The sequence below is a fragment of the Myxococcales bacterium genome (assembly GCA_016712525.1).
GTDB lineage: Bacteria > Myxococcota_A > Polyangia > Polyangiales > Polyangiaceae > JAAFHV01.
The window spans coordinates 1,432,501-1,547,082 of sequence record JADJQX010000008.1; the positions used below are offsets into that span (position 1 = coordinate 1,432,501).

Below are 114,582 nucleotides of genomic sequence, written 5' to 3' on the forward strand. Positions count from 1 at the left end.
GCGCGGCCCCCTCAATCCAGTGCCACCCATACGCTCCCCTCATCGCGCGGAACGACGGCGAGTTTGGGAGGGGCCCGCCCCCGGGAACGTCGACCCACGCCGTCCCCGCTCCGCCCCATGATTTCAACCCCTTGGCGCCAACGTCGGTCGGCTCTCTCTCTCTACGTCGGTCGTCTCTCTCTCTCTCCTCCTCCCGAGAAGCCTCCGCTCCCCTCCTCGGACGCCGATCCCCGGGTTTTCCAAGGGGGCGGTGGGGGTCGTCGTTCCCGGCGGTGGGAGGCCCCAGGTGTCTGAGCTCGTCGTTCTCGCGCGGCTGCTGCAATCCAGGGCCACCCATACGCTCCCCTCATCGCGCGGAACGACGGCGAGTTTGGGAGGGGCCCGCCGCCGGGAACGTCGACCCACGCCGTCCCCGCTCCGCCCCATGATTTCAACCCCTTGGCGCCAACGTCGGTCGGCTCTCTCTGGTCCGCCGCCCCATGATTTCAACCCCTTGGCGCCAACGTCGGTCGGCTCTCTCTGCTGTCGGGTCGGCTCTCTCTGCTGTCGGGTCGGCTCTCTCTGCTGTCGGGTCGGCTCTCTCTGCTGTCGGTCGGCTCTCTCTGCTGTCGGTCGGCTCTCTCTGCTGTCGGTCGGCTCTCTCTGCTGTCGGGTCGGCTCTCTCCGCGAGCGCCTCGAGCTCGGCATCGCGCCCTCGTTTCTTCTCCCTTCACCCGCCCCCCCGGGAGTCGCCAGACCGAGCCGACCGACGGCGGGGTTTCCCTGCGATCGGCGCGGTGCTATGAGAGAGGGGCCTCGGGGAGTCGCACAGCCTGGTAGTGCACGAGCTTTGGGTGCTCGTTGTCGTCGGTTCGAATCCGGCCTCCCGACCCAAAACGAAAGGCCCACGAACCGCTCGTGGGCCTTTTTCCTTTTCCAGCGGTGGAGCTCGAGGCCGAAGCCGTGGGTCAGCGGCGCAGAGCTCCCAGGGCCTCGCCGAGACCGGCGGGCGTGGCCTTGAGCTTCACGTAGATGTGGTCGTCGTCGGTCTCGATGGCGCCGACGCCGAGGACGGGGGTGATCACGGAGAGGGCCTTTCGGAGGGCCTTGTTGGCCGCGATCTTGGGCACCTGCATCAGGTCGAGCACGATGCGATCGTCCTCGGCCTCGACGATGGCCGGCGGCTTTTTCGGCAGGAACTTCACGACGTTGCCCGGCTTCGAAAGGTCGAGCGCGCCCGAGCGGACCAGCATCGACACGGGGGACTCGACGTCCGACAGGACCGCGAGCTTCACGTCCCGGAGGCGAATGCCCACCCGGATGCTGTCGGCCGAGATCTGGACCTCGTCGATCTTGATGGACGCCCCGGCGCGGAGCGGGGTCCCCATCGCGTCGATCACGGCGCTGAACTTCAGCGCCGGCGGGGTCGAGTCGATCTCGACCTCCTTCGGGGCCTTCTTCCCCTGGATTTGCCCGGCGAGCCAGCGGAGGCTCGCGAGCGGGACGCCGAACTTGAGGGACGTCGCGTTCGTGGCCGCCTTCACGACCTCGTCGGGGTTCTTCCTCAGGTAGCCCACTGCCGCGGACAACACCGCTTTCGGGTTCAGCATTTCTCCGAGCGTACCGACATGCGGTGCCTTGAGAAGCTCGAAAATGGTGCGCGCCGCGTCATCGGCCCCAAAGTTTGCCCACGAGGCAGCTCAGGCGCGGACGATCGCGTCCCAGTTGTCGGCGATCTCGTTGGCCGTCCAGACCGTCGACTCGCCCTCTTTGAACTTGCCCGGGGTCTCGACCACCTTGAAGGCGTACATCCTCGCACCTGCGACCGCGAGCACGTAGCCGGTGCGCGCGCCGCAGAGGTCGCTCGACAGAAAGAGGGCGGCGGGGGCCACGTGCTCGGGGCCCATGGTGGCCATGCCCTGGAACATGGGCAGGTCCTCGGTCATGCGCGTCTTGGCGATGGGGGCGAGGGCGTTCACCGTGATGCGGTGCTTCTGGAGCTCGATGCTCATGGTGCGCGTGAGCCCGTAAATGCCGGCCTTCGCCGCCGCGTAACTCGCCTGACCGAAGTTGCCGAGCAGGCCCGAGACGCTCGTGGTGTTCACGATGCGCCCGCCCTCGCCGCGGGGCACGGCGCGCCGCGCGAAGGCCTGGGAGCAGAGGAAGGTGCCCTTCAGGTGGACGGCGACGACGGCGTCCCACATGTCTTCTTCGAGCTTGAGGAGGCTCTTGTCGCGCAGGATGCCCGCGTTGTTCACGAGGATGTCGACGTGGCCGAACGCCGAGACCGCCTGATCGACGATGCGCTCGGCGCCCTCGGCCGTGGCCACCGTGTCGACGTTCGCGAGGGCGACGCCGCCGGCCTTGCGGATCTCTTGTACGACCGACTCGGCCGCGCTGTCGCCTGGTGTGCCGTCCCGTGCGCCGCCCACGTCGTTCACGAGGACCTTGGCGCCCTCTTTGGCGAAGAGGAGGGCGTGCTCCCGGCCGATTCCGTTGCCCGCACCGGTGACGATCGCGACTTTGCCTTCGAGGAGACCCATGGCCGGAGGTCATAGTTCGACGCCGAGGCTTTCGCGAGCCCCGATTTCCACGGCGTCTCGCCGAGCGCACGTGCCTCGGACCTACGCCTCGCCCCCGGAAAAAAGCGCCTTTCCCTCGCCGGAGGGCTGAACTAGAGGAAAGGCCACGTTTCTGGGAGAGGGCCCGACTGCCGAGGGCCGACACGAGCCGAGGCGACTCGAGCTCGACCGCGACACGCGAGGGGGCATGAGCTTGAAGAACCGCACCACCCAGCGAATCTCGACCTCGCTCCTGCGCGTGCACGACGAAGATTCGACGCTCGTGACCCGCATGAGCGGCGACGAACGCGAGACCGAGCCGGGCAAGATGGCCATCGCGCCCGCGGCCAAGGACCGCGCGCTCCTCGTGCTGCTCACGGGCATCCACGCAGGCCAGGTGCACCGCCTCGACGAGCGCGCCCCGAGCGTGCTCGGCCGCAGCAGCGACTCGGACATCATCGTCGACGACGCGGGCGTGAGCCGCTCGCACGCGCGCCTCACGAAGAACGCCGAGACGTGGACGTTCGAGGATCTCGGGGCGACGAACGGCAGCTTCGTCGGGGGCCGCCGGGTGCGCGGGGCGACCGAGCTCCGGCCGGGCGACCGCATCCAGCTCGGACCGAACGTGGTCTTCCGCTTCAGCGTGACCGACGAGAGTGAAGCCGAGCTTCAGCAAAAGCTCTTCGACTCGTCGACCCGGGACGGCCTCACCCAGCTCTACAACCGGCGCTACTTCGACGAGCGCTTGGTCGCCGAGATCGCGTACGCCCGGCGCCACGCCACCCCGCTCTGCCTCATCATGATGGACGTCGACCGCTTCAAGGCCATCAACGACTCGCTCGGTCACCTCGTCGGCGACTCGGTCTTGCGCGCCGTCGCGGGCGAGGTCGTGCGGGTCGTGCGCACCGAGGACGTGGTCGCTCGGTACGGGGGCGAAGAGCTCGTCGTGCTCGCGCGCGCCACCGGCCACGACGCCGGAGCTCGCCTCGCCGAGCGCATCCGCGCGGCCATCGCCGACCTCGACGTCACGCCGCCGCCGCCCGCCTCCGAGGTGAAGGTCACGATAAGCCTAGGCGTCGCCGCGCTCGACGAGGTCCCGCAGGGCGCGCCCGACAGCGCCTTGGTCGACCTCGCCGACGAGCGACTCTACGCCGCGAAAGAGGCCGGCCGCAACCGCATCGTCACAGGGAAAGAGGCCACATGAGGGGCAAAGCTCGCTTCGTCCGAGCGGTCACGCTCTCGCTCGCTTCGCTCGGAGCCGCCGTGGCCTGCTCGTCGTCCGAGCCCGCGCCCGCCGAGGTCGTCCCCCGCCCGGCGGAGGTCACGTTCCCGAAGGGCTTCCTCATGGGCTCGGCCACCGCGTCGTTCCAAGTCGAGAACGGGAACGCCGGCACCGACTGGGGCGTGTGGGCCACCTTGCCCGGCAAAATCAAGGGCGGCGACAAACCGGACGACGGCCCCGACATGCTCGCCCACATCGACGAGGACGTGGCCTCCATGGTCGCCACGAGCCAGAACGCCTACCGGTTCTCGCTCGAGTGGGGAAAGCTGTATCCTACACGCGCCTCGCTCGACGCCGACACGCCCGACCCGGCCGTGCTCGCCAAATACGAGGAGCTCGTGAAGAAGCTCCGCGCGGCGAACGTGACGCTCATGCTCACGCTGAGCCACTTCACGCTGCCCGTGTACCTCGCCGACCCGCGCCAAAAGGGGCCGTACGGCTGGGAGAGCCCCGACACGGCGACGGCCTTCGCCACCTACTGCGAGAGGATCGCGGCGCGCTTCGGGGCGAGCGTCGACCTGTGGGCCACGATCAACGAGCCCATCGTGGCCCCGCTCGGTGGGTACATCCAAGGCGGCTTTCCGCCGGGCCTCACGCTCGAGGTCGAGCGCGCGCTCACGGTCGCCAAGGCCGAGGCGTACGCGCACGCGCGCTGCTACGACGCCATCAAGAAGGCCGACACCCGCGACGCCGACGGCGACGGCAAGCCCGCCCTCGTGGGGCCGGTGCTCCACCAACGCGACGTCATCCCCCGCGATCCGAACGACGCCGAGGACGTCGCCGCGGCCGACCGCGTGCGCTACCTCAACAACCTGTGGTTCGCCAACACGGCCACCCGCGGCGACTTCGACGACGACTTCGACGGAAAGCTCGACGGCCCGAACGACAAGAAGGCCGACCCTGCCTTGGCCAACCGTGCCGATTTCCTCGGCGTGAACTACTACACGGCCATGGAGGCCGCGTCCTCGGGCGGCGTCGTGCTCCCGCGCGTGAACGCGGTCATCAAGGCCGACAGGCTCCCCACGCTGCGCCCCAAGACCGACTTCCACTGGGACATCCACCCCGCGGGCTTCGGCGTCGTCCTCGACGAGGTTGCACAATACAAGCTCCCGGTCTACGTGACCGAGAACGGCATCGCCGACTCGAAGGACGTGAACCGCTCGAGGTTCTTGGCCGAGCACCTCTTCGAGGTCGGCTACGCCATGAAGCGCGGCCTCGACGTGCGCGGCTACTTCCACTGGTCGCTCATCGACAACTTCGAGTGGAACAGCGGCTTCTGCCCGCGCTTCGGCCTCGTCGCGTACGACACGAAGGCGAAGACGCGCACGCTCCGGAAGAGCGCCGACACGTTCGCGCGTATCATCCGCGCCGGCAAGGTGACGCAGGCCGAGATCGACGCCGAGCCGCCGTACGCCGCCCCCACCCCGTGCGAGTGACGTGAAGCGGTGGGCGCTCGCGCTCGGCGTCGTGCTCGTGGGCGTGCCCGCGCGCGCCTCGGCCGACCCGCCGGATTCCCGAGCGAATACGAGCCCTTCGACGCAAGAGCACCCGCCGGTGATCGTGCCGCCGCGCGCGCTCGGTGACGTCCGCGCCGCGTACCCGAAGGGAGCGGAGGGCCGCGCCACGGTGGTGGTCGAGCTCACGGTCACGGCGGAGGGCGACGCCCAAGACGTGCACGCGGCCTCTGGCGACGAGCCCTGGACGACCCCGGCGCTCGAGACCGTGCGCGCGCTCCGCTTCGATCCTGCGACCCGTGACGGCCACCCGATCGCCGCCAAGATCCGCATGCGCGTCGACTTCGAGCCGCCGATCGAGCGCCCCGTCGAGCTCCCGCCCGATCCGTACGAAGATCCGCTCCCGACGCTGCCGAAGAACCCGTACGACGACCTCGCCCCTTCCCCGCCCGCACCGAAGGTCGAACAGGTCGAGGTGACCGGGACGCGCAGGGTCCCCGGGAAAATAAGCCTCGGGAGGGCCGAGGTGCGTGACATGCCGGGCGCCTTCGGCGACGCGTTCCGCGCGATCGACTCGCTCCCGGGTGTCACGCCGATGGCGAGCGGCTTGCCCTTCTTCTTCGTGCGCGGCGCGCCTCCGGGCAGCACCGGGTACTTCCTCGATGGCATTCGCCTGCCGGTGCTCTTCCACCTCGGAGCGGGCCCGAGCATCGTGCACCCCGGGCTCATCGATCACGTCGATTTTTACCCCGCCGCGGCGCCTGCGATCTACGGGCGCGCGTCGGGTGGCATCGTCGCCGCGGAGACCCGTCGCCCCGAAGGTCACGCGCGTGGAGAGGCGAACCTCCGGCTCCTCGACGCCGGCGCGCTCGTCGAGTCCCCCCTGCCGAAGGGCATGGGGTCGGCGCTCGCGGCCGGCCGCTTCGGGTACCCGGGCTTGCTCCTCCCGCTCTTCGCGCCGAACACGCGGCTCTCCTACTGGGACTACCAGCTCCGAGGGACCTTGAACCTCTCGGAGCACGACACGCTCACCGTCTTCGCGCTCGGGAGCTACGACTACCTCGGGAGGCGCACACGCCAACGCCCGAGCGGCACGGGCAGCCCCACGGTCGACGACCCGGTCGGGTTCGGAGAGACCGAGCGACGCGACCTCGAGACGCGGACGATCTTCGAGACCGACGTCTCGCGTATCGAAGCGAAACACGAGCACCGCGAGGCAGGCACCCTCGTGCGCGAGGCGTTCGTGCTCGGGAGGGACACGACCGCCCTCGGCCTGCGCGATCGCGTGGAGACCGATCTGCTCTCGGGGCGCGTCGACGTGGAGCGGAGGCTCTCCGACGCGATCGCCGTGACCGGCGGGCTCGACGTCGCCTACCAGCGGTATGCCGTACGCGCCGAGGGCTCGCCCGTCCCGAGCCCCGAGTTCGAGGCCCTCTTCCCCGCGCGGGACGAGCTCGTGCTCGGCGGACGCATCGATGCAACCTACACACTTCGCGACCGCGTGCGCATCACGGCGGGGCTGCGCGTCGACCGCTACTCGGCCTACCGCATCGAGGACGTAGGGTACGCGCTCTCCCCCGATCCGCTCCCGGGCACGCGCCTCTCCGTCGAGCCTCGGCTCTCGGCGCGCGTGGCCGTCGTGCCCCGCGTGACGTTCGTGTCGACGGCCGGGATCGCCGGGCAACCTCCGCGCTTCGCCCTACCCTTGCCGGGCCTCACGATCGGGAGGCTCGGCGAGGGCCTCGAGCGCGCGGTGCAGGCGAGCGAGGGCCTCGAGTGGGCGCTCCCGTTCGCGCTCACGGTGACCACGACCGTGTTCACGTCGCGCACGGTAGGCCTCGCCGACTTCTTCGCGGCGTGCCCGGGCGGCCGAGGCGCCTTCACCGACGGCAACGCGTGCAGCGGGCGCTCCGGAGGCTCGGCGTTCGGCTTCGAGCTCTACGTGAAGCGCGCGTTCGGCGAGAAGCTCACGGGGTTCTTGTCGTACACCCTCTCCCGCTCGACGCGCACGATCCCCATCACCGTCTTCGGCTCGGCCCTCGGGCCCTCTCTCCGCGCCGAGCTCGAGCCCGAGGACGGAAAGGTCACCGTCGCGTCCGACTACGATCGCACGCACGTCCTCTCGACGGCCCTCGCGTACGCGTTCGGGAACGGGTACCGCGCCGGCGCCAAGCTCGTCGTGTACTCGGGCCGCCCGTACACCCCGAAGCGCTTCGACGGCACGTTCCTCGGCACACCGAACGGCTCGCGGCTCCCGCTCTTTCATCGCATCGACCTGCGCCTCGAGAAATCCTGGTCGTTCTCACAGGGCAGGCGCATCTCCGCCGTGCTCGAAGGCCTCAACGTCACCCTCCGCCCCGAGGCCAACGACGTGACGTGCGGTGTGCGCGCCGGCGAGGACGACATCGACCTCGGCGATGGTTGCGTGGCCGAGGAGATCGGGCCCATCGCCGTGCCGAGCATCGGTGTCGAGGCCGTGTTCTGAGGGAGCGCACGACCGTACCCGCACGCGTCGTGTCCGTTCGTGTGCATGACGCATCTTTCGACGCGGCACGTCGGACGCGCGCGACGAGGAGTGCACCCGGCGAACCGTTTGCGCCCGAACGAAATCGGCGCATGCCCCGCGGGCCCGCGAGGGGCCGAAACGCCCTGCCATCGTGCCTCGCACGCGGGTTGCTTTGCGCACGCGAAACGCCGACCCGCGAGGCCCCATGAGCATCGACTACACCTCGAAGATCCCGAACAACGTCGACCTGGCGAGCAACAAGACGCTCCAGCGTGCGCTCGAGCAGTGGCAGCCGAGGTACCTCGACTGGTGGAGCGAGATGGGCCCGGTCGAGAGCAAGCCGTGGGACATCTACCTGCGCACGGCCATCAGCGTCGATCCGCAGGGGTGGGCGCACTTCGACTACGTGAAGATGCCCGACTACCGCTGGGGCATCTTCCTCACGCCGCCCGAGGAGGGCCGCAAGATCGCCTTCGGTCACCACAAGGGTCAGCCCGTGTGGAACGAGGTGCCCGGCGAGTACCGCAGCACGCTCCGCCGCATCATCGTCACGCAGGGAGACACCGAGCCCGCGAGCGTCGAGCAGCAGCGCCACCTCGGCATGACCGCGCCCTCGCTCTACGACCTCCGGAACCTCTACCAGGTGAACGTCGAAGAGGGCCGGCACCTCTGGGCGATGGTCTACTTGCTCCACGCGTACTTCGGGCGCGACGGCCGCGAGGAGGGCGAGGAGCTGCTCGCGCGCCGCTCGGGCGACGAGGACAAACCGCGCATCTTGGGCGCGTTCAACGAGAAGACCCCCGACTGGCTCTCGTTCTTCATGTTCACGTTCCTCACCGATCGCGACGGCAAGTACCAGCTCGCCGCGCTCGCCGAGAGCGGCTTCGACCCGCTCGCCCGCTCGTGCCGCTTCATGCTCACCGAGGAGGCCCATCACCTCTTCGTGGGCGAGAGCGGCATCGGCCGCATCCTCCAGAGGACCGCCGAAATCATGAGCAAAAACAACATCGAAGACCCGAAGGCCGTGCGGGCCCACGGCGTCATCGATCTGCCCACGATCCAGCGGTATCTGAACTTTCACTTCAGCGTCACGCTCGACCTCTACGGGTCGGAGGTGTCGTCGAACGCGTCGACGTTCTACACCTCGGGCCTCAAGGGTCGCTTCGAGGAGGAGAAGATCGACGACGACCACGACCTCTCGAAGCTCGCCTACCCGGTGCTCCGCGCCGAGGGCGACAAGCTCGTGTCGGGCGAGGAGAACGCCCTCATGACGCTCAACGAGCGCCTCCGCGACGACTACATCAAAGACTGCCAAGCGGGCGTCGACCGGTGGAACAAAATCCTCCAGCGCGGGGGAGTGTCGTTCCGGCTCACGTTGCCGCACAAGGCCTTCAACCGCAAAATCGGCCTCTTCTCGAAGACCCACGTCGACCCGCAGGGGCGCGTCGTGACCGAGGCCGAGTGGCTCTCGAAGAAGGACACGTGGCTCCCGACGGACGACGATCACGCCTTCATCCAGTCGCTCATGGGGCGCGTGGTCGAGCCCGGCAAGTACGCGAGCTACATCGCCCCGCCGGCGCGCGGCATCAACAACCAGCCCGCCGACTTCGCCTACGTGCGCTTCAACTGACCGAGAGATCGCCTTGGACGCCACCCTATCGCCGCTCCTCAAGCGCCAGCACCTCATCGATCCGGACGTGTGCATCCGCTGCAACACGTGCGAGGAGGTGTGCAAACCCAAGGCGATTTCCCACGACGCCCGGCAGTACGCGATCGCCTTCGACGCGTGCAACGGCTGCAACGACTGCATCCCGCCGTGCCCCACCGGCGCCATCGACAGCTACCGCCGCGTCGAGACGCCCTACACGATCGCCGAGCAGCTCGGGTGGGAGTCTCTCCCGGACGACACGGCCCCGCCCGACGCGCCGAGCGTGCGCGACACGAGCCTCCCGGAGGACGTCGCGCGCATCGTCGCCGAGGCCACGCGCACCTCGGGCCCCGTGCCTCCGCCGTGGTCGGCGGCGCACCCGTACGTGGGCCTCTACTCGGCAGAAAAGCCTGCGATCGCCACGGTCGTCGGCAACCACAGGCTCACCGACGAGGACGCCGAGAGCGACATTCGCCACATCGTGCTCGACTTCAAGAGCACGGCGTTCCCGGTGCTCGAGGGGCAGTCGATCGGCGTCTTGCCTCCGGGCACGGACGCGAGCGGCAGGCCCCACCACGTGCGCCTCTATTCGGTCGCGAGCCCCCGCGACGGCGAACGGCCACGGCACAACAACCTCTCGATCACGGTGAAACGCGTCACGACCGACCGCGACGGGAAGCCCGTGCGTGGCGTCGCTTCGAACTGGCTCTGCGACCTCGAGCGCGGCGCCGAGGTGCGGGTCACGGGGCCCTACGGCACGAGCTTCCTCATGCCGAACCACCCCGGAGCGAAGCTCCTCATGGTGTGCACGGGCACGGGCGCCGCCCCGATGCGCGCGATGACCGAGCGACGACGCCGAAGGCTGCCCCTGCGCGAAGGAGGGGAAATTCTCCTCTTTTTCGGCGCGCGGCGGCCGGGGGAGCTCCCGTATTTCGGGCCCCTGCAGAAGCTCCCGCGCGAGCTCGTCGACGTGGAGCTCGCCTTCTCGCGCGTACCGGGCAAACCCAAGGAGTACGTGCAAGACCGCATCCGCGCCCGCAAGGACGACGTCGCGCGGCTCCTCTCGGATCCCGACGCGTTCGTCTACGTCTGCGGGCTCCGCAAGATGGAAGAGGGCGTGCTCGAGGCGTTCGCCGAGGTGGCAGAAGGCGCCGGCCTCGTGTGGCCCGAGCGGCTCGAGAGGCTCCGTCGCGAGGGACGCTTCCACCTCGAGAGCTACTGAGCGCCATGGCGCGGCACGTCGAGCGGCGTCGCGATGACGCAGCGTAGCCAACGCACCGCGTGGCTATTTTCTCAGGGGATCGTCGTGGGTCGAGCGCACGTTCGGGGCTAAGCTCCGCGCTCCGGCGCGAGAGCGACCACGGCCTTCGTGGGGCGCGGCTCGTCGCCTCACGAGGCCCCCGTGTCGCAGAACCTCATCCAGCTTCGCCGCAAGAAGGGCTCCGTGTCGCCCGAGCACGGCCCCATCGAGCGCCTCCGCCACGTGATGCACGAGCGGCGCGAGATCACCGCAGACGACGTCGCCGAGATCGCGCGCGCGACGGGCGCCCCCGAGGCCACGGTGTTCGGCGTCGCGACGTTCTACGGTGACCTCGGCACGAAGAAGCGCGGGAGGGCGCGCGTGAAGGTGTGCCGAGGCACGGCGTGTTTCGCCGCGGCGGGCGAGCGCCACGTGGGCTACCTCGAAGAGGCCCTCGGCACGAAGCTCGACACCACGACCGAAGATGGCGACGTGTCGCTCGAGGGCGTGTATTGCCTCGGCTTCTGCAACGACGGACCGTGCGTGGAGGCCGAGGGTGAGGTCTACGGGCGCGTGACCCCCGAGGTGGCCCAAGAGATCGCCAAGAACGCGAAAGAAAAGCGTTTTTCGGGCACGGCCGAGCAGGAGAGCGTGCCTCGGTTCGAGGTCATGGGCGGCCCGGCGATCGTGCTCGAGCGGCTCGCTTCCGGCATCGACGCGTGCGATCTCGCGAAGGCGCGCGAGCACGGCGTGTACGCGGGCCTCACGAAGGCGCTCGCGTCGGAAGGCGGCATGCGCCCCGAGGACGTGCTCGAAGAGGTCACGCTGTCGCAGCTCCGCGGGCGGGGGGGCGCCGGGTTCCCCACGGCGACGAAGTGGCGCCTCATGGCGGAGCACTCGCGACGCGAAGGCGAAGGCTTCATCGTGTGCAACGCGGACGAGGGAGATCCGGGCTCGTACATCGACAAATACCTGATGGAACGTGACCCGTTCGCGGTGCTCGAGGGCATCACGCTCGCGGGCTACGCGACGCACGCGACGCGCGGCTACGTCTACGTGCGGAGCGAGTACCCGCGCTCGGCCCCGACCCTGCGCGCCGCCGTCGCGAAGGCCAAAGAGGCAGGTCTCTTGGGCGAGCGCATCCTCGGCTCGAGCTTCTCGTTCGACATCGAGATCTGCGAGGGCGCAGGCTCGTACGTGTGCGGCGAGGAGACCGCGCTCCTCCGCTCGCTCGAGGGGCTCCGCGGCATGGTCACCGCGAGGCCGCCGTTCCCAGCCGAGAAGGGCCTCTTCGGCAAACCCTCGATCGTGAACAACGTGGAGACGCTCGCGAACGTGGGCTTCATCGTGCGGCACGGCGGCGCGCACTACGCGTCGTTCGGGCACGGGAAGAGCCGTGGCACGAAGGTGCTCTCGCTGAACGAGCGCTTCGCGAGGCCCGGCATGGTGGAGGTGCCCTTCGGCGTCACCCTGCGCGAGGTGCTCGAAGGGTGGGCCGGCGGCATGAAGGGCGGGCGCCCGATCAAGGGCGTGCAGGTGGGCGGTCCGCTCGGGGGCATCTTGCCGGCGAGCCTCCTCGACACGAAAATCGGCTTCGACGAGCTCGACGCCGTGGGCGGACTGCTCGGGCACGGAGGCATCGTGGCGTTCGACGACACCACGCCCATGCGCGATCTCGCGGTGCACCTCTTCGAGTTCTGCGACGCCGAGTCGTGTGGCAAATGCTTCCCGTGCCGGCTCGGCGGGCGCCGGGGGCTCGAGCTGTCGCGCAGGCTCCGCGACACGAACGACCCGGCCGAGGCGCGCGCGATCGTCGACCTCTTCCCCGATCTGCTCGAGACGATGAAGCTCGGCTCGCTCTGCGCCCACGGTGGCGCCATCCCCATACCCATCGCGTCGCTGCTCACGCACTTCCGCGACGAGATGCTCGGAGGTGCCTCGTGACCAAGAAGGAAGGCGGCGGCGTGCGAAAGCTCGTGAAGCTCACCATCGACGGGCAGGAGGTCGTCGCCTCCGACCGCGCGACCATCCTCGACGTCGCTCGGCGCGAGAAAATCCGAATCCCTACGCTCTGTTACGACCCGAAGCTCCAACCCTTCGGCGCGTGCCGCGTGTGCATGGTGGGCGTCGAGGGCGCGCGGGGGCCGGTGGCCGCGTGCACGACGAAGGTCCGCGAGGGCATGGTGGTGCACACCCAAGATCCCGTGGCCACGCGCGTGGCGAAGGGCGTCGTCGAGCTCGTGCTGAGCGACTACCCGAAGGAGGCCCTCGCGCGCGAGGGCGAGCGCAACGAGCTCCGCGAGGTGGCCGCGCACTTCGGCCTGACCGAGAGCCGCTTCGAGGGCGAGCGCCACGCCTACACGAGGGACGATCGACACCCCTACATCAAGGTCGACATGAACGAGTGCATCGTCTGCGGGCGATGCGTGCGCGCGTGCGACGAGATCCAGGGCGCGTTCGCCCTCTCGTACGCGGGGCGCGGCTTCGACACGCGCATCGTCGCGGGCATCGACGCGGCCTTCTCCGAGTCGAGCTGCGTGTCCTGCGGGGCGTGTGTGTCGACCTGCCCCACGGGCGCGCTCGACGAGGCCGCGTTCGTCGCGAAGGAGACGATCGACGCGAAGGTGACGACGACGTGCGCGTACTGCGGCGTCGGATGCTCGCTCGAGGTCAACGTCCGCGACGATCAGGTCGTCTCGATCGACCCGGCCGAGGAGGGCCCCGCGAACCGCGGGCACACGTGCGTGAAGGGCCGCTTCGCCCATAGCTACGCGCGCGCGAAGGACCGCCTCACGAGCCCGCTCCTCCGAAGGAGCGACGGCACGCTCCGCGAGGCCTCGTGGGACGAGGCGCTCTCGTTCGTCGCCAAAAAGATGAACGAGATCAAAGCGAAACACGGGCCCGACGCCCTCGCCGCCATCTCGTCGAGCCGCTGCACGAACGAGGAGAACTACCTCCTCCAGAAGATGTTCCGCGCCGCCGTCGGCACGAACAACATCGACAACTGCTCGCGCGTCTGCCACTCGCCGACGTCGCTCGGGCTCATCCGCTCGCTCGGCGAGTCCGGCGGCTCGAACTCGTTCGAGGACATCGACGTGACCGCGTGCATCTTGCTCGCGGGCGCGAACCCGACCGAGGGCCACCCCGTCGTCGGCGCGCGCCTCAAGGAGGCCGTGCTCCGCGGGGCCAAGCTGGTCGTGATCGATCCGCGGCGCGTCGAGCTGGCCCGGTACGCCGACGTGGTGCTCCAGCTCCGGCCCGGCGCGAACGTCGCCGTGTTCAACGGGCTCGCCCACGTCATCGTGCGCGACGGGCTCTACGATACGTCGTTCGTCGACGCGAGGACCGAGGGGTTTTCGGCCTTCCGCGAGCACATCGCGGCGTGGGATCCGAAGCGCGTCGAGGCGATCTCCGGGGTATCCCCGAAGGACCTCGAGCGCGCCGCGCACATCTACGCCACGACGAAGCCCGCGGGCATCTTCTACGGCCTCGGCGTGACCGAGCAGTCGCAGGGCGTCTCGGGCGTGCGCACGCTCGCGAACCTCGCGCTCCTCACGGGGAACTTCGGCATCCGCGGCGCCGGCTCGAACCCGCTCCGCGGGCAGAACAACGTGCAGGGCTCGAGCGACGTGGGCGCCCTGCCCACCTACCTCACCATGTACCGCCCGATGGCCGACGACGCGACGCGCGCCGAGTTCGAGGCCGCGTGGGGCGTCACCATTCGCAAAGAGCGCGGGCTCATGATCCCCGAGATGTTCCAGGCGGCGATCGACGGCAAGCTCCGCGGCATGTACGTGTTCGGTGAGGACATCGCGCAGACCGATCCGAACGTGTCGCACGTGGTCAAGGCGCTCGAGAGCCTCGAGCTGCTCGTCGTGCACGACATCTTCGCGAACGCGACCGCCGAGCACGCGCACGTCATCCTCCCGGGCTCGAGCTTCCTCGAGAAGACGGGCACGTTCACGAACGCCGAGCGGCGCGTCCAGATGGTGCGCGAGGCCGTGTCGCCGCCGGGAGACGCGAAGCGGGACCTCGACGTGATACTCGAGCTCTCGCGCCACCTCGGGTACACGATGCCCCACCGCGACGCGTCCGACGTGATGGACGAGATCGCGAAGCTTACGCCCCAGCTCCGCGGCATCTCGCACGAACGCCTTGGAAAACAAGGGCTTCAGTGGCCCGTGCCGACGAAGGAGCACCGAGGCACGCCGGTGCTCTACGAGGACGGCTTCCTCACGCCGTCGAAGCGCGGCGTGCTCTTCCCCGTCGACTGGGAGCCGCCGGGCGAAGCGGCCGACGAGGCGTACCCGTTCATCCTCGTCACCGGGCGCCAGCTCGCGCACTACAACTCCGGCACGCAGACGCGGCGCACGGGAAACGCCGAGCTCCAACCCGAGGACATGATGGAGATCCACCCGCACGACGCGGCGGCGCTCGGCATCGCCTCGGAGGACATGGTGGAGGTCACGAGCGCGCGCGGCAAGGTCGCGACCTGGGCGTGCGTGACGACGCGCGTCTTGCCCGGGCACGTGTTCCTCTCGTTCCACTTCCCCGAGGTGAAGACGAACCTGCTCACGAGCGGCAACACCGACCCGGGCACGCGGTGCCCCGAGTACAAGGTGACGGCCGTGGCGGTGCGCAAGCTCGAGGGCTCGCACCCGAAGCCCAAAGGCGCCGCGAAGGGCTTCCGCCAAGACGCGTACGACGCCGAATGACGAAGGCCCCGAAGTCCCCCGCGAAGGGCGTCGCTTCGGCGCGCGTCGTTCGCGTCGACGGCGACACGAGCGAGGCCTACGACGACGAGCTCGTGGTGGAAGAGCCGCTCGAGGTGCGGATCGACGGCGACACCTTCGCGACGACGATGCGCACCCCGGGGCACGATCGGGAGCTCGCGTTGGGCCTCCTCTTCTCCGAGGGGGTGCTCGGCTCGGTGCGGGACGTGGGGCACGCGCGCCACTGCGGGCGCACGGGCGACGAGGCGCGCGAGAACGTGCTCGACGTGGGCGCGGCCCCAGGCAAAAAGCTGAACGTTCCCGATGAGATAGGAGGTCGAAGAGGCACCCTCGTGACGAGCGCGTGCGGCGTGTGCGGCAGGCGCACCGTCGACGACTTGGTCGCGCGCTGCGGCCTCGTCGAGGACGGTGAAGCGGTGCCTCGCGACGCGGTCCCTCGGGCGGTGAGGTCGCTCTCCGAAGGGCAGCCCGTGTTCCGTCGCACGGGAGGATGCCACGCGGCGGCCCTCGTGACGTTCGCGGGTGAGGTCGTCGCGGCGTTCGAGGACGTCGGTCGCCACAACGCGGTCGACAAGGTGGTGGGGGCGATGCTCCTCCGCGACGCCCTCCCGCTCGCCGGGCACGTGCTCGCCGTGAGCGGGCGCGCGGGCTTCGAGATCGTGCAGAAGGCTGCGCTCGCGGGCATCCCGGTCGTCGCGTCGGTGTCGGCGCCGAGCTCGCTCGCGGTGGATCTCGCGCGGAGGACGAACGTCACGCTCGCGGGCTTCGTGCGGGGCGAGCGCTACAACGTCTACGCGGGAGAGGCGCGCCTCGAGCCCACCCGAGGCGCTACGAGCGCGCGAGCAGCACGCCGCCGTTCGTGAGCATCAGGAGGCCCGCGCCCGCGCAAATCCAGGGCAACGCGCCGAGCCCGCCCACCCACGGCCCCATGAACCAGCTGAGCAGGCCGAGCGACATGCCGGTGAAGATGCCCGTCGCGCCGAGGCCGACCAACACGATGCCGAGGCGCTTCGAGGTTCGTTTTTCCATGGGCTGGAGGGTGAACCGACGGGGCGCGGATTTCCATCCCGGGCGCGTCACCGGACGGGAAATTCGGGTCGATCCGTGCAAAAGTCGGGCATGGCCACGGAAGCGCCCGCCGACCCCATCCTGTTCGAGCTCGAGGTCCGCGGGTTTCTCCCGTACCCGAGCGACGGGCCCCACAAGAACCACACGACGGCGGCGCTGTTCAAGAAGGGCGACGCACGAACGCCGAACGATCTCGTGCTGATCGTCGATCGCACGAACCCGGACGCGCTCGATGGAGACGCCGGCTCGCCCCACCGCACCACACGCGCCGTGCGCCCCTTCGCGCTGCCCAAGGACGACGTGCTCGCGCTCGCGTCACGCGTGCCGCATGGCTTCTTTTCGCCCCTGAGGAGGGTCACCATCCTCGAGCTCGGAGAGGGCCCGCCCACCGCCGACGATCTCTCGCGCCTCGACACGTACCGGAGCCCGGCCTCGGGGCCGCTCCTCCTGGGCGCCGCCTACGTCGACCTCACCGCCAAGGCGGTGCACGCGAACGACGGGGCGAGCGCGTTCGCGACCGGCCTCGCCTTCGCCGAAGATCCGAGCGAGATCGCGCGCCGCGCACTGGGCGCCGAATCGCAAGAGGGTGCGGTCGGCCCGGGGGTCGCGCTGTTCTCGACCAAGGCCGTCGGCGTGGCGGCCTTCGTGCTCTCCCCCCTCGCGGCGGCGGCGCTCCTCGCGCACAACCTCGTGAAGACGCGGCGACCGGCCCTCGGAGTGGCGCTCTTCGCCACCACCTTCGTGGCGCTCGTGCTGCTCGTCTTGGCGATGTCCGAGGCCCCTTCGGCGGTGTCGGCGCCGCTCGGCATCGGCGGGCTCTTCGTGATGACGCGCCTCTCGCACATGCTGTTCGGCGAGCCCCTGCGCAAGGCGAGCTTCGGGCTCGCCGCGGGCCTCTCGCTCGCGAGCCTCGTCCTGTTCCTCGGCGCCACGTTCGGTGTCGGCGTCGCGTACGACGTGCTCTCGCACGCGGAGACCACGCTCTCGAACGGGGCCAAGGTGGTGCACGAGCGCACGGTGTCCGAGGCCGACGCGAAGAGGGTGGGCGAGTCCCTCGTGAGCGCTCACGTGCTCACCGGCCCCGAGTCCGGAGTGGCGCTCGACACGGAGGGCGCGGCGCTCGTCGTGCGCGTCGTCCTGTCCGACCCGACGGCCCACACCCGCGACGACGTGCGCCGGTTGTACACGAGCGCGGCGAAGGGCATCGCGGTCGACCTGGGCCGTGAGGTCCGCGTCGTGTTCATGAGCGATCTCGGCACCGAACGAGGACGCGTCTCGAGCGCGGTCCCCTGACGCTCGCTCAAAGCCTCGCTCGCTTTCGCCCGGTCTACTCTGGGAGCGGCTCGGGCGGCATCTTGAAGAGCACCCGCGCCTTCGCAAAAAGCCCTGTCGTTTTGGACATTTGCGCGAACATGGCGCGGTACTCGTGCCACGCGATCGTCCACAGGTTGAAGCTCTCGACGTTCTTCGTCAGGCCGAAGACGACGGGCTCCTCCTCGAGCGCGAAGGTGCCGAAGAGCCTGTCCCACACGATGAGGATGCCCCCGTAGTTCTTGTCGAGGTACCGCTCGTTCGATGCATGATGCACACGATGGTGCGACGGCGTGTTGAGCACGAGCTCGAGCGGCCCGAGCTTTCCGACGAGCTCCGTGTGGAGGAAGAACTGATAGACGAGGCTCACGCCGCCCGCGATCGCCATCATCTCGGGGCGGAAGCCGAGCAGCACCCAAGGCGGGTAGAAGACGAGGTTCGTGAAGGGCGTCCACTCTTGGCGGAGCGCGGTCGAGAAGTTGTAGTGCCGGCTCGAGTGGTGGTTCACGTGCGAGGCCCAGAAGAGCCTTATTTCGTGGCTCACGCGGTGGTGCCAGTAGAACGAAAAGTCCCACGCGACGGCGGCGAGCGCCCACACCCACGGAGCCTCCCCGAGATCGACGAGCCTGTGAGGCCAGAGGAGATCCGAGACGCGGTAGGTCGCGAGCTGGATGGCCCCGGCGAACACGAGCGACCCTACGCCCATGCCGAGGGACGCCCAGGTGTCGCGCTTCTCGTAGCCCTGGATCGCGCGGCCGGCGACGGACGTCCTCCCGCGGCAGAGCCCGATCTCGACGAGCAGCGACACGAGGTACACGGGGACGGCATACGCGGCCGGATCGACGTTCGACATCGCCCCCCTACGGTTTCACGGGCCACGGGCGACGTCGAGACCCGAGCGCGCCTCGGCGGACCGAGGCGATGGCGACACTTTGTCGCGTCCTGTCGCGCGCGGGCGCCCGAGCCCACCATCCCCGCGATTTCTCGGGCCGACCTGGGCGGCACGCGCCGTGCAGAGCGCCGCCCATGGCCATCATCGACAACGAGACCGGCGCGCGGCGCTTCGCCCGAGCGATCGCGAGCGATCTCTTGCTCTACAACCAGGCGCGGATCGTGCGGGGCATCGAGGACGACTCGCTCTTCGAGGCGCTCGCGGACGACATCGAAGAGGGGCGTGCGCTCTACCGGCGCCGCGTGAGCCCGGCGCTCCACGGTCTCCGGCTGTACGACCGGGCCTTGGTCGATGTCCTGGTCATGGGAGCCGCTCACGTGCGATCGTGGATCTGGTGAGCACGACGACCGAGGCGCGCGACGAAAGAGCGCTCGACGACCCGCAAGAGAAGGCCGCGGCGAAGGTGCGGGCCCAGCTCGAACGCTACGAGACCTGGGTGGGGGACCTGGAGGCGCGCCGCGCCGAGCTCCTCCGCAACAAGCCCTTTTACACGAAGGTCTTCCTCGCCCTTCCCCCGCTGTCGCTCCTCGGCCTCGTGCACAGCGTGGGCATGGGGGCCGCGCTGCTCTTCACGGCGATCCTCATGACGGTGTTCGGGTTCTACACGGTGCGCGTGCGCGAGAGCGACTACCGCATCGGCCTGAAAGAGGCGAAAAAGCGCATCGCCGAGCTGAAGAAAGAGCTCCCCGCCCGGCCCGCGTGACGGTCACCGCGGCGAGGGCGCCCTCACCCTCCCCCGGGCGACGTAGCGCTGGAGCGTACGGAGGCTCAGCCCGAGCACCTTCGCGGCGCCGCCGAGGCTCTGCTCCTTCGCGACCACGTGCGCGACGACCTCGTCGATCACGCGGTCGAGGCCAGCCCGAGGGTCGACGACGAGCGTGTCACCGCCGCGCGGCTTCGCGGCCGGGCCTCTCTGCCGAGCACCACGCCGCAGCGGCAGATCCGTCACGCGGACCGCACGCCCCGAGCGAAAGAGCACGATCGTCTCGGTGACGTTGCGCAGCTCGCGCACGTTGCCCGGCCACCCGTAGCCGAGCAGCTCCTGTTTGATCGTGCGCCCCACGTGAGGGCGGGGCACGCGGTGGCGCTCCGAGAGCTCGGTCACGAACGACTCGAAGAGCGGCAAGATGTCTTGGCGCCGCTCCCTCAGCGGGGGGACACGCAAGAGCACCCCGTGGATGCGGTAGTAGAGATCGGCGCGGAAACGGCCCTGCTCCACGTCGTCCTCCAGGGGACGCAGGGTGGCGAACACGAGGCGCACGTCGGCCGAGAGCTTCGCCGCGCCGCCGACGCGCATGTACTTGCGGTTCTCGAGGAACCGGAGGAGCTTCGCCTGCACGTGGATGGGCATCTCGCCGACCTCGTCGAAGAGGAGCGTGCCGCCCTCGGCCGCCTCGATTTTGCCCTTGGCGCGCGTCGCCGCGCCCGTGAACGCCCCGCGCTCGTGCCCGAAGAGCTCGCTCTCGAAGAGGGCCTCGGGGATGGCCGCGCAGTTGATCGGCACGAACGGCCCTCGGGCCCGCGACGAGAGCTCGTGGAGGCGCCGCGCGACGACCTCTTTCCCGACGCCGCTCTCCCCGAGCACAGTGACCGTGACCTCTTTCGAAGCGAGCACCTCGATCTTGCGGTGGAGGTCGCGCATGGCGGGCGAGCCGAAGAGGGGCTCGTAAGGTGCGACATCTTGTCGTTTTTGGCTCGCCATAACCCAAGTATAGAGCAGAGATGTCATTTCTGCTCGAGGTGTGGGGCCGTCGGCCTCGCTCCCTCGAGAACGCGCAGGGCACGGTTCGTGCTGTTCTCTCGCGGGGCCCGTCGGGCCCTCGAAACGGAGACTCGTGCTGCCCAACCTGCTCACTCTCTTGCGTGGCGGCCCCGCGAAGGCCAAAACGCCCACCGATGCCCTCGCTCTGTCCGTGAGGGATCGCCTCCGGCGCGGCGATCTCCCGAGCGACGAGGAGGTCGACGGGTTCCTGCGGCCTCGCTCCCAGCACCTGTCACGTCAATTTTGGACGCCTGTCGGGGTGGCGGCCAAGGTGGCGCGCTGGCTCGGAGACCTCGGAATGAAGCGGGTGCTCGACATCGGGTCGGGCTCGGGCAAGCTCTGCGTCGTGGCCGCCGCGTGCGGCGACGCGAGCTTCGTCGGGCTCGAGCAGCGGACGGACCTCGCCGACGAGGCCACGGCCCTCGCGGCTCGCTTCGGACTCTCGGACCGGGTGTCGTTCGTGAACGGGAGCCTCGGCGAGGTGCCGCTCCCCGACGTCGACGCGTTCTACCTCTACAACCCGTTCGGAGAGAACGTCTTCGGGCCCGAGAGCCACATCGACGAGTCCGTCGAGCTCTCGGATCGGCGCTACTTCGAGGACGTGGCGCGGGTCGAGGCGCTCCTCCGCGAGGCTCCGGTCGGCACGGCGCTCGTCACCTACAACGGCTTCGGAGGCACGATCCCAGGATCGTTCTGCGAGGTGGCCGTCGACCGCAAGCGCCCGAGCGTGCTGCGGATGTGGCAGAAGACGAGCCGCGTCGCCACGATCGCACACTTCGACGACGAGTGACGCCGGAGCGCCGAGCGGGCGCCTCGTCGATGCCCTCAGGTGCGCGCGATCTCGCGCACCAAGAAGTCGACCACACGCTCGAACGGATCGAACCCGAAGCTCTGCGCGATGGCGGGCCTCAGGTTCGAGTTCGCGTTCACGTCGTAGTAGACGCGGCGGCCATCTTTCGCCTCGAGGTACTCGATGCCGCCCACGTCGAGCCCGCCCGCCGCGACGATGGCCTTCCCCTCCTCGATGGCGGCCTTCGGGATCTCGGGGTACGGGTGGAACTCGACGGGCTTCGTGGGCTTCTGCGCGGGGATTTCGCAGTGCCCGCCGCTTCCGTCGGACGGGTTGCACACCTCGGACGGGCAGAGGTTGAAGGCGCCGTGCGACACGACCCGCATCGCGTAGAGGAGCTCGCCGCCCAAGAACTCCATGCGCACGATGCCGCGCGACGGGTCGACGTCGAAGTGCTCCTGCATGAGGAGCAGGTTGTCGGGAGACCAGAGGTCGGGCGTGAGCTCGAGGGTGCGCACGAGCTCGGCGTGGCTCTCGAGCAAGAACATGCGCGCGCCGCTGCCGCCCTGCTCGGGCTTGAGGAGCGCGGGGTAGAGCGACCAGGCCTTCTCGACCGCGGCGACGTCGTTGAAGGCGAGCGAGCGCGGGTGATGGAGGCCGAGCTTCTTCAAGAGCGCCCCCTGCGCGCTCTTCGACAGCTCGAGGGAGAACGCACGCGAGCCATTCAAGACCCGGGCGCCTGCGATCTCGAGGGTGCGCATGAACGAGAGCGCGAAGGGCACCGCGCGCGTGTTGCCACGCACGTAGGCGCTCGGGCTCGCTTGGTTGAAGTAGAGCTTGGCCTCGGGCACGAGGTCCACGTCGAAGGTCGCTCGCTTCAGGTCGAAAGCTGCAAACTGCACCTTTCGACGTTCGAGGGCCGAAAAGAGCGGCTTTTGCCACTCCGGGTGCTCGTAGAGGACCGTGACGTCGGGGCGCATGGGTCCCCGGTATGCGACGCATCGCGCGAAAACGCAACGCGTCGAGACGTCGCCGAGAAAACCGCGCCGATCCGAAAGGCTGAGCTCGGCGTTAGGGAATTGACGTTGAATTAAGAAAAGAACCCACTAAGGACAAGGGCATGGCTCGCTTCGCACTCGTCGGTCTCGTCTCGGCATGCCTCGCCACCTCGCTCGTCGGCTGCACCACCACGGTGGTCTCGGGCCCCACGGAGGACGCGCCCCTCGTGCCGAAGGCCCCCAAGCTCGGGAAGGGAGACGGCTCGGCGTCGTCGGTCACGCTCACGACGATCGTCGACGCGAGCGCCGGTTTGAAGTCCCCCACCGATCTCGACTGGAACCCCCTCAAGCCGGGCGAGCTCTGGGTCGTCAACTTCAAGGACGACAGCATCGTCACCGTGAGCGACGCCCCCACCGACGCACGCGCCGCCCTCCGCCGCCGTGACGCCGCGGCCACGCACTTCATGCCGAACCCGACGGGCATCGCGTTCGGCGCCGCCGAGACCACCTTCGGCGTGCCGGGCACCTTCGCCGCCTGCGGCGAGTCGCGGAACGAGCGCGCGAGCGGCTCCGCGAACGACTTCATGGGCCCCGCGCTCTGGTCGTCCGACCCGGCGGTGTTCGCGAAGAAGGATCCGATCGGCCTCGGCTCGCACCTCGACATGTTGCACAATACACCCTTGTGCATGGGCATCGCCCACGAGAAGGGGAACCGCTACTGGGTCACGGGCGGCTTCAACCGCAGCATCGACCTCTACGACTTCAAGCGCGACCACGACATCGGCCAGGACGACCACTCCGACGGCGAGTCGTACCAGTACGCGCGTGGCCAGCTCGGGTACGTGGCCGGCGTGCCGAGCCACCTCGCCTACAAGGCCGACACGCAGATGGTGTACGTGGCGGACACGGGCAACAAGCGCATCCTCGCGCTCGACGCGAAGACGGGCACCGAGTCGGGCCGCGTGCGCGCCAAAGAGAAGATGGCCGTCTCGGTCGAGATGGACGGCGCGACCCTGACCGACCTCGTGCCTCCCACGTTCGGCCTCGTGCAGCCCTCCGGCATCACGCTCGACGGCGACATGCTCTACGTGACCGACCACGCCACGTCGAAGATTTACGCCTTTTCGCTCGACGGCAAAGAGCTCCAGCGGCTCGACACGGGTCTGCCCGAGGGCTCGCTCGCCGGGATTTCGGTCGGCCCCGATGGTAAGGTCTACCTGGTCGACATGGTCGAGAGCAGGGTGCTCCGCATCGACCCGAAGTGAGCCCGCCATGACGAAGAGCCCTCGCCCCCTCGCCCTCTCGGTCCTCCTCGCCGCGGGCTTGGGCGGGGCGCTCGCGTTCGCGGCATGCTCGAGCCCGTCCGAGGTCGAGCCCACCGCCGACGCCTCGGCCGTGGACGCGAAGGCCGACGCGCAGAAGCCCTCGCTCTGCGTCGACGGAAAACCCTCGCCCTACCCGAGCGACACGAAGATCGACCTCTTCGCCACGCTCCCGCCCATGGAGCTCCCGAAGCTCGGCGGCGGCACGTACAAAGCAACGGAGCGCTTCGAGCCGTGCGCCCCCCGCTCACGCCTGCTCGTGTTTCGCACCACCGCGGCCTTCTGCGGCACCTGCCAGTGGAGCCAAGCGCACACGAACGAGATCGTGCCGAAGGGCCTCGAGGACCGCGTCGAGCTCGTCGATCTCGTCGTCTCGGATCGGAACAACGTGCGTGTGCGCTCGAGCGAGGACCTCGCCCGCGTCGAGAAGGAGCTCGGGCCGCACGCTGGCATCGTGGCCGCCGACCCGGAGTACCGCTTTCAGTCGGTGGGCCTCGGAGATCGGCGCCTCCCCTTCTACGTCTTCGTCGACTCGCGCACGATGGTCATCCGGCGCTTCTTGCCCGACCCGGAGCCCGAGACGCTCGAGAGCGCCATCCGTCGCGAGGTCGCCCAGCTCGACGGGACGCCGCCCCCGCCGCTCGCGGACCCGGCCGTCGAGGATGGCCTATTCCCTCGAAATCACTGGGAAATGCTCAAGGACATGACGCTCCCCGGGCCCGCCCCGAAGGACCCGACGAACGCCGTCGGGGACTCTCCGCTCGCGGCCGCGCTCGGCAAGGCGCTCTTCTCCGATGCGAGGCTCTCGCCGTCGGGCAACGTCTCCTGCGCGACGTGCCACGACCCGGCCAAAGGATACGCCGACGGGAGACCGCGAGGGCTCGGTGTGGCCGAGGGAGACCGCAACACGCCGAGCGTGCTCTTCGCGTCGCACGCGCGCTTCCAGTTCTGGGACGGCCGCGCCGACACGCTCTGGCTCCAAGCCGTGGGCCCGTTCGAGAACCCGATCGAGATCGCGTCGAACCGCCTCTTCGTCGCGCACAAGATCCATGAGCTCTACAAGGATCGCTACGACGCGATCTTCCCCGATGCGCCCCTGCCTCCGCTCTCGGACACGGCGCGTTTCCCCGCGAACGGGAAGCCGGGAGACGCCGCGTTCGACGGGATGAGCGCGGCCGACAAGCTCGCCGTGAACCAGGTCTTCGTGCGCGTCGGCAAGGTGATCGCCGCGTTCGAGCGCACGATCACCGCCAAGAAAAACCGCCTCGATCGCTACATCGAGGGGGACCGCACCGCCCTCACCGACGTCGAAAAGCGCGGCATGCACGTGTTCTTCACGGCGGGCTGCGCGCAGTGCCACTACGGCCCGCGCCTCACCGACGACGCCTTCCACAACATCCGGTTCCCCACCGGCAGGCGCGACCAGAAGGCCGACCGTGGCGCCGTCGAAGGCCTCCCGCTCCTCTTCGCGAACGAGCTGCGCAAGCCCGAGTACGCCGACGGCCCGTTCCAAGACGTCTTCTTCCCGAAGGGCGACGCGCGCGAGCTCGAGGGCGCGTTCCGCACGCCGCCGCTCCGAGGCATCACGGCCACGGCTCCGTACGGGCACGGCGGGAACCTCGCCACCTTCGAGGACGTGGCCAAACACTACGGCAACGCCGGAATCAAAGAAGACGACCCTCGCGCCGTGGGCCCCACCGAGGGCTGGGTGCCGAGCTTCACCGACGAGCACCGCAAGGAAGTGGTGCCGATGCTGGAGCTGTTCTCGGCCGAGATCGTCACGCCCTGAACGGGCGCGCCCTGCGCGGCGAGCTGCGACACAAAAGCGGCACGAGACGCCTCCGATCCTGGCACCTCCCGAGGGTGCGAGCTAGACCCGAGGATTGGGCTTAACCTCGCGCGTTCGCTCGCGTTTCACCACGGAAGACCGGCTCCCACACATGCGCACCTCGACGGCCATCGGGCTCTCTCTCGCGATCCTCTCTCTCGGCGCCGCGGGCTCGATCGCCGCGTGCACCTCGACCACGCGCCCTGCCATCTTCGACGACGGCGGCAGCGACACCGGGACGACCACCGAGGGGCCCGGCGACGAGGCCGGCTCGCTCTTCGAGGACGCGGCTCCCCAGGAAGATCTCAGCCCGAAGGGCACGTGGACCGGCACCGTGTACACGCCCGCGGCCAAGGTGCCCGTCGCGTCGGCGCTCGTGTACCTCACGACCAAGAAGCCCGACCCGCTCCCCTCGGGCAACTTCTGCGACACGTGCATCCCCCTCGAGAAGACGATCCCGCAGACGCTCTCGAAGGCCGACGGCACCTTCACCATCGTGGCGAACCGCCTCGGGCCGCAGTTCTTGGTGATCCAGAAGGGCACGTTCCGCCGGGTCGTCGAGGTGAACGTCAAGGAGGGGGATCTCCGCCTGTCCGAGAGCGACACCACGCTGCCCCGCCAGAACGACACGGCCAAGGGCGACCAGGTGCCGTCGATCTTCCTCTCGAAGGGGAACTTCGACGACATCGGCGCGACCCTCGCGAAGCTCGGAATCACCCCGACGCGCACCCTGGATCAGTCGCAGGAGCGGACGTCGCTCTCGAACGTCACGGAGCTCGCGAAGTACCACGTCGTGTTCCTCCCCTGCGGGAGCTGCGTGACGAACGAGACCAACAACAACGGCACCGCCGAGGACCCGGCCATCAAAGGCGCGCTCCGCGACTACGTCACGAAGGGCGGCAAAGTCTACGTGACCGACTGGAAGCAGGGCTTCGTCAGTGAGGGCTTCCCCGGCTACGTCGACTTCGCGCAGGCCAAGGGGTGCACCGGCGGCGGGTACGACGTGAACGCCATCGTGAAGGACCAGGGCCTCGACGACTGGCTCAAGGCCCAGGGCACGACCGGCAGCTTCCAGCTCAAGGCGAACTACCAGCGCATCAACGGCGTGCGGCAGGTCTACCTCGAGGACGGCGACGGTGGCACCCGTGTGTACTCGCCCAAGGTGTGGATGTCGGGCAACCAGAGCGGCTCGGAGAAGCCTCAGACCGTGTCGTTCGAGTACGGGTGCGGGCGCGTGCTCTACAGCACCTACCACACCGAGACGAGCGCGACGGCCCCCCTCGACGAACAAGAGAAGGCGCTCTTCTACATCCTCTTCGAGGTCGCCTCGACGTGCGTCGTCGACCCGATTATTCCGAAGTAGTTTCAAGAACTTAGAAAGTTCGGCACGAGGGCGGTCCGCATGTCGCGGGGCGTCCTCGTGTCTTGCTGTGCTTTCGTCCTGGCGAGGCGTCTCGGAGGAGGCTACACCCGACGGGCTCGCGTCTCCCGCGTGCACCGGAGAACCCTCGGCAATGCACACCTCCAAAGCGATCGGCCTCGCCTTCCTCTCTCTCTCGCTGGGCCTCGGCTCGGTCGTCGCGTGCAGCGGGACTCCGCGAAACGCCGTCTTCGACGACGCCGGCACCGAAGGTGGCACGTTGCCCACGGGCGAGGAGGCGGGCGCGCTGTTCGAGGACGCAGCTCCCCAAGAGGATCTCTCGCCCCGCGGCACGTGGACGGGCACCGTGTACACACCCGCGGGTGACATCCCCGTCGCCGGCGCGCTCGTCTACCTCACGCCCAAGAAGCCCGACGCCCGGCCCCTCACCAACTTCTGCGACACGTGCGTCCCGCTCGAGAAGTCGATCCCGCAGACGCTCAGCAAGTCCGACGGCACCTTCGAGCTCGTGGCCAATCGCCTCGGCAAGCAGTTCATGGTCATTCAAAAGGGCCAGTTTCGCCGGGTGGTCGAGGTCGACATCAAACAAGAGGACGTGCGCGTCTCGCGCTCCGACTCGACCCTCCCGCGCCAGAACGACACGGCGCGCGGCGACCAGGTGCCGTCGGTGCTCATCATCGACACCGACTACGACGACATCGAGAACGCGCTCGACAAGCTCGGCATCCCGCGAGGCACGGTGGTCGATCAAGACAACCGCATGAGCGAGCTTCAAGATCCGGCGAAGCTCGACAAATACCAGATCATCTTTCTCCCGTGCGGCGAGTGCGGGACACGCGGCGGCGGCACGTTCGACCCTCCCTCGTCCCACGGCGCGGGCCACGCCATGGATGCCACGGTCCAGGCGAACTTGAAGGCCTGGGTCCAGAAGGGCGGAAAGCTGTATGTCACAGACTTCGCCTACTCGTTCTTGAACGAGACCTGGAAAGACTACGTGCGCTTCGCGCCGAGCAAGGGCTGCAACTCGAGCTCGTACGACACGCCCGCCAACATCGACGATCCCGGCCTCAAGGCCTGGCTCGACGCGCAGGGCGATCGCAACGTCACGTTCGAGAACGCGTGGATCAAGGTCGAGGGCGTGAACGAGGTCACCGTGCCCGACGGCGCGGGCGGCATGAAAAAGGTCGTCCCCAAGGTGTGGGCCTACGGGAACGACAATGGCAAAAACCGCCCCATGACGCTCTCGTTCGAGGACGCGTGCGGCCGCGTGCTCTACAGCGCGTACCACACCGAGGGTGACGCCATCGGTGGCGGGGGCAAGCTCCTCGCCCAAGAGAAGGCGCTCATGTACGTGCTCTTCGAGGTGTCGACCTGCCTCGTCGATCCGGTCATCCCGAAGTGATCTTGGGCCGCGCTCGCTGAGCGCGAGCTGACCTTGGCCACGCCGGCGCGCCTTTTTTCGGGGTGCGCGGGCGGGTCGGGCGGCGGCGGTGTACGATCGGGGGTCTCGCATGCCCACGACCCCCAAGGCCTTCGGGCTCTCTCTCGCTGCGCTCGCGCTGGCGCTTGGCCTCGGCGTGGTCGCGGCGTGCAGCGGCAGCATGCGCGCGGCCGTGTTCGACGACGCGGGCAACGAGGGCGGCGCGGCGAACGTGGGCGACGAAGCGGGGGCCCTCTTCGAGGACGCGGCTCCCCAGGAAGACCTCTCGCCCAAGGGCACCTGGACCGGCACGGTGTACACGCCGGCGGGCGAAATTCCGGTCGCCGGCGCGCTCGTCTACCTCTCCCCGAAGAGGCCCGACCCGATCCCACAAGGCAATTTCTGCGACACGTGCGTCCCGCTCGACAAGTCGATCCCCGAGACCCTCACCAAGGCCGACGGCACCTTCGAGCTCGTCGCCAATCGGCTCGGCAAGCAGGTCTTGGTGATCCAAAAAGGGCAGTTTCGCCGCGTGGTCGAGGTCGACGTCCAACGAGGAGATAGGCGCGTCTCCCGCGGGGACACGACGCTCCCTCGCCAAAACGACGCGGCCAAAGGCGATCAGGTGCCCTCGATCTTGGTGGTCGACACGGCCTACGACGACATCGAAGAGACGCTCGACGGGCTCGGCATCCCGCGCGGTACCGTCATCGCGCAGAGCACGCGGCTCATCGAGCTCCGCGATGCGGCACGCCTCGACACGTACCAAATCATCTTCCTCCCCTGCGGCGAATGCGGCACGCGAGGCGGCGGCACGTTCGACCCGCCCGCCTCCCACGGCGACGGTCACGCCATGGATCCCGTGGTGCAAGCGAACCTGAAGGCCTGGGTGCGGAAGGGCGGAAAGCTGTACATTACAGACTTTGCCTACTCGTTCCTGAACGAGACGTGGAAGGACTACGTGCGCTTCGTGCCGAGCAAGGGCTGCGACACCGACGCGTACGACACGCCGGCGAACATCGACGATCCCGGCCTCAAGGCCTGGCTCGACGCCCAGGGCGACCGCGACGTCACGTTCGAGAACGCGTGGGTCAAGGTGGAGGGCGTGAACGAGGTCACCGTGCCGGACGGCGCGGGCGGCACGAAGAAGATCGTGCCCAAGGTGTGGGCGTACGGGAACGACAATGGCAAGAACCGTCCCATGACGCTCTCGTTCGAGGACGCGTGCGGCCGCGTGCTCTACAGCGCGTACCACACGGAGGGTACGGGGTCCTTGGGCAAGCTGCTCCCTCAGGAGAAGGCCCTCATGTACGTGCTCTTCGAGGTGTCGACGTGCCTCGTCGACCCGGTGATCCCGAGGTGATTCGCGCGGGCGCGAGGGGCACGCGCGACACCACGATTGGCACGTGTGAGCCAACGAGGTTGGCTGACGACCCGCGGCGCTCGTGCGAAAGGCGACCGAGAACCGACCGACGTTCGCGCCAACCTCGCGAAACTATTCGTTTCTCAAAATAGGTCAGTCGTTTTTGGCGCCGGCCGCGACCCACGCCTCGATCGCCGCGACCTCGGAGGCCGAGAGCGGCGAGGCACCCACGGGCATGCGCGTGACGCCGTTCGAGGGCCCCTTCACGAGCTTCACGAGCAAGCTGTCGGCCGCGTTCCCGGCGACCACCCGGGTCTGCCCCGCGGCCGCGGTCGACGCGACCCCAACGAGCTGACCGTGCGACTTGCCCGCCTCGAGCGAGAGCCCCGACGACGGTCGCGCCCCGGAGTGGCACCGGCTCGTGGCGCACGACCGGGTGAAGATCGACTGAACGCTCGTGAGGGTAGGCTCGATGGGCGCGGCGTCCGCGGGCGCGGCATCTTCGGTGGCCGTGGCGGTGGCCGTGGCGGTCGGAGAGGCGTCGGCCCCGCCGTCGACCGTCTCGTCCGTGGAGGACGAACAAGCCGCCACGGGGGCGAGGGCCGAGAGCACGAGCGCCGAGAGGGAGAGACGGAGCGTAAGCGACATGAGGGAGCTTCCTTAGCCTGTGGGGCCACGTGTGGCGACCGGGTTCGATGCCGCACCCCGGCCTTTCGCCGCAGACCGAGGGAAGACTTCCGAGGTGCCGGCGTAGGCGTCGGCATGTCCAGCATGTTCCTCGCAGCCCCATCCCACGAGGAACCGGGCGTTCCCCTCGTCGCGGCGGTCCTCCTCGTGGGCAGCTTCGTGTCGTACGCGGTCTGCTTCGCCCTCGCGGCCAGCACGAAGCGCCTCTCCGCCTTCGACTACGTCGCGGGGACGTTGGGCCTCTTCTGCGGCGTCGGCTGGATCTACTTTCTTTACCGCGCGAACGACGTCACGCTGAAACACAGCTTCGACCTCGTCGAGAAGGGGGAGGACCCCGCCGTGGCGCGCGCCATCAACACACGCTTCCGCATTGCCGCGGGCGTGACGATCGCGTTCGGCGTCGCCATCATGTTCGTGCGCTGACCTTCGCGCCCCCTTCGACGAGAGCCCGAAGAGGGAGCGCGCGGAGCCCGTGCCGCGCGACCACGTCGGACAAGGCTTCGACGATGTCGCTCCGCCGTTCGTCGCGCTGCTCCGCCTCCCGGTAGATTGGTTGTCCAACCCATCTATGCGCCCCATGCTCCGGTCGAGAGGTGCACCATGACGATCCCCATCCCCTCCCTCGACCCCGCACACGTCCGCGCCATCGCCATCCGTACGAACGACCTCGGCCCCTTCGAGGAGGACGTGCTCTGGCTCTTCGACACCCCCTCGGGCGAGCTCGAGATCCCGGGATCACGAGTGAACGGAGAGGCCGTGGGGGTGCTGCACGCCGCGTTCCCGGGCCTCGACTCGGAGAAGATCGTGCGCGCGATGACCTCGGTCGAGCCCCGCACATTTCGTGTTTGGCACCCGCGAGCAGCCGAGGTCCCACGGACCAAGAAGGCCCTCGAGGCGCGGTTCGAGTCCCTCGTCACACGCCTCGGCGGGCGAGACCCGGGAGGCCACGTGGGCTTGGCCCTGATCTCCGCGTGGTCCGCGCCCGAGCGCCGCTACCACGACACCGAGCACCTCGGAGAGTGCCTCGTCGCCCTCGCCGACCTGCACGGCGAGAACGAGGACCGCGACGTCGCCGAGCTTGCGCTCTTCTACCACGACGCCGTCTACGATCCGCGCGGCCCGGGCTCCGAAGCAAAGAGCCAAGAGCTCCTCTGGCGCGACGCGAACGCCTTGGCCATCTCGGACCACGTGGCCGAGCGGGCCGCCGAGCTCGTGGGCGCGACGGCTCACACGGAGCTCGCGGGCGGCGCGAAGGACCCGCTCACCGGGCCCGTGCTCGACGCGGACCTCGCGGGCCTCGCGCGGGATCCCTATGGCTTTCTCGACTACGAGGACGGGGTACGTGAAGAATACATGCACGTACCCGACGAGGTCTTCTTCGAGGCGCGAGGCCGCTTCCTCCGCGGGCTCCTCGCGCGTCCCGCGCTCTACGTCACCCCCGCGGGCGCCGCCCTCTACGAGGCGCGAGCGCGCGCGAACCTCACGGCGCTGCTCGCGAGCCCTCGTTACGCACGGGGGCGAGCTCGCGCGTAGCTTGGAGCCACTCGCGGCGGGTCACTCCGGGCAGGGTGTGCCGAGCTTCGCGGGCGCGGGCACCACGGGGACGCCGTTCTTGCGGTACGTCGTGTGGAAACACCCGTACTGGTACCGCACGGCCTCGACGCGCCGGTAGATGCCGTGCCCGTCGAACGCGCCGTTGTCGTTGTCGTACTGCACGACGACACCGGTGTAGGGTTTTCCCCCACTGCCCTTCGCGTTGGCCTTGACCGGGTAGTCGACCTTTTGGCCGAGCCCCACGAGGTCGAGCGCGGGCTTCATCGTGGGCCAAATGTCGGCGCCCGCTTGCGGGTGACCGTACCCGAGCGCCATGGCGTCGTAGATGTCGGTGGTGAAGTACGAGTCGCCCTTGCCGACGGGCTCGTACACGTGGCGGACCGGGTGGCCGGGCAGAGGCTCGCGTGAGAGGCGCGGCGTCGACACGATCGGGTCGATGGCCTCCCAGGCGGTCTCGATCAGGTGGAGGGCCGGGTGCATGAACGTGACCTCCTCACGCGTGCCGATGAGGAGGCGGAGCAGGTTGTACGAGTTCGGGAGCACGTCGGTGCGCAGGGCGAAGTACGTCCAATACCCGCCGGCGCCCGTGGGCACGGCGGCCTCGATGCGCGGCTCCACCGCGCTCACCATGTTGGTGTACATGCCGCCCATGCTCTGGCCTTGCACGCTCAAGCGCTCGAGGTCGAGCTTGTAGCTCGTGGCCCCCGCGGGGAGAGACGCCCCTTGGCACCCGTCGAGCACGCTCTTCGGGATCTCGGCCTTCGTGAGGGCCGTGAGCAAAATACGCGACTCGACGATCCCTTGGCGGAACGTGTCGCGCATGGCCGGCGTGTTGTTCAAGTTGAGGTAGTCGTAGTCCTTGGCGCCGGGCACGCGCTCGGGGCTGATGGGCAGTGAGGCGCCGGCCATGGCGAATCCCATGTTGGCCATGGTCGCGCCCGGCCACACCTCGTACGGATCGCCCTTGGTCCCGCCGTCGATGAACTCGCGCGCGAGGCCTCCGGAGCCATGGTAGAAGACGACCACCGGAAACCCTTTTTGGGGCATCTCCTTCTTGGGTATCGAGATCGAGACCGACACGTCCTCGTCGCGCTGTTTCACGGGCAGCCCGTCCGGGCCGAGCTCGAAGAGGCCCTCGGTGTCGAACGGGGGTTTGCCCTTCTGGAACTGCGGCAGGGTGATCTTGGCCGTGACGTGGCAGAAGGGCGCGTTCGCGAGCGACGGGATGGTCTCGAGGGCGAAGTCCTTCAGGGGGGGTGAGGTCGCCTCGGAGAGGGTCTTCGTGAGCGCAGCGGTGTCGGCCACCATGTCGCCGGTGGTGAACACGGTCGCGTGGGCTACGTCGTCCCGAGGGATGCCGAGCGTGTCGAGCGTCGTGAAGAGCTTCGTGTAGAGCGGCACCATGGCGTCACCCCGGGCGCCCCCGGGAGACTCGCCCTTCGCCAGCTTCTGCATCGCAGCCGAGGGCTTGAGCGCGTTCCCGTCGGCGTCCTTGGCGCCCGAGCGCACCACGTAGGCGTACGTGCGCCCGGGAGAGAGCAGCACGCCGGGGCGCGGCGCCACGGCCAGCAAGAACTCGGGCACGTAGCCGTCGGGGTTGGGCGTGGTAGCGACGAGCGGGTACGTCTTGCCGCGATCGGGCGATTTCTCGTCGACGTCGACGAGCACGATCGGGGCGTCTTTGCCCGCGATCACGTCCTTCTCGCCGCGCGGGGCGAGCGGTTTGTCGAAGCGGAAATACGCGACCGAGACCACCGGGAAGCCCTTGCGCTCGCGGGCCATCTTCTTGAACTGATCGATGATGGCGAGCGCCGGGTTCGGGTACGAGGCGACGTCGGGGGCGCCTTTCGCGTCGAGGCGGAGGTCCGACGGGTACGGCACGTCGAAGAACGCGCCCTCGGCCGCGAAGTCGGCGCTCGGATCGAGCACGGCGGTGGCCCCGGGCGCCGGCGCAGGAGCGGGATCCGACGAGCAGCCGAGCGGCCCTCCGAACGACGACACGAGCCCCACGGACACGACGAGACCTGCCACACGAAGAAATCGCATGACGAAAAACGTAGCCGAGACGCGCGCCTGCGGAAACGGCCCCTCCCCCCGGGACCCAATTGGGACAGGTCGGCTCGTGGGGCCGCGCTCTCGGCCGGCGGAGACACCGAACGGCCCCGGCCGGGCAAGAACCGGTCTATAAGCCTCCGCGCCTCATGCACACCGACACGTCCGAAAAAGCCCCAGAGGCCGCCGGGGCCGCCCCCACGCGCCTCTGGCTCTACCTCGTCTTCCTCGTCTCGGGGTTCGCGGCGCTGCTCTACCAGGTCGTCTGGCAGCGCGCGCTCTACGCCATCTACGGGATCAACATCGAGTCGGTGACCATGGTCGTCACGGCCTTCATGCTCGGGCTCGGCCTCGGGAGCCTCGCGGGCGGCGCCGTGTCGAAGGACAAGTCTCGCCCGGTGCTGCTCCTCTTCGCGGGCGTCGAGGGGGGCATCGGGCTCTTCGGGTTCTTCTCGCTCGCGGTGTTCCACGCGGTCGGGAACGCGACGTTGCTCATGTCGCCGCTCGTGACGGGCGTCGTGACGTTCCTGCTCGTGCTCGCGCCGACCATGCTCATGGGGGGCACGCTGCCGCTCCTCGTCGGCTACCTCGTGCGCACCTCGGGCAACGTCGGAAAAACGGTGGGCACGCTCTACTTCGTGAACACCCTGGGCTCGGCGTTCGCGTCGGCCGCGGCGGTGCTCCACCTGCTCGGGCACTTCGGCCAGAGCGGCACCGTGCGCATCGCGTCGGCCATGAACCTCTTCGTGTGTATCGTCGCGTTTTTGCAGCATAAAAAGACGTCGGGGGCGCCCGCGCCCGCGTCCGTGTCTGCCGCCGAGGAGGTGTCGTCGTGAGCGCCACGAGCTCGCCCTCCGCCGACGTGTCGCGGGCGCCGTTCTCGTTCGCGATCGTGGTCGCGGCGCTCGCGGGGTTCTTGGGGCTCTCGTACGAGATCCTCTGGTACCGCGTCATCGCGTTCGAGAGCTGGGGCGCGCCGGGGGCCTTCGGCCTCTTGCTCGCGGCCTACCTCCTCGGCATCGCCGGGGGCTCGCGCGTAGCCGGTGTATTCTGCAAAGAAGGCGACACGGGTAAACCGGAGAAGCTCCGGGCCCTCGCGACGTTCACCTTCGCCGCGAACCTCGCCGCGTACCTCGTCGTGCCCGCGTTCACGTACGGCGCGCAAAAGTACGAGTGGCCCGCGCCCCTCGCGGCCGTCGCGATCGCCGCCGCGTTGACCGGCTCGGTGCTCCCCCTCGTGGCGCACTTCGGCATCGCGCCCGACGATCGCGCCGGGCAGAAGCTCAGCTACGTGTACCTCTCGAACATCGTCGGCTCGACGCTCGGGAGCCTCGTCACCGGCTTCGTCTTCATGGACACGATGAGCCTGCCGACGATCGGCCTCGTGCTCGCGCTGCTCGGCGTCGTGGTGTCGGCAGGCATCTTCGTCGCGAGCAAACCGCCGAAGGGCGAGCTCGGGGCGACGCTGCTGCTCGCCGCGGTCGTGTGCTTCGCATTCGTGCGAGGGAACCCACACGCGTACGACAGGCCCTACGAGCGGCTGCTCTACAAAAAGACCTTCGACGAGAAGACCACCAAGTTCGCGGAGGTCATCGAGACGAAGAGCGGCGTCATCACGGTCACGCCCGACGGCGTCGTCTACGGCGGCGGCGCGTACGACGGGAAGTTCAACACGTCGATCGTGTACGACCGGAACGGCATCATGCGCGCCTACTCGATCGGCGCGATGCACCCGGCGCCGAAGCGCGTGCTCATGGTGGGGCTCGCGTCGGGCTCGTGGGCGCAGGTCGTCGCGCACCTCCCGGGCGTCGAGTCGTTCACGATCGTCGAGATCAACCCCGGGTATTTGAAGCTCGTCGCGAACCACCGCGAGGTGGCGCCGCTCCTCTCGAACCCGAAGGTGCGCATCGTCACGGACGACGGGCGCAGGTGGCTCCTCCGCCACCCGGACGAGAAGTTCGACGTGATCGTGCAGAACACGACGTGGCACTGGCGCGCGCACATCACGAGCCTGCTCTCGGTCGAGTACCTCGAGCTCGTGCGGTCGCGTCTCTTGCCCGGCGGGATCTTCTACTTCAACACGACCTCGTCGGACGACGTGAAGAAGACGGCCGCGACCACGTTCCCCCACGCGATGCGCGTCTACAACTTCATGGCCGTGAGCGACGCGCCCTTCACGTTCGACCGCGCGCGATGGGAAAGGACGCTCACCGAGTTCTCGATCGACGGGAAATCCAAGGAGATCGACCGCACGAGCGAGGCCGGGCAAAAGCTCTTCGCCGACCTCGCCGCGTATGCCGATACACTCGAGGCGCCCCCGCAAGACCACGGCCTCGAGAAGCGTGAGAGCCTGCTCGCACGCCTCCCCGCCGAGGCCAAGGTCGTGACCGACGACAACATGGTGCCCGAGTGGCGCCAAGTGATTCGATTCCCCGAGCCCCCGTGAGCGTTCCATGAAGGTCTTCTCTCTCTCGTTTGCCGCGATCGCGTTCGTCACCCTCGCCGCGTGCGACCCCAAGCCGAACGTGCCCGAGCTCCCGCAAGCTCCCTCGGCGCCGAGCGCCCCGGCGACGGGCGCGCCCACGCCGCAGCCTCCCGCGACGGCCGCCAAACCCGAGACGCCCCCGAAGCCCGAGGACAACGCCGGCGGCCCGCCGCTCGCGAAGCTCGGCGAGATGTGCGGTGGCTTCGCGGGGATCCAGTGCCAGAAGGGCCTCGTGTGCGGCAACGTGATGCCCGTGGCCGACGGCTCGGGCACGTGCCGCAAGGCGAACCCGTGAGGGGCGTCGCGGCCGCGCTCGTGGCAGGCGCGCTCGCGCTCGGGAGCGCCGCGGGGTGCCGTTCGCCCAACGTGGCGGGTCAGTGCGAGCCGACCCCCAAGTGCCTCACCGGGGTCGAGTGCGACTACGACAAGGCGCGCGGGTGCAACGTGTGCCGGTGCAAGCCGCCGATGGGCACGACGCCTCAGACCGTGCCGGGCACCCCGCCGATCCCGCCGTAACGAGGGCCTGACGGGACCTCGAGGGCGACCGACGTTGGCGCCAAGCCCTTGATATCGTTAAAGATTGAGTTTGCGCCTCCCCCTCCGCGGCGAACGCCGCGGTTTGGGGGAGGTCGCGGGCGCGCAGGCCGGAGGCCGAGCACCCGCGGGTGGGGGCACCCCTTCTCCCGGCTCTCGGCTCGAAGGCGACCCGCCGCGACCGGAGCTACCTCAGGTGAGCTCCATCACGCGCTGCTCGAGGCCCTTGCCCTTGGTGACGCCGCTGATGCGGGCCTGGTTGTTCAGGAGGACCCAGAGGGCGTGCGAGATGACGGTCTCGGCGTCGATGCTGCCGCGCTCGAAGTAGATGGCGAGCTCGCGCTTCTCTTCGTCGAACTCGACGCGCTTGATCATCGGGATGGCGCGGAGCTCCGGGAGGGGGACGGGGCCCGGGGCGAGCTTGATGTGCACCTCTTGCGACGAGGCGGTGAGCTCGGCGATGGAGCCGTGAGCGACCACGCGCCCGCGATCGAGGATGGCCGCGCCGTCGCAGACCTCTTCGAGCTCTTGGAGGTTGTGGCTCGACACGATCATCGTGCAGCGCCCCTTGCGGGACTTGATGATCTGCCGAACCTCGTAGGCGACGCGCGGATCGAGGCCCGCGGTGGGCTCGTCGAGCAGGACGACCTCGGGCTCGCCGAGGAGGGCCTGAGCGAGCTGGACGCGCTTGGCCATACCGTGGGAGAGCTGGTTGCAGCGCAGCTTGAGCCAGTCGCGGCCGTCGACCTCGGCGAGCACGGCGTCGACCTCGGTGGCGATCTTGTCCGAGGGGATGTCCTGGAGGGCCGCCATGTGGGTGAGAAACTCGCCCACGGTGTCGGTGTTGGGGAGGAGCGCGTCCTGCGGCAACACGCCGAGCCGACCGCGGAGCTCGTCGACCGCGTTGGGGGCGAAGCCGAGCACCTCGACGAGGCCCTCGGTGGGCTGGAGGAACCCTGCCATCATGGAGAACGTGGTGGTCTTGCCGGCGCCGTTCGGGCCGATGAGCCCGTACACCGAGCCCGCCTTGATCTTGAGCGAGAGCCCGTCCACGGCCGTCTTGGCGCCGAAGCGCTTCGTGACCTTGGAGAGGCGAACGGCGATTTCTGCCGTCTTTTTGCCCTTCTTCTTGGGGGCCGGGGCGACGAACTCTTTGTCGTCGTAGGAGACGGGCTTCGCGGCGGGTGCCTCGTCGGCCTTCTTCTCGTCGGCCTTCGGGGCCTCGTCGGCCTTCTTCTCGTCGGCCTTCTCGGCCTTCGCGCCCGCGCCGTCGGCCTTCGCTTCGTCGGCCTTCACGGCCGAGGTGGGCTCGGGGGGATCGACGGCGGGCGGGGGCGGGGTGAGGTCGTCGCCGGCGGGGGTCTCTTCGCTCATGCTCATGGGTCAGACGTCTCGGCGGGAGAAGAGGAACGTGCCACCGCCGATGCACAGCGTGGACATGAGGGCGCAAGCGCCGAAGCCCGCCGCGGCCGTCCACAGTTGGGGCGAGAGCAGGAGCTTGTCGTAGAAGTTCGGGTAGAGGTAGAGGAGCGGCTCGACGTCGGCGGCGTTGCCGATGACCCACACGAGCCAGAGGCCGAAGTAGACGGCGAACGTCGTGAGCAGCGCCACGATGGGCATGCGGAAGAACGAGCTCACCAGCACGGCGATGCCGCACCAGGCCGCGCTCATCGGCAGCGACACGACCCAGAAGCGGATGCCCCACGAGAGCGTCTCGGCGGCGGTGGCCTCGCCGCGCGCGATGCACACGCCCCAGATGAGCGCGTGGATGGCGAGGGTGACGGCCGACACGGTGGACCAGAGGCCGAGGAATTTGCCCGCGAAGAACGAGCCTCGGCGGGTGCGCACCGTCCAGTAGCGCACGCTCCTGTGCTGCACGTCGCCCGCGAACGAGTCGAACCCGAGCAGCGCGATGAGCAGCGGCGTGAGCCAGATCGTGATGAGGAGCCCCGCGAAGAGGACCTCGGGCGAGTCGGCGATGTACTTGGCCGTGACCTCGCCGTAGAGGGGCGTGAGGCCCTTGATGCGTGCATTGTGCACGAGCTCCTTGAGGCCCTCGGCGCCGATGCCGGCGACCGCGCCCTCTTCGCCGATCTGAGCCCGCTTGAACTGCTGGAACTTCACGAGGAGGAGGGCCGCCCCGAAGCTCCCGAAGAGCGAGATCAAGAGGAGGACGATGCCCTTCACGCTCCGGAAATTCTTCCGAAGCTCGCGCAGCAGGATGAGCTGGACTTCTTTCAGCGGGTTCACGGGCACCTTCCCTTGGGCGAGGCGCACCACAGGGCGCGCGCGGCGTAACCGTAGTGGTCTTTCCCGTTTCGGCAAAGCGGAACGGGTGAACGCGCCGAGGCGGCCTCAGGGCACCCCCGAGACCGCCTCGTTCTCCTACCCTATCTATTCAGAACTACTGGACAATCATCCCTTGCGGCGGCGCGAGGCGAGGGCAAGGCCGAGGGCGGCGAGGCCGAGCCCCATGACGGGCGCCCCTTGCGTCGGCGAGCCGGAGGGCACGGAGCAACCCGACTCGGACTCGGCCGCGGGGGCCGCCGGCGCGGGGTTGCCGCCGGGAGGCGTGGGCACGGGCGCGGGGCCGTCGAACGCGAACGACATCGCCGTGTAGTAGCCATCCTGGTCGCCTGCGTTGCCGATCTGGACGTAGACCTCCTTCGTGTCGGCCGGGATCTCGATCTCGGCCGACGTGGCCTTCGCCTCGAGCGGCAAGGTCAGGTCGGCGTCCGACGTGATCGTGCCCTTGGTGGTCCACGTGAGGGGCGCGCCGAACTTCACGAAGAGCACGGGGGCGAACGGGGTGCCGCCGCCGCCGAGCACGCCGCCACCTCCTCCACCGCCGCGGTCGAGCACCTTGAACGAGAAGGTGGCCTTGGTCGACCCTGCGGGCACGGCCGCCTTGGTGGTGACGAGGCCGGCCGCCGTGGTGCGCACGCCGAGCGTCTGCTTGCCGGGGGCGGCGAAGGCGCCGGGCGACGAGGGACCCGTCGGCGCCTCGACCGCCTTGCCGTCGAACGTGCGGATGCGCGCGCAGCCGGGCAGCACCTTGCGCGCCGTGAAGGCCTCTTCGAGCAGCGGCTTGGCGGCAGGGAAGTCCGCTCCGACCGTGGCGAGGAAGAGGTTCGCGAGCTCGGTGTACGAGACCTTCCCGCGGCCCGCGTTGGTGCGCATGCTCTTGTAGATCGCCGCGTCGAGCTTCGTGCGATCGGCCTCGGGGAGCTTCTGCCGCGCGTCCCAGAGGGCGCCGGAGAAGAGCGTCGAGTCGAAGTGCACCTCTCCGACGATGGCGTCGTCGCAGGTGTCCTTGTTGGCGAGCGTGCGAATGACGGTGAGGTTCGCGGCGAAGTCCTTCGAGGCGTACTCGCCCACGTCGGGGTCGCCCGTGACCGCCGCAGCGAAGTAGTCGGCGAGGCCCTCGTTCATCGAGCCCGGGGCAGCCGTGGCGCCGCTCGCGTCCATGGACCACGCCTCGAGCTTGAGCGAGTTGTCGACCACGGCGTGACCGAACTCGTGCACGACCACGTCACCGTCGTACGAGTAGTCGCGGTTCGGGCCCTGGCCGAACCACATGGATCCGTCCGAAAACCCGTAAATCTGGGCGAAGATCGCGCCGAGACCGCCGCCGCGCGGCGAGAAGAACGCGTTCTGGAAAGGCGCGAGCGGCTTCTCGACGTCCCCCGCGGCGGCGATGTTGCCGGAGATGACGGCCGCGTCGACGCGCAGGTTCGCGATGGTGCGGAGCGGCTTGTCGAGCACGACCTGCGCGTCGGCCACGCCCTGGAGCTTGCGGAAGTAATCGTAGGCGCGCGTCGCGTGGTAGTACATCGACACCTCGGAGTACTCGTCCTCGGAGGCGCCGGGGTCGGGCTGGTCCTTCGGCGTGTAGACGTAGTTCCCGTCGACGTTGGGCTTCGCGAGCTGGACGAGGTCGCAGGTGTGGACCTTCAGGTTGAAGCCCGAGAACGAGACGTTCTTCGCCTGCTTCTTGTCGACGCAGTTCAGCGTGACAAGGAACGGGTTTTCGAGCTTCTCGCCCACGGGATCCATGCCGAACGGGAGGAGCTCGAGCGACTTCGACTTCTCGGGGTTCGAGGCGTGCACGCTGGCCTTGGCGAAGGTGCGCATGTCGCGCGCCTCGAAGATGGTGCCGTCGTTCGCGTCGACCAAGAAGCGGAGCGCCTCGCCCGTGGCGACCGGAACGCGCGGGAGCACGGCGTACGCGAGCTTCGCGCCCTCGAGCGTCTGGGCGACGACGAGGTACGCATCTTCGGCCGAGACCGCGATGCGGAACGCGCGAGCGACGTTGGCGGCAGCCTCGGAGCGAACGAGACGCGGCTTGGTGCTCGCGGGGAGATCGATCGTGGCCACGTCGGTCGAGGTGAAGAGCACGTCGCCCACGGCGTTCATGCGCACGGTGGCGCCCGCGCCGATCACCGGCAGGCCACGGAACGTCTGCCCGAACGTGACGATCTCGTCGCCGTCACCGAACCTGTCGTGGGACGTCTTGACGAGCTCGACGGGCGCGGCGACCACGCTCGCCACGGCGGCCCGTGCCTTGGCCTCGCCGCGGAGGAGGAGGCCCTCGCGCGACATCTTGGGGGAACCGGCGACGAGCGTGCCGTGCGCACCTCTCGCGACGACGCGCGCGCTTTCCGGTGCGGCCGACGACGTCGTCGAGAGCGTGGTGAGAGCAGCGCCGGCGAGCATCGCGACGAGAGCATTCCGAGTGTGGCTTCGCATTCGTTCCTCCGTCCCCGTGCCGACCTGAAGGCCTCGGGGCGCGCGAATGCTGTCAGCTTGCGTGGCGAGGTCAAGCCCACGTCGGCGCCGAAACTCCGAGGAACGAGCCGCTCCCGAGGGCCCGTTCCGGTCCTCCCGTTCGTTTTCCACGAGAAATTCGGCGTACCACCGGTATCCGGATGACCCGAGGGTCGTACCTTTCACGACCCTAAAATCGAACCGAGCTCATCCCTCGGCCAAATGGCCGATGCGCACGCGCGGGCTCCGTGCTTCGCCGCTTGCAGGAGCCCGTCGCCCGGGAGATCAGCGAATGATCGCGACACAGCACCCCGTGACGCAATACGAGCCGTCGGGGCACGCGGTGGAGGCGTTGCAGACCTGCGCGCCGTTCGAGCACGTCTGGCCGCCCGTGGGAGGGGGCGCGCCGTCGGGCGTCGGAGCGGTGGCGCAGTCGGCGGGGATCTGCGTCTTGCCGATGCAGAGCTCGCAGCGGTCGCACGGGTTCGTGCAGTCGGCGACCTGCGCGCACGGCGTGCACTTCGTGGGGTCGTCGATGTCGGCCACGCTGCACGTCGACGAGAGGCGCACGGTCACCTGCGAGCCGTCGCTCTTTTGCACGGCGCAGCAGCCGAAGCAGTCGCACCCGTTCGGCGTACGCCCGAGGCAGAACGACTTGCACTGCGCCTCTTGCGTGGCGGGGCAGTTCTTGAAGTTGGCGTCGTAGGTGCACTGGCCCGGGGCCGTGTTCTTCGGATCGCACTTCAGGTTCCACTCGCAGCGGTCGTCCCCCGCGCCGCTGTTGCCGTCGAAGAAGCAGTCTTGTTTGCAGGCGTCTTGGTTGTCGCCGGGGATGCCGGTGCCGAAGGTCTTCTCGTCGTTGTCGAGCGGACCTGCGCACTCGGGATCGAACCAGTCGACGAGCCCGTCGCCGTCGTTGTCTTTGCAGTCGGAGCACTGAGGCGTCGTCCCGTCGGCGAGCACGAGCGGCGTGCATCCGACGATCGCGCCGTCGGCGAGCACGATGCCCCCGTCGGTCGGGAGAGGCGCGCCGTCCGGGAGGGTGCCCGGTCCCCCTTCGCCCGTGACGCCGCCACCATCACCGCCGCCGTCCGGAGTGTCGGTGCCATCGACCTTCGAGCCGCACGCGACCAGGAGGCCCAAGACGAGAGCGACGACCGCGAGACCACGGGAGCTTTTCATGGCGGTGCCGGAAGCAACGGGCGAGCCACGCCGAAATCTCCGTCCGGAGCGGGCCACGGGCGTCGCAAGTGGTCGCCGAACCGACCGCCTCGACGGTAGGTGACGTGACCGGGACGAGGCCGAAAAAGCCTCAGGTTTCGCGGGGTGACGCAAATGTGTCTAGGTCTGCCCAATTCCCCGTAGACTCCTCTTCGTGACCGAGTCGAGAGACACCTCCACCGTCGCCAGCCCCCGCATGTCGAGCCCCGGCGAGCTCGGCGTACGCATCCGCGTGATCGACGGAGCCGGCAAAGACCGAGGGCTCGCCCTCGTTCGCGCCACGGCGACCATCGGCAGGCACTCCACGTGCGACCTCGCCATCCCCGACCCTCAAGTGAGCGGAGTGCACCTCCACGTCGCGATCGAGGGAGACCGCATCCGCGTACGCGACGCGGGCAGCACGAACGGGACGTGGCTCGCCGGGCAACGCGTCTACGACGTGTCGGTCGGTGTCGGCGCGGAGCTCACGGTGGGAGGAACCAAGCTCGCCGTCGAGCGGGACAGCGCGACCCCCGAGCAAGACGAGCCGCAAGGCGAGGGCTTCGGGGATCTCGTCGGGGCGTCGCGCGCCATGCGCGAGCTCTTCGGCGTGCTCGAGCGCATCGCACCGAAGGAGCTCACGGTGCTCCTCCTCGGAGAGACGGGCACGGGCAAAGAAGAGGTCGCGCGCACGATCCACAAACATTCGAAGCGCGCCGACAAACCCTTCGTCGTGGTCGACTGCACCGCCCTCCCCGACACGCTCGCCGAGTCGCTCTTGTTCGGGCACGAGAAGGGCGCGTTCACGGGCGCGAACGAGCGGCGCACGGGCTTCTTCGAGGCGGCGCATGGGGGAACGCTCTTCCTCGACGAGGTGGGCGAGCTCCCGCTGCTCCTCCAGTCGAAGTTCCTCCGCGTGCTCGAGCGGCGCGAGATCGTGCGCGTCGGCTCGCAGGTGCCCGTGCCGGTCGACATCCGCGTGCTCGCGGCCACGAACCGCGACCTCCGCCTCGAGATCGACAAGGGGCGCTTCCGCGAGGATCTCTACTTCCGCCTCGCGCAGATCCGCCTCACCCTTCCGGCGCTCCGCGATCGGCCCGAGGACATCCCGCTCCTCTGCCGCAAGCTGCTCGAGCGCGCCGGCTCCGAGGCCATGATCGAACAAGAGGCGCTCACGCTGCTGACGGGGCAGCCCTGGCCCGGCAACATCCGCGAGCTTGGCAACACGCTGCTCCGCGCGAGCGCGCTCGCCGCCGACGGCATCATCCGCCGCGAGGATCTGGCCGGCGAGGGCTACGGTTACCGCGCGGGCCGCGAGGCCTCGGCCGACGAGCTCGTGGGCACGTTCGCGGCCGCCAAGGACAAGGCCATCGAGCGCTTCGAGAAGGCGTACCTCTCGGTGCTCATGCGCCGCTGCAAGGGCAACCTGTCGCGCGCGTCGCGCGAGGCCGACGTCGCCCGCCACCACCTTCGCGACATCCTGAAGAAGCGAGAGCTCTACGGCTTGGACTATGGCGACGAAGAGTAAACACAGGAATCTATTCGCTTTTTCACTCGTCGTCGCCGCCTCGTTCGCCCCGGCTGCGGCCTACGCCGACGACGACGTCGAGATCGCGCGCAAGGCCTTCACGGCGGGCTACGCCGAGGAGCAAGCGGGCCACTTCGCCGCGGCCCTCGAGAAGTTCCTCGAGGTGCAGCGCGTGAAGGACACGGCGTCCGTGCGCTACCGCATCGGCGCATGCCACGAGGGCCTCGGCAGGTTCGACCGCGCGCGCGAGACCTACCTCTCGATCGAGAAGGTCGCGCGCCCCGAGGACAAGGACGTCGTGGCTTCGGGTGCGGCCAAGGCAAAGGAGCTCGAGGCCAAGCTCGGTGAGCTCTCGCTCCGTGTCGAGTGCGACGCGAGCGCGGCGCGCGTATCGATCGACGGCAGCGACGTTCCCCTCCAGAACGGCCAAGCCAGCGTGTTCCTCGGCCCCGGCGAGCATCGCGTCACGTACGAGCCCAAAGGTGAGCCCCCGGTCGTCACCCCCATCCGGCTCGACGCCGGAAAACAGACGGTGCTCGTCCTGAATCGCGCAGGCACCAGGGCTGGCGCGGCGCCCGACAAGCTCCCCACGCCCCCGCCTCCCGTGCAGACCGACTCGAGCACCTCGAAGACCGTCGGGGTCGTCGGCATCGTCGTCGGCGCGGCGTTCGTGGTGGGGTCCGTCGTGTCGTTCGTGCTCCGCGAGTCCGCCATTTCGAGCATCGAGACCGACTGCCCCGAGGGCCGGTGCCCCAAGTCCAAAGAGGGCGACGTGACCTCGGCGCGCTCGCGGGCCGAGGCGCTCTTGCCGGTCGGGATCGTCACCGGCGTCGTGGGCGGCGTCGCGCTCGGCGGTGGGCTATACTTGACCTTGCGCCCGACGAGCGCCCCCGCGGGGGCTTCGAGAGGCACAACGGGAATGACCTTCGGCCTCGAGGTGCCCTGGCGATGAAGCTCAAGAACGCTCTGCTCATCGGCTTCGCGGCCCCGGTCGCCCTCGGCGTCGGCTGCAGCTCGATCCCCGACGTGACCTTCATCGACGACGCCACCGACGGCGGGAGCGTCGTGCTCGCCGACGGGGCCGTGGTCCCGAAGGACGCCGCGACCGACACGAGCAAGCCCGACACCGGCACGAAGCCCGACGCGAGCACCCCGGACGCCGCGACGCCGTCTTGCCCTCAGGCCGTGCCGCAGGGCTACGTTCGCTGCTGCGGCTCCGTCCCGTGCGCGGGGGACGATTGCGAGGTCAACTGCGGCGAGTGCCAAACGAAGTGCGGCACGAACGAGGGCTGCTGCTCCCGAAAAAACAACGTGACGTGCCGGCCGCGCTCGTCGTTCGTGTGCAACTGACACTGCACGGGCGCTCACCTTCGTTCGACCAGAACCAAACGCTCGATTTCGGCGCCGGTTGGGGCGAAGATTGCCGTAAGGCCACGCAAGCATGACGGAACCCGCCGCCGAGACGAAGACCCCCGAGCGGTACGCACACTACAAGGTCGTGCGACCGATCGGCCGTGGTGGCATGGCCATGGTGCACGCCGCGACCAACGAGCGCACCGGCGCCGACGTGGCCCTCAAGGTAGTGCACGAGGGCGCCTACACCGACGAGGCCCGCGCGCGCTTCGAGCACGAGGCGTCTATCGCCGGCAAGCTCGAGCACCCCAACATCGTGCGCGTGTACGACTTCTTGACCGACGAATCCGGCGCGTCGGTGCTCGTGATGGAGCGGCTCCGGGGGGAGACGGTGGCGTCCCTCCTCGAGCGCCGCTCGAGGCTCTCGGTCACCGAGACGCTTGCGATCGTGCTCCCCGTGCTCGATGCGCTCGAGCACACGCACAAACAAGGCATCGTGCACCGCGACGTGAAACCGTCGAACGTGTTCCTCGCGCGTGGCGCCGAGGGCAAGGTCATCCCCAAGCTGCTCGATTTCGGCATCGCGACGCGCCCCCTCTCGAGCCCGCATCTCACCGCCGACGACGAGGTGCTCGGCACGCCACGATCGATGTCCCCCGAGCAGATCCGCGGGGACGCCATCCTCGACGGACGCAGCGATCTCTTCTCCGTCGCGTCGCTCGTCATCGAGATGCTCACGGGGAGCGCACCGTTCGCCGCGAAGACGGCCGCCGCGAGCCTCGTCGCCGTGCTCGAGCGCGACGTGGACCCGGCGCCCGAGATCCCCCCGAAGCTCTTCGTCGAGCTCGAGCGGGCCCTCCGCAAGCGCGCGATCGAGCGCCACGCTTCGGCGAAAGACCTGGCCGAGGCGCTCCGAAGCGCTTGCGATGCCATCAAGGTCGAAGACCTGCAAACGGCCCTCCACGACATCGCCCCCGAGGACACCACCGCAGGCCCGCTGAGCACCGCCAACGACTCCCCCGTCGAGCGGCGAAAACGCCCACTCCTTCCGCGACGCGCGCTCCTCCCGGCGGGCGCGGCGCTCGTGCTCGTGACGGTGATAGCCTTCTCGATCGGCTCGCGCTTCGGTGGGCGTGACGGGGGCGAGCGCGCCGCGGCCGAGCCTTCGTCGAGCGCCACCTCGGGCGCGAGCGCGAACACGCAGGTCGCGGCGCTCCCGCCGAACCGTATTCCTCCGCCACCGGGCGACGTACCACCCGATCCGCCCGCTCCTACGGCCACGACGGCGCCGTCTCCCGTCGCCGGAAAAACTCAGGCGACCAGCGCGCCGAAGGGCACGGCGGGAGCGAGCGCGAAGCCCGCGGGGAAACCGAAGCCCACGAAGCCCGTCGCAACGCGACCGGACTTCTGACCGCCGCGAGAGGGCTACTTCTTCGCCTCGTCCTTCGGACGACATGCCTTCGCACTGGAGCCCGAGACGCCATTGCAGTCCTCGGTCGACGCGCAGTCGCTCGCTTGGGTGCACGACTTGAGACACACCGGGGTCGTCGACGCGTTCGACACACACACGGCGCCGCTCTCGCATTCGTCCGTGGAGCCGCTCGTGGTGCACGCATCTCCGACCTTCGCCCCGCCGCCGCAGGCCGCGAGCACCCCACCGAGGAACATCACGACCCCAAGCGCCTTCGAGAACGTCGTCATGCGACGAGAGTGGTTCTGCGCTCGGCGCGAGGCAAGACGATCCGACACGCGCGTGCCGCCCGATCACACCGACGGCCCCTGGCAACTCGCCGGACCACACGACACAAGCCCTACCATCTGGCTATTTTTTCGGCACTTCGAGCCAAAGCTGCCTGTCGCCATGGACACTCGAATTGTCTGCGCAAACCACCCACGGCCTCCGACCAAAGTGAGCACACTCCGAAACGATAGGTTGCACACGAGCACCCGATCCGTGAACGCTGAAGGCTCCGAGGAGGAGTCATGCGCAAGCTTCCGGTCGCCGCCATCGCCATCGTCGTGGGTGCCCTTGGCGCCAACATGCTCTTCACCGGGTGCGGGAGCGACACCGCCGAGCTCTTCGCCGACTCGGGCGACGAGACGGGGTCCGCTGACGGGACCACCCTCCCCGGGAACGACACCGGCACCCCCGGCAACGACGGCGGCGCGCCGCGCGATGGGTCGTTCGTCGACGCCATCACCGAGGGCGGCCGGGCCGACGCAGCCACGTGCAAGCTCGTAGGCCAAGACTGCACGGGCAGCACCGACTGCTGCACGGCGAACTGCGACGCCACGTCGAAGAAGTGCGCGGCTCCGGTGACCCAGTGCAAGGCGCCTGGCGCCACGTGCGCCACGGGCAACGAGTGCTGCACGTTCTCGTGCACCGGCGGCACGTGCGCCAACAAGCAGTGTGTGAGTGACAACGGCGCGTGCGGCGCGGACGCCGACTGCTGCGGCGGACGCTGCGCCCCCGACGGCATGGGCGGCGGCACCTGCACCCCCCTCAACACCACGTGCAAGACCTCGGGCAACGCCTGCGGCCCGACGGACCGGTGCTGCTCGGGGACGTGCAACGGCGGAGTGTGCGCGAGCACGTCGTTCTGCGTGCAGAACGGCGACGTGTGCTCGAGCAACTTCGAGTGCTGCGGCGGCTCGTGCAACAAGGTCGGGGGGGCCGCGCTCGGCACCTGCGGCGTCGTGACCGCCCCCGGCGGGACCCAGTGCCTCCCCGCGGGCACCCTCTGCGGCGGCGGTGCGACCGCTACGTACGACGGCGGCCCCCTGCCGCCCTGCGGCGGCTCGTCGACCGAGAAGTGCTGCAGCCGCTCGTGCGCGCCCTTCGGACCGACCGGCGTGCTCGTCTGCCAGGCGATGAGCGGCTGCCGCTCCGTCGGCGAGCTCTGCCAGCAGGACACCGACTGCTGCGGCGCGCCCGGCGTGCCGAACGATCCGGCAGGCAACGGCAGCGTCCGCTGCAGCAAGGCCCCTGGCGCCGCCATCGGCCGCTGCGACAACGGCACCGCGTGCCGCCCGAACGGTGCAGTATGCAAGCTTCCGACGTACCAGTGTGCGGCGGAGAACAACTGCTGCGCGGGCAACGTCAACACGACGCCCGAGGCGTGCCAGCCCGATAGCCTCGGCATCCCCCGCTGCACGAACGCCGGGAACTGCGTGGGCGTCGATCCGGCGACCAAGGCCGGCATGGCCTGCGCCACCAGCGCCGACTGCTGCGGCGGGCCCTGCGTTCCCAACCCTGATCCCGCCGGCCCGAGGCTCATCTGCTCGGCGGCGTGCGTGAAGACGGGCAACGCCTGCACCACCACGGCCGACTGCTGCCCCGGCCTCCCGTGCACCATTCCTCCGGGCGCCTCCGCAGGCATCTGCGGCGGCGTCTTCGGGACCGACGGCGGCGTCACGACTCCGCCCGACGGCGGCATGGGCACCGACGGCGGCACGAGCGGGGACGGCGGTATGCCCTGCGCGCTCTACGGCCAGGTGTGCGGCGTCGACGGCGACTGCTGCAACGGCGTACCCTGCACGAGCGGGCGCTGCCGCCAGCCCTGATTTCCCTGCCCGAACGAGGTCCCGATGAGACTACGCGTATGGCTCGGCTTCTTGGTGATGGGCGCGGCCGCGGCGACGGTCGCGCCCGGGTGTGGCTCGGATCCCGAGGGTGAAGGGACGGTCGACGGGAGCACGACGAGCGATGGGGGCGGCGACGGCGGGTGCGTCGGGCTCGCGTGCTCCCCGTTCGAGGGCGGAAAACCAGGGTGCACGGGGCTCGAGTGCGCGAAGCCCACGAGCTGCCCCGAGGGCACCACCACGCGGCTCACCGGGAAGGTCTACGACCCTGCCGGAAAGACACCCCTCTACAACGCGCTCGTCTACGTCCCGAACGCCGAGCTCTCGCCGATCAAGAGCGGCATCTCCGAGACGTGCGACCGGTGCGACGGGAGCGTGTCGGGAAAGCCCATCGCCACGGCCCTCACCGACGCGACGGGCTCGTTCCGGCTCGACGATCTCCCCGCGGGCGTCGACTTCCCGCTCGTCATCCAGGTCGGCAAGTGGCGGCGCAAGGTCATGATCCCCAAGATGGACGCGTGCACGACGCGCCCGCTCACCGACCCGAACCTCACGCGCCTGCCGAAGAACCGCACCGAGGGTGACATTCCCCACATCGCCCTCACCACGGGCGGCGCCGATCCGCTCGAGTGTCTCCTGCGCAAGATCGGCGTCGAGGACTCGGAGTTCGGCCCCGCCGGGAGCCCCGCGCGCATCCACCTCTACGAGGGCGGCACGTTCTCGGTGGGGGGCAACCCGCAGCCCGTGACGAAGAAGCTCGCCGGGGGCGCCGATCTGGCCAAGTCGAGCGCGCTCCTCGCGAGCAAAGAGGCGATGGCTCCGTACGACATCGTGCTGCTCGCGTGCGAAGGCACCGAGAACGAGGCGCAGAAGCCCGAAGCGAGCCGCCAAGCCCTCTACGACTACGCGAAGAGCGGCGGGCGTGTGTTCGCGTCGCACTACCACCACGTGTTCTTCAGCGGCTCGCCCGAGGCGAGCGTTCGCGGCCTCGCGTCGTGGGTCAATACGGCGACCTGCGGAGATCCGGGCCAGCCTCGCTGCGAGCCCGAGCCGCCGAAGACCCAGGCCGTCGCGGGGACGGTCAACACGTCGTTCCCGAAGGGCACGGCCATGAAAGAGTGGCTCGGCGCGACGGGCTCGCTCACGCCGGAGGGAGAGCTCCAGCTCCTCGAGATGCGCCATAACGTCGATCAGGTGGCCGCAGGGGCCCTCTCGTGGATCTCCGCGAAGAACCCGGCGAGCACCCCGGCCAACAAGACGGCTGTACAATACATGAGCTTCAACACGCCCGTCGGCGCCGCCGACGACAAGGTGTGTGGGCGCGTGGTCTTCAGCGATCTGCACGTCGGCGCGGGCGACACGCCAGGCCCGGACTTCCCCCAGGGGTGCACGACGAAGGACCTTACGCCGCAGCAGAAGGCCCTCACGTTCATGCTCTTCGACCTCTCGTCCTGCATCCAGCGCGACGATCTCCCCCCGGTCGTTCCTCGCTGAGGCGCGCCCTTCCGTTCGGGGGTCGGCCGGGGAGCCTCGTTCCGCGTGACCGGCCCCGCGCGGCGGGTAAGATGCGGGGGCGATGGGTGCGTACAGGGATTTTCAGGGCGTCTCGCTGACCGACTACCTCCGCGACGCCTTGCTCGGCATGGCCGACGTGGAGCTCTTCCCCCGCCCCGAGCGCCTCGCCATCGCGGCGACGCGCGTCCGCTGGCCGCCGAGCGAACAGCCTCTCTTCTTGCTCGACGACGCGACGGGCACGTGTGAACGCGGCGTGCTCGTCACCTCGGACGCCCTCTACGTGCTGTCCGATGGGCGAAGGTGCCCGCTCACGTTCGTACAAGCCCCTCCCCACTTCCCCCAAGGGGAGGAGCTGCCGGGGCTCGTCCCGACGCCGCAGGGACCGTTCGCGGTGCCGGTCATGAGCACACCTCACCGAAGGGGCTCGCTGAGAGACGCGCTGTCGGCCGTGGCGCGATACAACCAAGGCGATCGCGAGCTGTCGCTCCAGAGCTTCGCGGCGCAGGGCCCCATCTCGGAGCTCGTCGTCAACTACCTGCTCCCCTTCCGCCAGGTGCGCGGCGCGTACCGCGTGTCGGAGATCAAGCTCGCGGCAGCGCGACGCACCTACCTCATCGGGCTCGATCACCTCGGCGGCGAGAGGCTCCTCGCGCTCGCGTGCCCGAACCTCGCCGACGTGGCCGGCGAGATGGGCCTCGTCTTCACGGATCGGCGCGTGCTCGCGAACGCCGGGGTGCGCGCCGACATCCCGTACGCGGCCCTTCAGAACGCGACCTACGTGCCCGGCATGCTGTCGAACGAGCTCGTGCTCACCGCGTGGGACAGGCCGTTCGCGATGAAGATTGGCCCCCTCGCGGAGTCGCTCCAGGGCTTCCTCGGGTTCTTCCACGCCCTCCTCGGCATACCTCCCGCCTCGCGCTATCAGGAGCCGACGGGAACGAACGTCGAGCCTCGCTCCACGATCTCGGCTCGGAACGCCCTCCTCGCGGCGACACGCAAGGGGCTCGTCTCCGACGACACCGCGGGTGACCTCCGCATCCGCCTCGATCTCGTCGAGCAGACCCTCCGCTTCGGGCGAGGTGGACGTGATGGCTGGTACGAGAGCCCGCTCGGCCGGGGAGACCTTCGGTACGCCCTCGGGGTGCTCTTCGGCACACCACGGAACGCCGGCTTCGACGGACGTATGGAGACGCTCGACTACCTCTTCCGCGGGCGCAACCAAGCGCACATCGCGGGCGCCGGCGTCGCCTGGATGCTGATGCCCATGAGCGCGCCGTACGACACGCTGCGCGCTCACGTCGTCGACTTCGTCGGGGGTACGGGCTTCTCTCTGAATGGCATCCGGGGGCAGGCGTCGACCCCACTCGGCCCCACGGTCATGCAGGTCAACTACCGCCTGGCCGAGATCGAACAGGATCTGCTCTACCGTCGCATTCTCTTCGGGCCCGAGGTCGATCCGGCGCAGCTCGCGGCCATCCCCACGCATCACGTCCAAGCGCGCGCGAACGAGCTCTCCTGAGGCGCACACGCGCGTGGCGCTCGCTCACGACTTCGGCGGAACGAGGTCCCGGAAGAAGGCCACGACGTCCTTCAATGGGCCGTACTTCTTGCGGTCTTCTTCTTCGGCCAGGAAGGCGGCCTCGGCCCCCCGGTGGAGAGGAGCATCCCCGCGAACGTGCCGCATGACAGCGCCCAGCTCTTCGCGGTCGAACCATGTACCATGCACACACGAGTCGACGACCACGACGCCGATCTTCGAGCGATGCATGGGCGCATCGCACGCACTACACACGAGCGCGGGGGTCGCGACCCAGGGGCGCGCGCGGGTCACCCGCTCGACCTTCCTCGCGAGCTCCTCGGGCACACGCGAGCCTATCGCGAGGGCACGCTTCGCCACCTCGGTCGTGACCCAAATGCCGCCGCAGTGCCCGCACCCCGAGACCTCGATGCCGTCCTTCTCGGCGCAGTAGAGCGCGGCTCTGCACCTCGGGCACGGCACCTCGGACTCCCACGTCCGGAGGTCCGGGGTCTTCTCGAAACCGGGGGGCTGTGCTTCGCGGTATCCGGACATGGTTCTCCTCGTGTGCACGCGCTGTGTGTGTGCGACCTGGGAGGTCACGATCCTCGAACAGGAACCGCAGCCGTTTTGGGCCGGGACCCAAAACCAGGAGGTGGGGCCCCAGCGGGCTTTGCCCGTGGGGCGGAGGACAGCGTCCTCCGGTGACCAGTCAGGCTGAATCGGCGGTCTTGATCGAAGATCATGACCGCCGATTTAGACGAGGACGCGGAAGGTCGAGGACGTCTCGCCGTCTTGGACCTCGACCCCGAGCTCGGCGAGCTCTTTGCGGAGCGCGTCGGCCGTGGCGAAGTCTTTCTGGTCGCGAGCCGCGCGGCGCGCCACGACCTTCTCCTCGATCTCCTCGAGCGAGAGCTTCTTGATACGGAGGCGCTGGGCGCGCGTGCGCTCGAAGAACTCGGCCGAAGAGGCTTGCATGAGCCCGAGCTGGGCGACGGCGCCGTCGAGCGCGTTCACGCACGCCGCCGCGAGCTTTCGGGCCTCGTCCTGGGCGGGCTTGTCCTTCTTGAGCTTCGCGATCTGTTGCACGATCTCGTTTCCGGCCTTCGCAAGCTCGGCAATGACCGAGAGCGCCACGGGGGCGTTCAGGTCCTTGTCGAGCGCCGAGCCCACCTGCGCCGCGGCCGACTCGACGATCTTCGCCTGGCCCTGGAGCACGTTGCCCACCTTGGGCTCGTACCCCTCTGCCGCCTTCACGAGCGCATCACGTGTAGTATACAAATACTCGACGCGGCGCTCGGCCTCGTCGACACCGGGGAAGACCACGCGCCCGTCGGGCCGCTTGTCCATGTCGAACGCGAGCGGCCCGCGGTAGTGCGTGCCCAAGAGGAAGTAGCGGAGCCCCTCGGGATCGTTGCGGTCGAGCACGTCACGGATCGTGACGAAATTGCCGAGAGATTTGCTCATCTTCTCGCTGTCGACGTTCAAGAAGCCGCCGTGCAGCCACACCCGCGCGAAGTCGGGGCCGTGGGCCGCTTCGCTCTGCGCGATCTCGTTCTCGTGGTGCGGGAAGATGAGGTCCATGCCGCCGCAGTGGATGTCGAAGTGCGGGCCGAGGTACTTCTCGGCCATCGCCGAGCACTCGATGTGCCAGCCCGGGCGCCCTTTGCCCCACGGGCTGTCGAACCCGAAGGCCTCGCCCTCCGCGCCCTTCCAGAGGGCGAAGTCGAGCGGGTCCTTCTTGATGTCGCCCACGTCGACGCGCGCGCCCGAGAGCAGATCGTCGATGTTCCGGCGCGAGAGGCGCCCGTACGTCGGGAACGAGCGCACCGAGAAGTAGACGTCTTTGCCCTTCGGGGTGTCGACGACGTAGGCGTGCCCCTTGTCGACGAGCTTCTGCGTGAGCTCCACGATCTCGGGGATGTGGGTCGACACACGCGGCGAGTGATCGGGCTTGTCGCAGCCGATGGTCGCGAGGTCCTTGTCGGCCACTTTGCTCATGCGGGCCGAGAGCGCGAGGGGCTCTTCGCCGTTCTCGGCGGCGCGCTTCACGATTTTGTCGTCGACGTCGGTCACGTTGCGCACGTGCGTGACCTCGTACCCGCGGGCCCGGAGGTGGCGCACGAGCACGTCGAACGTGGTGTAGGTGCGCGCGTGGCCGGCGTGCGCGAGATCGTACGTGGTGATGCCACACACGTAGACGCGGGCCTTGCCGGGCTCGAGGGGCTCGAACGCTTCGAGCTTCTGGGTGAGCGAATTGTAAAAGCGGATGGTCATCGGAGCGGGGCCGACTCTACCGCATTCCAGGCCCGCGTGGCGCCGAGACGGGAGGAAGACCATGCCCCCAGGCCGGGCGACGTGATAGCTTTTCCCGCCCGATGGCCCGCCCTTCGCCCCCCTCCGTGCAGTCTGCACTCTCCTCGCTCGCCCGCGCGTGCGGGGCGCTGGGCGTGCTCTGTGCGCTCACCGCGTGCGGAGCCCACGGGCGCTCCTTCGAGGGTGGCGTCTTTCGCGAGGGCTCGCAGATCGCCTTCAAGGTGCCCGATCCGCCCCCCACCTGGCGAAAAGTCGAGGTGTCCCACGCGAGCGTCTCCTTCCACGACGACGCGGCCGGCGCCAGCATCCTCGTGAACGCCCAGTGCAAAAAGGCCGACGAGGACACCCCGCTCGCGGCGCTCACGGCCCACCTCCTCATCGGCACCACCGAGCGCGATCAGAAGGCCCAAGAGACGATCCCGTTCGACGGGCGCGAGGCCCTCCACACGAAGCTCCTCGCGAAGCTCGACGGGGTCCCTCTCGCGTTCGACATCTTCGTCCTCAAGAAAGACGGCTGCATCTACGACTTCGTCTACGTGGTCTCCCCCGACTACGCCGACGCGGGACAGCCCCCATTCGAGGCGTGGGTGCGCGGGTTCCGTACCCTCCCGGGCTCGGGGGCGCTGTGAGCACGGCCCGCCTCGACCCGAAGGCCGACGCTCCCCCGCCGTCGTCTCGGGCATCGATCCCGCCTCCACCTGCGGCCAAGGCCGAGCGCCTCAAGCAGACGCTCACGTTCCTGGATCAGCTCGGTGAGGTCACGCTGCTCTCGGGCCGCACGCTGCGCATGCTGTGGAAACGGCCGCTCGAGATCCGCTCCACGCTGCACCAGATGGAGACCCTCGGCGTGCAGTCAATGGGCATCGTGAGCGTCACGAGCATCTTCATCGGCATGGTCATGACCATCCAGTTCGCGTTCGGACTGAAGCGCTTCGGCGGGCTCGAGTACATCCCGCGGGTCGTCGTGCTGTCGTTCTTGCGCGAGCTCGCCCCGACCCTCACCGCGGTCATCGTGGGCGGCCGGATCGGGAGCGGCATGACGGCCGAGGTGGGCGCCATGAACGTCACCGAGCAGGTCGACGCGATCCGTGCCCTCGGCGCCGATCCGGCCAAGAAGCTCGTCTTGCCGCGGGTGCTCGCGAGCGTCATCGTCATGCCGATGCTGAGCGTCTATGCGCTCCTGCTCGGCTGCCTCGGCGCCGTCATCATCTGCTCGCTCCAGTTCGGCATCGCGCCCTCGAACTTCGTCGCGTCGTCGCTCGAGGTCGTCAAAATGGGCGACTTCTTCTCGGGCCTCATGAAAACGCCCGTGTTCGGCTTCATCATCGGCATCGTCGGCTGCCACTTCGGGCTGCGCACGACCGGCGGCACCGAGGGCGTCGGCCTCAGCACGACGCGCACCGTGGTGGCCGTGAGCATCTCCATCCTCATCGCCGACTTCCTGCTCACGAAGCTCTTCATGCTCTTCATGCCCATGGGAGGCGCGTGAGGTCGCGCGCGGGGGCAGAGCGAGCCCTCGGCGTCGTCGGCGTATCGCTCCTGCTCACCTTGCCCGTGGTCGTCGTGGCCCTCTCGCTGCTCGCGCGATCCCATCGCGAAAAGGCACACGCGGGCTCGGTTGCCCGTCTCGCGGTCGTGGGGCGCCTCCCCTCGGCCGATTTCTCCTTCGCTGGAGGCTCACGGCACGTGCGCTTCGTCTCGATCGAAGAGCCCCAGGCGGCCTTCGCCGATGGCCCCGGTTTGCCCGACCCCGAGCCCGCCGGTGGGCTCGTGGGCGTTCCGCGCGCCGCCTTCGCCGAGGCCACCGTGCGCGCCGGCGCCGGCGTAGCGAAGGGCTCACGATGACCCTCGGGCTCCTCGTCTTCGCGCTGCGCTCGCTCGCCCGCAGAAAAGCCAGGGCCCTCGCGCTCGGAGGGGGACTCGCGTTCACCGTCGCGCTCGTGGCGTCGGTGCTCTTCCTGGCCGACGCCCTCCGCGCCGAGTCCGACGCCGCCCGCGCCGCCCTGCCCGACCTCGTCGTCTCGAGGCTCGTCGGAGGGCGGCCCGCGCTCCTCTCGGTGAAACATGCGCCCGACGTTGCCGCGATCGACTCGGTGCGCGCCGTCGTGCCGCGGGTGTGGGGGTATGTGTTCGTGCCGGCGCTCCAGGCCAACGTGGTGGTCATGGGCACCCGACCTGGCTCACCCCCGCTCGAGGCCGTGAAGGGCGCGCTCGCCGAGGGGCGCGACATCACGTTGGGCGCACACGAGATGATCGCCGGGAAGGCCGTCGCGAAATTTCTCGGCGTCGAAGTGGGCGACGAGCTCGGCCTCCCTTCGCCGAACCCCAAGGCGCCCTCGCTCAAGCTCGTCGGCACCTTCGCGTCCTCGGTCGATCTCTACACGAACGACGTCGTGGTCATGTCGGACGACGACGCCCGCGCCGTGCTCGGCATCGCCCACGACGAGGCGACCGATTTCGCCGTGGAGCTGTCGAACCCCGAAGAAGCCGGGGTGGTCGCCAAGACGGTGGTCACGAAGCTCCCCGAGGCCCGCGTCGTCGACAAGAAGCTCCTGGCCCGCGCGCACACCCTCGCGTTCGGTCGCCGCTCGGGCATCGTGCTCGCCGCTTCGGCGCCCGTGCTGCTCGCGTTCCTCGTGCTCGCGTGGGACCGCCTGAGCGGGGTCGGCGAGACAGAGCGCCGTGAGATCGCCGTGCTCAAGGCGGTCGGGTGGTCGACCCGCGACGTGCTCTCGGCCAAGCTCGCCGAGTCGCTCTTGGTCGGGGTCATCGCGACGGCCCTCGGTCTCGCCTTCGGGTACGTGTGGGTCTTCGTGCTCGACGCGCCGCTCATCCGCCCGGCCCTCTCGGGCTTCGGCGTGCTCTACCCCCAGGCAAAGCTCACCCCCGCGCTCGACACGGCCCAGCTCCTCGGGATCGCGCTCGCCGTGCTGGGGCCCTTCGCGAGCCTCTCGGTCGTACCCGCGTGGCGCGCCGCGCAGACCGATCCGATGGACGTGATGCGCGACGCCTGAGGCACCTCCGTCTGTGCCCCGGAGCACCTCCGTCTGTGCCCGTTCGAACGCGTCTCGTCTTCTCGAAACGCATCGCCGACGACGCTTGTCGCTCCTCTAGAAAAAACCGGCGATGCCTCGAAGCACCGCCGGTTTCATCTCGTCGACTGGCGACGAGTCACATCGGGAAAGGGCTATCTATTGGACGAGGCGGAACTCGACGCGGCGGTTCTTGGCGCGGCCGGCCTCCGAGTCGTTGTCGGAGACGGGCTTCGACGGGCCGAACCCTTTCGCCTCGAGCCTTCCGGCCGAGATCCCCTTCTTCACGAACCAGTCCTTCACGGCCTCGGCGCGCTTCTGCGAGAGCGTCGTGTTGACCTCGGACGAACCGACGTTGTCGGTGTGACCGCCGATCTCGACGCGGATGTCCGGGTACTTCTTGAAGACGTCGGCCGCCTTGGTGAGCACCGGCGTCGAGCGGTTGTCGAGCACGGCCGACCCCGTCTTGAACACGATGCCCTCGATGGCCCCCGAGAACTTCGCCACGGCCGACGGCACCTCGTCGGGGCAGCCGTCGTCGTCTTTGTAGCCGTTCTTGGTCTCGGGCTCTTTCGGACACTTGTCGGCGTCGTTCGGGATCCCGTCGCCGTCGGTGTCGTTGTCGACGACGCGGTTCGCGAGGTTCTTGAACGGGGGGCAGCCGGCGTTCTGCGCGGGGCCCGTCTCGTTCGGGCACTGGTCTTTCGCGTCGGGCACGCCGTCGAGGTCCGAGTCGGGCGGAGCGACCTCCTTCGGGGCCTCGAATTTGCTGTTGAAGACGGGCCGGCAGCTCTTGCCCTCGAGCGACACCTCGTGGGCGGCGCACACGTCGAGGCAGGCCTTCGCCTCGGGCGACTCGACGAACGTCGCGCCCCAGGCGGCCGAGGCCCCGCTCGTGTCGGCGCGGCAGACGCACGAGCAGCGACCGAGGTTCACCGTGGTCGGATCGGTGGCGGCGTCGGTGCCACATCCCGAGGTTGTCACGAGTACGACGACCGACAGGGCGCCGAGGAACGAAGTGCGAACGATCACGGAGCTTCCCCTTCTGCGGCGGACGCTACTTGGACGCGCGCGTCGCCGCAAGAAAAGAGGGTGCGCGCACACCTGCACGTGCGAGCACCCAACCACCGCGCCCGGGCCGCGACATGTGTTTCATCGGACCTTCGCGCGGGCGCGAGGCGCCGTCAGAGGCTCCCGTTGAGGGGATCGTACTTGTCGCCGCCCTGGTGGAACGGAGAGTCTTTCGAGGGTTTCGTCGAGCTGCCGCCGCCGCTCGCGCCGTGAGGAGCCGCGGCCCCCGCCTTCTTGGCGTTCCGCGCCTTGTCGGCGTCGGCGAGGCGCTTCTTCTGCTCTTCGGTGAGCTGGGGTTTGTCGAACGCGGTGGCCGGGTCGACGGCGGCCGGCGGGGGTGCGACGTCTTGAACCTTGGCCGCGGCGGCCGGAGGAGCCTCGGGCGCTCGGCCCGTGACGTAGCTCACCGCGACGCCGCACACGACGACCCCCACGGCCACGGCCGCCATGGTGAACGCCATGCGGCGCTTGCCCGCGCGGAGCTGGGCCTCGGCCGAGTCGAGGTCGACCTCGGGCAACGTGGAGACACGGTCCGCGAGGAACGCCGCTTCGCTCGGCGGCGCGATGGAGGCCACCATGGGCGCGAGGCTCGGCGACGCCGACGAGACCGGCGGGCTCGAGTCGCGCAACGCGGGCGCGGACACATGCGCTGGCTCGGGCGCGGAGACCGACTCGGCCGCGAGCGTGGCTTCGTTCGTCGCGGGAGCGGGCACCTCGGTGCTCGCGTCGCCCGCCTCGTCGAGCCCCGCCACGACCGCGAGCGTGGTCCACCCTTCGCCGTCAGGAGCTTGCACCTCGGTGCTCGCCGAGAGCTCCCCGGCGTCGAACGCGGCCGACATCGCGTCGACCGTCATCGGCCGCACCGAGCCGTCGGCGAGCTTCACGAGCCAGAGCTCGTCGTCGTGGGAGGAGGCGTTCGTTTCGGGGGTCGTGGCGTCGCTCATGGGGGGTTCTCCGAACGGGTGCGCGCGAACCCTAGCCGACGCGCTTCGCAGCCCAAGCCCCTTCGCGCGGCCCCCCGAAAATGAGTCGTAGCGTGTGGGATGCGGGGGTATCGCGCACGGCGTCAGAGGCCCGTTCTGGTCCTCTCGCGCCCCCACCGCCCGAGGCGCCTCCGACGTCACCGACCTTCCTCCGCGAGACCCCAAAAACGTGCACTCTACACGCTCGAGGTACCGCACCACAGAGTGACGAAATACCCACGACGCGGACGCTCGAAACGGCACGTCGAGTGCCAAAACGGGAGTCTCCGCATCGACATAGGTCGTATCTGCTGCCTCGTGAGATCCGTTCGTTCCTCCGGCGTTGCGCGGACGGGCGGCGTCTCGTAGCGTCTTCGGGGAGGCGCTGGCTTCTGCGCCGACCACCGGAGCTGCGATTTTCGGAAATGAGATGCTCGTGCGGTAGGGACACCCACCACGAAACCCAAGTTGCCATTCCGGTCGATACCGGACTTCCGTCGCAGACGACCGTGGTCGTCGAGACGACAGCCTGCCCCGACTGCGGCCGCCTCGCCAAACCGAGCGCGGTCGATCGCGCCGTGAAGGCGGCCGCGGTGAAGGTCGTCGTCCAGTCGGGCCACGTCTCCGGAAAGACGTTTCGCTTCCTCCGCAAGGCGCTCGACCTCACGGGCGAGGGCGTCGCGAGCGTGCTCGGGCTCGGCGTAGGCACGATCTCGCGCTGGGAGAACGAGTGCCGAGGGGTCGATCCTCGCGCGTGGGCCGTGCTGGCATCGCTCGCCCTCGAGCACGTCGACGACTCGCTCCCGAAGGTGGTCGGCCCGATGCTCGAGGCCATCACCTCGGCCACGGAGGTGCCCGTGCCACGCAAGGTGACGGTCACGGTCGCCTGAAGCCACGCGCCAGGCTCGATCGCCCCCACCGACCGTGTGCTCGGACCTTCGGCTCGCGCGCCCCAGCGCCGAAGCTCAACCATGAGACTTGCACCACGCGGTCGACGTGCCGACTTGGGTGGACGGGTCGGGGCGACGCCCGTACCCTTGTCGGATTGGCCCTTGTTTCTCCGTCGCCATGCGGCCCCAGGATGGACCTTAGGATGAACCGCCAGCGTGAGCTCCCGAGATGCGGGGTTGCCGTCGTCGTGGCGACCTTGGGGATCGTCGCGCCATCACGCGCCTTCGCTGACGCGGGAGCCGACGCGCAAGACCTCTTCGTGCGCGCGCGCGAGCTCCGCGCCGAGGGCAAGTGCGCCGACGCGATCCCGCTCTTTCGAAAGGCGAGCGAGCTCGCGCCAGGGCGGCTCGGCAGCGTCCGCAACGTCGCCGAGTGCGAGGAGAGCGTCGGCCACTACGCGTCCGCCCGGCGCGCGTGGCTCGAGCTCGAGCGCGGCCTGCTCGTCAGCAAAGACGCCACCAAATACGAGGGCTGGGCGAAGGACGCGGCCGAGGCGGCAGCACGGCTCAAGCCGCTCGTGGCCAAGCTGCGCGTCGACGTCGTCGTGACACGCCCCTCGCGCGAGGGGCCAGCACAAGCCGAAGACGGCGCGACCCTCACGGTGAACGGCGAGCCCATCTCCCCCTCCCTCTTCGGCACCGTGCTCGAGCGCGACCCGGGCCCCGTCACGATCGTGGCCAAAGCGCCCACCGCGACCCCGGTGAGGCAGGTCGTCTCGCTGGCCGCGGGCAGCTCGCGGGAGGTGCGGATGAGCCTCGTGTTGTCCAGCCCCGGAGTGCACACGGGGCCTCCCCCTCCGGCGTTCACGACGCGCACGAGCCGCGTGCGCCTCGCCGGCTTCGTCACGCTCGGAGTGGGCGTCGCCTCGCTCGCGGTGGCCGGCATCACCCTTGGCCTGCGCCAGGGCGCCCTCTCCGACCTCGAGGACCTGTGCCCCGGGTACGAGACGGGTCCGTGCCCGACGAGCGTCGGAGGCGTGATCCGCCGAGGCGAGACCGCCAGCACCCTCACGACGGTCTTCGGCCTCGGGGGCGCGGCGTTCGCGGGGGCGGGCCTCGTCATGGTGCTCGCGAGCCCCGACGAGAAGGTCCGCGTGGGAGGAGCGGCGGGCCGCCCTAGGCTCGCGCTCACGCCCACGGTCGGCGGCGCGCAGCTCACGTGGAGGTTCCAATGAGACGAGCGTGGAGGATCTCGGGCGCCCTGGCCGCGGGCATCACGATCGTTGCAGCATGCACGTTCCCGTCCCCGGAGCTGCGCGACGACCTCGTCCTCGACGCCTCGCCGAACGACGACGTGCTCGCGGCGGACACGTCGAGCCCCTCGGAGGCCGGCGCGCCGGACGCCTCGAACCCCGACGTCTTGGCACCACCCGACGCCGATCGGATCGACGGCGACGCCGCGATAACCGCGCCCGACGGCCAGGTCGTCAATTGCGACGAGGACAACGACCGGTTCGCCAAGGTCGGCGGTGTGTGCGGCGGCTTCGACTGCGACGACTCCAACGGGAACGTCCGCCCCGATCGGGACTTCAACACCCTCACGCCGATCCCCGGCACGGGGCCCGGCAAGGGCGGCGACTGGAACTGCAACGGGACGGTCGAGTACGAGCTCAAAGTCGGAGTGGACGAACGCTGTCCACTCCTCGGGGTGGCGTGCGAGGCCGGCTTCGTCAACGCGCAGCCAACGTGCGGTTCGATGGCGCGCTTCGTGGTCTGCGAGAAGAACGGGCTCGGCTGCCGCAAAGCGTCCGACACCCTTCGAGCCGTCGGGTGCAGGTGAGACCATGACGACCCCGAACGGAACGAGGCTCGACGACGGTCCGCGGCGAGAGGCCCCTCGCGCAGCGACGAGCTTCGTGCCGGCCCCAGGGGAGGTCGTCGCCGCGCGGTACCGCCTCGAAAAATTGCTCGGTCGGGGCGGCATGGGGCAGGTGTGGCTTGCGAAGCACACGGAGCTCGACACGCCCTTCGCCGTGAAATTCCTGGAGCGATCGCTCCTCGACGACGTCGATCGGGACACGACGCTCCAGCGCTTCCGCGACGAGGCCAAGATCACGTCGGCGCTGGCGAAGAGGACGCGCCACATCGTGGCCGTGACCGACTACGGGGACATCGGCGGCGTCCCGTTCCTCGTTATGGAGGTGCTCGAAGGCCGCTCGCTCGACGAGGCGCTGAGGAGCCGCCCCTTCACCCCGGAAGGGACACTCGTCATCCTTCGGCAGCTCGCGAAGGCGCTAGCGACCGCCCACGCCGCCGGCCTCATCCATCGTGATCTCAAGCCCGCCAACGTCTTCGTATGCACGGACGACGATGGCTCGCCTCTCGTGAAGGTGCTCGATTTCGGCCTGGTTCGGCCCGTGCGCCCACAAGATCGGAAGTCGACCCAGAAGGGCATCGCCGTCGGCACCCCTTCGTACATGAGCCCCGAGCAGGCCCGCGCGCTGCCCGACGTCGACCACCGCGCCGACGTATGGTCTCTCGCCGTCGTGAGCTACGAGCTGATGACGGGCAAGGAGCCCTGGGAAGGGGAGACGGTGCAGGAGGTCTTGGTCAACGTCTGCCGCTCCGAGTACGCCCCGATCTCGAAGCACGTGCCGGCGCTCCGACGCTTCGACCCGTTCTACGAGAGAGCGTTCCGCCGGCACGTCGATGACCGCTATCGTTCGGCGGAGGAGCTCGTCGAGGCGTTCGGCCGCGCGTGCGCATGCGACGATGCCCCCGACACCGCCCCGGTCGCCGCGGCTGAGGCCCCCACCCCCGTCACTCGATCACGCCGGAGCCCTTGGGTCGCGGGGCTCCTCGCGGCGCTGGCCCTGGCGATCGTCGTCCCCCTCGCGCTGCGCAACGGCCCCTCGGTCTCTACGAGCGCGAGCCCCGCCCTCGGATCCGCTCACGGGAGCGCCGCCGCGCCGTCGACCCCGGCGAGCCTCGCGCCTCTCGTCGCCGTGCACGACCTCCCGACGGCCGCCCCGCCCGCGAGCGCCCCCCTCCCGCTCGGTCGGCATCCGGCGGCCACCGCCAAAGCCGCATCGACAGGGCAGCCCGCTCCGATCTCCGCCGCGCCACCCAAGACCGTCGAGACGGTGGCGCCCAAGACGCCCGAGCCCGCAGCGCCCAAGACGCCCGAGCCCGCAGCGCCCAAGACGCCCGAGCAGAAGCCCCACGACAAGAGCGCGGTGTTCTGAGCGTGGAGTGCCCATGCGCGTGCCCCCCCCCGGGGCGGCGCACGGACGGTCGGCTTCAGGGCACTTGGAAGCAGTAAAAACGCCTTCGGGCGTCGCACGTGCGGCCACCGAACGCCGTCCAGTCGGTCGGGGTCGGCGAAGCGATACGGCGCGCGTTTCCAGCGACGCCGCTCTGGTTCGCGAGCGCGCTCGTCCAGCCGTTGCAGTCCTGCGTGGAGGCCGTCCCGTCGCCGTTCGAGCCCGTCCACACGTAGGTGACGAACATGTTCTCGTCTTGGTCGACGCGGAGGCCGCTCGCGAGGCGATCCATCGGCACGAGTGGCCCCTTCGTGATGAGGTCGGCGCGGCTCGCGGCGACGAGCACCGGGGGCACACCGCCCGCGGTTCCGGGCAGCGAGTACGGCCAGTCGGCGATGCGCCCCGAGGCGTTGAACTTGGTGCCGGACCCGTTCGTGAACGAGAGCCACGCCACGTACTTTCCGGGGAGGCTCGCGGCCATGGCCTCGGTTCGGCAGATGTCGTCGGCGGCGGTCCATGGCGTCTGCCCCGAGGGGAGGCCCGCACCGAACGCGCCAGTGACGCTGGCCGAGGTCACGAACACGAAGTGGAGCGGCACGGCCCCGTCGGCGGCATCCACGGGGGGCGTCGAGGTGTCGGGGATCGCCGCGTCGGCCGCGTCGACCGGTGGCGTGGCCGCGTCGACGGAAGAGGCCCCATCGGGTGTGGCGGTCGAGGCCGTGGGGGCCGTGGCGTCGGGGGCCGAGGTCGGGTCGTCTCCTACACATGCGACCATGGCGCAGGGCACGGCGAAGACAAGGGCGGCAAGGGAAGCGAGCGGACGGAGTGAGCGCACCATGCCCTAGGAATAGCAGCCTCGAAGCGCCGAGGCGCGCCTTCGCGACGCACTTCTCCGGAGGGCATGCGCGGGCTCCGCTCGAGCTCGGTCGAAAATGTCCCCGACCTGCGACGCACGATCGCGGACGGCATCGTACCGGGTGCAACGTTTCGGTCGTCGCGTCTCTCTCCTCTCCCCTCGAGAGTGCGCGGCGGCCCGGAAGGTCTCGTGTCGGCGCCTCCCTCCCCTTCGGGCGCCGATGTCGAGGCCTTCCGCCTTTTGTGGGCGCGGCGGGTCGTTCTCGGGCCTTTCGTTCTTTGCTACACCTCGTTCCATGCTCGAAGCGCCCCCGCCCTCCGGCGAGATCGTGGTGAACCTGGTCGCCGACTTCGTCTGTCCGTGGTGTTTCATCGGCGCGACCCGCCTGGATCAAGCCGTGGCGGCGCTCTCCGAGAAGGGCCAAAAGGCGTCCGTGAAGGTCGTGCACCAGCCTTTTTTGCTCGACCCGAGCACGCCCCCCGAAGGGCGCGATCTCCGGGAGCACCTCGCCGCGAAGTACGGCGGCGACCCCGAGGCGATGTTCGCGAGGGTAGAAGGCGTCGCGCGTGAGAGCGGCATCGCGCTCGACTTCACCAAGGTGCGCAGGAGCGTCTCCACGCAGAAGGCGCACACGCTCGTGCAGCACACCCTCGAGCTCGGCACGCAGCCGGCGTTCGTGAAGGCGCTCTACGAAGCCTATTTCCTCGAGGGGAAAGACATCGGCGACGACGAGGTGCTGCTCTCCCTCGCGGAGCGCCACGGCCTCCCGCGCGACGAAGCGAAGCGCCTGCTCGCCTCGCCGGAAGAGCTCGACGAGACCCTGGCCGAGGCGCGCGCCGCGAAAGACCAGGGGATCTCGGGTGTGCCGTTCTTCGTCTTCGATGGGCGCTTCGCGGTGTCGGGCGCGCAGGGTGTGCCGGTGCTCGTCGAAGCGCTCACACGCTCCCTCCCGCCCGCCGGCTGATCGCCGTGGGGGGAGCCCGATCGCGGCGGTTCACCTTGGGTCGCCCTGCGATCCTCGGTGTCGTCGTGGGCGCGGCCGGCGCCTTCGTCGCGGTCGCGGCCTCGGGCGACGCACCCACGCGTGAGCCCGTGCGCGTCGACTACCGCAGCGAAGGCCAGTGCCCGTCGGGGGCGGCCTTCTTCGGCGAGGTCCGCGCCCGCACCGACAAGGTCCGGATCGCCACGGAAGGCGAACCGGCGCGCGTGCTCCGTGTCGAGGTCCAAGAGGGAGCCAAGGACAGCCAGGGCTCGCTCGTCGTCGTCGGGGCCGACGGAGCCGCCTCGTCCGTCCGGAGGGTGCGCGCCACCACGTGCGACGACGTCGTGCGCGCCCTCGCGCTCGTCGCGGCCCTCGCCATCGATCCCGAAGCCAAGACGGCGCCGCGCGTCGCCCCCTCGCCTTTGCCCCAAGCTCCCGACGCCGAGCCCCCTCCTTCGGCCACTGCCCCCGCGACCGCCGTCGATGCCGGGGCTCCCGAAGCCGCAACGAGCCCGCCACCGCGCACGACCGCTCGCACGACGCCCACCGCCACGCCCAAGCTGCCCGAACCGCCCGAGCCCCCCGCGAAGACGGAGATCTCCCTCGGTCTCGGCGTGGGCCTCGAGGGCGCGACGGTGCTCGAGGCGCGCCCCTCGCCGGTGCTCGTCTTGGGCTTCGACGTCGCGCGAAATCGCCTGCTCGCGCCGTGGCTCGCCCTCCGCCTCGCGCGGAGCTTCGAGGGTGAGGCGGCCACGGCGGCGGGCACGGCGAAGCTCGTCTTTTCGTCGGCCGCGCTCGAGGGGTGCCCACTCCGCCTGCGCCTCGCCGAGCCCCTCGCGCTGTCTCCTTGCGCCCGCGTCGCCTTCGGTTTCGTCGAGGCCGAGGGCGCAGGCATCTCCACTCCGGCGAGCGCGCTCCGAGGGTGGGGAGATGTGGGCATGCACGCCCGGGCCGCCCTTCACCTCGCGGGACCCGTGCACCTCGACGGGCACGTCGGAGCGCGTGTGCCCCTCTTTCGCGACACGTACTTCGTCGACGCGGGCACCACGCTCTACGAGATTCCACGGGTCCTGCTCGCGTTCGGCGGAGAGCTCCGCGTCGCGTTCTGAACGTCGTCGCGCGTGCGGGCCCGGGGAGCCTCCACGCGCACGGCCTGCGCGCGAGCCCCGCGGCCGCTCCAACGTGTCGCGATTCGGTGACAGGGCGCATCGACGGGCCACGCTGCGGCGAAGTCGTGGTAGGCCTCGGTCGAAATGCGCGTCGTCTTCCTCGCCCCGCTCTACCCCCCCGAGATGATGCAATACACGCGCGGCCTCGCCGAGGTCGGGGCCGAGGTGTACGGCGTCGCCGACAGCCCGCGCGAGGCCATCCCCCGGCAGGTCCGCCCCTACCTGACCGATTACTTGCAGGTTCCACGCATCATGGACGAGGACGACGTCCTCGAGCGCGTGACGGCGTGGATCGCGGGCAAGGGCATCGACCGCATCGTCACGAACTGGGAGCCCCTGGTCGTGCTCGCGGCGCGCCTCCGCGAGCGCCACGGCATGCCGGGCATGAGCGTCGATACCGCCAAGGGCTTCCGCGACAAGCAGCTCATGAAAGAGCGCGTGCGCGCGGCCGGCCTCCGTGTGCCCAAGTCGCGCCGCACCCGCTCCGACGACGCCATCCGCGAGGCCGCCGAGGAGATCGGCTACCCCATGGTGGTGAAGCCCATCGACGGCGCCGGCAGCGCGAACACCTACAAAGTGTCGAGCCGCGCGGAGCTCGAACAGACGATCCCGAAGATGCGCGGCGTGCCCGAGATCATCTGCGAGGAGTACATCGACGGCGAGGAGTTCACGTTCGACACCGTGTGCATCGGCGGAAAGCCCGCCTTCGAGAACGTCGCGGCGTACCTGCCGAAGCCGCTCGAGATGCGCACGATCCAGTGGATTTCTCCGGTGATCATCACCGTCAAAGAGATGTACCAGCCGAAGCTCCGCCCGGGCGTCGAGCTCGGCCGCAAGGTGCTCACGGCGCTCGGTATGGACGACGGCTTCACGCACATGGAGTGGTACCTGACCTCGAAGGGCGAGGCCGTGTTCGGCGAGATCGGCGCGCGGCCCGGCGGCGCGTGCCTCGTCGATCAGATGAACTACACCTGCGACATCGATCTCTTCCGCGAGTGGGCGAACGTCGTCTGCCACAAGCGATTTTCCGCGAGCACGAAGCGCCTCTACAACGCGGCGATCGTGTTCAAGCGCGCGCTCGGCGAGGGGCGCATCTCGCGCATCGAGGGCCTCGGAGACTGGCTCCGCGCGTGCGGCGACTGGGTCACCGAGGAGCGCCTCTTGCGCCCGGGCACGCCCCGCCGTAACTGGAAGAACACCCTGCTCTCGGACGGGTACGTCCACGTGCGCCACCCCGAGTACCGCGAGGCGCACCGCATGGCGTTCATGGCCGCCACGAACATCCGCATGTACGCCGAGCCCTGAACGTCACCCCTTCGGGGATCGCGACACGGCGGGGGAGCTCCCCTCCACGAGGCGCACCGTGCCGTCCTCGCCGAGGGAGACCTTGCCCTCGCGGAGCAGGTGCCCGACCGCGCGTTTGTAGGCTTTTTTGCTGAGGCCGAAGAGCCGCCGGAGCTCGTCGGGGCTCGACTTGTCGGACACCCGCGCTTTGGGCGAGCGCGTGAGCACCCCCAGGACGGCCTCGGCGTCCTCGTGGATCTCTTCGTGCGCGAGCCCGCGAAGCGAGAGCTCGAAGCGCCCATCGGGGTGCACCTTCGCGACACGAAACTCGGCCACCTCACCGCGCGAGAGCACGTGCGGCTCGCTCGCGGGCAAGAGCCCCACGCACCTTCGCTCGACGATCACGAAGAGCCCGATGTGCGGCTCGTTGCGGTACGCCTCGCCCGAGACCCACTCGCCCACCGTGAAGCCTCGGCGCTCGCGCAGCATCTCGGAGACCCGCATGGTGCCGGCGAGCCGCCCCGACGGGTCGACGTAGAGCCCCACGGGCACGCGCATGCCCTTCACGAGATCCTGCGTGCGCTCGGCGTGCGGCACGAAGAGCTCCTTCGGGAGCCCCCAGTCCACGAACGCGCCGATGCCCGACACCTGGGTGACCTCGAGGAACGTCACCTGCCCGAGCCCGAGCTTGGGCCTGCGGGTGGTCGCGAGCGGGCGGTCCTCCGAGTCGAGCGTGACGAACACCTCGACTTCGTCTCCCACCTGCGTCCCCGACGGCACCTCGGCCCCGGGCAGGAGCACCACGGGGCCACGAGGGTCGTCGCCTCGACCGGGGAGCGCGAGGAACGCGCCGGGCGGACCGAAGCGCCGGACGACGAGCGAGACGACACGACCGAGCACGGCACGATGAGGCATGGCGGCCCACCATACCCCATCGCAGGCCCTCGAATTCTCGGGGTTTCGAGGCGCGCGAAGAATGTGAGGATAGGCTCACGTTTCCGAGACACGCGGCCGACCCTTTGGTAAGGTGGCGCCCATGAACCTCCGCAAGCGCCCCGTGCTCGAGGGCACGTACGACGTCCCCACACGAGAGCCTCTCCCGGTCTCGGCGGGCACGCTGCGGCGTGGGCGAGCCGTGGCGGAGGCCCTCTTCGCGAGCGAGGCGGGCGCGCCCGACCACGAGCGCCTCGTGTGGCTCGAGCGCGAGATGGCGAGCTTCGTGGGCCACGCCGGAGAGGACGCGCGGCGCATCTTGGGCTTGAGCCTCCTCGCGGTGACCGTGCTCGGGCCGATCATGGCCGGGAAGTGGGGCTTTCTAGGTCGCTCCCTCGCCGAGCGGCAGGCCATCCTCGCCCGGGTCGAGCACAGCTTCTTGTCGACGGCGCTGCTCGCTGTGAAGGCGGTGCTCTGCATCCTCTACTTCGAGCACCCGGCCGCCACACGCGAGATCGGCGGGCCGTTCGGCTGCCTCGTCGAGGGCGAAGGCGCCACTGCGAAAGGAGGCCAGTCATGATCGCGGTCGAGAGCGGCAGCAAGAAGAACGGGCCCTTCGAGATCGACTGCGACGTGGTCGTGGTCGGGTCGGGCGCGGGCGGCGCCGTGATCGCGTGCGAGCTCGCCGAGGCCGGGCACGACGTGGTGGTGCTCGAAGAGGGGCCGTTCGTGCCCGCGGCCGAGCACGGAAAGATGCGCCCGAGCGAGTCGCTCCGGCACGTGTGGCGCGGCGGCGCGTTCACGGTCGCGTTCGGCCTCGGGGACACGCCGCACATCAACGTGACCATGGGGCGCGTGGTGGGCGGCTCGTCGACGGTCACGGGCGGCGTGTGCTTCCGCGTGCCGGGCTCGGTGCTCTCCACGTGGCGAAACGCCCGCGGAATGGCCCACTTCACCGAAGAGGCCCTCGAGCCGTACTACGCCTCCGTCGAGAAGGCCGTGCACGTCGAGGAGGTGCCCGTCCACATGCGCTCCCAGTCGACGCACCTCTTCGTGCGCGGCGCCGAGGCGCGCGGCCTCGAGATGAAGCCCATCTCGCGCAACACGGACGGCTGCAACGGGTGCGGCCGCTGCAACTTCGGCTGCCCCCACGTCGCCAAGATGAGCGTCGACGTGACGTACCTCCCGCGGGCCGCCGCGAAGGGCGCGCGCATCTACGCCGACTGCCTCGTCGAGCGCGTGCTCATGAAGGGCGATCGGGCGATCGGCGTCGAGGGCCGCATGGGCAACGGCAAACACGGGAGGCCCAAGGACGGCTTCGTCGTGCGCGCGAAGCGCGTCGTGCTCGCGGCGGGCGCGGCCTTCACGCCGCTCCTCCTCCGGCGCTCGGGGGTGATGGGCGTCTCGGGCGAGGTGGGCAAGAACGTCACCGTGCACCCGGGCTTCCGCATGATCGCCCGGTTCGAGCAAGACGTGAGCGGGTGGAGAGGCGCGCTCCAGTCGGCCTACACCGATTCGCTCGAGCACGAGGGCATCACCATGATGGGGCTCTTCGTCCCGCCCGCCGTGCTCGCCGCGACGATGCCCGGCACGGGCCCCGAGCTCCTCCGCCGCGCCGGAAACGTGAATCATCTCGCTATTTTCGGTGGCATCATCCACGACGAGGGAGGCGGTCGTGTGTGGCCCGGCCTCGGGCGCGAGCCCATCCTCACGTACCGCATGGCGAAGCGCGATCGGCAGCTCGTCCCGCGGGTCATCCGCGAGATGGGCGAGGCCTTCTTCGCGGCCGGCGCCAAGGAAGTGTTCCCGCCCGTGCTCGGCGCCCCCGGCATGGACGCCGACGCCTTCCGCGCGTTCCCGTTCGAGAGCGTGAAGGCGCGCGACATCGAGTGCTCCTCGCAGCACCCGCTCGGGAGCTGCCGCATGGGGATGACCCGCGAGCACTCGGTCGTCGATACGTTCGGCAAGGTGTGGGACACACGGGGCCTCTACGTGGCCGACGGGAGCCTCGTGCCGACGAGCCTCGGCGTGAACCCGCAGCTCACCATCATGACCCTCGCGACGCGCGTGGCGTGGCACCTCCGCGACACGCCGTACGCCTGATTCGCACGACGGCCCGCCAGCAGACCCTAGCAGCCCGTTGATTTTCTCCCGTCGGCCGCTCGCCGCCGCATCCCGACCGCCTTCGTTGCGATCCTGCGGTGCGTCCTCACCTACAAAAGTAGGCTCCGGGCGCTCCTCGGATCGCGCCTTGGCGGGTCGGGCGCGGACGTCGAACGGCCTCGGTCCGAAAATCAACGGGCTGCTAGCGCGCGACCTCGGCCACCACGGTGATCAGGTTGCGCAGCACCGCCGCCGTGGCTCCCCACACGAGCTCGCCCTCGACGTGCCAGCCCACCTTGGGAAATACGCCCTTCGCGCGCGTCGCGAACGTGCGGAGCGGCGCCGAGAACACACGCGCGACCTCCTCGGGGTTGGGCGCGGGCTCGAACGGCGCGCGGAGCCACGCGACGTAAGGCGTGATGACGAAGCCCGTGAAGGTGACCACGTCGTCGAGGGAGCCGAGCACGTCCACGTGGTGCTCGTGGAGGCCGAGCTCCTCGTTCGCCTCGCGGAGGGCCGTGAAGAGCAGCGTGGCGTCGGATGGGTCGCGTTTTCCCCCGGGGAACGCCACCTGCCCGCTGTGACGGCGCATCGTCTCGGGGCGTTTCAAGAGCCACACGTGGGTGTCGCCGTCGCGCTCGAAGAGGCACGCGAGCGTGGCGCTCTCGGCCCCTGCGCCTTGGCTCGCGGGTACGACGGAGCGCGCGCGGGCAGCGAGAGCCGAGCGCAACGACTCGCGCAGGGTCGCTTCGGTGAGGGTCGCGTCGCGGACGGCGTCGCTCATGGGGAAATCATCGGAGAAAAGGGTTCTTCTCGCGCTCGTCGACGACCCGGGTGGTAGGGCCGTGCCCGGTGACGACCAGGGTGTCGCCCTCGAGGGTGAGGATGCGCTCGCGAATGGACGACAAGATGAGATCCGAGTCTCCCCCCCAGAGATCGGTACGTCCGATGCTTCGACGGAACAAGGTGTCGCCGGCGAAGAGCACGCGGTCGTCGCCCGCGGTGAGCAAGAAACAGACGCTGCCCGGCGTGTGCCCCGGCGTGTGGATGACCCCGAGCTCCGAAGCCCCCGCGTTCACCGTGCCTCCGTCCCGGAGGGCGCCGTCCATGTGCGTCGTCTCGGGCATCGCGATGCCGAGCATCGCCGCCTGTACCGGGAGCATGTCGTAGAGCGGGCGATCGGCCTCGTGGATCTGCGCGGTGCAGCCGTAGGCCGCGACGAGCCCCGGCGTCGCGCCGACGTGATCGATGTGCGTGTGCGTGTGCACGACGTGCGTGGGGACGACCCCGAGCGCCTCGAGCCGCGCGCGGATCTTGGGGAGCTCGCCGCCCGGGTCGACCACGATGGCGACCTTGGCCTCGAGGTCGGCCACGATGGAGCAGTTGCAGCCGAGGGGCGCGACGGGGAACGACTCGACGTGGAGGGCCATTCCCCCTCCTTAGCGCCATCGCCGCGAGATTTCCGCGGATTTTTGCGGCGTGCTCAGCGCATGCGCTCGATGGGGCGCGCGCCGGCCTTCGCTTGGAACCAGGTCGTGTCGAGGTGACGAGGGAGCGACGAGGCGAAGAGGCAGTCCCGGAGGGCGCTGGTCTCGAAGGCGACCGCGCCGTGAGCCGACGGGGTGCGCACGAGCACGGCCTCGGCGCGCGTGATGGCCTCGCGGGAGAGGGTGCCCTCGACCCGCTCTTTTTCGCAGTGCACGCCGCGCCGCTCGAGCTCCGAGAAGAGCCACTCGTTCATCTTCTCGGTGGGCCCGGTGGCCGTATACGAGACGAGCTTGTGGCGCGTGCGCTGCGGCCGCCCTCGCCCCTCGGCGACCCAGTCGCGGAACACGTCGGCGTCGGCGTAGAGCGCGTCGAACAGGTAGACCTCGTTCACCTCGACGCCCCCGTGGCGAAGGCACTGGGCCGCCGCGTGGTAGCCCCCCGAGTGCGCCGAGAGGCAGATCCGGCCGAGCGCGGCTCTGTGGAACGCGGTCGTCCCGAGGGCCTTCGCGACGGCCTTCTGGTCGAGGTGCACGAGCACGTCGCGGACGAGCGCGCGAAAGCCCCCCGGAGACTCGAGCTTGCCACACGACGAGTCGGCCGCGTTCACGGGCCCCTGAGGGACGACGAGGATCGCGTCTTGGCGGCTCGCCACGAGCTGCTCGCGGAGCTTGTGCGTGACCATCGCTCGCTCGGCCGTCGTGCCGTGCCCGTGGAAGTGCACCAGCATGGGCACCTCCTTCCCGGGCGATGCGCGGAAGTGCCGAGGCACGAAGACGAGGACGGTCGAGTCCGTGTAGGATGCACCTTTAGCCGGGAAAGGCGCGCTCTGGAGCGAGAGCGCGAAGGTCGTTCCATCCCCGTCTTGGGCCAGGATCCGAACGGCTTCGGCCGACGCCTCGCGAGCGCCTGCGACGACGGCAGCCCCGAGGGCGAGCATCAAAAAGCTGCGGCGAGAGCGGGTGGTCACCATGTAGGCCTCCTACCCACATGGACTGCACCACCACGCCAAAGAGGGCCAACTTTTCGTGACGTCAGGCCGGCCGCAGGGGCACGTACTCGGGGACGTAGGCCGTTTTTCGAGCGAGCTCCTCGAGGGCGCCGACGTCGCTCGGGAGCCCTGCCGCGCCGGCCACACCCGAGGTGATGGCCTCGTGCGCGACACGCGCCGCCACGTAGAGGCTCACGTCGCGGAGCTCGCGCACCGGGGGGAAGATGCGGCCGTCTTTTCCGTGCCGCTCGCGTGTGTAGGCGACGAGCGCGTACGCGGCGGTGAGCACCATGGAGTCCGTGATCTCGCGCGCCGCGACGAGCGTCGCGCCGAGGCCGAGCCCCGGAAAAATGAAGGCGTTGTTGCCTTGGCCCACGGCGCGCACCTCGCCGCTCGGGAGCGTGACCGGGCCGAACGGAGAGCCCGTGGCGACCGTCGCCCGAGGGCCGAGGATGCGGTACACCTCCTCGGGGAGGGCCTCGCAGCTCGCGGTGGGGTTCGACAGCGGGAACACCACGGGCCGATCCGTGTTGGCGCCCACGGCCGCGATGGCGGCCTCGTCGAAGGCGCCGGGTTGGCCCGAGAGGCCGATGAGCACCGTGACCTTCGCGTGCACGATGGTCTCGTGCAAGCTCGGCACGTCCGACGCGCACGGCCACGCCGCGTAGCGCGCCTTCTTCTGCGCGAACGGGCGTTTGTAGTCTTCCAGGGTGGGCGCGCGCTCCTCCGTGAGCAGGCCCTTCGAGTCGAGCACGAGCACACGTTCGTGCGCCGCCTCCCGCGTGAGCCCTTCGCGAACGAGTCCCTCGACGATCGCCCCGGCGACGCCCGCGCCACCGGCCCCCGCGCCGTGCACCACGTACACGTCGTCCACGATCGAGCGCTCGCGGAGCGCGGCCGCCGAGAGCAGGCCCGCGAGCGTGACCGCGCCCGTGCCCTGCACGTCGTCGTTGAAGCTCGGGATGACCTTCCGGTAGCGCGCGAGTACGTCGAACGCGGTGTCCTTCGAGAGGTCCTCCCACTGCACGATCGCGCGCGGGTAGCGCTTCTTCACGGCCGCGACGAACGCGTCGGTCAGGGCGAAGTAGGGCTCCCCGCGCAGGCGAGGCGCGCGGAGGCCGAGGTAGAGCGGATCGTTCCGCAGGGTGTCGCGGTCGGTGCCCACGTCGAGGCTCACCGGGAGCGCGTGGTACGGGGCGAGGCCACCCACGGTGTAGAGCGCGAGCTTCCCGATGCAGATCCCGATGCCGCCATACCCCTGATCGCCGATGCCGAGGATGGCGGACGAGTCGGTCGCGACGATCATGCGGACGTCGGTGAGCGGGTGGTGCTCGAGCACGACGTCGGCCCGACCGATGTTGACCGGCGAGAACGTGACCCCGCGCGGCGTGCGAAAAATGCGTGAAAACGCGCGGATCGCCTCGCCCACGGTGGGCGTGTACACGATGGGCATCACCTCCTCGGTGTGCCTCGCGAGGAAGGCGTAGAAGAGCGTCTCGTTGCGATCTTGGAGGGCGCGGAGGAACTGGTACCGGCGGAGCGCGACCGCCTCCTTGGAGCCCTCGCTCCCGAGCTCCGTGTAACTTGCAAGTGTCCGCGCGAGCTGCTCCTCGAGGGTGCTCACGTGCGGGGCGAAGTACCCGTCGACGAAGAGCGCCTCACGCTCGGCCTGCGAGAAGGCGGTGCCCTTGTTGAGCGTCGGATCGCGGAGCACGTCGGGTCCTGTGACCTTCACGAGGATCTCGCGGCCGCTCGGGGTATCGACGACGTCGAACGTGCGGGAGGTGGCCATGCGCCCGGACCCTACCAGGCCCGCCGCGCTCCACGCGACGAACAAAAGGGAAAGGCCCCACCACACTCCTCCGCGCTACCGTTGCTCCCTTTCGGACCTGGCGGGTTCACGTTTCGAAGTCGGCAGGGCCGTATCGAGAATCTGTCTCGTACCAGAGCGATCTCGTCGCGTCGAGCAGAAAAGCGCGGCGTGCAGTCCCCGCGGGGGCGCGCAAAGGCTGCACCGGCACGCAAGCGTCGGCTCGCGTCGCACCTCGACGTCCCCGAAAATCCCGAGCAAAACCGGACGCCGAGACCCGCCGCGCGCTCGTCGCGCATGGTCCCGAAATTGCTCGGTTCCGCAGCGGAGGGAGCGCCCATGACACGAGATCGCCGCGAGCTCGAAGGAGAGCTCCCGCACGCGCCGAGACACACCCCGCCGAACCGCACCAAGGTGTCGGCCATGGCGGGCCCGCCCGGTGCGCCACAGACCATCCGCAACCCGGTCCGAACGAAGGTCACCCTCGACGGCGACGGTGAGCCCGAGCGCGAGGTCTCTGTATTCTGCAAAATTCGCGGGCAGTCGCTCCCGCTCGACGCTTGCAAAGGGTGCGCGCGGCTCGTCGCCATGCCGGAGAGCACGGCCGGCCACGCCGACGTGACGTGCCAAGCGTCGTCGATCACCACGGCCAAGGCGGCCGATTTCGCCGAGAAAGCAGCGCGGATTTCGCTCTCCGAGCTCGGGCGGAGGCGGTTCGCCTGTGTCAAGCGCACGACGCCGTTCACCACCCTCGAGACGCTGCTCCTCGACGACGAGCTCGCGGCCCTCCCCGTCGTCGACGACGACGAACGCCCGATCGGGATCGTGACCCGCGAGGATCTGCTCCGCCGCGAGCGCGACGGCGCCGACGAGGTGACCTCGACCGAGCTGCCTCACGCGACCCACGTCGACCTGCACCCCGACGCCACCGCCGGCGAGGTCATGACGCCTCACGTGCACGTGCTCCCAGAGGACGCCCCCATCTCGTTCGCGCTCGCGCTGCTCGCGATGGAAAACACGGACGCCGTGCCCATCGTCGGCGATCGCGGCCACGTGACGGGCCTCTTCACGTCGCGCGACGCCGTGCGGTGGGTCGCCCAAGAGCTCGGCTACGTCGTCCACGAGCCCGGAGGCTGACCGGTCCGCTCGAGCGCTACTCGCCCGGGGCGAGGGCGATGTGGGCGCGGCAGTCGTCGGGGAGCTCGTCGCGCAGGATCGAGAGCACCCGGGCGACCTTGTCGAAGAAGAGCTCGTAGCTCTCGACGAACACGCGGTTCGGGTGTCCGTTCCACGCGGCCTCGATGCGCGCGTCGATCGCGTGAGCCTCGGCGGCCGTCTCCACACGAAGTGGGTTTTTGTGGTCGTACCCGCGGCCGTCGGGCGGCGGTCGCAAATGGACGACCCGCGCGTATTTGGCAATCTCGGCCTCGTGGGTCGTCCCGCGCTCGCGCAGGTACTCTTCGGCGGGGCCAGGATAATAGGCAATGCCGTCGAGCGTGCCGCGGTCGCACAAGACCACACGGGCCGTCGAGGCGGGGTCTTCGAGCTCGAGCCGCTCGAGCTCACGCTGGACCGAGAAGATGGCGCGCTGGGCCGACATTCGCCCGATGTCCGAAGGGCGCCGCGGGAAGCCGCCGCCGAAGACGATGCTCGCGGCCTCGGGCAAGACCACGACGTGCTCGCAGAAGTGCCGACGAACGACCTCGAGCACGGCAGTCTTTCCAGCGCCGGGCCCCCCCGTGAGCACGACGAGAGGAGGAGCGGAGCGCGCCGAAACACGAGGAGAGGACATCGTGCCTACATACGCGGTATCGGGCGTTTTCCCAAGTCGATCCCTTGGCGGCGGCAGAGCTCGGCGTCGATGAGCTCGGAGAGCGCGCCCTCCACCTCGCGCCGAAGGCTTCGGAGCGCCGCGCGATCGCTCGCGGCTCCGGGCACATACCGGGGCAAGACCGGCTCTCCGAGCACGAAGCGCCACGGGACGATGCGCGGAATGGGCAGGACGCGAGCCGGTACGGGCAGCGGGATCCCGGTGCCACGGAGCCACCTCTCGCCGCGCGCGGTCGCGTTGCCGACGAAATCGAACCACTCGTCGGCCCCGACCGACGCGAGCGGGACCACGGGCGCCTCGTTGCGGATGGCCGCCTCCACGAAGCCATACCGCTCGCCCCACAAGAGCCGATAGCGAAGCTCGCGCGGCTTCACCGCCTCGCGCAGGCCTCCCGGCATCACGAGGACGAGCTCGTCCCGCGAGAGGAGCGCATCGACGTTCTCGGGAGTCCCGTCGACGGTGCCGAGCTCGGCGACGAGCTTGCGAACGTACGGGACTCGCCACCAGAGGTGCTCCCCGAGGGCCCACACGCGCCTCCCGGTCTTCGCCCAGATCGTGGCCATAGGTACGACCACGTCCCACCCGAAGGCGTGATTGCCCACGATGAGACCACGACCCTTCGGCAGGTGCGAAAGCCCGAGGACGGGCACCTCGAGCCGCTCGGCCATGCGCGAGACGAACCCGTACACGGCCTCGGCGGTCTTCTCGGAGAACGAGACGAACGGGGCGCTTCCGTCGGGGGGAAAACCGTCGATCGACACCCGATCATCCTACGCCCAGCCCTCCGATTTCGCCCGCACGAAGCGAGGAATCGAGTAGCGAACGCGACGAGCACGAACGACGAGCGGGCCACCCCGTCGCACGAGGAGGCCCGCTCTCGCCCCGGGGGGACGGCGCGATTTCAGCCGTTCCGGTACATGGTCACGACGCAAGCGCCGCCGAGGCCGAGGTTGTGCTGGAGCGCGACCTTCGCGTTCGGCACTTGGCGTTTGTCGGCCTGGCCCCGGAGCTGCCACACGAGCTCCGTGCACTGGGCGAGGCCCGTCGCCCCGAGCGGGTGCCCCTTCGAGAGCAGGCCGCCCGACGGGTTCGTGACGAACTTGCCGCCGTAGGTGTTCTGCCCCTCTTCGATGAACTTCTCGGCCTCGCCCTCGCCGCAGAGGCCGAGCCCCTCGTACGTGAGGATCTCGTTCGCGGTGAAGCAGTCGTGGAGCTCGACGACGTCAACGTCCTTCGGGCCGAGGCCGGCCTCTTCGTAGACCTTCTGAGCGGCGCCCTTGGTCATGTCGTAGCCGACCATCTTGATCATGCTGTCCTCGTCGAACGAGCTCTTGCGGTCGGTCACCATGGCCTGACCTGCGATCCACACCGGCTTCGAGATGCCGAGCTTCTTCGCGAACTCGTCCGTGCAGAGGATCGCCGCCGCGGCGCCGCACGTGGGGGGGCAGCACTGGTAGCGCGTGAGCGGATCGAACACCTCCTCGGAGGCCAAGATCTCCTCGACGGAGAGCACCTGGTTGAAGAGCGCGAAGGGGTTCTGCGAGGCGTGTTTGCGCGCCTTCTCGCTCACCTTGGCGAACGTCTCGCGCTTCGTGCCGTACTTCCAGCGGTACTCGCGGCCTGCGCCGCCGAACATCTGCGCGGCCGGCGGGGCCTGGTTGAAGCCCTGCACCTTGTTCATGAGGTTCGCTTGCCACTCGAGCGGGTTCGCACGATCGGTGAACTTCGAGCCGAGCGCGCCCTTCTCCATCTTCTCGAAGCCCACGGCGAGCACGCACTCGGCGCCCGCCATGATGGCCTGGCGCGCGAGCATGAGCGCCGAGGAGCCCGTCGAGCAGTTGTTGTTCACGTTGAACACGGGGATGCCCGTGAGGCCCACGTCGTACACGGCGCGTTGGCCGCACGTGCTGTCGCCGTAGACGTAGCCGGCGAAGGCCTGCTCCACGTCCTCGAATTTGACCTTGGCGTCCTCGATGGCGGCCGTGATCGCCTTGGCGGCCATCACGTTGTAGTCGTCGCTCGCGCCGGGCTTCTGGAACTTCGTCATGCCCACGCCGATGACGTTCACTCGTCTGCTCATGGTGATTCTTCCTTTCTTCGCGTCCGAGGTCGCCGTCAGGCGAGCTGCTTCAAGAAGCCAATTTTCTTTGCAAGTTGCACGTTTCCGTCCACGCGGATCTTGCCGTGTTGGTAGAGGCCCTTCGGGTCCTCTCCGCGGGCGATCGCCTCGAGGTCCTCGTCGGTCAGGGTGAGCGTCGCGTCGGCTTGGGCCTCGCCCGAGGTGACACCTCCCGCGCCGTTCTTGAGGTCCACCGTCCACACGGCGTCGGGCTGGGTCACCTTGAACTTGAGCACCGCCGCGACCTCGGCCACGAGGCCCGGGGTCTTCGCGATGCGATCGCCGAGCGCCGCGAAGATGGCCTGCGCCTTGGCCTCGCGCCCCTTGGGCCCGCTCGAGGTCGCGGCCTTCGCCGTGCCCGCCGCGCGCGCCTTCTTCACGGCCTCTTCGGCGGCCTTCGGGTCGATCTTCTTCAAGAACTCGAGCTTCTGCGAGGCCATCACGTTGCCCGTGATCTTGAGCTTACCGCCGAAATAGAGCTTCTGCGGGTCGGCCTTGCCCGACGTCATGTCCATGAAGTCGGCGTCCGTGAGGGTGAGCGTGCAGTCGGGTTTGTCGATGGCGCCGGCCGTCACGCTGCCCTTGCCGTTCTTGAGGTCGAGCGTCCACGCGCTGTCGGGCCCGGTGAGAGCGAACACGTACACGTGACCTACCTTGGCGACGAGATCGGGGTTCTTCTCGATGTAGTCGCCGATGACCGCGAACGCGTCGGCGCTCGTGGGCCCGGAGCTCGCCGAGGCCTCGGCCGCCGGAGCCGCGGGAGCTCCCCCCGCGCCACGAAGCTTCGCGATGACGTCCTTCGCGATGTTCTGGTCGATCTTCTTCAGGAACGTGAGCTTCTGCGAGGCCATCACGTTGCCTGAAATCTTCAACTTGCCGCCGAAGTAGAGCTTCTGCGGGTCGGCCTTGCCCGACGTCATGTCGAGGAAGTCCTTGTCGGTGAGCTCGAGGGTGCAGTCGGGTTTGTCCATCGCGCCGACGGACACCGCGCCTTTGCCCTGCCGAAGGTCGATCGAGAAGGCCGAGCTCGGCTCGGTGAGCTGGAAGACGTAGCTCGCGTTCACGTTCGACGTGAGCTCACCGACGTTCCGCGCCACGTGGTCCTTGATGACCTCGACGATCTCGGCGCTCGTGGGCTCTCCCTGCGCCGGGGCCGGGGCCGCGCCCTTCGCCGCCGCGGCGGGCTTCGCCTTGGGCTTCGGGATCTCCTTGTAGAGCTCGATCGCGGCGTTCGAGATGCACACCTTGCCACGCTCCTTCACCTTGCAGCGGAACACGATGCGCCCATCGTCTTCTTTCCACATTTCGGTGACGAGCGTCTCGCCGGGGAACACGCTCTCCGAGAAGCGCACCTTGATGCTCTTGAAGAAGCGAGGATCGTTGTTCGCGAACTGCTTGATGACGTGCCGCCCCGCGAAGCCGAACGTGCAGAGGCCGTGCAAGATGGGCTTCGGGAAGCCGAAGGCCTTCGCGAACTCCGGGTCGACGTGGAGCGGGTTCGTGTCGCCGGAGAGGCGGTAGAGCAGCGTCTGGTTCTCGCCGATCTTCTCTTCGACGACCGCGTCGGGCTCGCGCGTCGGCGCCACGTTCACGTCGGCCGACGGGCCACGATCGCCGCCCCACCCGCCCGCGCCGCGGACGAAGGTCGTGAGCTCGTTGTGGATGAGCTCCTCGCCGGCCTCGTCGTAGCTCTTGATCTCCATGACGACGAGGGCGTTCTTGCCCTTGTCGAAGATGTCTTTCACGCGGGCCTTGTGGGAGAGCTTCGCGTTGGGCGGGAGCGGGCGCTTCACCTCGGTGTACTGCTCGCCGTGCAGCACGCGGTCGAATCCGTAGTTGAGGCCGGGTGCGTTCACACCCTTTTTGGCATTCTCGAACACGAGGCGAATGGCCGGAATGACGGCGAACGTCGGGTCGGCCACGAAGCCTTTGCCGTAGTTCTCGTAGACGTACTGGAGCTCGGTCTCGTCGTTCGGGTCCTTGGCGTGGCCGACGCCGAGGGCGTAGAGGGCGAGATCGCGTTCGTCGTACGACGAGGCCTGCGTCTCGAACGTGTAGCCGAGCGCCGTGTCGACATCGATGAATTCGTTGCCGCCGAGGCTCTTCGACCCGAGGTTCCCGAGGATGGGCTGCATCGACGAGGTGACGTCGGCCGGGTGCGTCGACTTCTCGAAGCTCGTGATCTCGGAGAAGGCCTTCTGCACCTGATCGGGCGTGATGTCGCGCCCGAGCTTGAACACCTTGCCGGCCGCGCGCTCCCAACGGAGCTTGCCCATGAAGCCACCACCGACCTCGAAAAGACCGCCCGTCTCCTCGTTCGATTCGTGGCAGAGATAGGCCACGAGCGGCGTCACGTACTCGGGCTTGAGCGCGTCGATGAGGTCCTTCGGGAGGACGGTCTCGGTCATGCGCGACCCGGCGATCGGCGCGATCGTGTTGACGAGGACGTTCTTCTTCTTTCCCTCGAGCGCGAGCGTCTGGGCGAGGCCGTGGACGCCGAGCTTGGCCATGCTGTAGTTGGCCTGCCCGAAGTTGCCGTAGATGCCCGCCGCGCTCGCGGTGAAGATGATTCGGCCGTAGCCCTGCTCGCGCATCACGTCCCACGCGGCCTTGGTGACGCGGTAGGCGCCGAGCACGTGGACACGGTAGATGAGGTCCCAGTCTTCCTGGCTCATCTTCTGGAACGAGACGTCGCGCAGGATGCCCGCGTTGTTGATGACGATGTCGACTTTGCCGAACGTATCGAGCGCGGTCTTGACGATCTTGTCCCCGTCCTCGACCGAGTCGTAGTTGGCGACGGCCTCGCCCCCGGCGGCCTTGATCTCTTCGACGACCTTGTCGGCCGCGGCGCTCGATTTTCCGCCGCCCGTGTGCGAGCCACCGAGGTCGTTCACGACGACCTTCGCGCCACGCGACGCGAGCAAGAGCGCATGGGAGCGACCGAGACCGTTACCGGCGCCGGTCACGATGGCGACACGGCCGTCAAACCTGAGATCGGACATGGGGAGCACCTCTACCTTCGAGTTCGTACGAGCCCCGGGCCTTACGGACCGAAACCTTTAGCGTGCGAAGTATCTGGTCCGATCCGGCCTTCGTCAAGGCATGGCCTTACCATTTGGTAGGACGACGATGACGCGGCGCGCCGGCCCTGCGCCCGGCGATTCGTGGCCTCCCCCGGCCGAACGGCGACGTGGCACCGACCTGGGCGGCCGCGGGAATGCGCAGCGGGGTGTGGACGTCTTCCCCACGAGGAACTACATGGGGCTCTCCCCAGGGCAGAAACCGTCGCGTCGGCCCCGGCCGTCGCGCCTTCACCGAAAACGAGGCCAACCGTGACGTTCGCGCCCCGCCGTGCATCGGCAAAGACCTTCGCTCCCTTCGTCGTCTTGCTCGGGTTCACGTCGGCTCAGGTCGGCTGTGGCGACAAGCCGCCGCCCCCGAAGGCTCCGACCCAGACCACCACCGAGGCCCCGGCGACCGCCGCGCCGAAGCGTGAGCTGCCCCCCGAGGTGCCCACCGCCGAAGGCCCGAGCTCGGTGCGCATCTCGGACGAGATCGTGCGCCTCTGCGGGATCAAGGCCAACGACGCCTACTTCGCGTTCGACTCGGCCGCCCTCCGCAAAGACGACATCCACGTGCTCGATCAGGTCGCCACGTGTTTCGCCACGGGCCCGCTCAAGGGCCGCACGCTCCGCGTCGTCGGCCACACGGACCCGCGCGGGCCCGCCGAGTACAACATCACGCTCGGGCAGTCGCGCGCCGACGCGGTCGCCGGCTACGTCTCGGGCAAGGGACTCGACAAGGCCAAGGTCCAGTCTTCGAGCCGCGGCGCCATGGACGCGGAAGGCACGAACGAAGCCGGCTGGGCCAAAGACCGCCGCGTAGACCTCATGCTCGCGCCCTGAGCCCCATGCGACTGGCAAGCCTCATGGGGGTGTCGCTCGGCCTCGAGCCCACCCCCGGCGACACGAAAATTTCCCTCGATTTGGTGACGTTGCTCGGTCACGCGTCGTGGCCCGTGCGCGTCACCGTGGGCATCTTGGTGCTCTCGTCGCTGCTCGTGTGGGTCATCGCCGTGGCCAAGCTCCTCCAGCTCGGTCGACTCCGCGCGGCCGAGCGCGCGTTCGAGCACTCGGCCCGGCGGAGCGTGTCGGCGATCGCGCTCTTCTCGCTCGTTCAGAGCCCCGTCGATGCCCCGGGCGCGCGCGTGGTGCACGAGCTCCGCGCGAGACGCACGCAGAACCTCGAGCGGCTCCGCGCGGCCGCCGATCGCGCCATCGTCGACGAGAAGGTGCGCGCGCGGTCGCTCTTGTCGGCGCTCGGCTCGATCGCATCGGCCTCGCCGTTCATCGGCCTCTTCGGCACGGTGTACGGCATCATGGACGCCTTCGTGCGCATCGGCGAGGCCAAGAGCGCGGCGCTCCCCGTGGTGGCCCCCGCGATCGGCGAGGCGCTCGTGTCGACGGCGATCGGCCTCGGCGCCGCCATCCCCGCGGTCATCTTCTACAACGCGCTCGACAAACGCGCGGCGGAGCTGCTCGCCGAGCTCGAGGCCTCGGCCGCCGAGTGGGTCGCGCTCGTGGCCGAGGGAGGGACGAAGGAGCCCGAGTCGGTCGTCCCGCTCGTCTCGCGGTCGCAGTTCCCGCCCGCGCGAGGGGGTTAGGGCCGTGGCGCTCTCACGTGGCGGCTCGAAAGAGGGCGAGGGCGGCGGCTTCCGCGACATCAACGTGACGCCGCTCGTCGACGTCATGCTCGTGCTCCTGATCGTGTTCATGGTGACTGCGCCGCTGCTCACGACGGGGCTTCACGTCGACCTCCCCGAGGTGAACGCCGCGAACACGCCGGTGAAGGACGCGAAGCTCCTCGTCACGGTCACGAAAGACGAGAAAATCCTGTTCGGTGAGCGCGACGTGACCGCCACCCTCGAAGACGAGCTCAAGACCAACAAGCGCATCCAGGCCGAGCACGAGGTCTACATCCTCGCCGACAAAGAGGCCCGGTACGGCGTGGTCGCGCGCACCGTCGCGGCTGCCCGCGCCGCAGGCGTCACGTCTCTCAACCTGCTCGTCGAGCCCGAGGAGGGCAAGCCGAAGTGAGCGCGGTGGCCACGTTCCGGCCCTACGAGCTCGCGATGGCCTTCGCCGCGGCCACCTTCGCGCAGGCGCTCTTCGCGGGGCTCTTCCTCCTGCCGACGCCCGAGCACCGCGAGGCCGCGATCTCGGACGAGAACGCGAAGCCCATCGCGATCGCGGTGACCCCGGTGCCGCTCTTGAAGAAGGGCAGCCTCACCCCGGGGAAGCTGCCGACCGCGTGGGAGCGGCAGGCCCCCGCCGCACAAAAGACCGACGTGGCGCAGCCCTCGGCCCAAGCCGACAAGGACTCGCCCTCGAAGGCCAAGCTCGACGCGGGCGTGGCCGCGCACGACGCCCAAGCAGGCCCGCAAGCGCTCGCTGCGTCGGGCGACGGAGGCCCGGGTGAGCCCGGAGGCAGCACGCCGGGCGTACCGAACGGCTCCCCCAACGGCACCGAGACCGATCCGTTGAAGGGCCGCGCGGCGGACGCCTACCGCGGTCAGCTCGCGTCGTGGTTTCTCGCGCACTTCATGATCAAGGGCAAGGTGCCGTTCGACGAGCTCCAGAAGCTCCGCGGCGAGGTCATCGTCTCCATCGGAGAGGACCGCCACGTCGGGGGGCACTCGGTCACGCGCCTCTCGGGCAACGCGGTCTTCGACGCCGAGGTCGAGGCCACGCTCGCGCGCATCCGAGCGAGCGGCGCCGAGGTCCCCTCACCTCCACCCAACTACCCGGATCTCTTGGGAAGAACCGTCACGGTCGGTTTTCGTTGCACCACCCGGAGCCAGTGCGAATGACGCCCCTTCACTCGGACGATCGTGCCCTCGACCTCACGCACCCGCCCGCCACGCGAGCCGCCCTGCGGCCACGTGCGAGGCGCACCCTCGGGCTCACCCTCTCCGTGATCGCGTGTCTCGGCGTCGTGCCGTCCGTGTCCTCGGCTCAGGGCGCGGGCGCGCCTCCCGACGACGCGCTCCTCGGCACCGTCGAGGTCGACGGCTCGGGAGACGGAATCACCCCGCTTCCGAAGCTCGGGTACGTGCCCGTGGAGCCCGCCTCGGCGACCGAGCGCGTCGCCCAGTCGGTGGTGCGGCGCGACCTCGAGCTCTCCGGCCAATACGACGTGCTCCCGCTCGAGAAGCTCCCCGAGACGACGGCCACGCGCGACGCGGCGATCGATCTCGCGGCCTACCGCACGAAGGGCGCCGAGGTGGTCGTGCGCGTCCGGTACGAGGTGCGCCCCGACGGGAGCGAGGTCATGGGTGAGCTCTTCGACACACGAGGCGCGAGCGCGGCGGCACCTCCGAAGCCGCTCTTCACGACCGGAGTGAAGGCGAAGTCCGAAGCCGACGTACGCTCCGCGGCCCACCGCGTGACCGACGCGTTGCTCGGCGCGGGCACGGGTCGGCCCGGCCCGTTCGAGAGCCGCCTCGTCTACACGAAGCGCGAAGGCAAGTGGACGAGCGTGCACACGATCGACGCCGACGGCGAGAACGACGCACGTGTCTCGCCGCTCGAGGGCACCGTCCTGTCTCCCGCGTTCGGGCCGAGCGGCGTGCTCTACTACGTGATGAGCAAGGACTTTGCGCCGTTTCGCGTCGCCGCGGGCCCGAGCGCGACGCTCCTGCCCATCGACGTGCCCGGCTCGGTCATGGGCGTCGCGATCTCACCCGACAAGACCCGCGCGGCGCTCACCGTCATGCGCGACGGCAAGAGCTCGGTGCTGCTCGGCGAAGGCGGAAAGCTGACGACGCTCGACGCGGCGCCGTTCGCGCACCACCCCACGTTCGGCCCCCTCGGCAAGGTCTCGTACGTGGGCGGCGCGCCCGTACAGCGCGTGCACGTCGACGGCAAGGCGGTGTCGCCGGCGGGGTTCATGGCGAGCTCCCCCACCTTCTGCGACACCACCCACGGACTGTGGATCGTGTTCACCGTCGAGGTGCAGGGCGGCGCCGAGCTCGTCGCGACCGACTCGAGCGGCGGCAACATGCGACGACTCACGCAACGCCAGGGAGAGAACCGCTACCCCGCGTGCAGCCCGGACGGGCGGCTCGTGGCCTTCTTTTCGACCACCAAGACGGGCCAAGGCCCCGGCCTCTACCTCATGCCCGTGGGGCGCCCGTGGCTCGCGAAGAAGGTCTCGTCCGACGTGGGGCAAGGCCTCCAGTGGGAGCGCGTGGGCCGGCCCTGAGCGCCCCGAATCACATGCATTCTACATAGGAGCCTCAGCCCCCGACGGCGCGGAGCACGAGGTCGGCGTGCACGTAGAGGCAGAGCGTGGCCACGATCACGAGCGCGTGGAACACCTCGTGGTAGCCGAACACCGCGGGCCACGGATCGGGCTTCTTTTTGGCGTAGACGAGCGCGCCCACGCTGTAGAGCACCCCGGCGCCGATGATGCACAGCGCGGAGGCCCCTCCGGTCACGGGGACGCGCGTGTACACGGCGAAGGCGCCCGTCCACCCGAGCACCACGCACACGACGGCGGTGACCCACTTCGGCGCGTGGGCCCACAGGAGCGACTTCACGACGCCGAGCAGCGCGCCGGCCCACATGGCCACGAGCGCCACGCGGCTCCCGTCGGCCGCGGGCACGATCGCGAGCAGCGGCGTGTACCCGCCCGCGATGAGCACGAAGATCGCCGAGTGATCGAGCTTTCGCATGCGCGCCCGCGCCTCGGCCGTCCAGTCGATGCGGTGGTAGAGGGCGCTCGTGCCGAAGAGGAGCGCGACCGCGAAACCGAAGGCCCCACAACCGAGCTTACCCGTCGTCGTGTGCGCCCTCGACACGAGCCACGCGGTGAGCGCAAACGACAGGACGAACGCCACGGCGTGCGACGCGCCGCGAAGCTTTGGTTTTTCGACCACGACGGGCCCCGCCATTGCCATCATGTGGGAGGGTGTACTCCACTCTCCGCCCGCCGAAAAGTCGCGTCGTCACGAAGAAGGCACACGGGAGCGAGCGCCTTCCGATTGACTCGGCCATGGCGCCCGGGGCACGGTCCGAAGATGCCTCGGAACGTGGTCTTCGTCGCTCCCTTCCCCGCCGAAACGACGATGCGCTTCGTGCGCGCCGTGCGAAAGCTCGAGGGCGTGCGCCTCTTGGGGGTCGTCCACACGCCACCCTCCGGCGAGGACGCAGGCATCTACGACGACGTGGTGCGCGTGACCGATCCGCTCGCGACGGCCGACATCGTCGAGGGCACCCAGGTGCTCGCTTCGCGCCACGGCGCGCCCGACCGCATCGTCGGCATCCTCGAGTCGCTCATGGTGCAGCTCGCCGAGGCCCGCGTGCACTTCAAGGTGCCCGGCGCGCGCCCGAAGACGGCCGAGCTCTTCCGCGACAAGTCCCGCATGAAGGACGCCCTCCGCGCGGCGGGTCTGCCCGTGGCGAAACACGCGCTCCTCACGAACGAAGCCGAGGGCCTCGCGTTCGCCCAAAGGGCCGGGTTTCCCCTGGTGCTGAAGCCCCCGGCAGGCATGGGCGCCAAGGCCACCTTCCGCGTCACCTCGGCCGACGAGCTCCGCGCGGCCCTCTCGGGGATGCGCGTGTCGAAGGAGTCGCCCGTGCTCGCCGAGGAGTTCCTTCGCGGCCGCGAGTTCTCGTTCGAGACCGTGACGATCGCGGGAAAGCCGCGCGTGTGGTCGGTGTCGCACTACCTCCCGAGCTGCCTCGAGGTGCTCGAGAACCCGTGGATCCAGTGGACGTGCCTCTTGCCCCGCGACGTGTCGGGCCCCGAGTACGAGCCGGCACGAAAGATGGGCTTCGCGGCGATCGAGGCCCTCGGGCTCGAGAGCGGCATGACCCACATGGAGTGGTTCCAAAGGCCCGACGGCTCGCTCGCGATCGGCGAGATCGCGCAGCGTCCACCGGGGGCGAACATCTCGCTCATGACGGGCCTCGCGCACGGCATCGACCCGTACCGCGCCTGGGCCCGCGCCGTCGTCGACGACGAGCTCGACGCCCCGTGGGACCGAAAGTTCGCCGTGGGGTGCGCGTTCCTCCGCGGCATGGGGCGCGGGCGCGTCGTGGGAGTGACCGGCGTCGCCAAGGCGAACGAGCTCGTCGGCAAGATCGTCGTCGAGTCGAAGCTCCCGAGCATGGGCGCACCCAAGAGCGACGGCTACGAGGGCGACGGGTACATCGTCGTCCGCGACCCGAGCACCGACGTCGTCAAACGCGCGCTCAAGATCCTCGTCGAGACCGTGCGCGTGCACTACGCCTGAGCACTACGCCAAAATACCGAACGAAGTCGGAACCTTACAGCGCGCCGTGTGGCGCCACTTTGCGGTACACGGCCTCGTAGCCGCCGACGCGCTCGTCCCACCCGAAGCGGAGCGCCATGCCCCGGCGGCGGAGCGTCTGCATCGCCACACGATCCGCGCCGTGCCCGGAGCCCCACGCGGCGAGGGCACGCCCCAACGCGAACGCGAGGCCCGCGTCGTCGAAGTGATCGAACACGAACCCGGTGCCGCGGTGGCTGCCCGGCTCGTGGTGCGAGACGGTGTCGGCGAGGCCGCCGGTCTTGTGCACGATCGGCGGCGTGCCGTAGCGGAGCGAGTACATCTGGTTCAGGCCACACGGCTCGTAGCGCGAGGGCATCAAGAAGAAGTCGGAGCCGGCCTCGACGAGGTGCGCGAGGGGCTCGCTGAAGCCCGCGCGGTGCACGACCTGCTTCGGGTACTTTCGCCCGAGCTCCGAGAAGAACGACTCGTACTTGGGCTCGCCCGTGCCGAGCACGAGGAGCTGCGCGCGGCCGCGATCGAGCAGACGAGGCAGCACGCCGAAGCACAAATCGAAGCCTTTTTGCCACACGAGGCGCGACACGATGCCGAAGACGGGCACGTGCTCGGCGTAGGGCAGCCGGGCCGACCGCAAGAGCTCGCGCTTGCACGCCTCTTTGCCTTCGAGCGCGTCGGCCGAGTAGCGCACGGGCAGGTGCGGGTCGGTCTCGGGGCTCCACTCGCCCTCGTCGATGCCGTTCAGGATGCCGAAGAGCACGTCTTTGCGGTCGCGCAGGAACGGATCGAGCCCGACGCCGTGCTCGGGCGTCTGGATCTCGCGCGCGTAGCTCGGGCTCACCGTGGTGATCGCGTTCGCGTACTGGATGCCCGTGAGCAAGAAGTTCACGTGGCCGTCGCGGAGCCTGTCTTGGTGCAGGTGGTGCGTCACCGCGCCGAGCCCGAGCTCGCCCACCGTTCCCGCGCCGAACGTGCCCTGGTGGCCGATGTTGTGAATGGTGAGGACGCTCTTCGAGGCCGAAAAGAGCCTGTCCCAGGCGTACGACGTCTTCGTGAGGAGAGGAAGGAGCGCGGTCTGCCAGTCGTTCGCGTGCACCACGTCCGGCGAGAACCCGAGGCGCTGCGCGATCACGAGGGCCGCGTGCGACAAGAGGCCGAAGCGGAGGTGCTCGTCGGCGTCCTGCGTGTAGATCGACGCGCGGCCGAAGAACCTCGGGCACCGCACGAAATACACCGGAACGTCCGTTCCGGGGAGTGCACAGGTGAGCACCGAGAAGGGGACCTCGGCACCGGCGAGCCGCACCTTGGCCTCGCGGACGACGAGCTCGAGCTCCTTCGCCTTCTCGAGCACGCGCGGGTAGAGCGGCATCACCACGCGGACGTCGTGGCCACGGCCGCGGAGCGCGCGGGGGAGAGCGGCAGAGACGTCGCCCAAGCCGCCCGACTTGGCGAACGGCGCGACCTCGGAGGCGACGAAGAGGACCTTCACGGCGCCCCCTATACACACTCTTCGGGAAGAACGGCACCACCACCGTTCCAATAGAATGCTGTAAGGTGGGATCGAGTGGACATCGTCTTCCTGGAGCCCTGCTTCCCCCTGAACCAACGAGAGTTCGTCCGCGCCCTCCACGCGGTCGGAGCTCGTGTCATCGGCATCGGCGAGCGCCCGAAGTCTTCGCTCGACGGCGAGCTACGGCACTGGCTCTCGCACTACGAGCAGGTCGGCAACATCACCTCCGAGGCCGAGGTCGAGCGCGCCGTCCGCTTCGTGCAGTCGAAGGTGAAGGTCGCGAGGCTCGAGGCCGTCGTCGAAGCGCACGTGATGACCGCGGCGAAGGTCCGCGAGAAGTGCGGCATCCCCGGCACGAGCGCCCGCACCACGTTCCTCTGCCGCGACAAGCCCTCCATGAAGGAGGTGCTCACGCGCGCGGGCGTCCCTTGTGCGCAATCCCTCGGGTCGGGTGACCCGGCCGAAATTCGCGATTTCGTTCGTAAAATCGGCACCCCGGTCGTCTTGAAACCGCGCGACGGCGCGGGCGCGTCGGGCACGGTCAAGGTCGAGCGCCTCGAGGACCTCGACGCGGCGATGGCTCAGGTGGGCGTGGGCGCCGGCGCCAACGTGGCGGTCGAGGAGTTCATCGAGGGCCACGAGGCCTTCTACGACACGCTCACGATCGACGGGCGCGTCGTGCACGACTTCGCCTGCCACTACTACCCGAACGTGCTGCACGCGATGCGCACGCGGTGGATCTCGCCGCAGTTCGTCGCCACGAACCGCCTCGACTCGGCCGCCTCGTACGCCGAGGTGAAGGCCATGGGCCAGAAGGTCATCACCGCGCTCGGCATCGAGACGTCGGCCACCCACATGGAGTGGTTCTTCGGCCCGAAGGGGCTGAAATTCAGCGAGATCGGCTGCCGACCTCCGGGCGTGCGCGCGTGGGATCTCTACGCCGCCAGCAACGACATCGACATCTACCGCGAGTGGGCCATGTGCATCGTGCACGGAAAACCCTCGCAGCGCCTCTCGCGTCGCCGCGCGGCCGGCATCATCGCGCTCCGCCCCGATCGTGACGGCGTCATCCGCGGCTACGAGGGCCTCGACGAGGTCAAGCGCGCGCTCGCGGGCCACTTCCTCGACATGCACCTGCCGCCCGAGGGCACGCCCACCCAGCCCGTCGAGGCGGGTTACATGGCCAACGCGTGGGTGCGTCTCGTGGCCGAAGACTACGACGAGCTCCGGGGGATGCTCGACTACGTGGGCAGGACGCTGAAGGTTCGCGGAGGTTGACGTTTGCGTAGAAGCACACGGATGAAGGTCGCGCCGGAGGTCCCCGCCCGGCGCGAGACCGACCCGAAGCCCGAGAAGAGCCGCGCAGCCCCGAAAGCCATCGTGCTGCTCGGCGCCCAACGCTTCGACCCGACGCTCGGCGAGGCCATGGAAGCCCATGGAATCAAAGGCAAAATCGCCACGATCACCGCGGGCTGGCAAGAGCGCGAGGACGACGACGAGGACCTCCGCGAGCACTGCCAGGGCCGCGCGACGAACCTGAAGCTCCACGCCCGCGCCGAGGCCATCTTCACCGGGGACCCGGTCTTCAACGACGGTCACCGCGAGCGGCAGTCGCGCCTCCGCCACCGCCAAGATTTCTACCGTATCCGCCTCGAGCACGCCCTCGAGGCCGAGCGCGTCGTCAAGAGCCGGAAGGCGCCGCCGCACATCCTCGACGACGAGACCACCGCGTCGATCCTCGACATTCGCGACCTCGACGCCATGCACCTCGAGCGCTGCGTGCGCGATCACAAGGCGTGGGAGGATCGCTGGCAGCCGCGCGAGAGGCCGGCCGTCGCGCGGCAACGCGCCGAGATCGCGTCCATCCTCGACGACTGCGAGGCGGTCTGCATCGCGGGCGGGCACGTGGCCTCGCTCTTGAACCGCCTCACGCTCTTCGGCATCGCCGATCTGCTCGCCGGCAAGGTGGTGCTCGCGTGGTGCGCGGGCGCGATGGCCCTCGCCGAGCGTGTGGTCATCTTTCACGACTCGCCGCCCCAAGGGCCCGGCGCGGCCGAAGTGCTCGACGTGGGCCTCGGCGTGGCCAAGGGCGTCGTGGTGCTGCCTCAGCCCGAGATGCGCCTCCGGCTCGACGACACGCGGAGGGTCGAGCTCATGGCCCGAAGGTTCGCGCCGGCCACGTCGGTCGCACTCCCGGCGCGCTCGTGGGTCACCTGGGATCGAGGTTTCGCGAGCTGCGTGCACGGCGCCATCGAGCTCCGCGTCGACGGCACGTACGGCCCTCTCCCCGAGAAGACGGAGGCCGCGTCGTGAGCCACTCTGCGATCCGAACCCTCCTCGAGGGCCACGTCGACGGCAAGAAGGTCGACGAGTTCCTCGCGAAGCACACGTTCCCGCTCGTCGAGGGCCGGAGCGCCACCGTCGTGTGGCGCGGCGAGGCCGAGGGCGTGAGCCTCCGGCACTGGATCTTCGGCCTCGAGTCGTCGAACGCGCTCGCCCGGGTGCCGAACACCGACCTCTGGCACCTCACCTTGGAGCTGCCGCCCCGGTCGCGTGTAGAATACAAGCTCGAGATCCACCACCGCGGCGGAAGCCAGTGGATCGAGGATCCGCGCAACCCGAACCGCGCCAAAGACCCGTTCGGCGCGAACTCGGTGATGCAGGGCGAGGGCTACGAGACCCCGGCGTTCATCACCCCCGACCCCGACGCGCGCCCCGGCCACCTCGAGCCCTTCAAGTTCAAGAGCCGCGCCCTCGGCGGCTTCCGTTCCGGGCACATTTACCTGCCGGCGCGCTTCCGCAAGTCGCGGAGGTACCCGCTCCTCGTGGTGCACGACGGCAGCGACTACCTGAACTACACGGGGATGAAGGCCATCCTCGACAACCTCATCCACAACCTCGAGATCCCCGACGTCATCGTCGCCTTCACGGACTCGCCCGATCGCCTGCGCGAGTACGCGAACGACGAGACCCACGCGAAGTTCGTGACCGAGGAGCTCCTGACCGACCTCACCCGCAGGCTCCCTCTGCTCGACAAACCCCAGGCGCGCTGCCTCATGGGCGCGAGCTTCGGCGCGGTGGCGGCCTTCTCGACGGCGTACCGCTACCCCGACGTGTGGGGGCGCCTGCTCCTCCAGTCGGGTTCGTTCGCGTTCACCGACATCGGCAAACAGAACCGGCGAGGTCCCCTCTTCGACAAGGTCGTCGAGTTCATGAACACCTACCGCGAGACGCCGACCGCAGTGTCGGAGCGGGTGTTCGTGAGCTGCGGCGTGTACGAGTCGCTCATCTACGAGAACCGCTCGCTCGTCCCCATGCTCGACGCGACGGGGATGCAGGTGAAGTTCGTCGAGTCGAGGGACGGCCACAACTGGGAAAATTGGCGTGATCGCCTGCGCGAGGGCCTGAGCTGGCTCTTCCCCGGGCCGCTCATGTTCATCTACGAATAAGGCACGAAGGGCACGGAGAGGGCAAAAGGCACCATCATGGCGGAGATCACGAGGAACATCGGCCTATCGCTCGGCGCGGACATCTGTTGGCCGCTCTGCTTCGAGGCCATCATGAAAGACCTCGACCTCAAGGTGCCCACGGCCGACGGCGACACGCTGCGCTTCGCCGTGGAGCGCGTGACGATCGAGCCCTTCGATCTGCGCCAGTCGTGCAAATACGACCTCGTCGTCGACCGGCTCACGCACTGGTACCACACGAGCCGAGAGTGGATAAAAAAGTCCATTCTCATGAACGATCTCTACGTGTTCAACAACCCGTGGAGCGTCCAAGCCAACGAGAAGCACACCTCGTACTGCGCCATGATGCGCCTCGGGATGCCCATCCCCGAGACGTGGATGCTGCCGCCGAAGAGCTACGAGCCGGGTAACCCCGACCTCCGCCCCACCCTCACCAAGTACGCGAAGCTCTTCGATCTTCGGAAGCTCGGCACGAAGCTCGAGTATCCCCTCTTCATGAAGCCGTACGACGGCGGCGGCTGGCGCGCGGTCACCAAGGTCGACGACGAGAAGGCCCTGCTCGCGGCCTACGAAGAGAGCGGCAAGTCCGTCATGCACCTCCAGGCCGGCGTCAACGGCTTCGACCGCTTCGTCCGGTGCATCGGCTTCGGCCCGCAGACCCACTGCGTGCTCTACGATCCGGCGGCGCCCCTCCACGACCGCTACACCATGGCGAAGGACTTCATGTCCCAGGCCGAGGACGATCACCTCCGCAAGATCACGCTCACCATCAACGCGTTCTTCGGATGGGAGTTCAACTCGTGCGAGTCTCTCCGGAAGAACGGAGTTTGGCACCCGATCGATTTTGCCAATCCCTGCCCCGACTCGCAGGTCACCTCGCTGCACTACCACTTCCCGTGGCTCGTGAAGGCATACGTGCGCTGGAGCGTGTATTGCGCGGCCACGAAGCGGAAGATGCGCATGAACCCCGACTGGGCCTCGTTCTACGCCATCGCCGATCGTGACCTCCCCTTCGAGGAGAAGCTCGACCTCTACGAGAAGCTCGCGCTCGCGCAGATGGAGGGCGACCGCTTCGAGGAGTTCTGCGCGAAGCACCTCTCGCACCTCGACGAGGTGGCGTGGGAGTTCTTCGGGACGCCGGCCGCCAAGGACGCCGTGCGCCAAAAGGTGACGGCGCTCTTCCCGGTCCACGAGATCGAGCGTTTCACCGAGCTCTTCTTCGGGCGCATCCAGGCGTGGCGCAACGACCAGCGCCCGGCCTTGCTCGCACGCTAGAAGAAGAGTCTGGGCCCGAAACGGCCGCGGTCCTCGTTCGAGGGTCGTGGCCGTCGACGCGATCGGCGCCGCGCGCGAAACGAGCCCGAAACGCGCGCGCACGGTGACCTACCTTCTCCTACGTGAGGAGAACGTCGCCGTGCGTTGAATGCACCTTGGCAAGCGCGCATGCCGCCCGGTAAAATAAGGTACTTTGACGACGTACGAAACGTCCCGCTGGCACTCTGCAAGGCTCGGCTGCGAAGCCACACTCTCACGCTGGGGTCACTCGGGGCAGCCCGTGCTGGTGTTCCCCACCGCCGGCGGCGACGCCGAGGAGATCGAGCGCTTCTTGATGATCAAGGCGCTCGCCCCGCTGCTCGACGCCGGGCGCATCAAGATCTACTCGTGCGACAGCGTCGGCGGTAAGGCCTGGTTCGACAAGGACAAGAGCCCCGAGCACCGCATGTGGATGCAGCACCAGTACCACCAGTACGTGCGGCACGAGGTCGTCCCCGCCATCCGGAAAGACTGCAAATCGCCCGACATCGGCGTGTGGTCGGCCGGCTCTTCCATCGGCGCTTTCCACGCCGCGGCCATGGTGTGCCGCTTCCCCGACGTGTTCGAGAAGGCGCTCGCGATGAGCGGCACGTACGGGATCATGAAGTGGATGGAGCGCGACCACCCGACCGACTACTTCTTCGTCTCGTCGCCCCTCCACTTCGTGCCCACGCTCGCCGGGCGCCACCTCGACGTGCTCCGTACGCGCTACGTGCACATCGCCACCGGCGAAGGCAAATGGGAGGACATCGGCGAGAGCTTCTGGCTCGCCAAGGTGCTCGGTGAAAAGGGCATTCCGAATTACGTGGAGTCGTGGGGCCCGGACTGGCACCACGACTGGGTGACGTGGCGCGCCATGATGCCGAAGATCCTCGGCAAGTGGACCGAATGAGGGGAGCTCCGATGGAGAACGAGGCGCGCAAAGAAGACACCCGCGAGCACAAGTCGATCTCCGGAGATCTCTCGGGCGACCAGCGGCGCAGGTACATGCGTCAGGTGCTCCGCGACCTCCGGGGGCTCGAGCGGATGCTGTCGGGCGGTATGTTCGAGCGCGGCGTGTCACGCATCGGCGCCGAGCAGGAGATGTTCCTCGTCGACGCGACCTTCGGGTGTGCCCCCATGGCCCTCGAGACGCTCGTGCGGCTCGCCGATCCCGCGCACTACACGACCGAGCTCGGGCGCTTCAACCTCGAGCTGAACGCCGACCCTCAGCCCCTCGCGGGCAAGGGGCTCGCGCAGCTCGAGCGGCAGCTCGGCGACCTCTACGGCAACATCCAGAAGCGCTGCGCCGAGATCGGCATTCAGCCGGTCATGGTGGGCATTTTGCCCACGATCGAGCAGAGCGACCTCGGGCTCGACAACATCGTCCCGAACCCGCGCTATCTCACGATCAACCGCGTCATGAACGCGGCCCGAGGCGAGGCCTACGATCTCAGCATCAAGGGCATCGACGAGCTCATGCTCAAACACGACTCGATCATGTTCGAGGCGTGCAACGCGAGCTTCCAGGTGCACCTCCAGGTGGCCGAGCCCGAGCGCTTCGCCCACTTCTACGACATCGCGCAGCTCCTCTTGGCGCCCACGCTCGCCGTCGCCACGAACTCACCCACGCTCTTCGGCAAGCGGCTCTGGGCCGAGACGCGCATCGCGCTCTTCGAGCAGTCGTGCGACATCCGCGCGCCGAGCCACCACCTCCGCGAGCGCACCGCGCGCGTGAACTTCGGCAAGGGCTGGGTGCGGAACAGCGTGCTCGACATTTTCAAAGAGAACGTCATGCGGTTCCGGCCCCTCGTCGGCACCGAAGAAGAAGAGGACGCGCTCGCCACGCTCGACGCCGGGAAAATCCCCGAGCTCCGCGCCCTCCGGCTCCACAACGGCACGATCTACCGGTGGAACCGCGCGTGTTATGGCATCTCCGAGAACGGCAAGCCGCACCTCCGCATCGAGCTCCGCTGCCTCCCCGCAGGGCCGACGATCGTCGACGAGGTCGCGAACGCTGCCTTCTGGCTCGGCCTCATGACCGAGCTCGGCGCCACGATCGAGGATCTCCCCTCACGGCTCGAGTTCGACCTCGCCCAGGCGAACTTCTACGCCGCTGCCCGCGACGGGCTCACGGCTCGCTTCACGTGGCTCGACGGCGAAGAGGTGGTGGCGCAGCCCTTCGTGGCCGATCGACTCTTGCCCCTCGCCGAGGCCGGGCTCGCCCGCGCCGGGGTCGACGACGCCGACGCGAAGAAGTACCTCGGCATCGTCGATCGCCGCGTGCGCTCCTTGCGCACGGGCTCTCGCTGGATGCTCCAGTCGCTCGCGGGCATGCAGTCGAAGGGGTCTCACGGAGAGCGCCTCGCCGCGCTCGTGTCGGCCACGATCGACCGCCAAAAGAGCGGAAAACCCGTGTCGGAGTGGGAGCGCGCCCGCCTCGACGAGGTGCTCCCGAAGCGCACCGGGTACAACAAGGTCTCGCACTACATGCAGACCGACGTGCTCACCGTCCAACCGGACGACTCGGTCGAGATGGTCTCCGACCTCATGAGCTGGGAGCGCATCCGGTACCTCCCCGTCGAGGACGCGCAGGGCAAGCTCGTGGGGCTCGTGTCGCTGCGCGCCGTGCTGCGGCACATGGCCGAACAAGCCAAGCTGCCCACGCGCGGAGAGGACACGGCCGCGGTCGCCGACATCATGCGCAACGATCTCGTCACGGTGTCCCCCGACTCGCAGACCCTCGAGGCCATCTCGCTCATGCGGCGCCACCGCATCGGGTGCTTGCCGGTCGTGCAGAACGGGAGCCTCGTCGGCGTCATCACCGAAGAAGACTTCATGGAGATCGCGGCCGACCTGCTCGAAGGTCAGGTCGGGCCCGTCGAGCCTCCATCCACGCACCCGCGCAGGAGGACCCGGACGTGAGCCACGAAGACGCCCCCAAGCCGTTCGAAATATCCCGCAAAATCGGGCACTTGCACGGCAAACGCCCCGGGCCCACCGTCATCGCGATCGGCGGGATCCACGGCAACGAGACGGCCGGGATCGTCGCGGGGCGGCGCGTGCTCGAGCGGCTCGCCCACGAAGAGCTTCGGGGTGACCTCGTGCTCTTCGGCGGCAACCTCGCGGCGATGCGAAAGAACGTCCGCTACGTCGCGAAGGACATGAACCGTGTCTGGGTCGACGCCCACATCCACGACCTCGAGGCACGCGGGCACGACGAGCCCTCACTCGACTCCGAGGACCGCGAGCAGCTCGAGCTCCTGTCGGCCATCCGCGGGGCGATCGACGAAGCACGCGGCCCCGTCTTCTTGATCGATCTCCACACGACGAGCGCCCACGGCGTGCCCTTCGTCATCTTCGGAGACACGCTCCCGCAGCGGCACTTCGTGTCGGAGCTGCCCGTGCCGATCATCTTCGGCCTCGAGGAGCAGGTCGACGGCGTGCTCTCCGAGTACTGGACGCGGCACGGCTGCGTCACGTTCACGATCGAGGGTGGCCAGCACGACGATCCCGGCTCGATCGACAACCTCGAGGCCGTGTTGCTCTTGGCCGCGCAGGCGGCGGGCATCTTCCGCGCGGGCCAAATCCCCGAGACTCGCACGGCCTTCGCGCTGCTCGAGAGCCGGCGTGGGAACCTCCCTCGTGTGATGGAGGTCGTTCGGCGCCACGCGATCGCCGAGAGCGACGCGTTCGTCATGGAGCCCGGCTTCCGCAACCTCGATCACGCCAAGGAGGGCCAGCTCCTCGCCCGCGACAAACGCGGCGAGATCCGCGCGCCGGCGAACGGGCTCGTGCTCTTGCCGCTCTACCAGGGCCTCGGGTCCGACGGCTTCTTCTGGGGGCGCGCCGTGAGCACGGCGAGGCTCGTCGCTTCGGAGGCGTTGCGGAGCCTCGATCTCGACAGGTTCATCGACTGGCTCCCCGGCGTCGCGCGAGACCGCGAGCGCCCCACGCGCCTCGTGATCGACACGAAGATCGCCCGCTTCTATCCGCTCGACGTGTTCCACACCCTCGGCTACCGGCGCGTGCGCGAGCGCGACGGCGAGCTCACCGTGGAGCGCCAGCCCGGTTGACGCGACGCGATGCCGTGGCCGCGAGGCGACGGCGCCGAGAAAGCTCGAACACGAAGGGGCGATGTGGCACCCTACGAGGTGGCGGACAGATCGTCCTGCCTTTGCTTCAGGGGTCGGCATGAGGCTACGCGGTGTGATCGCGGCTGGGGTGCTCGCGGGGGCGGTCGGGGTGTCGGTGGCGTGCACCAAAGACCCACCCGGCGAGGTGGTGCTCTCGTTCCAGACCGACATGTCGGTCCCGAAGGACGTGTCGGCGGTGGTGCTCTCGATCACGTCGAGCGGCCGCACGCTCTTCGAGGAGCAGTACAACGTCGGCCCCACGGGCGTGAAGCTCCCGTCGACGTTCGGCGTGGTCGAGGGCGAAAAAGACGAGCCCGTCACCATCAAGCTCATCGCGCTGAAGGGCACGAAGCCCGTCGTGCTCCGCGAGGTCGTCACCAAGATCCCGAAGGGTCGCGTCGCGGGCATGAAGATGCCCATCGAGTGGCTCTGCGCCGGCGAGTCGTCGGTCAAAGGGGAGATCCGCCAAGCCGCCGAGAACCAGTGCCCCGCGGGTCAGACGTGCTCGGCGGGCTCGTGTGTCCCGTCCGACTCGTTCCCCCTCGACGACCCGTACGACGCAAAGAACGTGTTCGGCGGCGGCGACGACAAAGGCCAGGGCGGGAGCTGCTTCTCGACCGAGTCGTGTTTCTCGGCCGTGCAGACCGTGGCGGTCACCCCGGTCGACGACGGCTCGGCCTGCGCGTTCACCCTCGACGGCGTGAGGAACGTGGCCCTCGAGCCCGAAGACAGGGCGACCGGGATCGGCACCGGCCCGAACGGAACGGGGCCTTTCCTCGTCCCGCTCGACCAGGGAAAATCCGGCTTCGAGCTGCAAGGCAGCCGCGTCACGTTGCCACGCGCCGTGTGCACCCGCATCGCCAAAGGCATCGCCGGAACGTCAGAGCGCCTTCGCGTGTATGCTACACGTTCTTGCTCGCCGAAGACGAACCGTACCCCCACGTGCGGCGCGTGGAGCGCAGTCACGAAGCCCACGCCGACCGAGGACGCGGGCACCGCGGCCGAAGGTGGAAACCCGAACTGGAAGTCGGTCCCCGTCCGGAAGCCGCGTTCGCTCCGCGTCGCCGGCCCACCCAACGCGCGCCGCCTCTACTTCGTCGTCGATGAGGGAACCGGCAGCAAGGTGCTCTCGTGCGACGCAGCCAGTTGCAGCGAGGCGGGTTTGCGGTGCGAGGCCAGCTTCACGAGCCAGATCGGTGTAATTTCCCCGTTTCAGCGGACGAACACCGATCCGGTGGCGGCGATCTACGCGATCAACCGAGCTCAAGCCGTCGAGGTGGCCGACACGTCGAGCGCGTGCGCGGTCGGAAAACCCGTCGCGTTCCCGGGAGCTCCGCCCCTGATGTGGGACCTCGTCGCCCTCGAAAAGGAGCTGCTCCTGATGGGTGACAACCAGCTCGGCTCGTGCTCGATGAGCGCGCTCGACAAGTGCGACGTGGTTCGTCCGATCAGGTCGTTCGGCGCGCCCGCGCCCGGAAAGCTCTCTGCGGGCAACGGCGTCGCCTACATCCACGGCACCGAGGTCGGCGGTTGCACCACGAGCGCTTGCTCGACGACGACGAGCAAAGACGTCGCCGTCGACAACGCGACCCCGCTCGCGATCGTCGCCGACTCGCCGCTCTACTACTGGATCCAGGGGAGCGTTGGCGGCAGCACAGTCGTTCGCGACTGCCCGACGTCGCCAGAGTGTCGAGGGGCGGACCGCACTGAAGCGGGCGTCTATTTCGATCTCGCCGTGAACAGCCAGTATGTCTACGTGGCGACCTCCACAGGGCTCTCGCGCATTCGGCAGCTCCAACAAGGGGAGCCCCCGGGACCCAAGCGGCCCGAGTCGGTCGACAGCTCGAGCCCATACAACGAGGTCAAGGTCGACGGAGACGTGGCCTATTACCTGAGCGACACCGCGGTCGTGCGCTTCCGCGACGGACAGTGAGCGCGCGCGAACGACGCTCCGTTCACGGTCCGCCTCACCGGAGGAGCGGGGCCTGCACGGTGCCGGGGTCCATCGTGCCGATGACCTGGGGCTGGGCCTCGCCCGGCTTGAAGATGAAGTAGCCACCGACGGCCGCGCCCGACGCGAGCACCACGCCGCCGGCGACCCACACCCACGCGGGGATGCCCGAGGCCTCTTTTTCCAGGGTCACGTCGACCCGGCGCGTCTCGCCGTCTTGCACGAGCACCTCGCCCGTGTGCGCGCGGAAGCCCTTCGCGGTGACGCGCAGCGTGTGACCGCCGCTCGGGACCTTGCCCACGTACGCGCCCGTGCCGACGGCTTTCCCGTCGACGAAGATGGCATCGCCCGGGGCAGCGTGCACCGAGATCGTGCCCTCGTGGACCTCGCGCTCGAGGGGCCACGCGAGCACGAGCGGAGCGCCTCCGGCCACCTTCACGCGCTCGGTCCTCTCACGAAACCCCTTCTTTTTCAGGGTGATCGTGTGCTCGCCCACGTCGACGAGGGGCTTCTTCTCGAGGGGCGTCGTGCCGAACGCGAGCCCGTCGACGAGGACGTCGGCCCCCGCCTCGTTGGTCGTGAGGTCGAGCGGTGACACGAGCGCCTTCACGCTCTCGACGAGCCCGTCGACCTCTTTCGTGTCGGCCTCGGTGAGCTTGTCGCGCGCCTCGACGCGGTAACGCTCGAGGAGCCCGAGCATCTTGGCGTAGTGGCGGAGCGACTTCTCGCAGACGGCCATGTTCCAGAGGAGGAGCGGATTCTTCGACGCGGCGAACGCGCTCTCGAACTTCACGAGCGCCGAGGCAAAGTCGCCGTCTTGGTAGAGCACACGCGCCGCGACGTAGTCGGCCTTGGCCATGCCGGTGAGCGTGTCGCCGAGCGAGGCCCCGGCCGGGGTCGACTCGGCGGGCTTGGGCTCGGTCGCAGGCGCAGCAGGGTCGGCGGCGAGGGCGGGGCGGGCCGCTCCCATGGCACCCAAGAGCGCGAAAACAATCGATATTTTGGCAACGTTCTTCATTTGAGCCCGCTCATCGTGTGAATGTTCGGTGCAGCTTGGGAGGGCGCCGGGGGAGCCGACGCGACGGGAGACGCCGTGGCCGACTTGGCGGGCACGGGAACCTTGGGGGCCTTGTCGACCTTCGGGCCGACGGGCGCGGACGACACCGAGGGAGCCGGCGCCGCGGACGGGACCAACGCGACGAGCGCGCTCGGCGACGACGAGGGCTCGGTGGTCGCGGAGGGCAACGCCGAGGGCTTCGGAGGGAGCTCGGCGACGACGCTGGCGGAGCTCGACGGCGCGCTCACGGGCCCCGGATCCCCGACGCTCTTCAGCGCCAGCCCACCTGCCGCGACGAGCGCCACGACCGCGAGCGCCGCGCCCACCACGAGCGGGCTGCGCGAGGCGCGAGGGGTGACCGGGATCGCCGTGACGCCGCGCACGCTGCCCTCTTCGGCGTCGCGGACCTCGATGGCCTTGGGCGTCGGACCGTCCTCATCGGAGACGACGAGCTTCGGAGACGGCGCGACCTGCGTGACCACGGGCTGCGCGGCCCGCTCTTCGGCATCGACCAGGGAAGGTGGGCGCACGGTCTCGGCCGTGCCGAGCGCGGGGTCGTCTCCGCTGCGCCCGAGCACACGCTCGATCTGAGACACTCGCGCCTTCGCGCTCTCGTCCTGGGTGAACGGGAGGAGCGCACGCGCGAGCGCGCCCACGTCGCGGTAGCGGTAGTCGCGGTCCTTCGAGAGGCACTTTTCGCACACGCGGGCGATGCCCTCGTCCACGCCGGGCACCACCTCTCCGAGCGGCTGGGCGCGATCCATCGAGATGGCGGCGATGATCGACGCGGCGTTGTCCCCCGAGAACGGGAGCTTGCCCGAGAGGAGCTCGAACAAGATGACACCGAGCGCCCACACGTCGCTCCGCGCGTCGACCTCGGCCGCCGAGCGGATCTGCTCGGGCGACATGTAGTACGGCGTGCCCATGATGACCGAGGTCGCCGTGAGCTTCTTCGTGTCGTTCTTGACCTTGGAGATGCCGAAATCGAGCACCTTGAGCACGACGCGGCCGCCCGGCTGACGCGCCATGAACAGGTTCGCGGGCTTGAGATCGCGGTGCACGATGCCGAGCGCGTGCGCCTCGGCGAGGGGGAGGCAGGCGTCGAGGATGGCCTTCACGGCGTCGTCGGAGGAGAGCGGCCCGCGGGTCTCGAGCACGCGCTCGAGGTCCTCTCCTTCGAGGTACTCCATGACCATGAAGGGCTCGCCGGTGTCGAGCGCGCCGACGTCGAGCACCCGGGCGACGTTCTCGCTCTTGATGACCGCCGCCGCGCGCGCCTCACGCTGGAACCGCTCGGCGATATCCGGGTGGGACGCGACCTCGCTGCGCAAGAGCTTGAGCGCGACGGGCTGATCGAGCACGAGGTGCGTGGCGGCGAACACCACGCCCATGCCGCCTTCACCGAGCTTTCGCTCGAGCCGGTACTTGCCCCCTAGGACTTCACCCGTGACGTCACCGTCGAGATCGAGGCCCACGAGCTCAAGGATAACCGAAAGGACGCCCTCGCGGAAAAAGTCGCGCGTAGCATGAGGCGAGGAGGCGCACTTTGACACGACCCGACACCACCCAGTCCGACGCGTTCGTGTTCTTCGGAGCGACGGGGGACCTCGCGTTCAAGAAAATCTTTCCGGCCCTTCAGGCGCTCGTGAAGCGTGACCGGCTCGACATCCCCGTCGTGGGCGTCGCCAAGGCGGGCTACACGCGCGAGATGCTCGTGAACCGGGCGAGAGAGAGCCTCGTCGCCGCCAAGTGCCTCGACGAAGAGGCCTTCACGAAGCTCGCGTCTCACATCCGGTACGTCGACGGCGACTACAACGACCCGCACACCTTTCAGCAGATCCGCACCCAACTGGCCACGGCCTCGCGGCCCATTCACTACCTGGCGATCCCGCCGAGCATGTTCCCCACGGTCGTGCACAGGCTGCACGAGGCCGGCTGCACCACCAACGCGCGCGTGGTGGTCGAGAAGCCCTTCGGGCGCGATCTCGGCACGGCGCGGGCCCTGAACCACACGCTGCACACGGCCTTCCCCGAGGATTGCATCTTCCGTATCGACCACTACCTCGGCAAAGAGGCCGTCCAAAACATCTTGTATTTCCGGTTCGCGAACGCGTTCCTCGAGCCCATCCTGAATCGGCAGTACGTCGAAAACGTGCAGATTACACTCGCCGAGTCGTTCGGCGTGCAGGGGCGCGGGCGCTTCTACGAAGAGGCCGGGGTGGTGCGCGACGTCATCCAGAACCACCTCCTCCAGATGGTGAGCTACCTCGCCATGGAGGCGCCCTCGAGCACGTACGCCGAGGCCATCCGCGACGAGCAGGCCAAGGTGCTGCGCACGATCCGCCCGATGAGCCACGAGGACACCGTGCTCGGGCAGTTCCGTGGCTACCGCGACGAGGCGGGAGTCGCCCCGAGCTCGACGGTGCCCACCTACGCGGCGCTGCGCATGTACGTCGACTCGTGGCGGTGGGAGGGCGTCCCGTTCTGCGTACGGGCCGGAAAATCGCTCGCGATGTCGTGCGCCGAGGTGATGGTGGAGCTCAAGAACCCGCCTCAGGTGGTGTTCAAAGAGGCCGCGCCGACGATGGGCAACTACCTTCGCTTCCGGCTCGCGCCGAAGGTCACGATCGCGCTCGGGGCGCGCCGAAAACAGCATGGCGAGCGCATGATCGGCGCGCCCGTCGAGCTCTCGGTGGTCGAAGAGCCCGCGCAGGGCCAAGACGGCCGCATGGAGGCGTACGAGCGCCTCTTGGGCGACGCGATGGCGGGCGACGCGACGCTCTTCGCGCGCCAGGACGTGGTCGAGGCCGCGTGGGCGATCGTCGACCCCGTCATCGGCGGCGACGTGGCCCCCCTCCCCTACGAGCCTGGGAGCTGGGGGCCCGTCGAGGCCGACCGCTTGGTCACCGACATCGGCGGCTGGAACACGCCCGTGCCCTGAGCGCATGGCCAGCAACGGCCTCGCGGGGAGGAAAAAATCGTCGAGGGTCGAGATCGTCGCGTGGACCCGCGCGTCTAGGACCTCCCATGCGCAAAGCCCCACGCCTCGCCGTGCTCTCCGCCGCGCTCCTCTGCCTCCTGTCGGTCTCGGCCCCGTCCCTCGCTTGCGGCGGCGCCGAGCCCCCACCGCCTCAACGCCCCGTCTCGACGCGGGAACAGGCCGACCGCCTCCTTCGTGAAGCGAGCCAAAACGAGCGCGAGGCCGACGAGCTGCTCGTCTCGGCCAAGACGCTCTCGGCGCGCGCCATCCTCCTCCGAGACCGCGCACAAAAGCTCACGGGGCGGGCTCGCGTCGAGCTCCTCGCCGACGCCGCCGACCTCGACAGGGACGCCGCCGAAGCCCGCGCCTCGGCAGCATCTCACCGCGTCGTCGCGGCGCGTCTCCGCGAAGAAGCGACCCGAGTCTTGGCGGGCAACCCCTCCCCGAGGCCCCCGGGCTGGAAGCCTCCGGGCTGGAAATCGCCCCAGCCCGTGGTCGCGATCTTCTGACGTCCCCTTCTGCGCGAGGGGTCAGGCCTTGGGCTCGTCGCGGGTGCTCGGAGGCGCCGCGTCGACCTTGGTCATCGTTCCCTGGTCCTCTTGGTCTTTGACCGGAGGAACGGGGAGCGAGGCTTTTTTGCGGCCCACGCCGGGTGGGTACTGTTTGGGGAGGCCCTCGAGCGGAATGGCCGCGAGCATCGCCTCGAGGGCGGCCGCGTCCTTCGGGCGATCCACGGCCTTCTTCTTGAGGCAGAGGAGCACGAGGTCGTCGAGGGCCTTCGGGATGTCGAGGTCGGGGCGACGGGTGCGCATCGGCTCGGGAGCCTGGCGCTGGTGCATGTCGAGCAGCTCACGCCGCGAGGGCGCCTGGATGGGGAGCTCGCCGGTGAACGCCTCGTACATCAGCACACCGAAGGCGTAGAGGTCGGTGCGCGGCTCGACGGGAGCGCCGATGCACTGCTCCGGGGCCATGTACTCGGGGGTGCCGAGCGTGTAGCCCTGCTGCGTGAGAGACTCGGCCGAGGTGAGCTTGCTCATGCCGAAGTCGAGCACCTTGGCGTGGCCGTCGTCGCACAAGAAGATGTTGCCCGGCTTGAGATCGCGGTGGACCACGTCTTTCGTGTGGGCGGCTTGGAGCGCGCGGCAGACGTCGATGAAAATGGGGATGCCGAAGCCCGGCGTGACGACGTAGTCGCGTGAGAGCTTGTCGGCGAGCGACTTCCCGTGGAGCCGCTCCATGACGACGTACATGGAGCCGTCGGGCATTTGGTCGAGGTCGAGCACGCGGCACACGTTCGGGTGCTCGATGTGCACCTGGATGTGGGCCTCGCGACGGAGCCTCGCGATCTCGCCACCGTCGCGCGCGGCGGCCCCGCGGAGCACCTTCACGGCGACCTCGTGACCGAGCGAGGTGTGCTCGGCCGCGTACACGACGCCGATGCCGCCGGAGCCTATTTTTCGCCCGATTTTGTACTTGGCGCCCAGCACCGTGCCGGTGAGCTCGCCCTGCATTTGGGGCGCGGTCTCGCCGCGGAGATCGAGGCCACGCTCGAGCGCCTTGATGCGGTTCTTCTCGAACACGCGGAGCGCCTCTTCGCCCTTCGTGCGGTCGAAGAAGAAGCCCACGCCCGCGCCGAGCGCGCCGCCCAAGACCGCGCCCAGGATGGCGGCCGGGATGCCACCCACGACGGCCATGAGCGCGCCCACGAGCACCGCCGCCGCGAGGCCGACCGCGAGCGCTCCACGCGCCGGGCGAGAGGCCTGCCACGATACGTGATAGATGCACGAATCGCCGCCCTTCGCGAGGCAGCTCTCGTGCGTGATCGTCGCCTCGTCGAGGCCCCAGATGCGCGGAAACGACGAGAGCTGGCCCTCGCGCGCGGCGCAGAGCACGTCCTCCCCGGCGGCGTCGGCGTCGATGCCGTCCTCGATCGCGTCGGGGCGAAGCTTGTAGGCTACACGGAGCTCGGAGATCGTCGACTTCTTGGCGCCGGCCTTCTGTTTGCCGCCGGCGGTCTCGTCGAGCTCGTACACGGCGATGCGTGTGATCTCTTTGTAGTTTTGGGCGAGGAACCGGTACGCGTCCACCGGGTGCTCGGCCGTGCGGAGCATGCGCACGAGGGTGCCGAGGGCCTCGGGGCTCGTGGCCCACTCGCCGGGTTTTCGGAGGGCATCCTCGCCGAACACCGAGACGATGCCCCGAAGGGCGCGGCGCACGGCCGTGACGGAGAGCCACGAGGTCTCGTTCTCGGCGGCGGCCGGGTCGATGCCGGCTCCGTTCAAGAGCTGACGCACGCCCTTCTCGCCCTTCTCGGAGCGGAGGCGCAGGAGGTACGGCTTCAGGACGGAGGCCCGAAGCTCCTCTTTGCCGCCCTTGGCGGTGGATTGTTTGAGAGCTCCCACGGCCAAGGAGCGTACCCGACACGGGCCCCCACGGCAGGGAAAAGACGCGGCCTCGAGCCACGCGCGCGCGCTCAGGCGTTCGCGAGCACGGGCACGCCGAAGGCCTCTTCGCGTGAGCGAAAATCGTCCATCATGGCCTTGGGGCCTGCGACCAACACCGCCGCGTGGTGCCCCGGCCTCGCGGTGAGCTCGGCGTCGACCGCCGCTTGGACGAGGCCGTCACGCACCTCGAAGGGAGGCATCGGCGCGGCGGGCTCGTCGGACAAACACACGACCACACGCGCCCCCTCTCGCACGAGCGACGCGAGCTCGCCCTCGAGCGGCACGAGGCTCGGCGTGCGGACACCGAGCACGAGGGTCACGTCGCTCGCGCGGCCCGCCTCGGACAGCGCGAGGTACACGCCTCGCACGGCCCCGAGGGCGCTCCCGACGGCCACGAGGAGCACGGCGCCCGGCTCTCCAACGGGCCTTGAAAACCCTGCAAAATCGGGCACATGAGCGGGGATCGAGGCGCCGAGGGGCGCGGAGATCAGGTGCTTCGCGGTCGTCCCCGCGTCGCGGACGAGCAGCGCCCAGAGCGGGGCTCCGGGCGGCGCGGCGAGGGCGAAGTACGCCTCTTCGGGGTCTCTCACGACGAGCACCTGGCCCGGTCGTGTGTACTTTGCAACGAGATCGGGGGACGGCTCGATCGTGACGAGCGTCATGTCTCCCCCGGCGGGCGCGCGCGCCACGAGACGGACCCGCGCCTGGGGAGCCACGGGCCTCGTCACCTCAGAACCGACCACCGAGCACGAGACCGCCATACCCACTTCCGATGACGGGAACGGGGCGAGGAAGCGAAGAAGTTTTCTCGACGGGGCCCGTGGGCTCGAGGAAGTGCCAGAGGAGACCACCGACGACGAGCACGGCGCCACCGATGATGGTCCCGGTGCCGCCGGTGCGCATGTTGACGCCTGCAGCAGCGCTGTCCTGGTCCTTATCGCGCTGAGCCTCCTGCTCCGGCGTGAGCTTGATATTGCCCTTGCTCGTATCGATACGGTTTCCAGCGGAATCGAGGCCGTAGCATTTCTGGGTGTCTCCGTCGCAGCTCGCTGGCAGCACAGGAGACGCAGCGTGCAGGACGATGCCCGTGGCGATCGCGACGACGCCACTCGCCATGACGACCCACGGGCCGGCGGTGTGCTCGCGGACGGTGACGACCTCGGTCTTGGTCTCCGGGGCAGGTGTCACGCCCGGCTTCGGCGCCTCGGAGGCGGCCTTTTTTCGCTTCTCTTCGGCGGCGGTGCGCAGGTTCGCGACGCGCGTCTCGATGGGGGCGCGATCGGCGGGCGCGAGGTTCTGCCTCGCGAGGTAGAGCTCGAGGGCGCGCACGGCCTCGTCGTACTCGCCCTGGCGCTCGAGCACGCCCGAGATCACCTGGAGAAAGCCGTGGCGGCTGCAGTCTTTTCGGTACGCCGTGAGGTACGCGGAGAGCGCTTCGGCGTAGAGGGCCTGCTCCGATTTGGTCTTGCCCTCGACGAACGACTTTCGCGCCTCTTCGGCCTCGGAGGGCTTCACCTCGGTGCACGCCGCGGGGTACGTGATCTTGTCCGCGGCCTCGGCGCGCGCCTCGACGGCGGCGACGAGAGCGAACGCGGTGAGCGCGCCGAGAGCAGTGGACCGGAGCGACGAGCGACGAGGGGAAGCCATGCGGAAGGCCCCCACGATACCGCGCCTCGCCGTGCACGGTCACGGGCCAAAACGCGCAGCACGTGGCTTACGTGCCCGCGCGGACCTTCGTGGCCTTGTCGCCGAAGCGAGTCGCGGCGTCGGCGAGCCACGCGAGGCCCCCGTGATCGGGCGGGAGGGCGCTCGCGCACAAGATGAACCCTCCGGGGCGCACCTCGGCGTGGAGCGGGGTTTGCCAGCCCATGACGAGCTTCTTGAGGCTCGGGGTGAGGCCCTCGGCGACGGCCTCGCGGCTCTCGCCGAAGGTCGCAAAGACACCATCGAACCAGGCGTCTCCGCCGCTCTGACGAGGCATGGAGACGAGGTCGAGGGGCTCCCCGAAGACGAGCTGACGGTCGCTCACGATGGCGAATTTCGCTTTGATTCTAACATCTTGTGCGATGGCCACCCAGGCCGCGACCGGCCTCACCCCCGAGGGCAGCGCGGGCGCCGGCACCTCGTGGATCATGAGGGCGATCGTGATCGACCCGATGTCTCCCGTGGCCGAGAGGGCGTGCTCGTAGCGGAGCGGCACTCGGAGCGTGGCGAACGGCTCCCAGACTCGGAGCCAACGTTCGTCGGGGCTCGGCTCGTACTTGAAGCCGTTCGTCGCCGCGAAGTGGGCGATCCACGGGATGGGCGCGGTCATGGGAGGGCTCGCGTCGAGGGGCGGAGCCCGCTCACATGGTGGGAGGCGCGTTGTGCGGCGCTTTTTCGCCGTTCTTCTGGCGCTCTTTCATCTCGTACTTGCTGGGGCACTTGGCGAGCACGGTGGTCGCCTCGAAGCTGTTGTCGGGCTGGAGCTCGCCCTCGACGGTGACGGCCACGTCCATGTCGGGCACGTCGCGGAAGGTGTCGGGCACGACGCACTGGGCGAAGCGCACGGGCACCTCGACTCCGTTCTTCTCGATCGTGAAGCGGTACTCACACGGCTGATCGCGCTTCTTCAGGGTGCCGTGCACGAGGTTTCCCTCGGCCCGGACGGCGCGGCCGGCGTACGTGGACCGGTTCTTCACGAGCTCGTCGACCGGCTTCGAGTAGATGCCCTTGCCCTCCATCCCGGAGAACACGAGCGCAACGATGGCCGCGCCCGCCATGACGAGGGGGATGACGACGAGCAGGCCCTTGCGGGTGCTCGCTCCGCCCGAGGGCTCGTCGCGCCGGCGGCGGCGCACCGGGACTTCGTGGCCGTCGTCGGGGGACTCTGTGTCGGGCGCCTTGGGCTCGGTCATGGCTCCGAAAGCTTAGGGCGTTCCCGGGCCCCCGTCCACCCGGGGCCTCCGCTCGAATTTCTTCGAGGCGTTGCTACGTTTTCCTGTGGGCCCTCCGAGCCTGTCGGAGCTTCTCCTCGAGGTGCGTGCCGTGAGCGACGTCCTTACCAAGCCGGTCCTCGTCCTGAATCGCTACTTTGCGCCGGTGCAGATGACCACCGCGAAGCGCGGCATGGTGCTGCTCTACGGCGGCGCGGCCCACGCGCTCGACGAGTCGGGCGAGCCGTGCGACTTCGAGAGGTGGCGCGCGCTCCCGGTCCGCGCCTCGGACGACGCCCTGCCCATCGTCGGTGGCGCGCTGCGGATCCCACGGGTCTTGCACCTCGTGCGGTACGAGCGCACGCCCCGGCTGGCGATTCGGCTCACGCGCCGTAACCTCATGATCCGAGACGATTTTCAGTGCCAGTACTGCCAGAAGCGGCCCCCCACGCGGGACCTCAACATCGACCACGTGCAGCCGCGCTCGCGGGGCGGCGGAGACACGTGGGAGAACCTCGTCATCGCGTGCCGCACCTGCAATTTGAAGAAGGGCTGGAAGACGCCCGAGGAGGCCAACATGCGCCTCTTGAAGAAGCCCGTGCGCCCGCGGTGGGCGCTCACGACGCACCTCGTGATGTCCACCGAGACGCGTTTTCCCGAGTGGGAGCCGTACCTCGAGGCGGGCTGAGGGTGTCGGGGGGCCCTCCCCTGAGCGGCGGAGCCGCGATTTGGGGAGGGCCGACGGCGCGAAGCGCCGGCGGGGTGGGGCACCTCCTGCTGGAGGATGCCGACCCGAGCGCCGTGGGCGTGCTCGGCGACGCGCGCCGGCCGGGTGGGGCACCTACTGCTGGATGATGCCTGCGTCGCGGGCGGCGCGGAACTGGTCGAGGTTCCGCTTGAAGTTGAACGGGTAGTGCGCGCGCGTCTCGAGACCCTTGGCGCTGGGCGGGAATTTCAGGGTCTTCATGACGTCGACGAGGCACTTGCCGACGGCCTCGTCGCCCACGTTGGTGTGCGCCGGATCGACGGCCACGTCGGTGAGGTTGCCCTGCGGGTCGATGACGAATTTCACGTCGACGTCGCCCTCGATTTTGGGGTTCTTGGAGGCGACCTTGTCGTAGCAGGCGCGGGTCTCGGGCTTCTTGGCGCGCACCTTGGCGGCGATGTCCTCGGCGGAGCGGCCGTCGCTCTTCGTCTCGAGCTTCTGGCCGAGGCCCGCGTCCTCTTCGACGCGCGTCGTGGTGGAGCCGGGGCTCGTGGGCTCGGCCGACGGGGTGGGCGCGGAGCTCGCGGCGGGCTGCGGGTCCGGGGCCTTGACCGTGCTGCCTCCGCACGCGGCGAAGACGGCGACGAGCGCGGCAGGGGCGAGGACGGCGAGGCGGACGAGAGATCGCATGCGCGAAACGCTACCTTATCCGCGCCCGAACGAGGGATTTTCCACGCCCGATCACGCCCACGGCTCGACGGGCGGGCGGCTTCGTGCTGAGTAAGGGGCGTGATGCGTCGAGCGCTCGCGGTTCTGTTCGTCTTGGGGGTGGCCGGGCTCGGCGGCGGGCTCTTCCTCGCCTGCCGCGACGACTCCCCTCCCGCGCAGGCGTGCCGCAACATTCCGGCCGGGGGCTGCCCGCGCGCGCGCGGCGTCGCGTGCACCGATCCGGCGTGCGAGGCCGTGTACCTCTGCAACGAGGACGGCACGTGGACCCTCGAGCGCACCTGCCCGAAGCGCCAAGAGCTCCCCGACACGGCCCCGCCCCCCGCCGAGGGAGACGGCGCTCCGCCCGCTCAGGACTCGGGCTTCGTCGTCCCGCCCGGCGCCAACGGCGGCCCCGGCTGCCTGCCCCTCCAGTCGCCCGACTGCAGCCTCGGCCTCGCGCTCTCGTGCACGAAGGGGTGCTGCGGGTGCGAGGACCTCTTCGTGTGCGAAAACGGCGGATGGAACCCGTGGGGCGTGTGCGGCGACGCGGGCGTGACCAAGACGGGCAAGTAGCGCGGGGCGCGCGCGATCGTCAGAGCGTGCCGAGCGCCGACTCCATCTCGCCGAGGGCGTGGCTGTTGCCGGTCTTTTTGGCCCACGCGATGCCGTCCTCGAGCCAGGTCCGCGCCTCGGGCTTGCGATCGGCCTCGGCGAGCATCTGGCCCACCATGAGGTACATGGCCACGTAGTCGGGCTTCTTTTGGCGGAGATCGCCGAACACCTTGAGGGCGTCGTCGACGCGGCCGCGAGTGCGGTACTCCATGCCGAGGCCGTAGTAGGCCATGGGGTCGTCGGTGCCCTTTTGCACGAGGCTCTCGAGGAAGAGGAGGCGCTTTTCGCTCATGAGGACCGCTTAGCAAACCACGGCGCGAGGGGTGAGCCGGACGCACGTGGCCGATTGTGCAGCGCAGCGCGCTTCGCAGCGCACCTTGTCGCACATTCGCATTTCCATGCGGCAATTGGTCGATTTTGCATTGCACAAATTGTTGCAGGTGCACATAGTACGGCCCAGTGCTTCCCATGCTCTACCGCCTCCACGAGCTCCAGCGTTCCCTCCTCGACCCGATGGCCCAGATCGCGGGTGTGGTCTCGTCCACGCTCCGCGACCCCACGAGCCCCTACGCGAAGCTCCCCTTCGCGCGCACGGTGGGCGCCAACCAAGGCATCGTCCATCGCCTGACGAAGCGGTTCGAGAAGCCGCCGTTCGGCATCGAGCGCGTCATGGCGCACGGGCGCGAGGTGCACGTCGCCGAGGACGTGATCCTCGAGGAGCCGTTCTGCGAGCTCGTGCGGTTCTCGCGCTCGACGGACGACCCCGCCGTGGCCGAGAAGCTGAAGAGCGACCCGAAGATCCTCGTGTGCGCGCCGCTCTCGGGCCACCACGCCACGCTGCTCCGTGACACGGTGCGCTCCCTCGTCGCCGTGGCCGACGTGTACATCACGGACTGGATCGACGCGCGCGACGTGCCGGTGTCGGCGGGCGAATTTCGCCTCGACGACTACGTGCACACGCTCGAGCGCTACATGCGGCACCTCGGCGCGAAGGACATCCACGTGATCGCGGTGTGCCAGCCCACGGTGCCCGCGCTCGGCGCCGTGGCCCTGCTCGCGGCCCGCGGGGAGGACACGCCGCGCTCGCTCACGCTCATGGGCGGCCCCATCGACGCGCGCAAGAACCCGACCCAGGTGAACGAGCTTGCGACGAAGAAGCCGCTCTCGTGGTTCGAAAAGCGCCTCGTGCACAAGGTGCCGAAGGCCTTCGCGGGCGCGGGTCGGCGCGTTTACCCGGGCTTTTTGCAGCTCACGGCGTTCGTCGCGATGAACCCGAGCCGCCACGCCGAGGCCTACTGGGACTACTGGTTCGACCTCATGAAGGGCACGAAGGGCGAGGCCGGGAGCCTCCAGCACGAGCGCTTCTACGACGACTACAACGCCGTGCTCGACATGGACGCGGCCTACTACCTCGACACGGTGAAGACCGTGTTCCAGGAGTTTTCGCTCGCGAAGGGCACGTGGGACGTGGACGGCGAGCGCGTGCGCCCCGAGGCCATCACGAAGACGGCCCTGCTCACCATCGAGGGCGAGCTCGACGACATCTGCGGCATCGGCCAGAGCGAGGCCGCCCACGGGCTCTGCTACGCGATCCCGCCCGAGAAGAAGAAACACGTGCTCGCCCAGGGCGTCGGGCACTACGGCATCTTCAGCGGCTCGAAGTGGCGCGAGAAGATCTTCCCTGTCGTGCACGAGTTCGTGCGCGAGCACGACAAGGCCCCCGAGGCGAAACTGCTGGCGAACGGCGCGACCAACGGCGTCGCGGCGAACGGCGCGGAGGTGTCGTGATGCTCCACGGGAAGACCGCCCTCGTCACGGGCTCCACGAGCGGCATCGGCCTCGCGATCGCCATGGCCCTCGCCGAGAAGGGCGCGAGCGTCGTGCTGAACGGCTTCGGCAACCCCGAAGGCCCCATCGGTGAGGTGTCGCGCTTCGCCAAGGCGGGCGCGCGTGTCGGCTTCCACGGGGCCGATCTCCGCCGCGAGGACGAGATCGCCGCGATGATGGCCTACACCGAGGCCG

102 protein-coding genes, 1 tRNA gene and 1 other RNA gene (1 of these 104 only partly in view) are annotated in these 114,582 nt (G+C 69.2%); 65 read left to right on the forward strand and 39 right to left on the reverse strand.

Annotated features, from left to right (window positions below; all coding sequences use genetic code 11):
• Positions 1–795: 795 nt before the first annotated feature.
• Positions 796–873, forward strand: a tRNA-Pro gene (locus IPK71_35610).
• A gap of 74 nt (positions 874–947) precedes the next feature.
• On the opposite strand, the gene IPK71_35615 is transcribed toward IPK71_35610, so the two are convergent.
• Together IPK71_35615 and IPK71_35620 are read right to left on the reverse strand one after the other, a co-directional pair.
• Positions 948–1,589, reverse strand: coding sequence for a hypothetical protein (locus IPK71_35615; GenBank protein MBK8219084.1), 642 nt, complete (start codon positions 1,587–1,589; stop codon positions 948–950).
• Between the two features lie 90 nt (positions 1,590–1,679).
• Positions 1,680–2,522, reverse strand: a complete 843-nt coding sequence (locus IPK71_35620; protein ID MBK8219085.1) for an SDR family NAD(P)-dependent oxidoreductase — start codon at positions 2,520–2,522, stop codon at positions 1,680–1,682.
• A gap of 226 nt (positions 2,523–2,748) precedes the next feature.
• On the opposite strand from IPK71_35620, the gene IPK71_35625 reads away from it, so the two are divergent.
• From IPK71_35625 to fdhD, 8 genes are all read left to right on the forward strand, one after another.
• Complete coding sequence (locus tag IPK71_35625; protein ID MBK8219086.1) at positions 2,749–3,744, forward strand: diguanylate cyclase; 996 nt, start codon at positions 2,749–2,751, stop codon at positions 3,742–3,744.
• A complete protein-coding gene (locus IPK71_35630) occupies positions 3,741–5,258 on the forward strand; it encodes a glycoside hydrolase family 1 protein (protein ID MBK8219087.1) in 1,518 nt (505 codons plus the stop codon). The genes IPK71_35625 and IPK71_35630 overlap by 4 nt, the downstream gene beginning before the upstream one ends.
• A 1-nt stretch (position 5,259) precedes the next feature.
• Entirely contained in the window at positions 5,260–7,761 is a 2,502-nt protein-coding gene (locus tag IPK71_35635) for a TonB family protein (protein MBK8219088.1), read from the forward strand.
• Positions 7,762–7,987: 226 nt separating this feature from the next.
• Positions 7,988–9,412 (forward strand): benzoyl-CoA 2,3-epoxidase subunit BoxB, encoded by a 1,425-nt coding sequence (boxB, locus tag IPK71_35640; GenBank protein MBK8219089.1) that lies wholly within the window; start codon positions 7,988–7,990, stop codon positions 9,410–9,412.
• A gap of 13 nt (positions 9,413–9,425) precedes the next feature.
• The gene (gene boxA, locus IPK71_35645) at positions 9,426–10,652 is read left to right on the forward strand and encodes a benzoyl-CoA 2,3-epoxidase subunit BoxA (protein MBK8219090.1); all 1,227 of its coding nucleotides are present in this window, start codon (positions 9,426–9,428) and stop codon (positions 10,650–10,652) included.
• Between the two features lie 180 nt (positions 10,653–10,832).
• Positions 10,833–12,614: an NAD(P)H-dependent oxidoreductase subunit E gene (locus IPK71_35650; GenBank protein MBK8219091.1), complete on the forward strand. Its 1,782-nt coding sequence runs from the start codon at positions 10,833–10,835 to the stop codon at positions 12,612–12,614.
• Positions 12,615–12,646: 32 nt separating this feature from the next.
• On the forward strand, positions 12,647–15,385 hold the full coding sequence (fdhF, locus tag IPK71_35655) for a formate dehydrogenase subunit alpha (protein ID MBK8219092.1): 2,739 nt from the start codon (positions 12,647–12,649) through the stop codon (positions 15,383–15,385).
• Positions 15,382–16,266, forward strand: coding sequence for a formate dehydrogenase accessory sulfurtransferase FdhD (fdhD, locus tag IPK71_35660; GenBank protein MBK8219093.1), 885 nt, complete (start codon positions 15,382–15,384; stop codon positions 16,264–16,266). The genes fdhF and fdhD overlap by 4 nt, the downstream gene beginning before the upstream one ends.
• Here fdhD and IPK71_35665 read toward each other — a convergent pair.
• Positions 16,232–16,432 carry a hypothetical protein gene (locus tag IPK71_35665; GenBank protein MBK8219094.1) on the reverse strand — a complete coding sequence of 67 codons (201 nt, stop codon included), beginning with the start codon at positions 16,430–16,432 and terminating at the stop codon, positions 16,232–16,234. The genes fdhD and IPK71_35665 overlap by 35 nt on opposite strands.
• A 90-nt stretch (positions 16,433–16,522) precedes the next feature.
• Between IPK71_35665 and IPK71_35670 the strand changes: the two genes are divergently transcribed.
• The gene (locus IPK71_35670) at positions 16,523–17,764 is read left to right on the forward strand and encodes a hypothetical protein (protein MBK8219095.1); all 1,242 of its coding nucleotides are present in this window, start codon (positions 16,523–16,525) and stop codon (positions 17,762–17,764) included.
• A gap of 34 nt (positions 17,765–17,798) precedes the next feature.
• Here IPK71_35670 and IPK71_35675 read toward each other — a convergent pair whose 3' ends face one another.
• Positions 17,799–18,635 (reverse strand): sterol desaturase family protein, encoded by an 837-nt coding sequence (locus tag IPK71_35675; protein MBK8219096.1) that lies wholly within the window; start codon positions 18,633–18,635, stop codon positions 17,799–17,801.
• A gap of 173 nt (positions 18,636–18,808) precedes the next feature.
• Here IPK71_35675 and IPK71_35680 point away from each other — a divergent pair, with 173 nt between their 5' ends.
• On the forward strand, positions 18,809–19,072 hold the full coding sequence (locus tag IPK71_35680; GenBank protein MBK8219097.1) for a hypothetical protein: 264 nt from the start codon (positions 18,809–18,811) through the stop codon (positions 19,070–19,072).
• Complete coding sequence (locus IPK71_35685; GenBank protein ID MBK8219098.1) at positions 19,069–19,437, forward strand: hypothetical protein; 369 nt, start codon at positions 19,069–19,071, stop codon at positions 19,435–19,437. Before IPK71_35680 ends, IPK71_35685 begins: the two co-directional genes overlap by 4 nt.
• 3 nt (positions 19,438–19,440) lie before the next feature.
• Here the strand turns inward: IPK71_35685 and IPK71_35690 are convergent, their stop codons facing one another.
• On the reverse strand, positions 19,441–20,376 hold the full coding sequence (locus IPK71_35690) for a sigma-54-dependent Fis family transcriptional regulator (GenBank protein MBK8219099.1): 936 nt from the start codon (positions 20,374–20,376) through the stop codon (positions 19,441–19,443).
• A gap of 193 nt (positions 20,377–20,569) precedes the next feature.
• On the opposite strand from IPK71_35690, the gene IPK71_35695 reads away from it, so the two are divergent.
• Positions 20,570–21,286 (forward strand): hypothetical protein, encoded by a 717-nt coding sequence (locus tag IPK71_35695; GenBank protein ID MBK8219100.1) that lies wholly within the window; start codon positions 20,570–20,572, stop codon positions 21,284–21,286.
• Between the two features lie 35 nt (positions 21,287–21,321).
• Here IPK71_35695 and IPK71_35700 read toward each other — a convergent pair whose 3' ends face one another.
• Positions 21,322–22,266 (reverse strand): hypothetical protein, encoded by a 945-nt coding sequence (locus IPK71_35700; GenBank protein ID MBK8219101.1) that lies wholly within the window; start codon positions 22,264–22,266, stop codon positions 21,322–21,324.
• 140 nt (positions 22,267–22,406) lie between these two features.
• On the opposite strand from IPK71_35700, the gene IPK71_35705 reads away from it, so the two are divergent.
• The 5 genes from IPK71_35705 (at position 22,407) to IPK71_35725 (ending at position 29,598) form a co-directional block, all read left to right on the forward strand.
• A complete protein-coding gene (locus tag IPK71_35705; GenBank protein ID MBK8219102.1) occupies positions 22,407–23,549 on the forward strand; it encodes a hypothetical protein in 1,143 nt (380 codons plus the stop codon).
• A 7-nt stretch (positions 23,550–23,556) separates the two neighbouring features.
• Positions 23,557–25,395 carry a hypothetical protein gene (locus IPK71_35710; protein ID MBK8219103.1) on the forward strand — a complete coding sequence of 613 codons (1,839 nt, stop codon included), beginning with the start codon at positions 23,557–23,559 and terminating at the stop codon, positions 25,393–25,395.
• Positions 25,396–25,546: 151 nt separating this feature from the next.
• Positions 25,547–26,797 carry a hypothetical protein gene (locus IPK71_35715; protein ID MBK8219104.1) on the forward strand — a complete coding sequence of 417 codons (1,251 nt, stop codon included), beginning with the start codon at positions 25,547–25,549 and terminating at the stop codon, positions 26,795–26,797.
• A gap of 151 nt (positions 26,798–26,948) precedes the next feature.
• A complete protein-coding gene (locus IPK71_35720) occupies positions 26,949–28,217 on the forward strand; it encodes a hypothetical protein (GenBank protein MBK8219105.1) in 1,269 nt (422 codons plus the stop codon).
• 109 nt (positions 28,218–28,326) lie between these two features.
• On the forward strand, positions 28,327–29,598 hold the full coding sequence (locus IPK71_35725; GenBank protein ID MBK8219106.1) for a hypothetical protein: 1,272 nt from the start codon (positions 28,327–28,329) through the stop codon (positions 29,596–29,598).
• 153 nt (positions 29,599–29,751) lie between these two features.
• Here the strand turns inward: IPK71_35725 and IPK71_35730 are convergent, their stop codons facing one another.
• Positions 29,752–30,246, reverse strand: a complete 495-nt coding sequence (locus IPK71_35730; protein ID MBK8219107.1) for a hypothetical protein — start codon at positions 30,244–30,246, stop codon at positions 29,752–29,754.
• A gap of 114 nt (positions 30,247–30,360) precedes the next feature.
• On the opposite strand from IPK71_35730, the gene IPK71_35735 reads away from it, so the two are divergent.
• The gene (locus IPK71_35735) at positions 30,361–30,708 is read left to right on the forward strand and encodes a hypothetical protein (GenBank protein ID MBK8219108.1); all 348 of its coding nucleotides are present in this window, start codon (positions 30,361–30,363) and stop codon (positions 30,706–30,708) included.
• Between the two features lie 177 nt (positions 30,709–30,885).
• Positions 30,886–31,818, forward strand: coding sequence for a hypothetical protein (locus IPK71_35740; protein MBK8219109.1), 933 nt, complete (start codon positions 30,886–30,888; stop codon positions 31,816–31,818).
• A gap of 21 nt (positions 31,819–31,839) precedes the next feature.
• Here the strand turns inward: IPK71_35740 and IPK71_35745 are convergent, their stop codons facing one another.
• Complete coding sequence (locus IPK71_35745; GenBank protein MBK8219110.1) at positions 31,840–33,885, reverse strand: hypothetical protein; 2,046 nt, start codon at positions 33,883–33,885, stop codon at positions 31,840–31,842.
• A 155-nt stretch (positions 33,886–34,040) separates the two neighbouring features.
• Between IPK71_35745 and IPK71_35750 the strand changes: the two genes are divergently transcribed.
• The 4 genes from IPK71_35750 to IPK71_35765 are packed head-to-tail and all read left to right on the forward strand — an operon-like array spanning position 34,041 to position 36,892.
• Complete coding sequence (locus tag IPK71_35750; protein ID MBK8219111.1) at positions 34,041–34,727, forward strand: hypothetical protein; 687 nt, start codon at positions 34,041–34,043, stop codon at positions 34,725–34,727.
• Positions 34,724–36,337 carry a fused MFS/spermidine synthase gene (locus IPK71_35755; GenBank protein ID MBK8219112.1) on the forward strand — a complete coding sequence of 538 codons (1,614 nt, stop codon included), beginning with the start codon at positions 34,724–34,726 and terminating at the stop codon, positions 36,335–36,337. Before IPK71_35750 ends, IPK71_35755 begins: the two co-directional genes overlap by 4 nt.
• A 7-nt stretch (positions 36,338–36,344) precedes the next feature.
• The gene (locus IPK71_35760; GenBank protein MBK8219113.1) at positions 36,345–36,671 is read left to right on the forward strand and encodes a hypothetical protein; all 327 of its coding nucleotides are present in this window, start codon (positions 36,345–36,347) and stop codon (positions 36,669–36,671) included.
• Positions 36,668–36,892, forward strand: coding sequence for a hypothetical protein (locus IPK71_35765; protein MBK8219114.1), 225 nt, complete (start codon positions 36,668–36,670; stop codon positions 36,890–36,892). Before IPK71_35760 ends, IPK71_35765 begins: the two co-directional genes overlap by 4 nt.
• A gap of 210 nt (positions 36,893–37,102) precedes the next feature.
• Here IPK71_35765 and IPK71_35770 read toward each other — a convergent pair whose 3' ends face one another.
• The 4 genes from IPK71_35770 to IPK71_35785 form a co-directional block, all read right to left on the reverse strand.
• Positions 37,103–38,284 (reverse strand): ABC transporter ATP-binding protein, encoded by a 1,182-nt coding sequence (locus IPK71_35770; protein ID MBK8219115.1) that lies wholly within the window; start codon positions 38,282–38,284, stop codon positions 37,103–37,105.
• Between the two features lie 9 nt (positions 38,285–38,293).
• Positions 38,294–39,160, reverse strand: a complete 867-nt coding sequence (locus IPK71_35775; GenBank protein MBK8219116.1) for an ABC transporter permease — start codon at positions 39,158–39,160, stop codon at positions 38,294–38,296.
• A gap of 165 nt (positions 39,161–39,325) precedes the next feature.
• Positions 39,326–41,659 (reverse strand): hypothetical protein, encoded by a 2,334-nt coding sequence (locus IPK71_35780; GenBank protein ID MBK8219117.1) that lies wholly within the window; start codon positions 41,657–41,659, stop codon positions 39,326–39,328.
• A 303-nt stretch (positions 41,660–41,962) separates the two neighbouring features.
• The gene (locus IPK71_35785; protein ID MBK8219118.1) at positions 41,963–42,859 is read right to left on the reverse strand and encodes a hypothetical protein; all 897 of its coding nucleotides are present in this window, start codon (positions 42,857–42,859) and stop codon (positions 41,963–41,965) included.
• Between the two features lie 193 nt (positions 42,860–43,052).
• On the opposite strand from IPK71_35785, the gene IPK71_35790 reads away from it, so the two are divergent.
• The 4 genes from IPK71_35790 to IPK71_35805 all read left to right on the forward strand — a co-directional run bounded on the left by IPK71_35790 (position 43,053) and on the right by IPK71_35805 (position 47,169).
• A complete protein-coding gene (locus IPK71_35790) occupies positions 43,053–44,405 on the forward strand; it encodes a sigma 54-dependent Fis family transcriptional regulator (protein ID MBK8219119.1) in 1,353 nt (450 codons plus the stop codon).
• On the forward strand, positions 44,389–45,357 hold the full coding sequence (locus tag IPK71_35795) for a hypothetical protein (GenBank protein ID MBK8219120.1): 969 nt from the start codon (positions 44,389–44,391) through the stop codon (positions 45,355–45,357). The genes IPK71_35790 and IPK71_35795 overlap by 17 nt, the downstream gene beginning before the upstream one ends.
• Positions 45,354–45,755, forward strand: a complete 402-nt coding sequence (locus IPK71_35800) for a hypothetical protein (GenBank protein MBK8219121.1) — start codon at positions 45,354–45,356, stop codon at positions 45,753–45,755. Before IPK71_35795 ends, IPK71_35800 begins: the two co-directional genes overlap by 4 nt.
• Positions 45,756–45,846: 91 nt before the next feature.
• Positions 45,847–47,169: a serine/threonine protein kinase gene (locus IPK71_35805; GenBank protein MBK8219122.1), complete on the forward strand. Its 1,323-nt coding sequence runs from the start codon at positions 45,847–45,849 to the stop codon at positions 47,167–47,169.
• A gap of 14 nt (positions 47,170–47,183) precedes the next feature.
• On the opposite strand, the gene IPK71_35810 is transcribed toward IPK71_35805, so the two are convergent.
• Positions 47,184–47,459 carry a hypothetical protein gene (locus IPK71_35810; protein MBK8219123.1) on the reverse strand — a complete coding sequence of 92 codons (276 nt, stop codon included), beginning with the start codon at positions 47,457–47,459 and terminating at the stop codon, positions 47,184–47,186.
• A 282-nt stretch (positions 47,460–47,741) separates the two neighbouring features.
• Here IPK71_35810 and IPK71_35815 point away from each other — a divergent pair, with 282 nt between their 5' ends.
• The 3 genes from IPK71_35815 to IPK71_35825 all read left to right on the forward strand — a co-directional run bounded on the left by IPK71_35815 (position 47,742) and on the right by IPK71_35825 (position 52,374).
• Positions 47,742–49,322, forward strand: a complete 1,581-nt coding sequence (locus tag IPK71_35815; GenBank protein ID MBK8219124.1) for a hypothetical protein — start codon at positions 47,742–47,744, stop codon at positions 49,320–49,322.
• 24 nt (positions 49,323–49,346) lie between these two features.
• Positions 49,347–50,834, forward strand: a complete 1,488-nt coding sequence (locus IPK71_35820; protein ID MBK8219125.1) for a carboxypeptidase regulatory-like domain-containing protein — start codon at positions 49,347–49,349, stop codon at positions 50,832–50,834.
• A gap of 82 nt (positions 50,835–50,916) precedes the next feature.
• Positions 50,917–52,374 carry a hypothetical protein gene (locus IPK71_35825; GenBank protein ID MBK8219126.1) on the forward strand — a complete coding sequence of 486 codons (1,458 nt, stop codon included), beginning with the start codon at positions 50,917–50,919 and terminating at the stop codon, positions 52,372–52,374.
• A gap of 24 nt (positions 52,375–52,398) precedes the next feature.
• Here the strand turns inward: IPK71_35825 and IPK71_35830 are convergent, their stop codons facing one another.
• Both IPK71_35830 and IPK71_35835 read right to left on the reverse strand, forming a co-directional pair.
• Positions 52,399–52,926, reverse strand: a complete 528-nt coding sequence (locus IPK71_35830) for a zf-TFIIB domain-containing protein (protein MBK8219127.1) — start codon at positions 52,924–52,926, stop codon at positions 52,399–52,401.
• Between the two features lie 201 nt (positions 52,927–53,127).
• On the reverse strand, positions 53,128–54,648 hold the full coding sequence (locus IPK71_35835) for a cysteine--tRNA ligase (GenBank protein MBK8219128.1): 1,521 nt from the start codon (positions 54,646–54,648) through the stop codon (positions 53,128–53,130).
• 101 nt (positions 54,649–54,749) lie between these two features.
• On the opposite strand from IPK71_35835, the gene IPK71_35840 reads away from it, so the two are divergent.
• The 4 genes from IPK71_35840 to IPK71_35855 are packed head-to-tail and all read left to right on the forward strand — an operon-like array spanning position 54,750 to position 57,701.
• Positions 54,750–55,316, forward strand: a complete 567-nt coding sequence (locus IPK71_35840; protein ID MBK8219129.1) for a hypothetical protein — start codon at positions 54,750–54,752, stop codon at positions 55,314–55,316.
• Positions 55,313–56,176: an ABC transporter permease gene (locus IPK71_35845; GenBank protein MBK8219130.1), complete on the forward strand. Its 864-nt coding sequence runs from the start codon at positions 55,313–55,315 to the stop codon at positions 56,174–56,176. Before IPK71_35840 ends, IPK71_35845 begins: the two co-directional genes overlap by 4 nt.
• Positions 56,173–56,532: a hypothetical protein gene (locus tag IPK71_35850; protein ID MBK8219131.1), complete on the forward strand. Its 360-nt coding sequence runs from the start codon at positions 56,173–56,175 to the stop codon at positions 56,530–56,532. Before IPK71_35845 ends, IPK71_35850 begins: the two co-directional genes overlap by 4 nt.
• Positions 56,529–57,701 carry an FtsX-like permease family protein gene (locus IPK71_35855; protein MBK8219132.1) on the forward strand — a complete coding sequence of 391 codons (1,173 nt, stop codon included), beginning with the start codon at positions 56,529–56,531 and terminating at the stop codon, positions 57,699–57,701. The genes IPK71_35850 and IPK71_35855 overlap by 4 nt, the downstream gene beginning before the upstream one ends.
• Positions 57,702–57,878: 177 nt before the next feature.
• Here the strand turns inward: IPK71_35855 and IPK71_35860 are convergent, their stop codons facing one another.
• Together IPK71_35860 and IPK71_35865 are read right to left on the reverse strand one after the other, a co-directional pair.
• A complete protein-coding gene (locus IPK71_35860) occupies positions 57,879–58,751 on the reverse strand; it encodes an OmpA family protein (protein ID MBK8219133.1) in 873 nt (290 codons plus the stop codon).
• A gap of 152 nt (positions 58,752–58,903) precedes the next feature.
• Positions 58,904–59,734 carry a hypothetical protein gene (locus IPK71_35865; GenBank protein ID MBK8219134.1) on the reverse strand — a complete coding sequence of 277 codons (831 nt, stop codon included), beginning with the start codon at positions 59,732–59,734 and terminating at the stop codon, positions 58,904–58,906.
• A gap of 527 nt (positions 59,735–60,261) precedes the next feature.
• On the opposite strand from IPK71_35865, the gene IPK71_35870 reads away from it, so the two are divergent.
• The 4 genes from IPK71_35870 to IPK71_35885 all read left to right on the forward strand — a co-directional run bounded on the left by IPK71_35870 (position 60,262) and on the right by IPK71_35885 (position 63,887).
• Complete coding sequence (locus tag IPK71_35870) at positions 60,262–60,642, forward strand: helix-turn-helix transcriptional regulator (protein ID MBK8219135.1); 381 nt, start codon at positions 60,262–60,264, stop codon at positions 60,640–60,642.
• Positions 60,643–60,845: 203 nt separating this feature from the next.
• Positions 60,846–61,877: a hypothetical protein gene (locus tag IPK71_35875; GenBank protein ID MBK8219136.1), complete on the forward strand. Its 1,032-nt coding sequence runs from the start codon at positions 60,846–60,848 to the stop codon at positions 61,875–61,877.
• Positions 61,874–62,482, forward strand: coding sequence for a hypothetical protein (locus IPK71_35880; GenBank protein MBK8219137.1), 609 nt, complete (start codon positions 61,874–61,876; stop codon positions 62,480–62,482). Before IPK71_35875 ends, IPK71_35880 begins: the two co-directional genes overlap by 4 nt.
• Positions 62,483–62,486: 4 nt before the next feature.
• Positions 62,487–63,887, forward strand: a complete 1,401-nt coding sequence (locus tag IPK71_35885) for a protein kinase (GenBank protein MBK8219138.1) — start codon at positions 62,487–62,489, stop codon at positions 63,885–63,887.
• A gap of 55 nt (positions 63,888–63,942) precedes the next feature.
• Here the strand turns inward: IPK71_35885 and IPK71_35890 are convergent, their stop codons facing one another.
• Positions 63,943–64,743 carry a hypothetical protein gene (locus tag IPK71_35890; GenBank protein ID MBK8219139.1) on the reverse strand — a complete coding sequence of 267 codons (801 nt, stop codon included), beginning with the start codon at positions 64,741–64,743 and terminating at the stop codon, positions 63,943–63,945.
• Positions 64,744–65,056: 313 nt separating this feature from the next.
• Between IPK71_35890 and IPK71_35895 the strand changes: the two genes are divergently transcribed.
• The 3 genes from IPK71_35895 (at position 65,057) to IPK71_35905 (ending at position 68,217) form a co-directional block, all read left to right on the forward strand.
• The gene (locus IPK71_35895; protein MBK8219140.1) at positions 65,057–65,725 is read left to right on the forward strand and encodes a DsbA family oxidoreductase; all 669 of its coding nucleotides are present in this window, start codon (positions 65,057–65,059) and stop codon (positions 65,723–65,725) included.
• A 35-nt stretch (positions 65,726–65,760) separates the two neighbouring features.
• Positions 65,761–66,852 (forward strand): hypothetical protein, encoded by a 1,092-nt coding sequence (locus tag IPK71_35900; GenBank protein MBK8219141.1) that lies wholly within the window; start codon positions 65,761–65,763, stop codon positions 66,850–66,852.
• A gap of 144 nt (positions 66,853–66,996) precedes the next feature.
• The gene (locus IPK71_35905) at positions 66,997–68,217 is read left to right on the forward strand and encodes an ATP-grasp domain-containing protein (protein MBK8219142.1); all 1,221 of its coding nucleotides are present in this window, start codon (positions 66,997–66,999) and stop codon (positions 68,215–68,217) included.
• A gap of 3 nt (positions 68,218–68,220) precedes the next feature.
• Here IPK71_35905 and IPK71_35910 read toward each other — a convergent pair whose 3' ends face one another.
• Positions 68,221–69,111: a nucleic acid-binding protein gene (locus IPK71_35910; GenBank protein ID MBK8219143.1), complete on the reverse strand. Its 891-nt coding sequence runs from the start codon at positions 69,109–69,111 to the stop codon at positions 68,221–68,223.
• A gap of 121 nt (positions 69,112–69,232) precedes the next feature.
• Between IPK71_35910 and IPK71_35915 the strand changes: the two genes are divergently transcribed.
• Entirely contained in the window at positions 69,233–69,709 is a 477-nt protein-coding gene (locus IPK71_35915; GenBank protein ID MBK8219144.1) for a hypothetical protein, read from the forward strand.
• Positions 69,706–71,232: a GMC family oxidoreductase gene (locus IPK71_35920; protein ID MBK8219145.1), complete on the forward strand. Its 1,527-nt coding sequence runs from the start codon at positions 69,706–69,708 to the stop codon at positions 71,230–71,232. The genes IPK71_35915 and IPK71_35920 overlap by 4 nt, the downstream gene beginning before the upstream one ends.
• Before the next feature lie 202 nt (positions 71,233–71,434).
• On the opposite strand, the gene IPK71_35925 is transcribed toward IPK71_35920, so the two are convergent.
• The 5 genes from IPK71_35925 to ffs form a co-directional block, all read right to left on the reverse strand.
• Positions 71,435–72,016, reverse strand: a complete 582-nt coding sequence (locus IPK71_35925; GenBank protein ID MBK8219146.1) for a CoA pyrophosphatase — start codon at positions 72,014–72,016, stop codon at positions 71,435–71,437.
• 7 nt (positions 72,017–72,023) lie between these two features.
• On the reverse strand, positions 72,024–72,662 hold the full coding sequence (locus tag IPK71_35930) for an MBL fold metallo-hydrolase (GenBank protein MBK8219147.1): 639 nt from the start codon (positions 72,660–72,662) through the stop codon (positions 72,024–72,026).
• A 53-nt stretch (positions 72,663–72,715) separates the two neighbouring features.
• Positions 72,716–73,690, reverse strand: coding sequence for a hypothetical protein (locus IPK71_35935; protein MBK8219148.1), 975 nt, complete (start codon positions 73,688–73,690; stop codon positions 72,716–72,718).
• Positions 73,691–73,751: 61 nt separating this feature from the next.
• A complete protein-coding gene (gene maeA / locus IPK71_35940; protein ID MBK8219149.1) occupies positions 73,752–75,500 on the reverse strand; it encodes an oxaloacetate-decarboxylating malate dehydrogenase in 1,749 nt (582 codons plus the stop codon).
• Positions 75,501–75,547: 47 nt separating this feature from the next.
• Positions 75,548–75,633, reverse strand: an RNA gene (gene ffs, locus IPK71_35945) — signal recognition particle sRNA small type.
• A gap of 224 nt (positions 75,634–75,857) precedes the next feature.
• Here ffs and IPK71_35950 point away from each other — a divergent pair.
• Entirely contained in the window at positions 75,858–76,655 is a 798-nt protein-coding gene (locus IPK71_35950; GenBank protein MBK8219150.1) for a CBS domain-containing protein, read from the forward strand.
• 16 nt (positions 76,656–76,671) lie between these two features.
• Here the strand turns inward: IPK71_35950 and IPK71_35955 are convergent, their stop codons facing one another.
• From IPK71_35955 to IPK71_35970, 4 genes are all read right to left on the reverse strand, one after another.
• A complete protein-coding gene (locus tag IPK71_35955; protein MBK8219151.1) occupies positions 76,672–77,310 on the reverse strand; it encodes an ATP-binding protein in 639 nt (212 codons plus the stop codon).
• Positions 77,311–77,315: 5 nt separating this feature from the next.
• On the reverse strand, positions 77,316–78,110 hold the full coding sequence (locus IPK71_35960; protein MBK8219152.1) for an acyltransferase family protein: 795 nt from the start codon (positions 78,108–78,110) through the stop codon (positions 77,316–77,318).
• A 140-nt stretch (positions 78,111–78,250) separates the two neighbouring features.
• Complete coding sequence (locus tag IPK71_35965; protein MBK8219153.1) at positions 78,251–79,429, reverse strand: lipid-transfer protein; 1,179 nt, start codon at positions 79,427–79,429, stop codon at positions 78,251–78,253.
• A 35-nt stretch (positions 79,430–79,464) separates the two neighbouring features.
• On the reverse strand, positions 79,465–82,470 hold the full coding sequence (locus IPK71_35970; GenBank protein ID MBK8219154.1) for an SDR family NAD(P)-dependent oxidoreductase: 3,006 nt from the start codon (positions 82,468–82,470) through the stop codon (positions 79,465–79,467).
• Positions 82,471–82,800: 330 nt separating this feature from the next.
• Here IPK71_35970 and IPK71_35975 point away from each other — a divergent pair, with 330 nt between their 5' ends.
• From IPK71_35975 to IPK71_35995, 5 genes are read left to right on the forward strand one after another with little or no spacing between them, the layout of a single operon-like run.
• Complete coding sequence (locus IPK71_35975) at positions 82,801–83,373, forward strand: OmpA family protein (protein MBK8219155.1); 573 nt, start codon at positions 82,801–82,803, stop codon at positions 83,371–83,373.
• A gap of 23 nt (positions 83,374–83,396) precedes the next feature.
• Entirely contained in the window at positions 83,397–84,131 is a 735-nt protein-coding gene (locus IPK71_35980; GenBank protein ID MBK8219156.1) for a MotA/TolQ/ExbB proton channel family protein, read from the forward strand.
• 4 nt (positions 84,132–84,135) lie between these two features.
• On the forward strand, positions 84,136–84,564 hold the full coding sequence (locus tag IPK71_35985) for a biopolymer transporter ExbD (GenBank protein ID MBK8219157.1): 429 nt from the start codon (positions 84,136–84,138) through the stop codon (positions 84,562–84,564).
• On the forward strand, positions 84,561–85,337 hold the full coding sequence (locus IPK71_35990) for a hypothetical protein (protein MBK8219158.1): 777 nt from the start codon (positions 84,561–84,563) through the stop codon (positions 85,335–85,337). Before IPK71_35985 ends, IPK71_35990 begins: the two co-directional genes overlap by 4 nt.
• Positions 85,334–86,731, forward strand: a complete 1,398-nt coding sequence (locus tag IPK71_35995; GenBank protein MBK8219159.1) for a PD40 domain-containing protein — start codon at positions 85,334–85,336, stop codon at positions 86,729–86,731. Before IPK71_35990 ends, IPK71_35995 begins: the two co-directional genes overlap by 4 nt.
• A 34-nt stretch (positions 86,732–86,765) precedes the next feature.
• Here IPK71_35995 and IPK71_36000 read toward each other — a convergent pair whose 3' ends face one another.
• Entirely contained in the window at positions 86,766–87,431 is a 666-nt protein-coding gene (locus IPK71_36000; GenBank protein ID MBK8219160.1) for a hemolysin III family protein, read from the reverse strand.
• Between the two features lie 117 nt (positions 87,432–87,548).
• Between IPK71_36000 and IPK71_36005 the strand changes: the two genes are divergently transcribed.
• Positions 87,549–88,766 (forward strand): ATP-grasp domain-containing protein, encoded by a 1,218-nt coding sequence (locus IPK71_36005; GenBank protein MBK8219161.1) that lies wholly within the window; start codon positions 87,549–87,551, stop codon positions 88,764–88,766.
• Between the two features lie 34 nt (positions 88,767–88,800).
• Here IPK71_36005 and IPK71_36010 read toward each other — a convergent pair whose 3' ends face one another.
• The gene (locus IPK71_36010; GenBank protein MBK8219162.1) at positions 88,801–90,270 is read right to left on the reverse strand and encodes a glycogen synthase; all 1,470 of its coding nucleotides are present in this window, start codon (positions 90,268–90,270) and stop codon (positions 88,801–88,803) included.
• A gap of 75 nt (positions 90,271–90,345) precedes the next feature.
• Here IPK71_36010 and IPK71_36015 point away from each other — a divergent pair, with 75 nt between their 5' ends.
• From IPK71_36015 to IPK71_36050, 8 genes are all read left to right on the forward strand, one after another.
• On the forward strand, positions 90,346–91,569 hold the full coding sequence (locus IPK71_36015) for an ATP-grasp domain-containing protein (protein MBK8219163.1): 1,224 nt from the start codon (positions 90,346–90,348) through the stop codon (positions 91,567–91,569).
• 21 nt (positions 91,570–91,590) lie between these two features.
• Positions 91,591–92,604, forward strand: a complete 1,014-nt coding sequence (locus IPK71_36020) for a hypothetical protein (protein ID MBK8219164.1) — start codon at positions 91,591–91,593, stop codon at positions 92,602–92,604.
• On the forward strand, positions 92,601–93,740 hold the full coding sequence (locus IPK71_36025; GenBank protein MBK8219165.1) for an enterochelin esterase: 1,140 nt from the start codon (positions 92,601–92,603) through the stop codon (positions 93,738–93,740). Before IPK71_36020 ends, IPK71_36025 begins: the two co-directional genes overlap by 4 nt.
• Before the next feature lie 36 nt (positions 93,741–93,776).
• On the forward strand, positions 93,777–95,033 hold the full coding sequence (locus IPK71_36030) for a hypothetical protein (protein ID MBK8219166.1): 1,257 nt from the start codon (positions 93,777–93,779) through the stop codon (positions 95,031–95,033).
• 193 nt (positions 95,034–95,226) lie between these two features.
• Positions 95,227–95,964 carry a hypothetical protein gene (locus tag IPK71_36035; GenBank protein ID MBK8219167.1) on the forward strand — a complete coding sequence of 246 codons (738 nt, stop codon included), beginning with the start codon at positions 95,227–95,229 and terminating at the stop codon, positions 95,962–95,964.
• Complete coding sequence (locus IPK71_36040) at positions 95,952–97,976, forward strand: CBS domain-containing protein (protein MBK8219168.1); 2,025 nt, start codon at positions 95,952–95,954, stop codon at positions 97,974–97,976. Before IPK71_36035 ends, IPK71_36040 begins: the two co-directional genes overlap by 13 nt.
• Positions 97,973–99,127: a succinylglutamate desuccinylase/aspartoacylase family protein gene (locus tag IPK71_36045; GenBank protein MBK8219169.1), complete on the forward strand. Its 1,155-nt coding sequence runs from the start codon at positions 97,973–97,975 to the stop codon at positions 99,125–99,127. Before IPK71_36040 ends, IPK71_36045 begins: the two co-directional genes overlap by 4 nt.
• Positions 99,128–99,245: 118 nt before the next feature.
• Positions 99,246–101,120 (forward strand): hypothetical protein, encoded by a 1,875-nt coding sequence (locus IPK71_36050; GenBank protein ID MBK8219170.1) that lies wholly within the window; start codon positions 99,246–99,248, stop codon positions 101,118–101,120.
• A 34-nt stretch (positions 101,121–101,154) separates the two neighbouring features.
• On the opposite strand, the gene IPK71_36055 is transcribed toward IPK71_36050, so the two are convergent.
• Entirely contained in the window at positions 101,155–102,156 is a 1,002-nt protein-coding gene (locus tag IPK71_36055; protein MBK8219171.1) for a PEGA domain-containing protein, read from the reverse strand.
• Positions 102,153–103,670, reverse strand: a complete 1,518-nt coding sequence (locus IPK71_36060; protein MBK8219172.1) for a protein kinase — start codon at positions 103,668–103,670, stop codon at positions 102,153–102,155. Before IPK71_36060 ends, IPK71_36055 begins: the two co-directional genes overlap by 4 nt.
• 71 nt (positions 103,671–103,741) lie before the next feature.
• Between IPK71_36060 and zwf the strand changes: the two genes are divergently transcribed.
• On the forward strand, positions 103,742–105,136 hold the full coding sequence (gene zwf / locus IPK71_36065; protein ID MBK8219173.1) for a glucose-6-phosphate dehydrogenase: 1,395 nt from the start codon (positions 103,742–103,744) through the stop codon (positions 105,134–105,136).
• Between the two features lie 86 nt (positions 105,137–105,222).
• On the forward strand, positions 105,223–105,684 hold the full coding sequence (locus tag IPK71_36070; protein ID MBK8219174.1) for a hypothetical protein: 462 nt from the start codon (positions 105,223–105,225) through the stop codon (positions 105,682–105,684).
• Positions 105,685–105,705: 21 nt separating this feature from the next.
• On the opposite strand, the gene IPK71_36075 is transcribed toward IPK71_36070, so the two are convergent.
• The 5 genes from IPK71_36075 to IPK71_36095 form a co-directional block, all read right to left on the reverse strand.
• Positions 105,706–107,577: a serine/threonine protein kinase gene (locus IPK71_36075; GenBank protein MBK8219175.1), complete on the reverse strand. Its 1,872-nt coding sequence runs from the start codon at positions 107,575–107,577 to the stop codon at positions 105,706–105,708.
• A gap of 71 nt (positions 107,578–107,648) precedes the next feature.
• A complete protein-coding gene (locus tag IPK71_36080) occupies positions 107,649–108,335 on the reverse strand; it encodes an FAD-dependent oxidoreductase (protein ID MBK8219176.1) in 687 nt (228 codons plus the stop codon).
• A 13-nt stretch (positions 108,336–108,348) separates the two neighbouring features.
• Entirely contained in the window at positions 108,349–109,266 is a 918-nt protein-coding gene (locus IPK71_36085) for a hypothetical protein (protein ID MBK8219177.1), read from the reverse strand.
• A 67-nt stretch (positions 109,267–109,333) separates the two neighbouring features.
• A complete protein-coding gene (locus tag IPK71_36090; protein ID MBK8219178.1) occupies positions 109,334–109,933 on the reverse strand; it encodes a hypothetical protein in 600 nt (199 codons plus the stop codon).
• Between the two features lie 31 nt (positions 109,934–109,964).
• Positions 109,965–110,516: a cytochrome c maturation protein CcmE gene (locus IPK71_36095; protein ID MBK8219179.1), complete on the reverse strand. Its 552-nt coding sequence runs from the start codon at positions 110,514–110,516 to the stop codon at positions 109,965–109,967.
• Between the two features lie 190 nt (positions 110,517–110,706).
• Between IPK71_36095 and IPK71_36100 the strand changes: the two genes are divergently transcribed.
• Positions 110,707–111,222, forward strand: coding sequence for an HNH endonuclease (locus tag IPK71_36100; GenBank protein MBK8219180.1), 516 nt, complete (start codon positions 110,707–110,709; stop codon positions 111,220–111,222).
• 153 nt (positions 111,223–111,375) lie between these two features.
• Here IPK71_36100 and IPK71_36105 read toward each other — a convergent pair whose 3' ends face one another.
• Positions 111,376–111,930 carry a TonB family protein gene (locus IPK71_36105; GenBank protein ID MBK8219181.1) on the reverse strand — a complete coding sequence of 185 codons (555 nt, stop codon included), beginning with the start codon at positions 111,928–111,930 and terminating at the stop codon, positions 111,376–111,378.
• Positions 111,931–112,032: 102 nt separating this feature from the next.
• Here IPK71_36105 and IPK71_36110 point away from each other — a divergent pair, with 102 nt between their 5' ends.
• Positions 112,033–112,521, forward strand: a complete 489-nt coding sequence (locus IPK71_36110) for a hypothetical protein (protein ID MBK8219182.1) — start codon at positions 112,033–112,035, stop codon at positions 112,519–112,521.
• A gap of 19 nt (positions 112,522–112,540) precedes the next feature.
• On the opposite strand, the gene IPK71_36115 is transcribed toward IPK71_36110, so the two are convergent.
• Positions 112,541–112,852 carry a tetratricopeptide repeat protein gene (locus IPK71_36115; GenBank protein MBK8219183.1) on the reverse strand — a complete coding sequence of 104 codons (312 nt, stop codon included), beginning with the start codon at positions 112,850–112,852 and terminating at the stop codon, positions 112,541–112,543.
• 176 nt (positions 112,853–113,028) lie between these two features.
• Between IPK71_36115 and phaZ the strand changes: the two genes are divergently transcribed.
• Positions 113,029–114,348, forward strand: coding sequence for a polyhydroxyalkanoate depolymerase (gene phaZ / locus IPK71_36120; GenBank protein MBK8219184.1), 1,320 nt, complete (start codon positions 113,029–113,031; stop codon positions 114,346–114,348).
• Positions 114,345–114,582, forward strand: the start of a protein-coding gene (locus IPK71_36125; protein ID MBK8219185.1) for a 3-hydroxybutyrate dehydrogenase. It continues 545 nt past the right edge of the window; the window shows 238 of its 783 coding nt (coding positions 1–238); the start codon lies at positions 114,345–114,347; its stop codon lies off the right edge, out of view. The genes phaZ and IPK71_36125 overlap by 4 nt, the downstream gene beginning before the upstream one ends.

Excerpts from the sequence above, each read along its gene's own strand:
- IPK71_35925 (MBK8219146.1), bottom strand. The coding sequence starts at position 72,016 with ATGAGCGACGCCGTCCGCGACGCGACCCTCACCGAAGCGACCCTGCGC.
- IPK71_35720 (MBK8219105.1), top strand. The coding sequence starts at position 26,949 with ATGCACACCTCCAAAGCGATCGGCCTCGCCTTCCTCTCTCTCTCGCTG.
- IPK71_36115 (MBK8219183.1), bottom strand. The coding sequence starts at position 112,852 with ATGAGCGAAAAGCGCCTCCTCTTCCTCGAGAGCCTCGTGCAAAAGGGC.
- IPK71_35700 (MBK8219101.1), bottom strand. The coding sequence starts at position 22,266 with ATGCGCCCCGACGTCACGGTCCTCTACGAGCACCCGGAGTGGCAAAAG.
- IPK71_35815 (MBK8219124.1), top strand. The coding sequence starts at position 47,742 with ATGCGCAAGCTTCCGGTCGCCGCCATCGCCATCGTCGTGGGTGCCCTT.
- IPK71_36005 (MBK8219161.1), top strand. The coding sequence starts at position 87,549 with ATGCCTCGGAACGTGGTCTTCGTCGCTCCCTTCCCCGCCGAAACGACG.
- IPK71_35740 (MBK8219109.1), top strand. The coding sequence starts at position 30,886 with ATGACGATCCCCATCCCCTCCCTCGACCCCGCACACGTCCGCGCCATC.
- IPK71_35730 (MBK8219107.1), bottom strand. The coding sequence starts at position 30,246 with ATGTCGCTTACGCTCCGTCTCTCCCTCTCGGCGCTCGTGCTCTCGGCC.
- IPK71_36100 (MBK8219180.1), top strand. The coding sequence starts at position 110,707 with ATGACCACCGCGAAGCGCGGCATGGTGCTGCTCTACGGCGGCGCGGCC.
- phaZ (MBK8219184.1), top strand. The coding sequence starts at position 113,029 with ATGCTCTACCGCCTCCACGAGCTCCAGCGTTCCCTCCTCGACCCGATG.
- IPK71_35665 (MBK8219094.1), bottom strand. The coding sequence starts at position 16,432 with ATGGAAAAACGAACCTCGAAGCGCCTCGGCATCGTGTTGGTCGGCCTC.
- IPK71_35935 (MBK8219148.1), bottom strand. The coding sequence starts at position 73,690 with ATGGTGACCACCCGCTCTCGCCGCAGCTTTTTGATGCTCGCCCTCGGG.
- IPK71_36030 (MBK8219166.1), top strand. The coding sequence starts at position 93,777 with ATGGCGGAGATCACGAGGAACATCGGCCTATCGCTCGGCGCGGACATC.
- IPK71_36055 (MBK8219171.1), bottom strand. The coding sequence starts at position 102,156 with ATGAAGAACGTTGCCAAAATATCGATTGTTTTCGCGCTCTTGGGTGCC.
- IPK71_36095 (MBK8219179.1), bottom strand. The coding sequence starts at position 110,516 with ATGACCGAGCCCAAGGCGCCCGACACAGAGTCCCCCGACGACGGCCAC.
- IPK71_35625 (MBK8219086.1), top strand. The coding sequence starts at position 2,749 with ATGAGCTTGAAGAACCGCACCACCCAGCGAATCTCGACCTCGCTCCTG.
- IPK71_35705 (MBK8219102.1), top strand. The coding sequence starts at position 22,407 with ATGGCTCGCTTCGCACTCGTCGGTCTCGTCTCGGCATGCCTCGCCACC.
- IPK71_35725 (MBK8219106.1), top strand. The coding sequence starts at position 28,327 with ATGCCCACGACCCCCAAGGCCTTCGGGCTCTCTCTCGCTGCGCTCGCG.
- IPK71_35785 (MBK8219118.1), bottom strand. The coding sequence starts at position 42,859 with ATGAAAAGCTCCCGTGGTCTCGCGGTCGTCGCTCTCGTCTTGGGCCTC.
- IPK71_36105 (MBK8219181.1), bottom strand. The coding sequence starts at position 111,930 with ATGCGATCTCTCGTCCGCCTCGCCGTCCTCGCCCCTGCCGCGCTCGTC.
- IPK71_35970 (MBK8219154.1), bottom strand. The coding sequence starts at position 82,470 with ATGTCCGATCTCAGGTTTGACGGCCGTGTCGCCATCGTGACCGGCGCC.
- IPK71_35760 (MBK8219113.1), top strand. The coding sequence starts at position 36,345 with ATGAAGGTCTTCTCTCTCTCGTTTGCCGCGATCGCGTTCGTCACCCTC.
- IPK71_35795 (MBK8219120.1), top strand. The coding sequence starts at position 44,389 with ATGGCGACGAAGAGTAAACACAGGAATCTATTCGCTTTTTCACTCGTC.
- IPK71_36020 (MBK8219164.1), top strand. The coding sequence starts at position 91,591 with ATGAAGGTCGCGCCGGAGGTCCCCGCCCGGCGCGAGACCGACCCGAAG.
- IPK71_35825 (MBK8219126.1), top strand. The coding sequence starts at position 50,917 with ATGGGTGCGTACAGGGATTTTCAGGGCGTCTCGCTGACCGACTACCTC.
- IPK71_36000 (MBK8219160.1), bottom strand. The coding sequence starts at position 87,431 with ATGATGGCAATGGCGGGGCCCGTCGTGGTCGAAAAACCAAAGCTTCGC.
- maeA (MBK8219149.1), bottom strand. The coding sequence starts at position 75,500 with ATGGCCACCTCCCGCACGTTCGACGTCGTCGATACCCCGAGCGGCCGC.
- IPK71_35885 (MBK8219138.1), top strand. The coding sequence starts at position 62,487 with ATGACGACCCCGAACGGAACGAGGCTCGACGACGGTCCGCGGCGAGAG.
- IPK71_35955 (MBK8219151.1), bottom strand. The coding sequence starts at position 77,310 with ATGTCCTCTCCTCGTGTTTCGGCGCGCTCCGCTCCTCCTCTCGTCGTG.
- IPK71_35620 (MBK8219085.1), bottom strand. The coding sequence starts at position 2,522 with ATGGGTCTCCTCGAAGGCAAAGTCGCGATCGTCACCGGTGCGGGCAAC.
- IPK71_35910 (MBK8219143.1), bottom strand. The coding sequence starts at position 69,111 with ATGCCTCATCGTGCCGTGCTCGGTCGTGTCGTCTCGCTCGTCGTCCGG.
- IPK71_36070 (MBK8219174.1), top strand. The coding sequence starts at position 105,223 with ATGCGCAAAGCCCCACGCCTCGCCGTGCTCTCCGCCGCGCTCCTCTGC.
- IPK71_35710 (MBK8219103.1), top strand. The coding sequence starts at position 23,557 with ATGACGAAGAGCCCTCGCCCCCTCGCCCTCTCGGTCCTCCTCGCCGCG.
- IPK71_35750 (MBK8219111.1), top strand. The coding sequence starts at position 34,041 with ATGCACACCGACACGTCCGAAAAAGCCCCAGAGGCCGCCGGGGCCGCC.
- IPK71_35615 (MBK8219084.1), bottom strand. The coding sequence starts at position 1,589 with ATGCTGAACCCGAAAGCGGTGTTGTCCGCGGCAGTGGGCTACCTGAGG.
- IPK71_35865 (MBK8219134.1), bottom strand. The coding sequence starts at position 59,734 with ATGAGCGACGCCACGACCCCCGAAACGAACGCCTCCTCCCACGACGAC.
- IPK71_35680 (MBK8219097.1), top strand. The coding sequence starts at position 18,809 with ATGGCCATCATCGACAACGAGACCGGCGCGCGGCGCTTCGCCCGAGCG.
- IPK71_35770 (MBK8219115.1), bottom strand. The coding sequence starts at position 38,284 with ATGAGCGAAGAGACCCCCGCCGGCGACGACCTCACCCCGCCCCCGCCC.
- IPK71_35930 (MBK8219147.1), bottom strand. The coding sequence starts at position 72,662 with ATGGCCCTCCACGTCGAGTCGTTCCCCGTCGCGCCCCTCGGCTGCAAC.
- IPK71_35995 (MBK8219159.1), top strand. The coding sequence starts at position 85,334 with ATGACGCCCCTTCACTCGGACGATCGTGCCCTCGACCTCACGCACCCG.
- boxB (MBK8219089.1), top strand. The coding sequence starts at position 7,988 with ATGAGCATCGACTACACCTCGAAGATCCCGAACAACGTCGACCTGGCG.
- IPK71_35820 (MBK8219125.1), top strand. The coding sequence starts at position 49,347 with ATGAGACTACGCGTATGGCTCGGCTTCTTGGTGATGGGCGCGGCCGCG.
- IPK71_35880 (MBK8219137.1), top strand. The coding sequence starts at position 61,874 with ATGAGACGAGCGTGGAGGATCTCGGGCGCCCTGGCCGCGGGCATCACG.
- IPK71_35735 (MBK8219108.1), top strand. The coding sequence starts at position 30,361 with ATGTCCAGCATGTTCCTCGCAGCCCCATCCCACGAGGAACCGGGCGTT.
- IPK71_35950 (MBK8219150.1), top strand. The coding sequence starts at position 75,858 with ATGACACGAGATCGCCGCGAGCTCGAAGGAGAGCTCCCGCACGCGCCG.
- fdhD (MBK8219093.1), top strand. The coding sequence starts at position 15,382 with ATGACGAAGGCCCCGAAGTCCCCCGCGAAGGGCGTCGCTTCGGCGCGC.
- IPK71_35780 (MBK8219117.1), bottom strand. The coding sequence starts at position 41,659 with ATGCGAAGCCACACTCGGAATGCTCTCGTCGCGATGCTCGCCGGCGCT.
- IPK71_35980 (MBK8219156.1), top strand. The coding sequence starts at position 83,397 with ATGGGGGTGTCGCTCGGCCTCGAGCCCACCCCCGGCGACACGAAAATT.
- IPK71_36110 (MBK8219182.1), top strand. The coding sequence starts at position 112,033 with ATGCGTCGAGCGCTCGCGGTTCTGTTCGTCTTGGGGGTGGCCGGGCTC.
- IPK71_35690 (MBK8219099.1), bottom strand. The coding sequence starts at position 20,376 with ATGCGCGACCTCCACCGCAAGATCGAGGTGCTCGCTTCGAAAGAGGTC.
- IPK71_35905 (MBK8219142.1), top strand. The coding sequence starts at position 66,997 with ATGCGCGTCGTCTTCCTCGCCCCGCTCTACCCCCCCGAGATGATGCAA.
- IPK71_35915 (MBK8219144.1), top strand. The coding sequence starts at position 69,233 with ATGAACCTCCGCAAGCGCCCCGTGCTCGAGGGCACGTACGACGTCCCC.
- IPK71_35920 (MBK8219145.1), top strand. The coding sequence starts at position 69,706 with ATGATCGCGGTCGAGAGCGGCAGCAAGAAGAACGGGCCCTTCGAGATC.
- IPK71_35805 (MBK8219122.1), top strand. The coding sequence starts at position 45,847 with ATGACGGAACCCGCCGCCGAGACGAAGACCCCCGAGCGGTACGCACAC.
- IPK71_35745 (MBK8219110.1), bottom strand. The coding sequence starts at position 33,885 with ATGCGATTTCTTCGTGTGGCAGGTCTCGTCGTGTCCGTGGGGCTCGTG.
- IPK71_35830 (MBK8219127.1), bottom strand. The coding sequence starts at position 52,926 with ATGTCCGGATACCGCGAAGCACAGCCCCCCGGTTTCGAGAAGACCCCG.
- IPK71_35965 (MBK8219153.1), bottom strand. The coding sequence starts at position 79,429 with ATGAGCAGACGAGTGAACGTCATCGGCGTGGGCATGACGAAGTTCCAG.
- IPK71_35890 (MBK8219139.1), bottom strand. The coding sequence starts at position 64,743 with ATGGTGCGCTCACTCCGTCCGCTCGCTTCCCTTGCCGCCCTTGTCTTC.
- IPK71_35630 (MBK8219087.1), top strand. The coding sequence starts at position 3,741 with ATGAGGGGCAAAGCTCGCTTCGTCCGAGCGGTCACGCTCTCGCTCGCT.
- IPK71_35675 (MBK8219096.1), bottom strand. The coding sequence starts at position 18,635 with ATGTCGAACGTCGATCCGGCCGCGTATGCCGTCCCCGTGTACCTCGTG.
- IPK71_35840 (MBK8219129.1), top strand. The coding sequence starts at position 54,750 with ATGGCCCGCCCTTCGCCCCCCTCCGTGCAGTCTGCACTCTCCTCGCTC.
- IPK71_36050 (MBK8219170.1), top strand. The coding sequence starts at position 99,246 with ATGAGGCTACGCGGTGTGATCGCGGCTGGGGTGCTCGCGGGGGCGGTC.
- IPK71_35895 (MBK8219140.1), top strand. The coding sequence starts at position 65,057 with ATGCTCGAAGCGCCCCCGCCCTCCGGCGAGATCGTGGTGAACCTGGTC.
- IPK71_36090 (MBK8219178.1), bottom strand. The coding sequence starts at position 109,933 with ATGACCGCGCCCATCCCGTGGATCGCCCACTTCGCGGCGACGAACGGC.
- IPK71_35670 (MBK8219095.1), top strand. The coding sequence starts at position 16,523 with ATGGCCACGGAAGCGCCCGCCGACCCCATCCTGTTCGAGCTCGAGGTC.
- IPK71_35875 (MBK8219136.1), top strand. The coding sequence starts at position 60,846 with ATGAACCGCCAGCGTGAGCTCCCGAGATGCGGGGTTGCCGTCGTCGTG.
- IPK71_35810 (MBK8219123.1), bottom strand. The coding sequence starts at position 47,459 with ATGACGACGTTCTCGAAGGCGCTTGGGGTCGTGATGTTCCTCGGTGGG.
- IPK71_35835 (MBK8219128.1), bottom strand. The coding sequence starts at position 54,648 with ATGACCATCCGCTTTTACAATTCGCTCACCCAGAAGCTCGAAGCGTTC.
- IPK71_36085 (MBK8219177.1), bottom strand. The coding sequence starts at position 109,266 with ATGGCTTCCCCTCGTCGCTCGTCGCTCCGGTCCACTGCTCTCGGCGCG.
- IPK71_35855 (MBK8219132.1), top strand. The coding sequence starts at position 56,529 with ATGACCCTCGGGCTCCTCGTCTTCGCGCTGCGCTCGCTCGCCCGCAGA.
- IPK71_35715 (MBK8219104.1), top strand. The coding sequence starts at position 25,547 with ATGCGCACCTCGACGGCCATCGGGCTCTCTCTCGCGATCCTCTCTCTC.
- IPK71_35800 (MBK8219121.1), top strand. The coding sequence starts at position 45,354 with ATGAAGCTCAAGAACGCTCTGCTCATCGGCTTCGCGGCCCCGGTCGCC.